Origin of the sequence: Bartonella sp. F02, from assembly GCF_026929975.1 — a bacterium.
Taxonomy (GTDB): domain Bacteria; phylum Pseudomonadota; class Alphaproteobacteria; order Rhizobiales; family Rhizobiaceae; genus Bartonella.
This window is the reverse complement of sequence record NZ_JANHOK010000005.1, coordinates 57,672-142,913: the sequence shown is the minus strand read 5'-3', so window position 1 is coordinate 142,913 and position 85,242 is coordinate 57,672. Positions and strand designations below refer to the sequence as shown.

General features: G+C 39.1%; 80 protein-coding genes, 2 tRNA genes and 1 other RNA gene (1 of these 83 cut by a window edge). 36 read left to right on the top strand and 47 right to left on the bottom strand.

Going from position 1 to position 85,242, the window contains the following annotated elements:
• Positions 1–253 precede the first annotated feature (253 nt).
• A complete protein-coding gene (locus tag NPY00_RS05490) occupies positions 254–2,257 on the top strand; it encodes a M23 family metallopeptidase (RefSeq protein ID WP_269021069.1) in 2,004 nt (667 codons plus the stop codon).
• A gap of 173 nt (positions 2,258–2,430) precedes the next feature.
• Here NPY00_RS05490 and NPY00_RS05485 read toward each other — a convergent pair whose 3' ends face one another.
• The 3 genes from NPY00_RS05485 to NPY00_RS05475 all read right to left on the bottom strand — a co-directional run bounded on the left by NPY00_RS05485 (position 2,431) and on the right by NPY00_RS05475 (position 4,876).
• Entirely contained in the window at positions 2,431–3,876 is a 1,446-nt protein-coding gene (locus tag NPY00_RS05485) for a sensor histidine kinase (protein ID WP_269021068.1), read from the bottom strand.
• Between the two features lie 235 nt (positions 3,877–4,111).
• Entirely contained in the window at positions 4,112–4,666 is a 555-nt protein-coding gene (locus NPY00_RS05480; RefSeq protein WP_269021067.1) for an RNA polymerase sigma factor, read from the bottom strand.
• 6 nt (positions 4,667–4,672) lie between these two features.
• Positions 4,673–4,876, bottom strand: coding sequence for a NepR family anti-sigma factor (locus tag NPY00_RS05475; RefSeq protein ID WP_269021066.1), 204 nt, complete (start codon positions 4,874–4,876; stop codon positions 4,673–4,675).
• Positions 4,877–5,035: 159 nt separating this feature from the next.
• Between NPY00_RS05475 and NPY00_RS05470 the strand changes: the two genes are divergently transcribed.
• From NPY00_RS05470 to NPY00_RS05455, 4 genes are all read left to right on the top strand, one after another.
• The gene (locus NPY00_RS05470; RefSeq protein ID WP_269021065.1) at positions 5,036–5,830 is read left to right on the top strand and encodes a response regulator; all 795 of its coding nucleotides are present in this window, start codon (positions 5,036–5,038) and stop codon (positions 5,828–5,830) included.
• Positions 5,831–5,850: 20 nt separating this feature from the next.
• Positions 5,851–6,864: a PAS domain-containing sensor histidine kinase gene (locus NPY00_RS05465; protein ID WP_269021064.1), complete on the top strand. Its 1,014-nt coding sequence runs from the start codon at positions 5,851–5,853 to the stop codon at positions 6,862–6,864.
• A gap of 239 nt (positions 6,865–7,103) precedes the next feature.
• Entirely contained in the window at positions 7,104–7,376 is a 273-nt protein-coding gene (locus tag NPY00_RS05460; protein WP_269021063.1) for a hypothetical protein, read from the top strand.
• A 124-nt stretch (positions 7,377–7,500) separates the two neighbouring features.
• Positions 7,501–7,968: a hypothetical protein gene (locus tag NPY00_RS05455; protein WP_269021062.1), complete on the top strand. Its 468-nt coding sequence runs from the start codon at positions 7,501–7,503 to the stop codon at positions 7,966–7,968.
• Positions 7,969–7,983: 15 nt separating this feature from the next.
• On the opposite strand, the gene NPY00_RS05450 is transcribed toward NPY00_RS05455, so the two are convergent.
• The 20 genes from NPY00_RS05450 to infA all read right to left on the bottom strand — a co-directional run bounded on the left by NPY00_RS05450 (position 7,984) and on the right by infA (position 30,296).
• Positions 7,984–8,757 (bottom strand): DUF4167 domain-containing protein, encoded by a 774-nt coding sequence (locus tag NPY00_RS05450; protein WP_269021061.1) that lies wholly within the window; start codon positions 8,755–8,757, stop codon positions 7,984–7,986.
• 1,834 nt (positions 8,758–10,591) lie between these two features.
• Positions 10,592–11,080 (bottom strand): hypothetical protein, encoded by a 489-nt coding sequence (locus NPY00_RS05445; protein WP_269021060.1) that lies wholly within the window; start codon positions 11,078–11,080, stop codon positions 10,592–10,594.
• A 338-nt stretch (positions 11,081–11,418) separates the two neighbouring features.
• Positions 11,419–11,793 carry a hypothetical protein gene (locus NPY00_RS05440; RefSeq protein WP_269021059.1) on the bottom strand — a complete coding sequence of 125 codons (375 nt, stop codon included), beginning with the start codon at positions 11,791–11,793 and terminating at the stop codon, positions 11,419–11,421.
• Between the two features lie 542 nt (positions 11,794–12,335).
• Positions 12,336–12,560: a hypothetical protein gene (locus NPY00_RS05435; protein WP_269021057.1), complete on the bottom strand. Its 225-nt coding sequence runs from the start codon at positions 12,558–12,560 to the stop codon at positions 12,336–12,338.
• A 23-nt stretch (positions 12,561–12,583) separates the two neighbouring features.
• Complete coding sequence (locus NPY00_RS05430) at positions 12,584–13,246, bottom strand: lysozyme (protein WP_269021056.1); 663 nt, start codon at positions 13,244–13,246, stop codon at positions 12,584–12,586.
• A gap of 135 nt (positions 13,247–13,381) precedes the next feature.
• Positions 13,382–13,645: a hypothetical protein gene (locus tag NPY00_RS05425; RefSeq protein WP_269021055.1), complete on the bottom strand. Its 264-nt coding sequence runs from the start codon at positions 13,643–13,645 to the stop codon at positions 13,382–13,384.
• A gap of 136 nt (positions 13,646–13,781) precedes the next feature.
• Complete coding sequence (locus NPY00_RS05420) at positions 13,782–14,759, bottom strand: phage tail protein (protein ID WP_269021054.1); 978 nt, start codon at positions 14,757–14,759, stop codon at positions 13,782–13,784.
• Positions 14,756–15,904, bottom strand: a complete 1,149-nt coding sequence (locus NPY00_RS05415) for a tail fiber domain-containing protein (protein WP_269021053.1) — start codon at positions 15,902–15,904, stop codon at positions 14,756–14,758. The genes NPY00_RS05420 and NPY00_RS05415 overlap by 4 nt, the downstream gene beginning before the upstream one ends.
• On the bottom strand, positions 15,901–16,359 hold the full coding sequence (locus NPY00_RS05410) for a hypothetical protein (protein WP_269021052.1): 459 nt from the start codon (positions 16,357–16,359) through the stop codon (positions 15,901–15,903). Before NPY00_RS05410 ends, NPY00_RS05415 begins: the two co-directional genes overlap by 4 nt.
• Positions 16,360–16,486: 127 nt before the next feature.
• Positions 16,487–17,950 (bottom strand): hypothetical protein, encoded by a 1,464-nt coding sequence (locus NPY00_RS05405; RefSeq protein WP_269021051.1) that lies wholly within the window; start codon positions 17,948–17,950, stop codon positions 16,487–16,489.
• Positions 17,951–18,646, bottom strand: coding sequence for a phage adaptor protein (locus NPY00_RS05400; protein WP_269021050.1), 696 nt, complete (start codon positions 18,644–18,646; stop codon positions 17,951–17,953). It abuts the gene before it with no gap.
• A gap of 89 nt (positions 18,647–18,735) precedes the next feature.
• Positions 18,736–19,857, bottom strand: a complete 1,122-nt coding sequence (locus NPY00_RS05395; RefSeq protein ID WP_269021049.1) for a N4-gp56 family major capsid protein — start codon at positions 19,855–19,857, stop codon at positions 18,736–18,738.
• Between the two features lie 143 nt (positions 19,858–20,000).
• Positions 20,001–20,744 (bottom strand): hypothetical protein, encoded by a 744-nt coding sequence (locus NPY00_RS05390; protein ID WP_269021048.1) that lies wholly within the window; start codon positions 20,742–20,744, stop codon positions 20,001–20,003.
• 48 nt (positions 20,745–20,792) lie between these two features.
• Complete coding sequence (locus NPY00_RS05385) at positions 20,793–22,640, bottom strand: portal protein (protein WP_442864034.1); 1,848 nt, start codon at positions 22,638–22,640, stop codon at positions 20,793–20,795.
• Positions 22,640–23,965 (bottom strand): PBSX family phage terminase large subunit, encoded by a 1,326-nt coding sequence (locus NPY00_RS05380; protein WP_269021046.1) that lies wholly within the window; start codon positions 23,963–23,965, stop codon positions 22,640–22,642. Before NPY00_RS05380 ends, NPY00_RS05385 begins: the two co-directional genes overlap by 1 nt.
• Positions 23,966–24,268: 303 nt before the next feature.
• Positions 24,269–24,601, bottom strand: a complete 333-nt coding sequence (locus NPY00_RS05375; protein ID WP_269021045.1) for a hypothetical protein — start codon at positions 24,599–24,601, stop codon at positions 24,269–24,271.
• A 1,166-nt stretch (positions 24,602–25,767) separates the two neighbouring features.
• The gene (clpB, locus tag NPY00_RS05370; RefSeq protein ID WP_269021044.1) at positions 25,768–28,380 is read right to left on the bottom strand and encodes an ATP-dependent chaperone ClpB; all 2,613 of its coding nucleotides are present in this window, start codon (positions 28,378–28,380) and stop codon (positions 25,768–25,770) included.
• A 336-nt stretch (positions 28,381–28,716) separates the two neighbouring features.
• On the bottom strand, positions 28,717–28,893 hold the full coding sequence (gene yacG / locus NPY00_RS05365; RefSeq protein WP_269021077.1) for a DNA gyrase inhibitor YacG: 177 nt from the start codon (positions 28,891–28,893) through the stop codon (positions 28,717–28,719).
• 79 nt (positions 28,894–28,972) lie between these two features.
• Positions 28,973–29,617 carry a Maf family nucleotide pyrophosphatase gene (locus NPY00_RS05360; protein WP_269021043.1) on the bottom strand — a complete coding sequence of 215 codons (645 nt, stop codon included), beginning with the start codon at positions 29,615–29,617 and terminating at the stop codon, positions 28,973–28,975.
• A 460-nt stretch (positions 29,618–30,077) separates the two neighbouring features.
• Complete coding sequence (gene infA / locus NPY00_RS05355) at positions 30,078–30,296, bottom strand: translation initiation factor IF-1 (RefSeq protein ID WP_269021042.1); 219 nt, start codon at positions 30,294–30,296, stop codon at positions 30,078–30,080.
• Positions 30,297–30,831: 535 nt separating this feature from the next.
• Between infA and purE the strand changes: the two genes are divergently transcribed.
• From purE to NPY00_RS05320, 7 genes are all read left to right on the top strand, one after another.
• Positions 30,832–31,329 (top strand): 5-(carboxyamino)imidazole ribonucleotide mutase, encoded by a 498-nt coding sequence (purE, locus tag NPY00_RS05350; RefSeq protein ID WP_269021041.1) that lies wholly within the window; start codon positions 30,832–30,834, stop codon positions 31,327–31,329.
• A gap of 1 nt (position 31,330) precedes the next feature.
• Positions 31,331–32,446: a 5-(carboxyamino)imidazole ribonucleotide synthase gene (locus tag NPY00_RS05345; protein WP_269021040.1), complete on the top strand. Its 1,116-nt coding sequence runs from the start codon at positions 31,331–31,333 to the stop codon at positions 32,444–32,446.
• 717 nt (positions 32,447–33,163) lie between these two features.
• Positions 33,164–33,289 carry a type B 50S ribosomal protein L36 gene (ykgO, locus tag NPY00_RS05340; protein WP_269021039.1) on the top strand — a complete coding sequence of 42 codons (126 nt, stop codon included), beginning with the start codon at positions 33,164–33,166 and terminating at the stop codon, positions 33,287–33,289.
• A gap of 7 nt (positions 33,290–33,296) precedes the next feature.
• Positions 33,297–34,100 carry a tetratricopeptide repeat protein gene (locus NPY00_RS05335; RefSeq protein WP_269021038.1) on the top strand — a complete coding sequence of 268 codons (804 nt, stop codon included), beginning with the start codon at positions 33,297–33,299 and terminating at the stop codon, positions 34,098–34,100.
• Positions 34,101–34,185: 85 nt separating this feature from the next.
• A non-coding RNA gene (gene ssrS / locus NPY00_RS05330) (6S RNA) lies at positions 34,186–34,344 on the top strand.
• 109 nt (positions 34,345–34,453) lie between these two features.
• Positions 34,454–35,062, top strand: coding sequence for a 5-formyltetrahydrofolate cyclo-ligase (locus NPY00_RS05325; RefSeq protein ID WP_269021037.1), 609 nt, complete (start codon positions 34,454–34,456; stop codon positions 35,060–35,062).
• A gap of 18 nt (positions 35,063–35,080) precedes the next feature.
• Positions 35,081–35,902: a TIGR00282 family metallophosphoesterase gene (locus NPY00_RS05320; RefSeq protein ID WP_269021076.1), complete on the top strand. Its 822-nt coding sequence runs from the start codon at positions 35,081–35,083 to the stop codon at positions 35,900–35,902.
• A gap of 96 nt (positions 35,903–35,998) precedes the next feature.
• Here the strand turns inward: NPY00_RS05320 and murA are convergent, their stop codons facing one another.
• Entirely contained in the window at positions 35,999–37,294 is a 1,296-nt protein-coding gene (gene murA, locus NPY00_RS05315; protein ID WP_269021035.1) for a UDP-N-acetylglucosamine 1-carboxyvinyltransferase, read from the bottom strand.
• Positions 37,295–37,459: 165 nt separating this feature from the next.
• Positions 37,460–37,606: a hypothetical protein gene (locus tag NPY00_RS05310; RefSeq protein ID WP_269021034.1), complete on the bottom strand. Its 147-nt coding sequence runs from the start codon at positions 37,604–37,606 to the stop codon at positions 37,460–37,462.
• Between the two features lie 173 nt (positions 37,607–37,779).
• On the opposite strand from NPY00_RS05310, the gene NPY00_RS05305 reads away from it, so the two are divergent.
• A tRNA-Thr gene (locus tag NPY00_RS05305) sits at positions 37,780–37,854 on the top strand.
• A 50-nt stretch (positions 37,855–37,904) separates the two neighbouring features.
• Here the strand turns inward: NPY00_RS05305 and NPY00_RS05300 are convergent.
• The 3 genes from NPY00_RS05300 to NPY00_RS05290 form a co-directional block, all read right to left on the bottom strand.
• Positions 37,905–38,726: a lambda exonuclease family protein gene (locus NPY00_RS05300; protein WP_269021033.1), complete on the bottom strand. Its 822-nt coding sequence runs from the start codon at positions 38,724–38,726 to the stop codon at positions 37,905–37,907.
• A 353-nt stretch (positions 38,727–39,079) separates the two neighbouring features.
• Positions 39,080–39,469, bottom strand: coding sequence for a hypothetical protein (locus NPY00_RS05295; protein WP_269021032.1), 390 nt, complete (start codon positions 39,467–39,469; stop codon positions 39,080–39,082).
• A gap of 317 nt (positions 39,470–39,786) precedes the next feature.
• Positions 39,787–40,104, bottom strand: coding sequence for an XRE family transcriptional regulator (locus NPY00_RS05290; protein WP_269021031.1), 318 nt, complete (start codon positions 40,102–40,104; stop codon positions 39,787–39,789).
• A gap of 471 nt (positions 40,105–40,575) precedes the next feature.
• Here NPY00_RS05290 and NPY00_RS05285 point away from each other — a divergent pair, with 471 nt between their 5' ends.
• The 4 genes from NPY00_RS05285 to NPY00_RS05270 all read left to right on the top strand — a co-directional run bounded on the left by NPY00_RS05285 (position 40,576) and on the right by NPY00_RS05270 (position 46,355).
• The gene (locus NPY00_RS05285; RefSeq protein WP_269021030.1) at positions 40,576–41,964 is read left to right on the top strand and encodes a YdaU family protein; all 1,389 of its coding nucleotides are present in this window, start codon (positions 40,576–40,578) and stop codon (positions 41,962–41,964) included.
• A 10-nt stretch (positions 41,965–41,974) separates the two neighbouring features.
• Positions 41,975–43,897 carry a toprim domain-containing protein gene (locus NPY00_RS05280; protein ID WP_269021029.1) on the top strand — a complete coding sequence of 641 codons (1,923 nt, stop codon included), beginning with the start codon at positions 41,975–41,977 and terminating at the stop codon, positions 43,895–43,897.
• A gap of 270 nt (positions 43,898–44,167) precedes the next feature.
• A complete protein-coding gene (locus NPY00_RS05275) occupies positions 44,168–44,776 on the top strand; it encodes a hypothetical protein (protein WP_442864033.1) in 609 nt (202 codons plus the stop codon).
• A gap of 1,231 nt (positions 44,777–46,007) precedes the next feature.
• Positions 46,008–46,355: a hypothetical protein gene (locus NPY00_RS05270; protein WP_269021028.1), complete on the top strand. Its 348-nt coding sequence runs from the start codon at positions 46,008–46,010 to the stop codon at positions 46,353–46,355.
• Between the two features lie 272 nt (positions 46,356–46,627).
• Here NPY00_RS05270 and NPY00_RS05265 read toward each other — a convergent pair whose 3' ends face one another.
• Positions 46,628–47,833, bottom strand: a complete 1,206-nt coding sequence (locus NPY00_RS05265) for a multidrug effflux MFS transporter (protein WP_269021027.1) — start codon at positions 47,831–47,833, stop codon at positions 46,628–46,630.
• Positions 47,834–48,638: 805 nt separating this feature from the next.
• Positions 48,639–48,723: transfer RNA gene (locus NPY00_RS05260), tRNA-Leu, on the bottom strand.
• 184 nt (positions 48,724–48,907) lie between these two features.
• Here NPY00_RS05260 and NPY00_RS05255 point away from each other — a divergent pair.
• The 4 genes from NPY00_RS05255 to NPY00_RS05240 all read left to right on the top strand — a co-directional run bounded on the left by NPY00_RS05255 (position 48,908) and on the right by NPY00_RS05240 (position 52,262).
• Complete coding sequence (locus tag NPY00_RS05255) at positions 48,908–49,516, top strand: YqaA family protein (protein WP_269021026.1); 609 nt, start codon at positions 48,908–48,910, stop codon at positions 49,514–49,516.
• 15 nt (positions 49,517–49,531) lie between these two features.
• Positions 49,532–50,116: a disulfide bond formation protein B gene (locus NPY00_RS05250; RefSeq protein WP_269021025.1), complete on the top strand. Its 585-nt coding sequence runs from the start codon at positions 49,532–49,534 to the stop codon at positions 50,114–50,116.
• Positions 50,117–50,387: 271 nt separating this feature from the next.
• Positions 50,388–50,915: a type II toxin-antitoxin system PemK/MazF family toxin gene (locus NPY00_RS05245; protein WP_269021074.1), complete on the top strand. Its 528-nt coding sequence runs from the start codon at positions 50,388–50,390 to the stop codon at positions 50,913–50,915.
• Positions 50,916–51,455: 540 nt separating this feature from the next.
• On the top strand, positions 51,456–52,262 hold the full coding sequence (locus tag NPY00_RS05240) for a VIT1/CCC1 transporter family protein (protein ID WP_269021024.1): 807 nt from the start codon (positions 51,456–51,458) through the stop codon (positions 52,260–52,262).
• Positions 52,263–52,291: 29 nt separating this feature from the next.
• Here the strand turns inward: NPY00_RS05240 and NPY00_RS05235 are convergent, their stop codons facing one another.
• A complete protein-coding gene (locus NPY00_RS05235) occupies positions 52,292–52,537 on the bottom strand; it encodes a hypothetical protein (protein ID WP_269021023.1) in 246 nt (81 codons plus the stop codon).
• A 336-nt stretch (positions 52,538–52,873) separates the two neighbouring features.
• Between NPY00_RS05235 and dut the strand changes: the two genes are divergently transcribed.
• Complete coding sequence (dut, locus tag NPY00_RS05230) at positions 52,874–53,425, top strand: dUTP diphosphatase (RefSeq protein WP_269021022.1); 552 nt, start codon at positions 52,874–52,876, stop codon at positions 53,423–53,425.
• 41 nt (positions 53,426–53,466) lie between these two features.
• Here the strand turns inward: dut and NPY00_RS05225 are convergent, their stop codons facing one another.
• On the bottom strand, positions 53,467–54,090 hold the full coding sequence (locus tag NPY00_RS05225) for a biopolymer transporter ExbD (RefSeq protein ID WP_269021021.1): 624 nt from the start codon (positions 54,088–54,090) through the stop codon (positions 53,467–53,469).
• Positions 54,090–54,929 carry a MotA/TolQ/ExbB proton channel family protein gene (locus NPY00_RS05220; protein WP_269021073.1) on the bottom strand — a complete coding sequence of 280 codons (840 nt, stop codon included), beginning with the start codon at positions 54,927–54,929 and terminating at the stop codon, positions 54,090–54,092. Before NPY00_RS05220 ends, NPY00_RS05225 begins: the two co-directional genes overlap by 1 nt.
• Before the next feature lie 479 nt (positions 54,930–55,408).
• Between NPY00_RS05220 and NPY00_RS05215 the strand changes: the two genes are divergently transcribed.
• Entirely contained in the window at positions 55,409–55,735 is a 327-nt protein-coding gene (locus NPY00_RS05215; protein WP_269021020.1) for a DUF883 family protein, read from the top strand.
• Positions 55,736–55,855: 120 nt separating this feature from the next.
• Positions 55,856–56,176: a hypothetical protein gene (locus tag NPY00_RS05210; RefSeq protein ID WP_329957999.1), complete on the top strand. Its 321-nt coding sequence runs from the start codon at positions 55,856–55,858 to the stop codon at positions 56,174–56,176.
• Between the two features lie 132 nt (positions 56,177–56,308).
• On the opposite strand, the gene glmM is transcribed toward NPY00_RS05210, so the two are convergent.
• From glmM to NPY00_RS05185, 5 genes are all read right to left on the bottom strand, one after another.
• Positions 56,309–57,658: a phosphoglucosamine mutase gene (glmM, locus tag NPY00_RS05205; RefSeq protein WP_269021018.1), complete on the bottom strand. Its 1,350-nt coding sequence runs from the start codon at positions 57,656–57,658 to the stop codon at positions 56,309–56,311.
• Positions 57,659–58,198: 540 nt separating this feature from the next.
• Positions 58,199–60,241: an ATP-dependent zinc metalloprotease FtsH gene (ftsH, locus tag NPY00_RS05200; protein WP_269021017.1), complete on the bottom strand. Its 2,043-nt coding sequence runs from the start codon at positions 60,239–60,241 to the stop codon at positions 58,199–58,201.
• 150 nt (positions 60,242–60,391) lie between these two features.
• Complete coding sequence (tilS, locus tag NPY00_RS05195; protein ID WP_269021016.1) at positions 60,392–61,801, bottom strand: tRNA lysidine(34) synthetase TilS; 1,410 nt, start codon at positions 61,799–61,801, stop codon at positions 60,392–60,394.
• Between the two features lie 401 nt (positions 61,802–62,202).
• A complete protein-coding gene (pal, locus tag NPY00_RS05190) occupies positions 62,203–62,727 on the bottom strand; it encodes a peptidoglycan-associated lipoprotein Pal (RefSeq protein ID WP_269021015.1) in 525 nt (174 codons plus the stop codon).
• Between the two features lie 214 nt (positions 62,728–62,941).
• Positions 62,942–63,625, bottom strand: coding sequence for a DUF1013 domain-containing protein (locus tag NPY00_RS05185; RefSeq protein ID WP_269021014.1), 684 nt, complete (start codon positions 63,623–63,625; stop codon positions 62,942–62,944).
• Between the two features lie 389 nt (positions 63,626–64,014).
• Here NPY00_RS05185 and NPY00_RS05180 point away from each other — a divergent pair, with 389 nt between their 5' ends.
• On the top strand, positions 64,015–64,761 hold the full coding sequence (locus tag NPY00_RS05180; protein WP_269021013.1) for a YebC/PmpR family DNA-binding transcriptional regulator: 747 nt from the start codon (positions 64,015–64,017) through the stop codon (positions 64,759–64,761).
• A gap of 323 nt (positions 64,762–65,084) precedes the next feature.
• On the opposite strand, the gene rpmE is transcribed toward NPY00_RS05180, so the two are convergent.
• On the bottom strand, positions 65,085–65,306 hold the full coding sequence (rpmE, locus tag NPY00_RS05175; RefSeq protein WP_269021012.1) for a 50S ribosomal protein L31: 222 nt from the start codon (positions 65,304–65,306) through the stop codon (positions 65,085–65,087).
• Positions 65,307–65,550: 244 nt separating this feature from the next.
• On the opposite strand from rpmE, the gene NPY00_RS05170 reads away from it, so the two are divergent.
• Positions 65,551–67,329: an ABC transporter transmembrane domain-containing protein gene (locus tag NPY00_RS05170; protein WP_269021072.1), complete on the top strand. Its 1,779-nt coding sequence runs from the start codon at positions 65,551–65,553 to the stop codon at positions 67,327–67,329.
• A 486-nt stretch (positions 67,330–67,815) separates the two neighbouring features.
• On the opposite strand, the gene NPY00_RS05165 is transcribed toward NPY00_RS05170, so the two are convergent.
• The 4 genes from NPY00_RS05165 to NPY00_RS05150 form a co-directional block, all read right to left on the bottom strand.
• Positions 67,816–68,607: an inositol monophosphatase family protein gene (locus tag NPY00_RS05165; protein ID WP_269021011.1), complete on the bottom strand. Its 792-nt coding sequence runs from the start codon at positions 68,605–68,607 to the stop codon at positions 67,816–67,818.
• 13 nt (positions 68,608–68,620) lie between these two features.
• Positions 68,621–69,184 (bottom strand): elongation factor P, encoded by a 564-nt coding sequence (gene efp, locus NPY00_RS05160; protein WP_269021010.1) that lies wholly within the window; start codon positions 69,182–69,184, stop codon positions 68,621–68,623.
• Positions 69,185–69,339: 155 nt separating this feature from the next.
• Positions 69,340–70,389: a tetratricopeptide repeat protein gene (locus tag NPY00_RS05155; RefSeq protein WP_269021009.1), complete on the bottom strand. Its 1,050-nt coding sequence runs from the start codon at positions 70,387–70,389 to the stop codon at positions 69,340–69,342.
• On the bottom strand, positions 70,389–71,069 hold the full coding sequence (locus NPY00_RS05150) for a thiamine phosphate synthase (RefSeq protein ID WP_269021008.1): 681 nt from the start codon (positions 71,067–71,069) through the stop codon (positions 70,389–70,391). The genes NPY00_RS05155 and NPY00_RS05150 overlap by 1 nt, the downstream gene beginning before the upstream one ends.
• A 91-nt stretch (positions 71,070–71,160) precedes the next feature.
• Here NPY00_RS05150 and NPY00_RS05145 point away from each other — a divergent pair, with 91 nt between their 5' ends.
• The 10 genes from NPY00_RS05145 (at position 71,161) to tolB (ending at position 80,123) form a co-directional block, all read left to right on the top strand.
• On the top strand, positions 71,161–72,276 hold the full coding sequence (locus tag NPY00_RS05145; RefSeq protein WP_269021007.1) for an OpgC family protein: 1,116 nt from the start codon (positions 71,161–71,163) through the stop codon (positions 72,274–72,276).
• Between the two features lie 200 nt (positions 72,277–72,476).
• Entirely contained in the window at positions 72,477–72,995 is a 519-nt protein-coding gene (locus NPY00_RS05140; RefSeq protein ID WP_269021006.1) for a DUF1465 family protein, read from the top strand.
• Between the two features lie 203 nt (positions 72,996–73,198).
• Positions 73,199–73,708, top strand: coding sequence for a crossover junction endodeoxyribonuclease RuvC (gene ruvC, locus NPY00_RS05135; protein WP_269021005.1), 510 nt, complete (start codon positions 73,199–73,201; stop codon positions 73,706–73,708).
• Positions 73,705–74,331 carry a Holliday junction branch migration protein RuvA gene (ruvA, locus tag NPY00_RS05130; protein WP_269021004.1) on the top strand — a complete coding sequence of 209 codons (627 nt, stop codon included), beginning with the start codon at positions 73,705–73,707 and terminating at the stop codon, positions 74,329–74,331. Before ruvC ends, ruvA begins: the two co-directional genes overlap by 4 nt.
• Before the next feature lie 2 nt (positions 74,332–74,333).
• Positions 74,334–75,446 (top strand): Holliday junction branch migration DNA helicase RuvB, encoded by a 1,113-nt coding sequence (ruvB, locus tag NPY00_RS05125; RefSeq protein ID WP_269021003.1) that lies wholly within the window; start codon positions 74,334–74,336, stop codon positions 75,444–75,446.
• Positions 75,439–75,879: a tol-pal system-associated acyl-CoA thioesterase gene (gene ybgC / locus NPY00_RS05120; protein ID WP_269021071.1), complete on the top strand. Its 441-nt coding sequence runs from the start codon at positions 75,439–75,441 to the stop codon at positions 75,877–75,879. The genes ruvB and ybgC overlap by 8 nt, the downstream gene beginning before the upstream one ends.
• Before the next feature lie 162 nt (positions 75,880–76,041).
• Positions 76,042–76,755 (top strand): protein TolQ, encoded by a 714-nt coding sequence (gene tolQ / locus NPY00_RS05115; protein ID WP_269021002.1) that lies wholly within the window; start codon positions 76,042–76,044, stop codon positions 76,753–76,755.
• A gap of 13 nt (positions 76,756–76,768) precedes the next feature.
• A complete protein-coding gene (gene tolR / locus NPY00_RS05110; protein WP_269021001.1) occupies positions 76,769–77,218 on the top strand; it encodes a protein TolR in 450 nt (149 codons plus the stop codon).
• Positions 77,219–77,311: 93 nt separating this feature from the next.
• Positions 77,312–78,742 carry a hypothetical protein gene (locus NPY00_RS05105; RefSeq protein ID WP_269021000.1) on the top strand — a complete coding sequence of 477 codons (1,431 nt, stop codon included), beginning with the start codon at positions 77,312–77,314 and terminating at the stop codon, positions 78,740–78,742.
• A 55-nt stretch (positions 78,743–78,797) separates the two neighbouring features.
• On the top strand, positions 78,798–80,123 hold the full coding sequence (gene tolB, locus NPY00_RS05100; protein WP_269020999.1) for a Tol-Pal system beta propeller repeat protein TolB: 1,326 nt from the start codon (positions 78,798–78,800) through the stop codon (positions 80,121–80,123).
• Between the two features lie 857 nt (positions 80,124–80,980).
• Here the strand turns inward: tolB and NPY00_RS05095 are convergent.
• The 4 genes from NPY00_RS05095 to tkt all read right to left on the bottom strand — a co-directional run.
• The gene (locus NPY00_RS05095) at positions 80,981–82,006 is read right to left on the bottom strand and encodes a class I fructose-bisphosphate aldolase (protein ID WP_269020998.1); all 1,026 of its coding nucleotides are present in this window, start codon (positions 82,004–82,006) and stop codon (positions 80,981–80,983) included.
• Between the two features lie 78 nt (positions 82,007–82,084).
• Positions 82,085–83,293 (bottom strand): phosphoglycerate kinase, encoded by a 1,209-nt coding sequence (locus NPY00_RS05090; protein ID WP_269020997.1) that lies wholly within the window; start codon positions 83,291–83,293, stop codon positions 82,085–82,087.
• Positions 83,294–83,506: 213 nt separating this feature from the next.
• Complete coding sequence (gene gap, locus NPY00_RS05085; protein ID WP_269020996.1) at positions 83,507–84,514, bottom strand: type I glyceraldehyde-3-phosphate dehydrogenase; 1,008 nt, start codon at positions 84,512–84,514, stop codon at positions 83,507–83,509.
• Positions 84,511–85,242 carry the end of a transketolase gene (gene tkt, locus NPY00_RS05080; RefSeq protein WP_269020995.1) on the bottom strand. Its footprint extends 1,275 nt past the window's final position, so the window shows 732 of its 2,007 coding nt (coding positions 1,276–2,007); the start codon falls outside the window, past its right edge; the stop codon is at positions 84,511–84,513. Before tkt ends, gap begins: the two co-directional genes overlap by 4 nt.

The window sequence follows — 85,242 nt, the reverse complement described above, 5'->3', positions numbered from 1 at the left end:
CAAAACTAGCAAAAAAATTACAAACACAAAGCATTGACTCTGTCTTTGTGAAAGTTTGTAATAACTTTTTATCAAATTATGCTGTCTCTGTTTAATTTATTCTTGAGAATAATAGGCTTTACTTTAATATAATTGCTCCATGTTCGATAAAACAATCAAACTCTTGTATAAACAGTCCAAGCCGTGTTAGCTTTTTAACTTCTGTTCATCCTGTAATAACCACTATTTAAAGATGAAAGCATAATGAAGATCCATGTGGGATAATCAACATCAAAAAAACGACCCAGGACAAGATCCCGCTCTCCTAGTCACGCGGTCTCTTCCGGACCGCCGGCAAGTTTCTATTCGTTGGCTTGCTGGAACGATTCTCACGGGAGTAACTTCCTGTATTTTAATGGGAATTGCACTTTTTACAGCTTTAGATGAACAGAAATTATTAGGCAAAACACCTCAATGGTTCACTTGGTCACACTGGTCAAGAAAACAAGATTCTAATACCAATGGTTATAAAGGGGATCGTATTGCTCCAACGCACGCCCGACAAAGTTTTGATAGTAAGCGCCAATTCGAATTATCGGTTCTTCAACAAAAAGGTGATGCAAAAATTGTTCAAACTCAAAAATTTCAATGGATCAGGATGGCATTAGCCGAAGAACGCCCAGGGCAATATACTTATCCTAAATTTGATGCATTAAGTATTTTTGCAGACAACGCACAAAATCAAATGACTCAGCAAAAAGATACTGAGCATATCTCTGGGCATATCTATAGTGCGAAAGTGCAAACAACAATAATCTTACGCAACCGTGATTTTATTGTACAGCAAATAAACTTTGATGGTTCAGATAGACTCACAGAAGATGACGTGCAAAAAGAATTACAAAGCGCAGGATTTAATTTAGAAAAAATAAATGATCCTCTTTCAATTCTTACACTTATCGACCCTTTACAACTTGAAAGCTTATCGTCGACATCAAAATTGACCGATGCCCCTGAAGTACGCATTATTCAAGAAAATGTTACAGTTTCACCACAAAATCATCGAATCGATCTCTCAAAAAATTATGCTGAAGACATTATCCCCATTCAAAAAGAACAACGAATATGGGATGCTCTGAAAAAACTCAATTATACAAAAGAACAAATGGAACAAATCGACGCGGCTTTAACGGCAGCCAATGATTCTGAACTTTTAGCAAAGGGAAGTCTTTTACGCATTGGTGTGATTACTCAACAGGGAGAAGAAGATCACCTTGTCCGCGTGAGCATTTATCAAGGAATGCGGCATATTCTCACTATTGCTCTAAATGATGAGAATGAATTTGTTGAAAGCACAGAACCAGAAATGTCCTATGCGCTTAAAGCGGCACTTCAAAATGGCATTCCACATTCTTATATCAGTGCAGCAAAATTGCCAACAGTCTACGATGCTATTTATCATGCTGTTCTCAGTCATCACATGCCACAATCCATCTCTCTGAGTCTCATTCGTTTGCTGGCAACCAATATTGATATGAAAAGCCGCATAACGCCAACCGATCAGCTCGAAATATTTTATGCCATTCCAGAACAAAAAAACACTGAAAAAAATAATAAAAACAAAAACACCAAAGCACGCAAACAAATAGCTTATGCAAAACCTGAAATTCGTTATGTTAGTGCAACCTTTGGCAAAGTAACATACAAATATTATCTTTATCAATCAAATGACGGCAGTATCGATTATTATGATTCAGAAGGGAAAAGCTCAAAACCATTTTTACTCAGAAAACCTATTCCGAATGGTGTTTTAGGTTCACCCTTTGGAGCGCGCAAACATCCTATTTTAGGGTATGTTCGCATGCATACAGGTGTTGATTGGGTTGCTCCAAAAGGATCTCCCATCATTGCTGTTGGAGATGGAGTTGTGACAAGAGTAGGCGTTGCAGGAGGCTATGGAAACCATACAGAAATTCGACATGCCAACGGCTATGTCAGTAGTTATTCGCATCAAAGCCGCTATGCTCCAGGCATAAAACCGGGAGTCTATGTTCGACAAGGACAAGTCATTGGATATGTAGGAGCAACAGGAATGGCAACGGGACCTCACTGTCATTTTGAAATCATTGTCAATGGGACAAAAGTGGATCCCATGCGGATCCGTTTCCCTGATAGCAAAGCTTTAACGAACCAAGATCTTCAAGCATTTTTGCGAGAAAAACACAATATTGATGCTTTAATCAACAGTCCCGTAACACAACTAGAAAATGATGCTTAAAGGATCTTTCCTCCCTTTCAAAACGTGCATTCTTCTCCATGGAGTTTCCCATCATCAATGATACAGAGAAGCTGAAACTTCTCTTTCCCATGAAAAATAGTGTCTTTCTTTTTACAAAAAAGAAGAACAACTAAAGTATAATAAAAATAAAGTAGAAACACTTTTTTAAATGATTAAAAAACAAAAGGTAAATCATCTGACGATGAGTCTTTTGAATCACTCGTTGCAAGTTTTGGTAACGGAATTGTGACCTTTGTTCCCCCCAGATGAGATGTTTCAAAAAGAGATTTTTCCCCAAACTGCATACAAAGCTGTTCTACAACTAAGCGACCAAGGCCGGTTTTTTGTTCTGAATCTTGGTGACTCATGCCCACACCATCATCTTCAACAATAAGAACCATCTGACCATTGGCTTGGGGACCAAAAGAAATATAAATATGCCCCGCGCGATGATTCGGAAAAGCATGTTTTAAAGAATTTGTTAGGAGTTCACCTAAAATAATTCCAAGCGTTGTGGCATCTCTAGAAGATAAACGACAATCTTTGAAAGACGTGTGAATCGTTATATTTTCGCGTAATTCAAAAGGAACCGCTAATTCAACATCATGAACAACAGAACTAAGGAACTCTGCCAATAAAGTTGTTTCCATATCATCACTCAAGCGCAACCGACGATGAGCCGTTGAGATTGTTTGAATACGATCACGTGCTGCACCAAGAACAGATCTTACTTCTTCATTCTTGCTCCGATTTAACTGCAATCCTAGCAGAGAGGATACCGTACCAAGAGAATTTCCAATGCGATGGCTTGCATCCTGCAATAAAATCTCAACACGTTGGCGTTCTTTTTCTGCATGATTACGTGCTTTTTCCAATTCACGTGTTCGCTCTTTCACACGTGCCTCAAGAGCTGTATTTTCACTATAAAGCAATGATTGATATATCTTCAAATAGCGGACATCACGACGAAAACGATTAATGACAAAAAAGGCTGAAATAAAAGTACTCACAACAGAAATGATCGCTGCTAACGTTAAAGCAGCACGCATAACAGCAATTCCCTCACGCTGTTTTTGTCGTTCAATATCATCTCCATTGATGAAATTTGTCATCAATTGTGCTAAATGAGCAATGGGCATCTTTGCGATTTCAGAGGAAGTGGGAAGATTTTGCGTCTCTTCGATCAAATCATCAAGAGTCATCATATGCGTGCTCATAATAGCTTTGCGCGTTTCAACTTCCTTTTTAAACGCATTAAACCATTCATACCATTGTGGATGCGAATAAACAATCAGCGCCGTATAATCAAGAATATCATTGAGATTGCGTACCGCACTTTCAAAGCGTGCTTTATCTTCCATTTTGTGACTACTGGCATAACTTCTGTCAGCTGCTGCCATATCAATTAAACTAATCAGAACCAAATCTGCTTGTTCACGCAACTCCGAACTAATGTTCAATCGAGAAATCTCGCGATCAACAGCATTTGATAAAAGGACAATAAAAGTTGATGCTAAAAATGCCATCAAAAGAGAAACAATCATTGCCGTCCAACGCCAATGGGATGTTGCTGAAGTAGAAGCTATTTTTTTAGGAAGCAAGTTTGTTTTTGTTGTCATATAATTTCCATTGGCGAACCTGACAATCGTCATTCTTCAGCACAGAGGGGAATTTGCCTGATCAATTAGAACATCAAGAAAAAGCCCTCTTGGCACCTGCATATAAGTTTCTCTTTATTCTCCCCAAGGGTGCATATGCCATACATTTTAAATTTTCTTAAAATGAGGACTTTTATTTAATAGCTATGACGAGAATAAAAAAAACAAGGTTCTCAATCATAATTATTACGCTTTTTTAGCCATTAAATGAGCACAATGTGCATCCAGCAGAATAAGAATCCGGTCCATAATCGGATTCACCATTGACTTGAAGAAGCTCCTGTAAACGATGACGCGCTCTGCTCACGCGGCTTTTAATTGTTCCAACGGCGCAACCACAAATAGCCGCAGCATCCTCATAAGAAAAACCAGAGGCTCCAATTAAAATAATGGCTTCTTTTTGATCAGAAGAAAGCATATCTAAGGCCTTTTTAAAATCCTGTAAATCCATAGATCCATATTGAGTGGGATGAACGGCCATACTTTGAGTAAAAATTCCTTCACTGTCTTGAACTTCTCTTCCTCCTTTACGGATTTGAGTATAAAATTCATTCCGTAAAATGGTAAAAAGCCAAGCTTTTATATTGGTTCCCATTTCAAAGCTTTCTTGCTTTGCCCACGCTTTCATGATGGTATCTTGAACCAAATCTTCTGCTTTATCGCGTTTGTTACACAAAGAAATAGCAAAAGCGCGCAAAGCTGGCAAAGATAAGAGCAATTCTTGTTTAAAGTTTTTCGTGCTTGTTGTCATGGCAGATTAAGCCTTTTCTGCACGATTCAAACTCATTTGCTCAGCTTTATCGAGCTTTTCTAAAAGCTCCAGCAAATGCACAGGAATAGTTTCTTCTTGAATGTTCATATAAAATTGACGCAGCTTCAGCGCTATTTCACTATTTGTGCCAAGAATATCATCTTCAAGCGCGAAATAATTGGTGAGATTTTTTTCACCACAATTGTTCATTTTTTATCCCCCTAACCCATATAGTGTAAAAAGAAGGTTATCCCTTAATGGTTGTAAATATAATTTCATCTAAAAAGTTCCATACGGGGGAAGGAACTTTTTTGTGTATTGGGAATTTTGAGTAATAAAGCGCCTACAAAAGACAAAGGAGTCATACATATGTCACTATCAACGCGCATCGCATCACATCTTCCCTATCTTAGACGTTTTGCTCGATCTGTAACTGGCAGCCAATCTTCTGGAGATGCTTATGTCGCTGCGATGTTAGAAGCTCTTATTGTTGATCTCTCTATTTTTCCAAAAGCATCTAGCGATCGTATTGGAGTTTACCAACTTTTTTGCCACCTTTTTGACCAAACTACGCCCAATATCGCCATTCCTTTATCCCAATTTGATCTTGAGAAAAAAGCGCATGAAAAACTATCCTATCTGACACCACGAGCACGCCAAGCTTTTCTTTTAGTTGCTGTAGAAGGATTTAATGAGCGTGAGGCAGGTGAAATTATGAATCTTGATGCTCAAGAATTTCGTCATTTTCTGAATCAAGCCTCTCTGGATATTTCTCAGCAAATTGCCACGCAGGTTATGATTATTGAAGACGAACCTCTCATTGCTATGGATATTGAGCAAATGGTTGAAAATCTTGGCCACAAAGTTGTCGGCATTGCCCGCACGCGTGATGAAGCTGTCGTCATGTATCATCAGAAAAAACCACGTCTTATTTTAGCGGATATTCAATTAGCGGATAACAGTTCTGGGATTGATGCCGTTAATGATATTTTGAAAAAGGAGCAGATTCCTGTTATTTTCATCACAGCTTTTCCTGAAAGATTACTAACAGGAGAACGTCCTGAACCTACTTTTCTCGTTACAAAACCGTTTAATCCTGATATGGTAAAAGCACTCATTTCACAAGCATTATTTTTCCAAGAAAATGCTTCCAAAGCTGCCTAAAACGCAGCAAAATTTTGATCATGATGATGACTCCTGTTTCTACCCCACACATAGACAGATCGCGTCTGAGCGCTTTAATGCAAGCCATCAATGGCGCTGATATTTGTGTTTTATATCAAACACCTAATTTAGTTTATGTGTGGTCTGAAAATCTACCACAACATTTGCGTAATAAATGGCGCATAGGATGCCGCGATAGTGATTTTTTTTCGCGTGATCTTGCAGATAATATGGAAACAATCAAGCTACAGGTTTTAGCAACTGGCATAATGCAAACCATCGAAGCGCGCTTTGAGAATGTTTCCAAGCAAGATATTTGGTATAAATTTTCTATTGATTGTCATCGCAATGACAATGGAGAAATTATCGGAATTATCACCACAGGTGTTGATATTTCAGGATTACGCCGCCGTGAGCAAGTCTTAAAAATATTGCTCAGAGAAGTCAGTCATCGCTCTAAAAATCTTTTGGCTATCATTCAAAGTATAGCAAGCCAAACCGCCCGATATACTGAATCGCTTCAAGTTTTTTTACGAAAATTTCAAGGACGAATCCATTCTCTTTCCCACTCTCAAGATCTTGTTACTGATTCTGACTGGCGAGGTGCTCAATTTCGGGATCTCGTACAATCTCAAATTTTTGGTTATTTAGTCAAAGAAATGGAAAGATTCTCAATTACAGGAGTCGATCCCTATCTCTTTCCAAATGCCGCGTTACATATCGGTTTGGCTTTTCATGAACTCATTATCAATTCACTTTCTTTTGGTGCTTTATCACAAGAAGGCGGAAATGTTTCTGTGTGTTGCGAAATTCAAAAAAATACCAATAAAAATACGCATCTCTTAATCACCTGGAGCGAAAATTTTGCACCACAAACCATTCTTTCTAAGCAAAAGCAAACCTGTTTTGGAAGTGCCGTTTTGGAAAAAATCGTCCCTATTTCTGTTAATGGCTCAGCTTCTTTAACGCTAACAGAAAAAGGTGTTATGTATTGTCTCTCTGTTCCTGATACTCATTTTGATGTATTTTTATAGAACAAGAACGAAGTATACCCTTCTATACAGCTTGGTTTATTTCTAGATAAAGAAAAATATATCTTTACTCCTTTTTGAAATGCGCTGTGCATTTAAATATTTTTTGCTCAAATAACGCTTTTCCACATCCTCTTCATGGGAACAAAAAACATTTGAGATCGTTTAATCTCGAGAACGTCTTCTCTTTTTTGCTGGCAAATATCTCAATGTTTTGCCAATTTTTCAAGATCGATATTTTTATGGCTCCTCTTGTTTCAATTCTTTTATTAGTTGCTTGTACAGATGATCTTAAAAGCTGTTACTCTAATAATACAATGGTCAAGATTTATGAAACCGTACAAGCTTGTGAACAGCAAATGATCCCTTTGGTCAAAAAATTTTCTCCTCATGGAGAACAGATTTTTGCTCAATGTACAAACATACACACCAATTTACAGTTGGAAAAAATAGATCTTATTTGGTCTGTAACAAACCATGGCCATTTTCTTTTACGCAGCCAAAATAAACCATGAACAAACCCGCCAACAGATAGTTTTGTGTCATTTGACTCTTTTTTGCTCAGCAAACCATTGCATAAACAGCATTAAACGCATAAATTCGCCCGATATTTTAAAAAAAATAAAAAGGGATAGGTCCATGGCGGATAACAAACACGTTCACTCTCTACAAAGTTCACTAGAAGAAAACAGTTTGTTGTCCTCAAACGACCCATTAGATCCTGCAGTGGAACGAATTAGAAAAAAGCTTATGCGTTTAATGCTTATTTCCATTTCAATTACAATTGCTCTCATTCTTGCTGTGCTTGGGGGGGTTATCTATAAAATTATAGCCCATGAACCTGCTACAAAAGACACAAAGCTCTTTTCAGCACCAAATACTGGTTCAGAAATCACCTCGCACACTTTGCGTTTACCAGAAAAAACACAAATTCTTTCACACAGTCTTTCAGAAAAGAATATCATGTTACACGTGTTAACACCCAATGGTCAAACACAGTTCATGATTTATAATTATTATACAGGTGAACTTATCTCAACTCTTTCTGTTGAAATAACCGATTCCACACCCTCACCATCTTCTCTACTACAAACAGAAACGCCATAATAAACGTTTAAACGTTTAAACGCTTTCTTCTGCTGAAGCAGCAACAACCCGACGTCGACGTGGTTTTTTCTGTACTTCTTCTGTCATCAAAGGAAGTTCAACAACTTTTTCTGCGACAGCCACTTCTTCTTCAATCATTTTTGATGCCATCTGTGGCAGTTCAGACGATGATATTTCTTTTTCCTGCTCTTTTGCTTGGGCAGTCCGTCGACGCGGAGTACGACGTGGTTTTTTAACAGTTTTAGCATTTTTATCGCTAACCGCTTCAGAATCATTTTCAGCAGCATATTGCTTCTGATTATCAACTTCTTCTGATAAAGCATTGGTCGTTAACGCATCATCCGCACGCCCGTTTTTTTCTCTTCTTCTTTGTTCATCATTCTTTTTTTCTAGCTGCATTTGCTGAAGTAGCAGCTCATCTTTGCCATCATTATTTTTAATTTCATCATTTTTAGCATTTGCAGCATTTGCAGCATTGACTTCTTCACATTCCTGCTCATTGCTTTCACTCCGTTGAACTTGGTGAGACATTTGTCCAACAGCTGCCAGAATGATCCGTAAATAATGTTCAGCATGTTGCAGATAATTCTCAGACATAACACGGTCCCCAGCTCCTTGAGCATCACGCGCTAAACTTATGTATTTATCAGCAATTTGCTGGGCATTTCCACGAATTTTAACATCCGGACCATTACTTTCATAATTCCGAGACAACGGATTAGGACCGCGACGATTGTTGTTATTGTTATTATTGCGACCGCGCACCCGTCTATTTTGTTGTGGCCTCATATTTATCCCTTTTGGAGTCTGTCTGTCTTAGTTAATTTTATTCTTCATTCTATTTTTGAAATATTTGCTATATCAAAACACGGTTATTGAATGTTTCCCGTCTTACGTTTTTCAAATAACCTTGGCTGATATTTGAAAAAGCATATTTTTTTTGAAAACAATAAACAACAGATAGGAAATACTTAAGCCTAAAATTTCCTTTTTTTCTGCTAACATGCAGGACCCTAGTGATTTTCACACAAAACTCCAAGTGTTTTTTCTTAAATATGCTATATTTTGTTCAAAAAATAATCTTGTGGAAAAAAGAAAAAACGAAAATATGCACATTACACGCAGGCATATAAACAGAAAATTTTCTTTATGCTTTTAGACTTTCCATCCCTGAAAAAATGCTGATATCCCCTTATTCGCGCATTTTTCACACAAGTATCGCATTTAGCATAACCTCTCCTGCCCATGAAAGCAACCCTACCATTGAGAGTTTTGCATAAAACCACCTTGCAAAAGACATTTCACTTTCATCAATATATCAATTTGCACATCACGCGAAGCATTCTAAAAACAATCAATCACTCGTTCTTACACTTTTCAAATCTCTCTTTGTTCAATCTTTTTTTACGAAAAACCTTCCCTTGTGTTGTTCATGTTTATACCATCCTTCTTTGATTTTTATTAACGGAAAACCTTTATAATCATTACAAAATCAATAATTACTTTGTTTTTTCAATGCTTATTTTATTTCATATCTCCACAAACATCTATGCTTTATGAAGAAAACAGCGCATGAACACCTCTTTCACAGGAAAAACTTTTAAAGTACAAAATAACCTTAGAAATGCAAAACATCATATTTCAATCATCAAAAATGTGAACACTGAAAAAATAACTAAAGAAACATTCCCCACAAATTGCATCTCAAACGTCTCAAAACTGGCAACGCCGGCACATTACAAGACTCCATTTACGATCAAAAAAACCTAAACTTAAGGTAAAAACACCCACCCTGCATTGCAAGTTCCATAAAAAGCTGAAAAACACCAAGAAATTACAACCCTCACCGCAACCAATCTTTATACTTGACAGGTACTCTCTCTATATAGCAAACTTCAAGAAGCAGAATTCCCGACAGCTGCATTTGCAACTGCCGGAAAGCTATGGAGCGGTGACCCTAGATTTATTTGCTGCAGGGGGGACGCAGCAAATATAGCAGTTTCCTTTATCACCTAACTTCAGCTTGAATGCTGAAGCTTTCGTCAGCATCCAACAACAATGCGGCAAATTTATGATAAATATTCAATCAATTTGAGATCAAAGCCATTAAAATTTATTTTTATTGCAAAATTAATAAAACTTGATGAATCTTTTCATATTTTTATCGTGTGTGTCTTTCAATAACACTTCCATGTTCCATATCATTTTATAAAAATCAATGCGAACAATGATAGCTTTAAGAAAAATTTAATCAACGATTGCATACACTAAGTACAATGATACGCACATGAATATGAATATTCTTATCATGTTCTGAATACGACGAATCTGCGTGAATGCTCAGCTCATGTCGAAAGAATGACATCCTTTCGCCAGTGTTTTCCAATAATCTTTTTTGTTTGCCAACACTCTCAGCTTTTCAAACCACCTTAAGAAGCTGGAATAATCTCGAACAGCCTTCTTAGTAAATAATCTTAAATAATCTCTCTCAATGAATAATAAAAACTCTGCGAAAGATAGGATCAGACCTTTGAAAGGACACACTATCATTCAAGGATTATCAATCAACACTTCTTATAATTTTTCAACGAAATTGATCGATCTTGAACGTTTATTCCAGATTTTAAAAATGATAACGGACTTTACGTTTATCCCTCACGATTTCATTCATCAGGCAATCTCGTAAAAGAAAATAATTTCCATCTCCTGGTCGAATGAGAGCCACACATTTGTTTTTGACCTCATCAGAAATTTCTTCCCAGATTTCTCGAACTGTAAAATAAGCCTCTTTTTCGAGATTCAAACAGCGTGGATAAACTTCTCTTCTCATATCAGGAACAGCAGACGCAGCAATTTCTCTACAATAAACACGCGCATCAAAGATCGGAATATTGGGTGATGTTAAAGTCTGTTGTATAGTTTCTTCTTTAAAAAAGAAATGCTCAACAACTTTTTTAACTGAAAAAAACAAAAGCACTATGCAAAAAAGAACTGTACTAACAAAAGCGACTGTACGGTATAACTTTCTACGATAAACTTTTTTCCTCGCACGGATTTTTTTTTCCCTTAAGACAGTATCTCTTAACGCACCATGGACTCTTTTTTCGACCAATATAATAACCCTCTAACGCGTTAAGATAAGCTTTTTATTACGGAACAATGCAACATACTTTCAAGATGCATAATAAAACATCTCTTATCAAGTCTTTTACATAAAAATTAAGTATTTATTCTATAATAATAGCCATGTGTGACACTTGCTGGTCAACATATTTTAATGAAAAAGACTATAATCATGACAACAATAGTTATTAATACAGCTGTCAATCCCCCGTGAATCACCATTCAACCATTGATGCCGCATAACTCTTCTGCTCAAAAGAACAGGCTTCAAAAAAAATCGAGCCTATTCTCTCTTTTTTTATCCCCCCCAATGCACCAGAGCCACTTTTAAATTCGTCTAAAACTATTGGGCAGATTCGTGAACACGATTCCTGTTGCTTGATTAACAGTAGTACCATTTTGTCTCAATACAGGATTTTTAAACCACAGCTTGATCTTTTTTTTCGAACTAACGGCAGTTGTAGCCACTTCAAGCATATTTTTCCCACCGGGTGTAGAACAATCCCATACTCCAGACACTGTATCCGATTCAGCATTCGGCCCCACTTGTACTGCAATAAAACATGTTCCTGATATATAGGCTGTAACAGCGCTTGCATCACCTATTAAAAATTCTTCTTTTGCAGTATCGTTCGTATAAGACATCTCTGTTGTGACAATAAGCGCTATCAAAGCTAAAAACATTTTTTTAAAAAAAATCATTATCCTTCATCTCTTCAAAATAGATTAAAATAAATATCACCTCATGCGTATAAATCCTTAGATTTCTGCTCTCAAATTCACATAACTCACTTCCTACCGCTTTGTTTAAAAACGAAAAGATTTGCTCATATCAGTTTTTTATCAAACAAATTTCTTTCGGGATTTTTTGAGCACTTCCCCAATGATATGATCGGTATCATAGGCTCTATGAAAACAATCCATCTTGAAAACAGCGCCCCGCAACGGCTCTCCTAACACAATAAATGCTCTTTTGCAAAAAGAGACAAACCGATAGGGCCTCAAAAGGCTATCTTTATCAAAATACTTCATGAAAAACACAAGCCGCATGCACAAGATCTATAAAAGAAGAAACTCTCAAGACAATACCACCGCGTTAAGATGTACTTCATTATTGTTCATTCTTATGATTTATTATTGTTCATTCTTATGATTTCCAACAATGTTGTTTTTGACCAAAGTGATCTGTTGCAACAATCCAACGAGATAAAGCGGGTTCTGTTTTGACTAAAGAGGCGGGTTTATTAATGACTGGCGGTCTCGTCCACCCCATGCAAGACGGTGGAGCATTCGTCATGCACCCCACCAAGAGCCAAACAAAGCTGAAAAGGAGTAAGGGTAGAAATCTTATCATCAATTTTTTCACGATTTTTAATAGCAGAAATGGCTTGCGTCAGCGTTTTTGTTCGTTCAAAAGAGCGGCCATAAAAAAAACCGCTGAATGCGGCAACTATGATCAAGCTCGTCACCACGCTCCAACGTGATATGAGGTTCATAAAAGATCATCTTTCATCCGATAGATATACACTATAATAACAATGATGGCCGCCATAGTGATAATGGCAGCTAAAGCCCATTGCACAGGACCATGTCCTGTCAAGATTCCTGTTAGCCCTGAAAAAGCAGTAATGATTGGCACTCCAACTTCAACATTCCGAAAAAGAGAGTCCTTTGGCTTTTCCACTGTTTGATAATTAGACGAAATATATGCCCTCTTTGCCCACAAACCGGCTTCCGCAGCTCGCCGATGAACAAGACCTTGCAAACGTTTTCCTCCTGCTCTCGTCCATTTCTGCAACTCCGCTGGAACGGCTTCATAATCTCCTTTATTCAGTTTTTTTAAGAGCGTCGAATTGCAAAAAGCTTCTATTCCCACATTATAGCAAAAAGAGACAAGAGCTGCGAATTGCTCATCCGTTAAAGAATAGAAGACTTCTCTTTCGACAGTGTGCTCAAATTGTGCCAAATCTCGTCGCAGAATACCATCGGCTTGACTTGCTGTAATTTTCATTCCCTCTTTGACAACGGGATTTCCGGCTTTGGTTGTATGACCATAGCCAATTGTCCATACCCCGACAGCATCTTGATATGCTCTTAAACGTAAACCCTCCCACTGTTTAATCAACGCAAGCCCTTCTTTTGATATTCTCCGCATCAGTCTTTACCCCATAAAAAAAAGCCCCCTAGGGCTCCGTGTTGATCATCCTTTCATGTTTGTAGAAAATGAAATTACTCTATCTATAAGTTCTTTTTCCTTAATCTCTAGATAGGCTTATACCTGTTATTTTTTCTACTTTTTTTCATAATCATTCTTATTTTCCTTGAGAACAGCATTCAATTTTTTTTCTAAAAGATTGACACGCTGCAACAACAAACCATAATTTTTGTTTTGGTTTCTTTTATTACGCTCTATGTCTTGATACACATGTTTCAACAATGCCGTTAAAGGCGCATGAATTGTTCTCTCTCCATTTGCATATAAAAGCACACGAATATAGCCAGGATCCTCAATTTCATTGATAGGAAAGAGCGTCATTCCATTTCTCAATTCCATAATTTTCCTCTCATATTTTATTCCCTAGAATAATGATCACGATAAATTTCAGTGCATTTTTTCGCATGATTTTTTCATGTCAGCATGCTCCGAAAATTGGATCCATCACAAACAGGATTAATCATGCGTTGAGTGCTCAGGTTTTAATGGCATACACAACAGCAACATTGACAGGGCGTGTTTCCTCTCCTCCTGTTTCATCCAATGTTATTGTATGGTTATGCCGACCCGCTTCCTCTGTGGTATCATCAACGGAAGGGCTAGAAAATCGCGGTCTTGTCCCCGCTTGATTTGAATCTCCTGGTCTTATTTTAGTTAACTTAGTATATTCGTGTCTATGTTCTCCCGCTTCATCGGTTTTCCCTGTATGCGTATGCGCTTTAAAACACTCTTCTTGTTTACTTCCTAAAACGCGATTTTTATCAATCCCTCTTTCATTATCCAATCCTCGTAAAAACATTCCTCTCAAATCCGGCACATTAAATGTTGTTGTGCCATTTCCTTTTCCCCATGTTTCACCAATGGCAGCAAAGAGATTGCTATATTCTGTACGAGAATGTTCTTTACCATCACATAAAATCCATCCTTCAGGCAGATTTTGCATAGCGAAAGTAGCAATAAAACCGGGTGGACATCCTCCAAAGAATGAAGTGCTCGAACTCGTTAAATACCATCCTCCTAAATTTTTTCCGGCGATATCACAATGATAGATAAGTTCATAAATCCCTCCTTTTTTAAACTCTCCACCGGTTAAAAGTTCTATCCCCTTTTGCGTCAATTTATAAACGGACTGTGCCGCTAAGTTGTTTAATGTAACGCTTGTCGTTCCGACATTTTCATTTTGTGCTCTGAAACGAATGACAATATCATTGGTATATTTTGCAATAGGCGATTTTGTTGTTAAAGCAATTGATGTTTTATTTTCATCACTATTCACAATGAATTTTGTTTCAATCGCTCCACCACGATCAGATATATATTCTCTTAAGCGTTGCATCATGGCACGCGCACTATCATTAACCGAGCTTGGAGGTTGTCCTTCAGCCCAATTTATAATGTCATCAGAACGCGCATTTTCTGGTGCAGTCAACGACCAATCATAAATAGAACTCATGAAACATGTCCTTTTTGCAGGAAGCCGAAACGAGAAAAGCAACAAGACAAGAGAGTCACTATTTTTTTAAAGAATGTAGACATTTTATTTTTTGAGGGTTTAACCTTTTCGAGTCCAAAGCCAATTTGGCTATAATCTACGTAAAATAAATCTGTTTTGGTATCGACATAAACGGCATCAGGGTTCAAACGCACCACATCTTGAGCCATGACTCCTCGATAGCGTTGAGGATTGTTGTGATAATTAAACTCATAAAGAGGATATCCATTTTTTTCTCCCGCACGCACAATATTTTCTTTGACCCTGATATCAGAAAGCCCAATAATTCCCTGAACTAATCCCAGCAATCGCTTTGCATCAAGAAGCGGGTTTTGTGCCACAGAAGGAATTGTTACAGACTTATCGGTTTGTGTTCCATAATTTCCTGCGGCTGCTTTTCCTGCATTGAGCAACCTTTCCAGCTGATTCCAAGCTTGATTGTCTTGTTCCATCCACTTTTCACGATCCGCATTCAGAGCATTTTGTTGATTCACATCTTGAACCATTCCCCCTTTCAAAGCGTTATTTTGAGCATTACTCTGTCCTTGATAATAGGTATTTGCTGCATTAATCTGATCGCGAATTGAATGATCAATCATCTGATTGGCATTCATCATATTGTTGACATCTTGATTATATTGTTGTGCTGTTGCTTTTGTTGCCAACGCCCCTAATTCATCGGCGAGAACACCGGTATGGGCTCCCGATCCATAGCGCCCTGCACCTGCCATAGACTGATTAATAGCATCGGATGTTTTACTCAGGGCATTATTTAACGCTTCATTAAATTTATTATTCTTTCCAATCCACTCTCCTTTTGCCATATTTGAGAGATTATTATAGCTTTGCGTTGGCGTCTTTAACCACTGATTGAGTGTTGGATTGTTGTACTGCTCTGCAGCTTGTGCCAAACCTTTAATGGCATTGTTTGTTATATCGCTTAAACCTGCATGACGCTCTCCCTGATAAACATTTCCACCGATCGCGTTTTTATTATAGAGATCGAGAGCATCTTCAGCCGCTTGTGTAAAAATATTTTGTGCCCATACAGGGGGAGCATTTGTCTGTGTTGTGGTTTTAATTTGCGGCGTTTTTTTTCTTCTCATGGTTTTAAAACCTTTCTATAATGAATAAGATTTGTAGCGTATCCGTGTTGAGCGAGTTTTTTTGCCCACCCCACTCTTCCAAGGGCAAGCACTTCATCGGCGTTTATTTTTCGAGCCCATTCTTCGATCGTTTCAATTAATTTCACCAATTTCAGTCCTCCTTTTCCAGCTAAATCCAAAAGAACGACACGTTTTTTTCCATTGTGCGTCATTTCAATTTTAGTGATAACGAAAGCACGAAATTGCGTTTGATTTTTTAAGATCAGCCACAATTGCGTTTGACCATTGAGGATTTCTTTCGCCATCATTTCTAAACAAACATCCTCTGGAAATCGCTCAGCATATTTTTTCATGGCCTCATTGATCTCCTCTTGATAGAGCAAGATTTTGTCCCATGACCATTGATCTGTCAGATGAATGGAATAAGAATTGTTTGTGTTTTGCTGTTGTATCATGATTTTGGCTTTTTCAGCTTTTTGACGCTGAGCCGATATTTTTTGAAGATGAAACTTTAATTGCGTTTTTTGTCTAGAATTATTGTCGCATTTTTTTCAACCACGGTCTCATTTTTCAATCAAAGTTTCAGCGCATTCCGGCAGGTTTCAGTTCCACATCAAACCCTGTCACACGAGACCATTGGTTTCCTTCAGGAATTTCCAGTTTAAAGCGATAAAATCGTGCTCGAGCACGGCAATGGATTTGCCCTGTATTTCGGGATGGTTGTTTTGCAGGAAGCCAAACCGTTTTCTCACTGAGAGATTGACGCAAACGGATCCCCACAGAGACGTAAAACTCTGCGCTATTCACCTGTGGCATGATATTTTTCACACGGGTTACGATGCCATTTGTCTGTCCCATTTCCTGAGAGACCACCACACAAGACATGGGACTTCCAGAAAACGCCCCAAGCCTTCCTTCATGATCGAAAGCCCCAAGAATAGGCGATTCATTTTTCCACACTTTGCTGTCGAGAGAAAACGGTAAATCATCAAGGTTTTCGCACACCTGGTCAAGGCTATCTAAGTTGTATCCTGCAAGGAAAATTGGCAAGATCATCTTTACATTGATGGTCGCTCTTGTCCATTTTTGCAATCCCCAATCATAAATGAGTAAAGTCCGTTCTTTGATTGTGTCATCCGCATCAAACATCCAATAAACGCGATTATAAATACCATCGATAGCCGCCCACAGAGTCGATGCATTATTATGGCTCATTTTTTCTGTGACTGTTCGATCAATTTTCTCAAATCCGATAGGTATAATGCGTCCATCACTGGTAATTTGATAAAATCCCCCCTCATCAGCAAAAAAAGCCATATCGCCACGGCACACGATTGATTCTGGATTTTTAGCCCCCCGTTTATCGTGAATTTTTTGAAAACTGAAAATAATTTTAGACCCAGGAATAAAGGAACCAGCATAAATTGCAGAACGCATAAAAATGATAGGGTTTGTTGTTTCTGTTGCTCCTTGTACATATCCACCATCGGGAAAATCTTGATAATCGCAACTTTTTTTTCCAACAGTCCACCATTCTGCATCATTCAAGCCCGACCAATGCACACGCCTTGGATATTCTGTTAATTTCATTAAACAGACGAAATCTCCCCAAACACGAACGATCCCCGCTTGTGGAGGATTTCCTCCTAAATTTCTAAATGTTTCTTCATGACTTAAATCAATGACTTGTGGCTTATCATTGGCATTGACAGCAATAATATAATCGCCAAACAAAGCAAAGGACCACGGAGCATCAACATTTGCCAGATAGGAGTTTTCTTTTCGACTCACGTCTTTCCATATTTGTGTTGTGTTATCGAGGAGATATATTTTTTTCGGCGTTCCCACAATAACGGCCACTCCATTTTTTGTTTTGACAGCGATTGCGCCTAAAATAGGATCCGGGCAAGGATCTGACGTTGGTATAAAATTGGGCATAGGCAGGTAAGATCCATCTGCTGGCAAAACATTAATTAACTCATCGGTAAAGATGCTATTAATATCTGCCACATCGGGTCGATAATCAGCGATTGGAAAAAAAGCCATTTAAAACCCCGTTGCCAGAATGTTGGATTGGCCATTTCGGCGTGATGTTTCACAACGTAAGAGTTGGAGCTGTTCTTGAAAATCATTGTAAGACACAAGAGCGGCTTCAGGATCTTTAAGGATATTTTTATAAAGCTCGTATTTTGCCCGCGCTTTAATCAAATCAAAAGCATGAACACACCAAAAATCACCTTCCTGCATGTTTTTTCCATCAACAAAGCGAGGTGTCTTATAAAAGATCTGAACCGTGTTCACTTCTTGAGGTGTTGGAAAGAGCCCTATTTTTTGCTCAAACACTGTGTAGCAAACGGGAGTTCCTTGCGATAGGTGATCTCCCTCTTCGTTTTGCACATTTTCAACGGATTTATAAAAAAGATGCGTATATGTTGTCGCCTTTGTTTTTAAAAGCATGGTCTCAATATCCATACCTCCTGCAATCAAAGGGTTATCTTTTTCTCCATACCATGTTTGTCCTCTTTGTGTTTTAAAGGTTGTTTTTTTCTTTTCATTAAAGAAAAAAGGTTCCCGCTCACACAATCGAATAGCTGCCAAAATTGAATCTTGAATTTGAATACAATATTCATTCGTTGTGTCATCAATTTCATCTTGAATCAGTGTCAGCATATGATCAAAATTTTTCGGCTGCTCTAGCATTTTGAAGTCGAAATCCTGAGCGTTGAGAGATAAAACAGTCATCGATATCCACAATCCTTTTTTCTATTTCTCTCCCAACATCACAGTGCGTTGGGAGAGAGTGAGAGATCAAAAATTTTTTGCAGTAAATTTTAACTCATGCGTGCATAAGTTGAGATCACAATTGAGCCAAAATCTTGAGCTCCTTGTGAAGAGCTTGGGATTTCGAACCGTGTTTTTTTCATTCCGATAATGGTTTTTGCGGCCACACCGAACTCACGCTCATAATCGAAGAGTTCTTCAACCAATTGATAACGTGTTGCTGCACGACCTTTACCAAAAGCGATCACAGCACTTTGTGCACCAAGCAAAACAGCTCGCCGTATATTTGAAAGACGTCCTTCTGTTTCTGTTGTTGTGCTTACACCTTCCGTCACATGTTCAGACTCGCGTAAAATAACCCCGTTATACATGCCCAAAGAGCCATTATAGATTGGGTTTTTCATACGGCTTCCACTGTAGATCGCTTTGGTAATATCAAGCCACTGGCCTTCAGCTGTATTGGTTCGCAACTGTCGCACTTGTGTTGGATGAAGATAGAGAACATAAACATTTTCTCCATCAATCCGCACGGGTCTAATTTTTGGATTTGCTAGCTTAGCGCGTTCCACTGCTTGATCAATCAATTCAAGAGTAAAGATATCGTCTGATCTCAGGATTTCATCCTTGTCTTTCCCTTTAGGACGAATAATGCGTTTATCACTTGGTGATTTTGGTGCATTAAAACCATAATGGACAGGTTTAAGAGAGATGACTTCTCCTTCAAATTTCATAGTTTTTTCAGTATATCCGCACACTTGAATAAAAAACATCATACTCAATCGATCTGCATACCAATCCACTAATCCATTTTTAGCTTCTGTTCGTAAATTATATAAAAGCCGTTGTTGATCAATTGTGCCTTCATTTTTAACACGAGCCGCGTGAGCGAGTTCATTAATGACCAATCGATCATTAGAAAATTGTAATTCTTCTTCCTTTCCTTCAAGCCTTTCTCCTTCGCTCACACCATCTCCCCGTAATTGCACACGCAAACTAAAGGTAATGGCATCACCACTGGCTTTATTTGTTTCCTCTTTCAATTGAATAATACTATTTGAATCTCTCCCAATCAGGGGAGCAATAGAAATTGCCTTTGACACTTCTTGGTTGAGCAGTTTTGACCATGTACGGACTGCTAATGCATCATTAATATCGACATGAGTTACAGCCATTCTTTCCTCTTTTCAAAATGATTGATATAAAAAAACCGGCACAAGGCCGGTTATTGAGTTGCCACTTTTTTTCTTTTCACAAGCGTGGATATTTTCAGTGTTTCGTATAGATTGTTTTTGTTTACAGTTTTTCCCCCTTCTTTTTATAGATCCTCTCCCCCCATTAAACGATTAAAAGTCGCTTTATTTTTAGGATCATTGATCCAATGACTAAATTCTGCTTCGGACATTTTATCGATCATGGCCAAAGAAATGGGGCCATTGGTTGATAAACCATTATAGGCGGAAAGTGTGCGTGCAGAATTTTTTCTCTCTTGTATATTGTCAACAAGACTGTTTTGTTGATTTTTATAGCCAATTTTTTGCGCCATAGCGTAGATGACTTCAGCAGGGTTTTGATTTTTTCGTGCACAATCATGAACGATTTGCTTGAGTTCTTCTCCAATCATTTCATCAATGATTTTTGGATCAGCCATCTCGGGATAAATTGAAGAGAAAGCAGACAATTGCGTTGCCCGCATATCATAAACAAAATTTGCGGCTTGATCAAAATCATGATATTTTTGTTTCACCTGAGCTGTAGAATTTTGAAAAAAAGAGCGCAACTGTTCTGGTTCGGGTGGCGTTTGTATTTGTTGTTTTTTCTCTTGTTCGGCTTCTTGTCGTTGCACGGCTTTTCCTAGCCATTGCATATAGCCCATAAAATCTTTTTGTGGATCTGGCGGCGTTTCCCCATTTTGCAAAGACTGATTATCTGTGACATTTTTTTCAGGTTCATTGTTGATATTTTCTGTAGCAGTTTCTCTTGCTTCACCCTCTTCACCTTCTTGCAGAGCTCCTGCCATGAATTGATTTTGTTCTTCCGCTGTTATGTTTTCTGTATCCATTGTCTTGGCCTTCTCCTTTTTTGATTGATAAAATATGATTGTGAACAATCAAGAAGTTTGCTGAGCGGCTTGAAGCATCTGCAAGATTTCTTGCGTTATTTTATCGGTTTCATTTTCACCACTGTGATGAAGCGTTGTTTGAGGATTATTGTTTTCTTGATTATGCTTTTGCACTTTTGTCTCAATTTTATGAATAAGAGACGCCGGCAACGGAGAATAATGCAATAAATCGAGCATGATTTCTGGTGTTGCGAAATTTTGCATCAAAGGGAGTAACTGCGTAATAATCGAGAATGTACGTTCTTTTTCATTTGGACTTGTTGGCGCATCATCAACAACGATATCATATTCCAAACTTGTCATCATTTCGCGTGTGAGCGGCACATATTTTGCGTTTTCTTCTCCTGCGATACGTACCAATCGTCCATCTGAGAGATAGTTTTGAATGAGATAGAGAATAATTTTTCCTTGTCGTTGCCGATATCTGCGCAAACCATCAAAGAATGATGCCAAAATATTGAGAGAGGATTGCCGTCTTTGCTCTTCCAAAACGCCTGGTTGATTAATGGCACGAATACCGACAAACTCAGGCGACAATCCTGTTACTTGGAAAATAGCCCCTTTCGCTTCATTAAAGAGCTGAAAAAAGCCATTGGGAAATTGTGCCACAGGTTTTGGTTGAATTCTTCCCGAAGCCACAGCACCATTTTTAAGCCATGTAATACTATCCGCTCTCGCCCAACTTTCTACGGCTTGTCGATCATCATCAAAAGCGTCTCGTTCGGCCATGATTCCGCCTTTTGATTGACTATTGAGCAGATACATGACTTGGCTAAAATACTTATTGGCCCAACGTTGCGGATCTTTTGTTGCTTGCACAATTCCATAGAATTGCCGACTGAGTTTATCAAAATAGCCAGTAATACACTCCCACCCCAATTGATGAGAAGGCACCAATGGTTGATCGGGAACTTCGAGTAATTTTTTTCCCAAGAAAGCGCGTTTAACGACTTTTCGGGTAAGTTTTGTGGCTTGAACTTCTGGATATTGTTTTCTGAGATTTTGTAATTGATTTTCAGAATAATCAACAACTTGTCCTGTCTGTGGCTCGAAAACTTTATAATACACTTCGCGTTCAAACCAGCGACATTCGGCCAACGTCACCATTTTCGGTTCCTGAAAGTTCATCTCATCATATGCCGCGCTCTCTTCTCCTGCTTGCGTTGCATAAGAGGGTGTATAGTGTTGAGCCCAATCTGCATGAAGATCACTCCAATGAACATGAGGAAACATTTCCTTAGCCATTTCTAGCGGTTTTTCATCAATATACCACATATGCTGTGCATCGATGAGATTGGGTTTTGAAGCGCTTGCATCCCACACCATTTTCATGGGATCTAACCTCGAAATGACAGGTTTTCCTTTTGGATCTTCTTCATAATCCAGACGCGTATCCGTCCATCCCATGCCACAAATAACAGCATCTTGGAAAGCATCGGAATCTTCGTATTCCCCTCCTGCTTCATCGCGAAACCATTCAGCAGCTCCTGTTAAGATTTGGTTTGCCAGAGCTGCTCCTTCTTGTCTTGGAATGAATTGCACTTGTCGTTTATTGTTTCGCTCTGCACCAATGACAGCATTGACCAAAGGAGCAACACGATTAAAGGTCATGACGGGTCTATTTTGTTCTCGTAAGACAGCGAGATCTTGCTCATTCCACTGCCGCCCATTGTAAAAATTGTAGTCTTCTTGCGCATTTTTTCGCCACTGTTCAACATGAGCCATATCATCATGATACCACTGCACGAGTTTTTTAAAGAGCGCCTGATGTTCGATTGTTTCCCCTGCATTTGCAGAAGCTTCCGGCGAATTCAAAGGAGATGTATAGATATTCATTAAAAAGCCATCCATGATGTTTGAGAATGATGGGAAGATTGATAAGCATTTTTTTGTGGTTTAATGTTTGGTTGTTCATAGGCAATACACAAGAGACCGAAACTATCGGCCCCATGACTTGCCCAATCATGTTCGGCTCCCAAGCCGATATTGCGCTGTTCGTCTCGTTTTTCGTGATACCATGCGAGTGCTTTTCGCCCTGCTTTTGTCGTTTCCCGATTAAACCACATCGCTGGGAAGAGACGCCTCACCGCTTCAATTCTCATTTTAACGGCTCCTGCTCCCTGATTAGGAACAACAGTGGTTCGAAATCCAGCTTCTTGCAGAGCACTTTCAAAACTCACATTATAAACACGATCTTTTGTCGCACCGTCATGGGGTAAAACCATCAGCGCATTTTCATATCCTTTTTGGCCCACCCACCCGATATGCTCTGAGAGAGGTTGTCCTTGCGCTTCATAATAATCGAGCACGCGGATTTCACGACCCACAAATTGCGCCACCCACAAAGCCGTTGCATCGGCTTTTGCGCCGGTTCCTCCGATATCCCAAAAAATTTTGATCTGCATCAAAGGATCCCTTGGCACGTAGGTAATGCGTCCTTCCTGTTCAGCTTGCAGGAGTAATTTTTGGTAATAAGCTCCTTGCACAGCTTGGAGATAATCCCCTTCCCAAATATGTTGGTACTGCTCTGATCTGTGTTCTAAATCTGCTAGACGATCTCGGTTCAGTTTATCTGGGAATTGAGGATTATCTCGCCAATTAATCTCAGCGCCTTTAATATTAGGATCTTTTACGTTTCGAAAACGTTTTTCCACAGGCGCATTTTCCCGTAAAGGATTCCATGTCACCCATAATTCAGAATTCCAATCTTTTCCTTCTTCTCGCAGCGTTGGAATGAGGGTTTGCCAAGCCGTTTCGGTTACGGGTTCAGCTTCATCAACCCAACACAACAAAATACGCCCCATTGATTTAATGCTTGCAATATTGCGATCCAATCCTGCAAAAGCATAAACAATACGCCCATCTTTTGACTTGATATATTTATCCCCGATTTCATAATAGTCTCTCAAAAAACGATAGGATTCAATGGCGCGTTTAATTTCTTCCAATGAGCTTTCACTGAGTGAATTTTGAAATTGTCTTGCACATAAAATAACCCCTCGTTCTCCTGCTTTTCCATGTTGATATCCAACCACCGCAGACATCAAAGCAAAGGATCTTGTTTTTCCCGATCCCCGTCCTCCCCAAGCAGCACGAATATCTGCTTTTCCAGAAAAAACAGGAATGAGTTTTGGAATAAGAGCAACTTTAGCAATCGTCATAATAAGATAAGATCATTCATCAGATTATTTTAAATTTATCGCACGCTATATCATCAGCACTTTTGTCGATCATCTCGACACATCATTTGGATCAACGCCTCTGACGTGGTGTTTGCTTATACGATTTTTGACCTTGTCACTTTTCTGCAAACATTTTTGGCATCACTCTGCCCATAGAAAAAGCAACAGTTTATCCAATTTTATCTGTTCAATTTAATTTTGTTTACTCACTTCAAGGTCAATGTTTGATCATTGACTGTACAAACAGCATCAATGAATTTTTAAACAAATGCCCACATGCGTTTATGAACACTCACTGTCCGATCCATTCTGAGCAGTTGACATTGTTTCATTTGGAATGACAGGCACAATCTCAACACGCGAAACCGTTTTAACATCGTGTCCTCCTTCTCCTGTTACCTGCATAGGTAAAACTTTTGCTAAGAGCGAGAAAAAAGGTCCAGGATTATTCACCGCATGATATTGCAGATAAGAGACCAAGCCCTCTTCACCATAATGATATCCTGCTTTTTCAGCAGCTTTTAAAATAGCATCTTTGAGCAATTTTGTTGTTTTATTCAATGCACCTTTAGGGCGTCCTCTTCCTCGTGAGGGAAGCGTATTTTTATCTGTCATCCTCGTTTTCTTTCAATTGAATTCATTTATTTATATACAAGCATTATCCATGCAATGCCTATCATCACCAACGATACGCAAACCCAATTATACGTAGACATCGTTGAACCAAGGTCTCGATCCCAGCAAACCACTCGCGCATACTGTTCACAACGACACAAACATCCTCAATGACAATCATGTCTCCACAAGAAACTTTTTAATTTCTTATTGTGTTTTCAATCTTTTATTGTGTTTATTGTTGGCTCATCTTCTTTTGAAGAATTTTTATCCTCATAGAGTGCATGATTGCTGTGCTGTCCCTCATTTTCCTATGCAAGATTTTCTATCCTCAACACATAAGAAAATCCTCCTCTTCCATGAACATCATGGTAAGACAGACGATACATTTTTCAATTTTTTTACTCTTTAAGAGAGAGTGCCTCCACATTTCACACATGCACTGCACTTTTCATCATGAGATCTGCTTTTTATAGAGAGCTTTCTCTTTTTTAGTTTTCTATTTTTATTGATCTTTGCTCATTGATTTCTCTAAGAATGAAGGAATTTGAGCTTTTTTCCTATTTTTTTACATTCTTTTTCAATCTCAAATCATTTGAGGATTTTCTTCCCATGCAATGATCTTATTGCATACAACCGCCCAATAACCATTTTATTATGAAATGAAAAGGATAAGCGCGCACATACTCTCTTCATTGAGCTACTAGGCTCTTCATTCAGCTCTCATGCTGGTTTATTCAGCACATACGATCTTTTTTCGAGAACAATAATACTATCACTTAAAAAAAAACCCTGATACACGATCAGGGCGAGATATGACAAAAGACATATACAACCTAGCAAATATATAATACAGCAAAACCTACCGAAAGTTCATTACAGATACAACAACGGTAGTGTCATCCTCCACGAAATAATCCCCCCGTGAAATTCCACTTTAAACACTCGCTGTTTATAAATTCTTTCTTCAAGAAAAACCAACTTCCTCATACAACTGAGAACATCTTCTATTTTTCTTTTTACTTTCTTGAATTCCCTCTCTACTTCAAAGAAGCTTTATCAAGACAGAACTTTAATTATGCTTTTATACTATCTATTTAGGTTTACCTTGTCAACTTTTATTTTCTTTTTCTCTCTTATTGATTTCTTTTCTCTCTTTTACTTGTTTATTCTTGTTTAAGGTTTTCTTGTTCATTTTTTTGTTTTACCGGATAGAAAGCCAATTGATCTCCTTCTTTTACAATTTTGACGGTTGTTTCCTCTTGGATATTTCCAAGCAAAATACTTTCAGCGAGAGGATCTTGAATTTCTTTTTGAATAATCCGTTTTAAAGGTCTTGCTCCATAGAGCGGATCATATCCTTTATGAGCGATGAATTCTCTGGCATTTGGTTCGATTTTCAATGTTATTTTTCGTTCATTGAGCAAATTTTGCAAATGATGCATCTGGATATCGACGATTGCTTCCATATCTTTTCGTTGCAGTCTTTGGAAAAGAATAATTTCATCAATACGGTTGAGGAATTCGGGCCGGAATGCGGCTTTTACAGCTTGCATAACGTTGTCTCTGACTTTATCGATTCCTTGCCCTTCTGGAAGAGCTGTTAAAAACTCAGCGCCCAAATTTGATGTCATAATGAGTAAAGTATTGCGAAAATCGACGGTGCGCCCTTGTCCATCGGTTAATCTCCCTTCATCGAGCACTTGCAATAAGAGATTAAAAATATCAGGATGCGCTTTTTCGATTTCATCGAATAAGATGACTTGATAAGGTCTGCGCCTGACAGCTTCAGTCAGCACGCCTCCTTCTTCATATCCGACATATCCTGGCGGCGCCCCAATCAATCGAGCACCGGCATGTTTTTCCATATATTCAGACATATCAATGCGCAGCATTGCATTTGAGTCTTGGAAAAGAAAAGCGGCGAGAGCTTTTGTGAGCTCTGTTTTTCCAACCCCTGTTGGCCCTAAGAACATGAAAGATCCAATGGGTCGATTGGGATCTTGTAGACCTGCCCGTGCACGCCTTACCGCTCGAGCAACCGCTTGAACGGCTTCTTCTTGTCCAATGACACGTTTTCCGATTTCATCTTCCATCCGCAAGAGCTTATCACGCTCTGCTTCCAACATACGATCGACTGGGATTCCGGTCCACCTTGATACAATCTGAGCGATATGTTCTGCGGTTACGATTTCTTCAACGAGATTATTTTTCGAATCATCACTTTCAGCGGCACTGAGTTGTTTTTCGAGTTCTGGAATGACACTATAGGCTAATTCTCCTGCGCGTTGAAATTGTCCGCTTCGCTGAGCAATCGCCAAAGCATTTCGTGCTTCTTCGAGTTGTTTTTTCAAATCAGCGGCATGTCCTAATTTTTGTTTTTCTGCCTGCCAAGCATTTGTCATTTCAACGGATTGTTTTTCTAAGATATCGAGTTCGTTTTGCACGGCTTGCAAGCGTTCTTTTTCAGAAGGATCGACTTCTGCTTTCAAAGCTTCTCGTTCAATTTTCAATTGCAAGATTCTCCGATCGATTGCATCCAGTTCTTCTGGTTTAGAATCCACTTGCATTCTTAATCGCGCTGCGGCTTCATCGATAAGATCGATGGCTTTATCGGGGAGGAAGCGATCGGTGATATAGCGGTTTGACAAACGTGCTGCTGCAATCAAAGCATTATCTGCCAAGCGCACTTTGTGATGTTGTTCGTATTTTTCTTTGATTCCTCGCAAAATAGAGACGGTATCATCGACTGTTGGCTCAGACACAAAGACGGGTTGGAAGCGTCTGGCTAAAGCGGCATCTTTTTCGACATATTTTCGATATTCTTCGAGTGTTGTTGCCCCCACACAATGGAGTTCTCCGCGTGCAAGAGCGGGTTTAAGTAAATTGGATGCATCCATTGGTCCATCGGATTTTCCAGCCCCCACAAGATTATGCAACTCATCAATGAACAAAATAATCTGTCCGTTTTCGGCCTGCACCTCTGCTAGCACGGCTTTTAAACGTTCTTCGAATTCTCCTCGATATTTTGCTCCGGCGATTAATGCTCCCATATCGAGCGCGTAGAGTTGCTTATCACGGAGCGTTTCAGGCACATCTCCATTGACGATCCGCAACACCAATCCTTCCACAATTGCGGTTTTTCCCACCCCGGGTTCTCCAATCAACACGGGATTATTTTTCGTGCGGCGTGACAGTACTTGAATGGTTCTGCGAATTTCTTCTTCTCGTCCAATCACAGGGTCGAGTTTTCCTTCACGGGCATCTTTTGTCAAATTGCGTGCATATTTTTCCAAAGCATCATATTGGCTTTCCGCATGGGGACTTGTTGCCGTTTTTCCTTTTCGCATTGCCTCGATTGCTTGATTAAGCGCTTGTTGCGTTAAGCCTCCACTTTTTAAAATTTCTGCTGTTTTTGCGGTTTCTTCCATCAGAAGAGCCTGCAAAACACGCTCAACAGTGACAAACTGATCTCCTGCTTTCTGCGCGATATTTTCTGCCATTGCGAAAACTTTTGCGAGCGGCTGCGACATATAAAGCTGGGCATTCCCTCCTTGCACTTTAGGCAAAGCATTTAATGCTTCTGTCAGTTTTTTTTGAATAACGGCCCAATCACCTCCAGCTCTTTGAATTAAAGAAGCTGCCAGTCCTTGATCATCGTCTAAAAGAACCTTTAAGAAATGCTCTGGCATAAATTGCTGATTGTCAGAAGAAAGCGCATAATTTTGAGCGACTTGTAAAAATCCTTGAATTCTCTCGCTATATTTTTCTAAGTTCATTTTTTCCCTTTCCTTGCCTGCCGTCGCATTTTTTCTTTTCAGAGTTTTTAAAAAAACTCCTCAACGCTTATAAAGTTTCTTTCAACAGCTTGTTGTTTATATTGACTTGAAGAATACCCCCTTATTGTATGAATATGGGTTTTTTCAGCGCTCAGAGCAAGAGGTCTAAAAAAAGAAGAACTGTCTCTTAGAAGAGAACACTACTGCCTAGCATTCTTCTTCTTTTCACCCCCCAACAGACTTTTCCCCTACAAAGGAAATGACTGTTGAGAGGTTTATTTTTTGACTCTTTTTAAGCTTATTTTCTCTATGGCCTTTTGTTTTTTATGGCCTTTGTTATTCTTCTTCATCCGTTGTCTGTGGCGGCGGCGGTAAGATATAAGCCCCTGAAAGCCAACGGTTCAAATCAACGGCTCGACATCGTGACGAACAGAAGGGATAAGCCTTATCCTGTGACATTTTCCCGCACTCTGGACAAGGACGCGGGAGGCGTTTTTTCTTTTGCGGGATCATTGATTGACTGCATTCTTTTATTTTTTCGTGTTGTTTTTTGGTTTTTTCTGATGGCTCGAATGGTTTCATCATTTTTTGCCTATTTATCTCTTTCTTCTGTCCAATTGGGGAGCACGGCATACCCATAAGCGACCAAAAGATCCATTGTTTCAGCCAAGGGTAAGCCGACAACATTGGAATAGGAACCGGAAAGGTTGACAACGAATGCTCCTGCTTTTCCTTGAATAGCGTATCCGCCTGCTTTTCCTTGCCATTCACCAGAATCCAAATAAGCTTTGATCATTTCGGTTGTTAAATATTTAAAACGGATACGACTTTCGACTAATTTTACTGTTTTTTTTCCTCGTTCATTGAGTACACATACAGCTCCATAAACCTTGTGTTCTCTTCCTGAGAGAAATTGCAAACATTCTTGCGCCTCTTCTTCTCCTTCAGGTTTTGGCACGATGACTTTCCCCACAGCAACGACTGTATCGGCTGCTAAAATCAGTTTTTTTTCGGCAACAGCATTTTGGGGATTATTCTGCACACGCCATAAAAGACTTTCTTGTGCTTTGAGAGCTTTTTCTTTTGCTAAGCGCTTTGCTAAATTTGCGGGATGCTCTTTTAACTTTGGCGTTTCATCAATATTCGCCGCATAAACCTGATCTGGATCAACACCGATTTGCGCCAAAAGCGCTAGACGACGCGGCGAAGCAGAAGCAAGCATCAAATCGACTTTCATGACACATCCCTTTTGTTCATCTCTTCAAGACTCTTGCACACCGAACAAACTTAACACATTTTCAGAATATCTTGATACTCATGGCCTATATCATGGCCTATATCTTGATATTCATGGCCTATATCTTGCGATCCTCATGGTCTGTCTTTTTTCCTTAACATTCCATTTTTCTGCATCACGTGATAGTTTGAGCAATATTTTTAAAGGTCTTCTTATTGCGCCCGACATCTTTTATTTTTCCTCAAAAACTATCCTGAAATTCTTTTGTTTTACGCAATTGATGCCAGCTTTTTTGTTTTATGTAAGCTTATTTTTTATCTCAGCAAGAGAAAAAACATTGCCTCTTAGTCATAAGAGTCACTTATTTTTTTCATAAGAGGAAGAGAGACTTTTTCAGGAGCAGAGAAGCGTTTTCAGGATCAACGCCCCTTTAACACACTCGCTTTATCGCTGTTATGATTTATTTATAGCGGTAGGTAATGCGCCCTTTTGTCAAATCATAAGGTGTCATTTCGACCATAATTCTATCACCAGCCAATACACGAATACGATTTTTGCGCATTCTTCCAGCTGTATGAGCAATAATTTCATGATCATTTTCCAATTTCACGCGAAACATCGCATTTGGTAACAGTTCAGTAACAACACCGGAAAATTCCAAAACTTCTTCTTTCGACATAGAGCAATGATTTCCTTTACGGTTTACACATTTTTAAATTATGGTTTATACATTAATTATAGTTTAAATGATAGTTTATGCATTCATTGTTTAGTTATTTTCATAATCTATTCATTCATTTTTAATCTATTCATTCATTTTATTGTCTATTGATTGACTTTATAGAGAGTTAACGCTTTATTTTTTTTGCGTTACCATGAAATTTATTGTGCAGCGTTCATATCTTATTTTCTTAAGTTTGTGAACAAAAATTCAACATACATTACGTATATTTTCTTTTTATCATACATTTTTAAACGATTTCACCCCTTATTTGTTCATTTTTATTTTTAAAAATCACCTTTTGAAACATTCGATCCTTTTTAAAAATGTGCTCTCTTATTCAAGAGAATCGATATCTTTTCTCATCTTGGAAGGAATTTTCTTTTTATGACATTGAATAAAAAGTATTTTTCTTCTCGATTGACTTTGTAAAAAAAGTGTAAAACTTTTAAATAAAAACTGAATCGCATTTTGACAAGAAAAAGGACGTATAATGCTTCAACACTCATGTGACGTGGCGATTTTGATGGGAAGCCAATCGGATTGGCAAACAATGCGCCACAGCGCAGATATTTTAACCTGCCTTGGTATTTCTCATGTTTCTCGTATTATCTCGGCTCACCGAACGCCTGATCGCCTTTATAGTTTTGCAAAATCTGCAAAAGATGCAGGTTTTAAAATTTTGATTGCCGGCGCTGGCGGAGCCGCTCACCTTCCGGGCATGTTGGCTGCGATAACCTCCTTGCCTGTTTTTGGCGTTCCTGTCCAATCTCAGGCTTTATCGGGTCAAGATTCTTTGCTATCGATTGTGCAAATGCCTGCTGGTGTCCCGGTTGGCACTTTAGCCATTGGTAAAGCTGGCGCTATTAATGCAGCGCTTTTAGCAGCGGCGGTTATGGCTGTTTATGATCCTAATCTTGCTCAGCGTTTAGAAGATTGGCGCCACCAACAAACAGCCAATGTTGCTGACTATCCCACGACTGAGGTTTGAGATGATCTATCGATCTGAGGGTTTATCACCGGGAAGTACGATTGGTTTAATTGGTGGTGGTCAATTAGCTCGAATGCTCTCCATTGCAGCTGCCGAACTTGGTTTTAAAACTGTTATTCTTTGTCCTGATTCGGATTGTCCTGCTGCTCAAACGGCTAACAAGCATATTATTGCTTCTTATGACAATTTTTCAGCCTTAAATCGCCTGATAGAGATGTGCGATGTTATCACCTATGAATTTGAAAACATTCCTCTCCAAACGGTTCAATATATCGAAAACGAAGCTCTTCTCTTTCCTTCATCCCACGCTTTAGAAATTGCACAAGATCGGTTATTTGAAAAACAATTTCTCAATGAACACGGTATCCGGACAGCCTCATGGCATGCTGTGAATGATCGTTCGTCTCTCATTGCTGGGCTTTCAGCCTTAGGCGGCCGTGGTCTTTTAAAAACGCGCCGTTTTGGTTATGATGGTAAAAATCAGATTGCTCTTCATAATCCGAGTGAAGAAATTATTGACAAAGCTTTAATTGCTCTTCAACATCAACCCTCTATTTTGGAAGAGATTGTTCCTTTTTCATTAGAGATTTCTGTTATTTCCTCTTCCAATCTCCAAAAAGAGAAAGCCGTCTATGACTGCTGTGAGAATAAGCATAAAAACGGCATTCTTCACAAAACATTTCTGCCATCACATGCTCCCTATGCTGTCCAAAAGGCTGCCCAAGAGATCAGTTTTGTGGTGATGGATGCTTTGCACTATATTGGTGTTCTTTGTATTGAATTTTTTGTTTTAGCTGATGGGCGTCTTTTGGTGAATGAATTAGCGCCTCGTGTGCATAATTCTGGTCATTGGACACAAAAAGCGTGTATGACCTCGCAATTTGAGCAGCATATCCGTGCTATTTGTGGGTTACCTTTAGGCAGCACACAGCGTCATAGCGATTGCGAAATGACCAATCTTCTTGGCAATAATCTGAATGATTTCTGGGATTTTTTAAAGAAGGAATCGGCATCGGTGCATTTATACGGTAAAAATTCCGTCCGCCCTGCGCGAAAAATGGGGCACGTCATCCAATTAACGGGTCCTGCCACAATGATTCAAGAGAGAACGAAATAGCTTTTCTTTACGTGTACGATATTCAGAGAGATAGGCTTCTTTATTGATTTTTTACTCAGAGGAAAGAAACCTTTCCTCTTGAGTTTTTTTCAAGCTTTTTTTCACCATTTTTCTCTTTCATCATTCTGTTCTTTTCCCATTTTTCTCTTTCACGATCCTGCACGGACATTTTTTTCACCATCCTTTTTTATCGATAGACAAGTGGATCGATAGACAAGCGGAACGCACATCACTCAAACAACGCACATCACTCAAACAAAGCCTCTTACACCGTTCATTTTTTTGTCTTTTTCGCGCCAACAGAGTCCACTTTTCTTTTTGTTTTCAAATTGTATCAATTCTTCTCTTTTCTTCTTTATTTTTGGCTTTAAGATTCTTTGTTTTCAGCTTATTTTTGTCGATTTAATCCTTGCATTTATCGAGTATTGAACTCAAAGGAGTTCGCTTGACAGAGATGAGACTTCCTGTTAGAAGAGCTTCACATTTTTTTTGTAATTTTTGCTTATTCTGTGCAACTTGCAGTGATGTGCGCTTTGCATTTTTTTGTTGTACTGTTGCTTGTTGAATACTTTTTTTTAAAGAAAAGTCTTTTTTTGTAACCAGAATAAGAAATAACAATAATAAAGTGTGTGATATTGCATTGTATTTGCGTGTAATTTTGTATTTTATTTTTGTAAGATTACACTCAATTTTTTGTGTTTATAGATGGTGAATAGAATGAAAATTAAAAATTCGCTCAAAGCTCTTAAGGAACGTCACCGCAATAACCGTATGGTTCGTCGCAAAGGTCGTATTTATATCCTTAACAAAACCAATCCGCGTTTTAGAGCGCGCCAAGGCTAACCTTTTTATGCCTGTTTCTGTTTTACAGGCATGGTGCCTTTTACTGCTTTTATCGTTTTTTTTCTGTATTTTACGAGCATCAGGGCGTAATTTTTTTATTTTTTTTCTTAGTTTTTTTTGTTTTTTTTCTCCGAGTTATGGAGAAAGCTATGAAGATAATTTCCCTTCTCTTCCGTTTGAAGATTCTCTTCCTCAATCTCTTTTGTCTCCGGATGACCTTATCCCCACCCCCTTACCGTCTTCTTCTCCTGAAACGGGTTCCACATCACTTGCAATTGAAGAGTCAGACACGGCTATTTTTTCTGATCCTCGTTCATTTGCACAGCGTAAAGAAGCAGAAATCAATCGTTTACTCATAGACTTGAAACATTGTGCTAACGCACATCATGCTAAAATGATTAGTCAGCAAATTCAGCGTTTATGGTTACAATCAGGCAGTGAAACGATTGATCTTTTAATGGAATGGGTCAGTGATAGCATCAATGCTGGGAATTATGGTCTTACTCTTGATTATCTTGACACCATCATTGCTCTTTCTCCCACTTACGCAGAAGCTTGGGTGAGGCGTGCTTGGGTTCATATTCAATTGAGCGATTTCAAACTTGCAATGTTTGATTTATCTCAAGCTCTTCAACTTGAACCTCGAAATTACATAGCCTATTTTGAGCTTGGCATTATCATGGAATCCACCCAACGCTTTTCCTTAGCCATCAAAGCTTATGAAACGGCTCTTCATTATTATCCGCAAATGCGCTCTCTTCAAAAACGGATTGGTTTTCTTTTAGATCAATATTTGGATCAAGAAGTTTAAGTTTTCTTTCCTTTATGTTTAAAGTCTCTCTTCTTTCATCATTTTTTGTCTAGGCGAACATAGAAAACTGTTTTATACTGAAAGAGGTGTACTGCGCTTCTCGACAGGAAATAACGTATTCCTGAGACCTTATTGATTTCAAAGGGAGCTGTCCCTGAAAAAGCTCGTGGGCTTTTTCATATGGCGCCCACCTACAGAGTAGGTTCTCGGAATCAATCTTTCCATCGGTTGTTGTGGTTCACCACTTTGTTTTATGGATAAAGCACAATTTATAGATACAACGAATTTCTTTATCGAACCAAAACACTATTAAAGAATTTTTTGGTTTGATTTGTGAAATATTTGGTTCAGCGATGTCAAAAACTACCAAGAATTCACACTGCACTTCATCGATCCGCTCACATTTGCGTCAGGTTGGTTTATCGCAACGCAATCGCCTCTCGCCTTCTGAGCGTCATGTTTTTTCACAGCGCGCCTGTACTCACGCGACCGATTATTTCACACAACAGATCGCAGATTTTTCTCAAATTATTCTTGCGGCTTATTGGCCCATTCGCTCAGAAATTGACCCGCGTCCCCTTTTCCATTTTGTCTCATCGCAGGGTGGTTTTTTGGCATTACCGGCTATTCTTGACCGCACAACGATGGTTTTTCGTACATTTTCCGAAGAGGCATCTTTAGAATCCATGCAGTTTGGCACATTTGGTCCCGACGCGTCTCACGCGGTTGTTGCCCCAACGATTATTATTGTTCCTCTTTCTGCATTTGACGCCCAATGTCATCGCCTTGGCTATGGTGGTGGCTATTATGACCGTGCCATTGCACAACTTAAGCAAAACGGACATTCTGTGCAATTATTTGGTCTTGGTTTTTCCTGTCAGGAAGTTGAATCCATTCCTGCAGCCGAGCATGATCTTGTTTTACAAGGCATTTTCACAGAAAAGGGTTTTCTCCAATGTTAAAGTGTGATTAAAACGCTTATGCGATTCTTATTTTTAGGTGACATTGTTGGTGCTACGGGCTGTTCAGCAGTTTTTGATCATCTTCCGATTTTAAGGGAAAAATGGCGACTTGATTTTATTGTCGTTAATGGTGAAAATGCCTCGAATGGTTTTGGCATAAAGGAAGAAACGTATCAAGATCTTTTAGCATCTGGTGTTGATGTTGTCACCACAGGCAATCATGCCTTTCAATGTGAAGAGACACTGAAATACGCTTCCTATAGTGATCGTTTTTTACGTCCTGCAAATTTTATTCCTGGCACTCCTGGAAAGGGCTCTGATTTATTTACGGCAAAAAATGGCGCACGTATTCTTGTTGCCAATGTTCTTGGCAATATTTTTATGCCCTGCGATGCTGATGATGCATTTGAAACTGCAGAAAAAATTGTCTCAGCCTGTATTTTGAATGAACAGGCTGATGCCATTATTTTTGATTTTCATGCAGAAGCCACCAGCGAGAAGCAATGTTTTGGCCATTTTCTTGATGGTCGTGTGAGTGTTATTGTTGGCACTCATACCCATATTCCTACGGCTGATGCACAAATATTAGAAGGCGGTAGTGCCTATATGTCAGATGCTGGCATGTGTGGTGATTATAATTCCTCTCTTGGCATGGATAAAGAAGAGCCCTTATATCGTTTTCTTTATAAAAAAAAGCAGGATCATTTTGAACCTGCGCGAGGTCCAGCCACTCTTTGTGGTTTAGCGGTAGAACTTTCAGATCGTACAGGTTTAGCAGAAAAGGTATCTGCTGTGCGTATTGGCCCTCATTTAAAGCCCGAAGTCCCAGATTTTTGGTAGATTTTTTGTGCTTTTTTTCACACTTTTGTTCATGAAACAAATGATCTTATTCTCTTTCAAGAGTTTTGTTTTTTGATCTTCTTCGTATTCTTATTTTTAAACAGAGATGCGTTGAATTTTTGCGCCACACTGTGCCAATTTTTCTTCCAATCGTTCGAAACCACGATCGAGATGATAAACACGATTGACCATTGTTTTTCCTTGCGCTGCGAGAGCTGCAATGACAAGAGACACCGAAGCTCTCAGATCTGTTGCCATCACTTCTGCACCCTGTAATTGATCGGTTCCATGAACGGTTGCCGTTTGTCCATTCAGGGTAATGGATGCGCCCAATCGTACTAATTCTTGGACATGCATGAATCGATTTTCAAAAATTGTTTCTGTAATATAAGCCTCTCCTTGAGCACATATCATCAATGCCATAAATTGCGCTTGGAGATCGGTTGGGAATTCAGGATAAGGTCCTGTTCTGATATTCACAGGGCTTATTTTTGTTTGCGTTTTGTCTCGTTGCACTTGAATGCCGTCATTTTTTTCTTGAATTGTGAGTCCTGTATTTTCCAGCACCTGTAGAACTTTTTTGAGATGATGAGGGTTTGCATTTTTGAGCAACACATCTCCCCCTGTCATTGCCACCGCCATTGCATATGTTCCCGCTTCGATACGATCAGCAATAACGCGTACTCTTGCTCCGTTAAGTTTTTCGACCCCTTCAATAATCAGCGTTGATGTTTCTTCTCCGGTGATTTTTGCTCCCATTGCTTTGAGAGCTTGGATCAGGTTTGTAACTTCTGGTTCACAGGCTGCATTTTCAAGAATTGTTTTTCCGTCTGCCAAAACCGCTGCCATCAGCATGACATGCGTCCCCCCGACAGTTACTTTAGGGAAACGATAGGTTCCCCCTTTGAGTCCTTTTGGTGCTTTTGCATGCACATATCCTTTTTCGATTTCGACATGCGCTCCTAGACTTTTTAATCCTTCTAGGATGAAATTCACGGGTCGTGTTCCAATAGCACAGCCTCCGGGGAGAGACACATAAGCTTCACCACAGCGCGCCAACAGGGGTCCAAGCACCCAAAAACTTGCGCGCATTTTTGAAACGAGTTCATAAGGAGCAAAGACTGTTGCGATTTTTTGTGCTGTAAAATGAATTGTTCTTGCATCCGCGAATTGTTTATTTTCCCTTCGCCCCTCGACAGCATAATCGACCCCATGATTATTGAGAATTCGAATAAGGAGCTCAACATCGGCAAGATGGGGTACATTTTCTAAAGTCAGCGTTTCTTCAGTCAACAAAGCAGCAATCATAAGAGGCAATGCGGCATTTTTTGCTCCTGAAATTGGAATAACGCCATGCAAAGATTGTCCGCCGATAATTTGAATAGAATCCATAATATTTTCACTTATCTCTCTTTCCCCACCCCTTGAATTTTTTGTTCAAGATAAAAAAGGCTCTAGTCCCGTGGGAAATTTATTTTTAAACCATTTTTTTGAAACGAATCATCGAGAAGTTTAGTTGCAAAAATATTGCGAAAAGATTGATGCTCACAAGGTCTCTTATATTTCGTGTTGTGCTCTTTGACGACTTTGTTCTTTGCGCCGTTTAAGATTTTCGCGCAATTGCTTGGCCAATCTGTCTTGGCGCTGTCTCATTTTTTCATCTTTATGATTAATGATTTCTTTTTGTTCATCCATTTGTGTCATGGCACAACCTTTTGAGCATTTTTGTGCTCTTTAAACAAACGCATAATATTTTTCAAGAGGAATTCCACAAAAAGCACTTTTTCTTTAATCAAATAGCATTTTCTCACACAGAGAAACAAATGCTCTCTTGCCTATTTTAGCACAATATGGCACAAGGCGCCCAGAAGGACAGTGCTGCGGTAGCTCAGTGGTAGAGCACTCCCTTGGTAAGGGAGAGGTCGAGAGTTCAATCCTCTCTCGCAGCACCATTAAAGAATCATTTTTTTGGCCATTTTTCTTTTTTCTCTTAAAAATCTTTTCACGACCACTCTCTAAGATTTTTCATCCACATTCCATAATTTTTTATTTTTCTCCTCTTCGGGCTTACCGTTAATCTTTGTACTCCTGCGCGACCTTTTCTATAGGTTTGCCGTTTTGGACTCCTCTGCCTCTCTTCCAAGCTTTTCTCTTCTGTACAAACGTCTCTTTCGCCTTGCCTTTTTCTGCTCTCCTGTTTGATGATTTTTGTATCGGCATTTTTAATTTTATGCACCATCCTGTCCAAAGCCTCATTAAACCGGCTTATTTCATTTTCAAGTTTACGAATATAAGCTTCATCGCGATAAGCTCGCTTAATCAAAAGCGGCATATCTGGCCAATAGATCATCAAATCGATCCATTCGCGTTGTGCAATCCATAATCCTCCCTGACACTGTGCTTTATGTTCCGCCGGAAAAGTATTTTGATCAAAATAAGGGATTAACAGTTCAGGTTTTTTTGTTTTAATTTCCAAGATCCCGTCTGTTCCAATAAAAGCATCTGGAGAAAAACCTTTTTTTCGATCATCGGATAAAACAAATCCAATTGTTTGGGGCTCTGTCTGGGTAAGTGATCCATAAAGTTGGCGTGCTTTTGGTTCTAATTCTGTTCCCCGTCGCATGGGAATGGTTGTTCCTTCATCCACATACGTCCCAGTGATTTTTTCTCCAGCCAGTTTCATCATGACGGCATGATATTTTTGTGTTTTCTGACCATTTTTCTTTTGAGCCATGATCATTTCAAACAAAGATGCTGTTATTAAACCATTGCGCGCTTGTCGCCATTCATGTGTTCCTTGAATACAATCCATAATCACAGGCATGGTCTGTTATTTCCCCCTTTTTTTGACCAGTTTTTCTTTTGGAAAAGCATTTTTTTCTACAAGTCTTGCGATTCATGTTTTTTACACACAAAACCTGCTCTCTTGATTGAAGAAGAGATATTTTTTATTTTTGAGGATAAAACTCATCCTGAATCATTTTTTCTTCAACGAGAAAAAACGCATCTTTTTGATAAAAATGAACCAAATTTTTCACGAATCATTTTTCTTTTTCCCTTTAAAAGGGGGAGGTATGCATTCGATTTTGCGATTCAAGTTTAATTGTGTTATGCTTATTTTGTCATACTATAATGAGATTTTATAAGACACCATTTGAGATACGTTAGCCTTTGATTTCACCCCCAATAATCTGCCAAAACATCCCATGAGCGCAAACGATGTTGCTGTTCATAAGAACCGTATCGCCTATCTTCATAGTCCCGTGCATTTTTTTTATCGAGATAAATATGATACGCATCACTCTCGAGAATGAACGGTTGAAATTCATTATTATATGCGTGAATTTCATGATTTTGCATATACACATCGGCCAACTGTTCACTCACATCATCGGCGTGAAGTGTTTTCAAATCGAGTCTTAAAAGTCTTTGCACAGTGTCATGCTCTTCCACAATTTCCAGCACCTCTTCTGCTTGTTCGATTGGGCCATTATAAGCCCCACTTTCCTCTTGTTCACAAATGATGACCAACACTTCATCCTCTTTAACGAATGCAATCTTGTTCATGATTTTTTTCCCTTTGAATCGTTGATAACACAGATCTTGATCTTGACAGGATCAAATATAAGATTAGTCTTATATCCTCTATTGAGGAGATGTCAATTATTTTTATCTTTAATAAAAGATAAATTTTTACTTTTTATGACATTCAAACAGCAGCAATGAGCAAAAGAGTCTTGGGTATTTTATTCGCTTATTGTTTCGTATTGCTCTCTATATGTTCTTATACTCCAAGCAACCGCAAGTAGACGGGAGGACTAAAATGAATGATTTTAAATTAATACACTATTGGAGCAATCTTGATGTGCAAACACAAAAAGAAATTATTCTTTTCCTTCGGCATGTGATCGACGCAAAAGAGTCAAAATTGCCTGCCGTTCCTCAGGAGAAAGATTTGAAATTAGAGCAATAAACTCTTTATCTTCAGAACTTGCATCATATCCATAAAGAATATAACTCATATTAATATCAATGACATGACAGACATCCGAAAGCGACTCAATTGTTGGATCTTTTCCTTCACTGAGAATGGAATGAAGATATCCCGCTCCTTTACCAGCAGCAAGAGAAATGGATCGTTTTGACCGTCCACTTTTTTCGACTGCTTTGTTTAATCTTTGACGCCAACCATCAATCTTCATAGTCTCACCATATAACTTGTCTTTTTAAAAATACATCTTCTTTTATAAAATTGACTTGAAAATATCCTTTAAAGAGGATATACACTCAATACAATAAAACTTAATTTTTAAGGGGAGATACAGCCTCATTTTTAGGTTACAAAACACTTCACCAATTCCAAAGATGCAGAAAGGTGCTCATAATCTTACGCATCTCCCACATTGTATTATTTACTCTTTTTTATAGATGCAACCTAAAATTGCAATCGACAGATATTAGAGTATTTATAAAGAACGAGCAAATTTGATAAAAACGCGCAAACAGAAAACGTATCGAACACAATAACAAAGAAAAAAACGAAACAAATCTGAAATACTTTACACTTTATCCAACGATCAATTGCGGTCTCATGCTTCAAAACGCACGACGCTAGTGTTTCAGATTCTTTTTTAAACAAAAATCGATCAAAACACAAGAAAGCTGATTGTCTCATGAAACACGATCATACATCAGAAACTCCTTCTTATGAAGCATCAACACTTCCTTATGTTTGTTGGTACCAAAATGATTTTCTTGGGGGTGTCCGCGGCATGCGTGCACATGAAATTGGTATTTACACGATTTTACTCAATGAAATTTATGCCCGTGGCCGTCCTCTTGACTTATCAGAAGAGCGTTTAGCGCGTCTTTGCGGTTGTGACAAGCGGACTTTTGTGACCGTTTTAGAAATGCTCATTTCAGAAGGAAAGATTTTGAATTTAGCGAATGGACTTTGGAATGAACGCTGTGGCCATGTGTTTGAAGAGCGTGCACAATTGCTTAAGAAAAAATCCTATGCGGGGCACGCCTCTGCCAAAAAACGTAAGAAAATCAATACGACTTTTGAACAGCTCTCTAACAATTACCCAAGAGATGAGACACATAACTCAGAAGCTCAAAAGGGAGGAGAAAAAGAAACACCTTACGGTGTTTCCAAAAAACGATCTTTTTTTTCGTTGTCTCAAGAGAGATCTGAACTGCTTTCTTCTCCCTTGACGCCCACAAACGACACCTCCCAAGGCTCGTCTCTGGGCTCGTCTCAAGACCCTTCTCAAGGCTTGTCTCAAGATTCGTCTCAAAACTCCTCTCAAGCCCTCTCTCAAGGCTCGTCTCTGGGCTCGTCTCTGGGCTCTTCTCAAGCCCTCTCTCAAGGCTCGCCTCAAGATTCGTCTCAAAACTCGTCTCAAGCCCCCTCTCAAGCCCTCTCTCAAGGTCTCTCCCAAGGCTCGTCTCTGGGCTCGTCTCAAGGTCTCTCCCAAGGCTCTTCTCAAAACCCCTCTCAAGGATTGTCTCAAGGTATCTCCCAAGGCCCTGATCTCTGCTCTGCGTCTCTTTTGGCACCATCGAGAGATTGCAACTCCGAGCCAATTTCCTCTTGCGCCACTCTTTCCTCTTCAGCGCAAGCAACGCCTCAAGCTCTTGTTGTTCAAGATCACACGGGCGTTTCTGCGGAATTTTCTTCCATATCTTCCTCCTCAACAGTGGATCTTTCTTCTCCAACAGCGATGGGTTCACCAAAACGCCCACGCTCAGAAAAATCGCCGAAAGGGCAAAGACTGCCTCTTGATTGGCGTGCGGATATTGGTGCAGCAATTTCAGAAGGTTTGAGTGAAGAGCAAGCGCGTTGGCAAGAAAAGAAATTTCGTGACTATTGGCATGCGAAAAGTGGCAAAGATGCTTTGAAAGTTGACTGGCAAGCCACATGGCGCAACTGGTTCCGGCGTGAAATTGAGCGTTTACAAGACAATCGTGAAAAATTGTCTGTTCTTTCTTCTTCTGCCCAAAACCGGTCCCGCAACACAAATGAAGACATGCTTTACCAAAGTCTGATCAATTATTGAGTGCATCAAGATGAGTACAATTTTTGAGATCAAAGAAAAGCTTTCATCCCAAGCGGGCTCGATTGCAGCCATGCTTCTTCCTCAAGGACGCAAACGCGGCAATGATTGGATTGTCGGCAGCACACGCGGTGAGGCTGGTCAAAGTTTATCGGTCTGCTTAAGTGGGCAGAAATCCGGTTTTTGGTATGATTTTGCAGAAGGGAGCGGTGGGGATCTTTTAGATCTTTGGTGTGCGGTGAAAGGGATTAGTCTTCCTCAAGCTTTAGAAGAAGCACGTGCATACCTTAATCTTTCTCGCCCTAAGCCCTTTATGGCGCCACGTCATCTTTATCGCCCTGCTCCTCTTCCCACGGGGGGAGAACCGAAACATTGGGTTAAAACCTATTTAGAGAAAGAGCGTCAGATTCCCTTAGACATTATCAAGCGTTACCGAATTCAAGAAAATGGCAAGAAGATTGTTTTTCCGTTTTATAAACCGGATGGCACACTTGCTCTGGTCAAAGAGCGCTTAGCGGAATCTGGTGCGAAAGCAAAACCCACAGCTTCTCAGTGTGAACCCATTTTATTTGGCTGGCAGGCTTTATGTGCCAAGAGTCGTGAAATTGTGATTACAGAGGGCGAAATTGATGCTCTTTCGTTAGCGGCCTATGGCTACCCAGCTGTTTCATTACCGTTTGGCGGGGGAAAAGGAGGCAAACACAATTGGATTGAAAATGAATTTGACCATTTAGAGTCTTTTGAGAAAATTTTTTTAGCCACAGATATGGACAAACCAGGAGAAGAAGCGGCTCTTGAGATTGCTCATCGTCTTGGGCGCCACCGTTGTTATCGTGTCCACCTTCCTCATAAAGATGCCAATGATTGTCTGCGTGCTGGTCTTGATGCAAAAACACTCGCAACAGCCTTTTCCCAAGCGCAAAATTTTACGCCAGAAGGGTTACACCGTGCCTCAGATTATAAAGACAAAATCATCCATCTCTTCTGGCCTACAGCTGAAGAGCATCAAGGATATACGGTTCCTTACCCGAAATTGAATGGCAAACTTTATTTTCGTCCATCGGAATTAACCCTGTGGAGTGGCGCCAGTGGAGCGGGCAAAAGCCAGCTTTTATCCGACTGTATTCCGCATTGGATTGCGCAAAAGAGCCGTCTTTGTTTAGCCTCCTTAGAAATGAAGGGAGAACAATCTTTGCGCCGTTTAACGAAACAAACGGGAGGCTTAGAACAGCCAACTCCCGAGATGATTGAGCGTATTTTACATTTTTTGGACAAGGGTCTTATTCTTTATGAACATGTCGGGAAATCAAATGTTGATGCCTTACTTGATGTTTTTGATTATTGCCGTGCAAAATATGGCTGCGATCAATTTATCATTGACAGTTTAATGCGTTTAGGGATCGCCTCAGACGATTATACAGGGCAAGAACAAGCGGTTTATAAATTAGTTGATTGGGCCATTTTAAATGCTGTTCATATTCACCTTGTCGCGCATGCCCGCAAAGGCGGTTTAGAGAAAGATATTCCTGGCACAGAAGACATTAAAGGAGCCTCAGAAATTGGCGCCAATGCCTTTAACATTATTACAATTTGGCGCAATCGTTCTTTAGAGGACAAGATTTTTGCCGCCCATCACCCAGAAGAAAAAGCACAATTATCAACACGCCCTGGTGTTATTATCAATATCGCCAAACAGCGTTCTGGCGATTTTGAAGGGAAAGTTGGTCTTTGGTTTGACTCCAAGACTTATCGCTATCGTTGTTCTTCTGACAATACGCCATGGCCACGCCGCTATATTGAGCGAGAACAAAAATATGCCACCTCTCCCAAGCCCATTCAACCTCACCCCTTGGCAACCAACACCATGCCAACCTCAACACCCCCTACCTCGGCTCTCTGTCAAGAATCTTCACTTCCTTCACAAGCCGTTCCATAAAAGCTTTTTTTTGATTCTTCAAAATGCTTTTTGATTCCAAAGAGACCTTCTGGTGAAGCCCATAAACGTATCTTTTTTAATTCAAAAACAAAATCTCCCTTAGGAGACCAGTTCTTCTCACAGAAAGTTTCAGATCTTAAAAACCTTTTACACATTCAATTCTTATTAAAAATGCATGCTTTTTGCTCTCAACAGCGCATTTTTACAATTCAAACAATGTTCATTTTTTGAAAAATAACAACACAAGCAATCCATTGGAGGGTATACATCATGTCACACCACGAGAAAATACTGACTTCTCATCACACCAAAACCCCGACACACTCTCTGTGTTCTTGCTCTTTGATTCAAAAGAAGAATTGTATCAATTCTGAAAAAAATCATTTTTCAACTAACTCAAAAAAGCAAGAGATCTGCATTGAGACCAGCAATCCCTATTTCCAAGCAACCGCACAAGAAAGTTCCAGTAATCCACGCACGATCTTTGCCACAATCAATGCACGCAACCATCCTATTGCTCTTTTATATGCGAAAGGCCATATCAGCAAAGCCCAATACAAAGCCTCAGAACGTTTTTATTTTTACTGGTCTCAAAGTCGTGGGGAAACATCCATGAGCCTTGACTACAGCCGACAAAAAGTCGACGGTGGTCATTGTTATACGAATAATATTGAACGCCAAATAGACGCTTCCAATCACTTAAAAGAAATAAAAACGCAGCTTGGGGTTTTAGGTTATTCCCTTGTTGAGCGCGTTATAGGATATGGTCAAGCGGTTAAAAATTTAAGCGCCTCCAAACGCAAACAGAATTCTCTTGCTGATCATTTACGAGATTGTCTTGATCTCATGGCCACCCATTGGGGATATTCCAATCATTAATCTCCTTCTGTGAGACTTTCCCTCTCCTCTTTCGTCTTTTTTGCCATTGTTATTTTTTCTATGGCATCAATTTCTCTTTCTCAACTCGAACTCTTCTCTCCCATGAGGCGATACTTATTTTTCGCCTCTTTCATTTTTTTGCATCCTATTCCCCCGTACTATGCTGTCACTGATATTCTTGTTTTTTCTGCTCTCAAGCATTCTCATGTCCTTGATCGCTTTTTTTTCACAACATTGATCGCATGAAAATCTGTTCAACAATCCTATGAATCATAAAAAACTTTCTCCCAACATAAGAACATACGAATCAATCGCAGGCATAAAATGCATAAACAAGTGCAGGCATAATCAAATGCAGGCATAAACAAGTGGTTTTCACTCAAATTTTTCGTGTACATTTTTCGTGTCAAGAATCAGACACTCTGCAATCTCAAGAAGGCCTCTTTCAATATCGTGTTATCAAAGAATCGAATCATAAACGATAATTCGTCTCTCTGACCTCACCAGCGCCAAGATCATCTCTGCTTATTGATGACCTCTGTTCAAAAATCCTTTTCTTCTTTTGCGAAGAACTTTTCAAAAGATTTGAGAATGGCTCCAAGATTTCACACATGCCCTCTTGCTTTACACACTTTCTTTCGCTCATTCTCAAGAATGAAACCAATGATATTATTATGTTTCAAGAAATCTTAAACAGTCATTATTTTTAGCAAAGAGACATAATTTTTAGCAAAGAGACATAAAAACACTCATATTAAAATACAAACTGATTAAAATACAAACTGACGGATGATAAAAAATCATATCATTCATTTTATAATTCACAATGAAATAAAAAATGACTTTCAATAAACCATCAATCCATAGTACTATAGCATAGTATTACAGTATAATATGATAGTTTTTACTGATTATTTTTGTTCATTTTATTTTTATTCTTACAAAGTTATTTTATAAAATACGTTCATTAAAATAAAAATATGTATTTCAAATCCTACATTAAATATAATTAATATTTCTCCATAGTATTGATACTATAAATACTGAGATTCAAAGTTTTTCTATTGAAAATTATGAATAGTTTTTCTTTCTTATAAGTGATTATTGAAAATAATTTGCAAGTAATACATTATTTTTATTATTTTTACTTATAGACATTTTAATTAAAATATAGTAAAAGCCATTTTGGATATTTATTGTGAAATAATAATAATAATATGGGAGTATCGCTATGAATATCAAACATTTTGTATTTTTACTTGCGATAACTTATAATTTACCTACGATAGGGCATGCTTATAGCCAAACGACAGAGATAAATGAAAGACCTATTGTTGCGACTGTTCACGGAGTCGGTCCGTACTGTAATGAAAAATTTCATGGTCTTTTACAGCCAATAAGTTTGTTTATCTCTCCACAAAAAGTTGGAAATATATGGGAAAAAGTGAAAAATGTTTATCTCCAAGGGGAAATTATACTCTCTGGGTTCTCTAAAATGGCGCATACTGTCATTGATTATATCGACGCTAGATTACAAACAAATAAAACAAATAAAACAAATGATACAAATGAAACATAAGATCTTTTAAATTCACAGATCGATTGCGTGAAGGCTCTATATCAATAGAGCCTTCATTTTTTAGACGCCTGCATTGGGTTATTTTCACCTTTATCGCGTTATACTTGAAGACAGTTTTAAAACTATTGGAGGTTTTTTCCGGCCATAGTTTTTATAATCTCCATTTCTTTAAAAGAAATATTATTCTGTTGAGACATCTCTCTTTTTTAAAGTCCAATCGTTTTCTTTCTAACTTTTGATTAGAAATGATGTCTTTCGTTATTTAGTTGGCATTATTTGATTGGCTCATTTTCTGTCAGTATAAAAGAATGTGCTTTCCACTTGTAGAAGATAAACCCCACAAGACAGCACACCGCCAATAAAAGACCAACAGTCCATGGATCATGTCCAGAGAGTTTTCCGATCACCGCTGCACTCAAGGCTGCACTTCCTAATTGTAAAGCGCCCATAACACCAGATGCTGCACCCGCTGCATGGGAATGGGATGCAATGGCCAACGCTGTTCCCAGCGGTAATAAAAACCCATTTCCAAAGGTGAGCACAGAAATCGCGATAACAGTTGTCACAGCCGGCCACGGGCTGACATACATTTGCAAAGCAAACAAGACGCCTCCCAGCATGAAAATCACATATCCATATTGTATGGTCTTTTCCATAGACTTTTGTTTGAGAAACCACCGCGCTGTTAAATTTCCCAAGACATAAGTTAAAGAAACTCCAATATAACTATATCCAATAAAGTGAACTGGCCACCCCAGAATTTTTAATAAAAAAGGAGATTCCACAATGTAAGCAAAATAAGTTGCATAAGCAAAACAGGGAATAAGTGCATAAAAGACAAACTGTTTATTATTCAGCACCTCTAGGCTGTTTTTCACAATCCCCATCAAAGAAAAAGGGTGTCGTTTGTGCCCAGGTAGAGTTTCAGTCAAAACAAAAGAACTCAACACAATGGTCCACAGGATAAAGAAACTTAAAAAGATAAAAGTCGCTTGCCAAGGAAAAGCGTTTAATAAAAGCCCTCCAATAAAGGGAGCAAGCGCTGGCGATGTCCCAACAAAGGGAAAAATCACTAAATAAAGCCTTGCGGCTGCTTTTTTATCAAGAGAATCATTAATCATAGCGCGACTTATCACGATCCCAGCACACGCTCCAAGACCTTGCAAAAAGCGTAAAAGAAGGAAAGAGTGACTATCGACTGTATAGAGGATACTGCAAGTCGCAAAGAGCCATATAAATAAACCCAAGAGCAGCGTTTTTTTTCGCCCAAAATTATCGCTCAAGGGTCCGTAAATCAGCTGTCCCAAAGCCATAGCGAATAAAAAAATTGCGATAGCATTTTGAATTTGCGATTCTGTGACATGATAATGCTGACGCATAGGATCCAGCGCTGGCAAAAAAATATCGGTAGAAATCAATCCCCCTATCGATAAACATATCATGGAGACGATAAAGAATAATGTTGGTTTATAAGACATGATGAAACAAATTTACTGCTGATTTAAAAGATTTATATTTGTTTTATAAGCAATGAGACTCGTCTTATTTTTAATAATCTTATTTATTCTATCTTTATACTTATTTATTCTATTTTTATACTTATCTTTAAACAGCTCAATGATTTTTTATGAGAGTTTTTCTTCATTTCATCTTTGTCCACTGTTTTTCTTCTTCATCTTTTTACATGTCACTTTCAACATTTCAGCCATTTCACACATCAAGAAAAACACAACACACTCAGCTCTCTCCCGCAACATTCTGCAAGGCATCTTTTCTGACTCTCGATGAAATTGCATTTTTTGATAGCGTGCCCACAACAATAAGAATAATTTTATATAAAAAGGATTATTATTTTCTCTTCCTTCTTTTGAAGAAAATGGGCTTGCATAGCAAACGATCAACGGGGTTTATCTCACTTTGAGTGATGCTTATTCAGAGTTTTTCAATTCATTGCTTTGTTTATTTTGTCCATGACTCAAAGTTTATTCTGTCAATGACTCCAAAATCCGATAAGGCCGACCAGCATGGTTCTTACCCCGATCATTAAACGGTTCTTACCCCGATCATTAATAAGACCATTTGCGCATTGTTAACTTTAACAAAACCAGAGCCTACAAAACCAATAAAGACATGGCTCTCCCTCTGTCTAGAACTTTTTTATGATGACAAGAATCACAAGAGTGCACTCATTCAATCTATCTAGAGCAAACTTATTGAGTCTCTCTGAGTCACTTCATTGATGATATTCACAATGGGCGATAATATTCACGATGGAAAATAAAGTGGTGCGGGTGGTCGGACTCGAACCGACACTCCTCTCGGAACCAGATTTTGAGTCTGGCGCGTCTACCAGTTCCACCACACCCGCACATACTCTCTAAAACACAGATGGAGCCTTTTTGAATTTTTATTTTTCTCTGCAGTATATGAAGAAGAATAAATCGTCAACCGTGTACTTTTGTTTTTTAAAAAATTCGCATTATTTTTACTCTTTTCCATTTAGCTAGTAAATCTTTACACTCTTGCTCTCTCTACTCTATGGAATCATAGTCATGACATGGAATACATTAAAGCTTTGGGTTGCTTCTGTAGCACACCGGCAAAATGCGCCTCGCTGGCTTGGATTTATTGCTTTTATTGAAAGCTCTTTTTTTCCAATTCCCGTTGATCTTATATATATTCCAATGACTCTCCTTCGACCTCAGAAAGCGTATCATTATGCTTTTATTGCGACCCTATTCTCGGTTCTAGGAGGAATTTTTGGGTGGTTTATTGGTCACTTTGCTTATGATGCTCTTGCCAAACCAATTTTAGAGTTTTATGATAAATATGAGAGTTTTCAAGCGCTTAAAAACAACTCCACATTGGAACTTCTCATCATTTTATTGCTGATTTCAGGTTTCTCACACATTCCGCCCATTAAAATTGTGACAATTCTATCAGGCGTTATGGGTGTTAATCTTGGCATTTTTGTAATACTGTGCGCTGTTTCAAGAGGAGCACGTTTTTATCTTCTTGCTTGGCTTATTCGACGCTTTGGTCATCAAACGATAGATTTTCTTTCTCGTCATCTCAAATGGGTAATTCTCATTGGATGTGTTGTTTTGTTATTGATTTATGGACTATACATTATTCTTTTGCAAAGAAGTTTTTTTCTTTAAGGAATACGACATATCATGACTGGCTTTTTACCTTTTCATCATTGGCTGCGTAAACACTTATTCGAAGAACAAAACAACAAAGAACAAAGCCTATGGGCTTTTTTCTTAGCTTTTTTTCTCTCGATCACCATAGGTTTAGCACTTGGTTTGGAATATATTGGTGGTTATCTTCCTTGTCATTTATGTTTAATTGAACGTTTTCCTTATTATAGCGCTATCCCTCTCTTAATTTTAGCAGGCTTTTTGTCATGGGTTTCTAAGGTATCTTCTTGGACACGCTTTTTATTTTTGTGTGTTTTTCTCCTCATGATCAGCAGTCTTATCTTAGCGATCTATCATACAGGTGTTGAATCTCACCTTTGGTCTGCTCCTTCCAGCTGTGAAATCAGTTCAAGCAGGCTCATCACAAAGAGCACTCAGCTTCTAGATCAGCTCAACCAAACTTTTCGTCCTTCGTGTTCTGAAGCCCCAACCCGCTTTCTTTTCCTTTCATTAGCAAACTGGAATATGATTGCGAGCTTTTTTTTCACACTGATCAGTCTGTATATGGTTTCAAAAGGATTTTTTGCACATCGGAACACAACACAAACAGGACAATGAAAAAACTCTTCCGTTTACTTTTTTTCATTTTCTTTAAATTTTTTTATTAACACTCCTCCTTCACCCCATCATCGTCTCTCCATGATGATCCCTTTGCCCCTTCAATCTAAAATGAACGGGCTTATTGTTTCTTTTCAGCAAAGTTTTTGCTAAAAAAATAACTCCTTTATTGCTTTAACCCTCTGTACTTATTGAAAATATTTTGATAAAACTTTTTTTCGAAGTAACCATGGAAATCAATGAGGGGCTTGATATAGATGAGAGATCTGCTATGCCCGATGATAAAAATAAAGTACCTCCACTTTCAACGCCAACTTCTTTCGATATAACACATCTCGAAGAACCGCAGCACCCTATGGAACATGATCATGCAGCTTGGCGTGAGCATCATAAATATGTGGGAGATCTTAACGACCCTTACGTTAAACCGCCTCGGATAAAGCCACGCATTCGGTCAGCGCCACGTATTAGGCAAGTTTTTTGGTGTGATTTTCCTCATGATGCAATATTACCTGAATTTTGGAAAAAACGTCCTGTTTTAATTCTTTCTAAATGTGCAAGGTTGCATGGCAATGTGACTGTTTTACCCTTTACAACAAAGTCACAACCCAGTAATCCAGCGGCTTACCCACTGCAATCTCCTATTGAAAATAAAAAATCGTGGATTATCTGCAATTATGTCACAACAGTTTCAGTGAGCCGTTTAAGTGCCTCGCATTATGTTCCACGATTGCCCAAAGAAGATTTTGATAAAGTCGTGGCGATTATGCATAAATATTTACCCCGTTTGCATCACTGACTAAAAAAACCTGACTAAAAAACCCATTGACTTTTAAAAAAAATGAGACTATATAGAAGGTATCTACGGCATTAGAAATAATGGCCGCTTCCCCGAAAGGGGAGATAGGAACGGAGGAGTAGGTAACTACTCCTTTCGTCGTTTTTGTGTAAAGAAACTCTTCCTTTTATTTTCCCACAGTGTTTTTATTTTCTCAGAATGAAGTTTCTCTCGATGCTTCTTTTTTCTTTTTAATCAAAGATAAATAACCTCCCACTTTTAGGAAAGCACAATCAAAGGATTATTTTTCCTTTTTCAGAATTTTTTTCTCTCTTTTCAGATCAATGATCTTTCCCCTTTTTCGATCCATTTTCACGCTTGATGAGGAACCTTTCTGAGAGAACACTGTTTCTTGCTCAGAACATGTATTTTGAGACTGTTCTTTTTTTGTGTATCAAACTTTTAATAAATTGTGAATTGACTTTCATGTTTTTCATTTTATATTTTAGAATTATTCTAAATTATTCCTTAGAATTATTCTAAGTTATAAGGAACCGACTCATGTTAACCTCCTTCTTTTCATTCATACAGCGCAAAAATTTTTCTTCTTGCTCAGCGCAAGAAATCATCACTCGCGCTCTTAAATCGAAAGAAGCGCGTGCAGCATTTTATTTAAAAACAGCTAAGGCTTTACAGCCTCATTGTCCTAATCAAGCCGCAGTTTTTACAGCCATGAGCAGCCAAGAGCTTGAGAATTATCAACAACTTCTTAATTTCTCTTGCGAAGGATGTGTAAAGCATGGGCCTTCACTTGAAGATCCATTTCCTTTTTTAGATGACACATCCGCCATTCAAAATACTCATCATACAGAGAATGTGAATGAAACCACACAAGAGCAAAAACAAAAGCAAACACTTTTAACATGGATTCAACCGGGTCTTGCGGGGTTAATGGATGGCTCTGTCTCTACTCTTGCTCCCATTTTTGCGGCAGCTTTTGCAACGGGAGACACACATCAAACCTTTATGATTGGTTTGTCTGCTTCAATTGGAGCGGGTCTTTCAATGGGGTTCACAGAAGCCGCCCATGACGATGGCGTTTTATCAGGGCGTGGCTCTCCCATTAAAAGAGGCATTGCCAGCGGTATCATGACAACGCTGGGGGGGATGGGGCATACACTCCCTTATTTAATCAATTCTTTTTCCTTGGCCACACTCATTGCATTTCTTATTGTATTTTTTGAGCTTGGCGCCATTGTTTGGATTCAGAATAAATTCATGTCTACCCCTTTTTGGCGTGCTTCTCTCCAGGTCCTTATTGGCGGAGCTTTGGTTTTTGCTACGGGTGTTTTGATAGGCAACATATAAAGCAACAAGAGAGTTTTTACATCAAGAAGCTATAATCCCAACAAGCTGTCATCCAAGCTGTCATCCAAGCTGTCATCCTTGTATTCTGTAGAAATAAGGCTCATTCCTTTGTTTTGTGCACCAGCCTTTTGAAGGTTCAGAGAGATCAAACAGGATGATAAAAGCTTATCAGAAACACCGCTCTCCAATAAAGAAGGATAGCCAGTGGTACAACAACCAAAGAGAGACAAGAACAAAACTGAGGGAAATAAAGGAGACATTCCTCTCTTTTTCATCAATTTTCTTTAAGACAAAGAACTTTTTATTGCATTTTTTATGGTGTTTTTTAAACATAAAACCGTGTGTGGATTCAGAATAAATTCATATCCACACCTTTTTGGCGTGCTTTTCTTCAAGGGTTTATGGGTGACAATTTAATTGTGCCGCAAGCATTTGCGTTTCAAAATAATAAAAAAAATTCTTCCATCAATACACCTTAATCATTGTGTTGTGTAAACATAAGACATGAATGAGTCTTGTCTGAACAAAGAACCTTATTTGAATGAGTCTTGTCTTGCCCCAAAGCCTTTGTTAAAAGCATCTATCAATTTTATTTCTGAAAGCGCCGTATTATGTCCTATACTCAACAGAATTCTCCTCTGGATCACCCGCAGAGCACGCTCTCAAAGAGCGTCACTTTACCCATAGAACGTCTTGAACATGGACAAGGTTTAGACCTTCCCCACTATGCCACAGAAGGATCTTCTGGTCTTGATATACGCGCAGCGCTCAATGAAGGGGAATCGCTTGTTCTTGCACCTGGGCAACGCGCGCTTATTCCCACAGGTTTAATTTTTCACCTTTCACGCGGCTACGAAGCACAAATACGCCCCCGTTCTGGCTTAGCTCTTAAACATGGCATTACCTGCCTCAACACACCAGGAACCATTGACAGTGACTACCGTGGTGAAGTGAAAGTTCTTCTCATCAATTTAGGACAAGAAGATTTCACGATTGAGCGTGGCATGCGCATTGCCCAAGTTGTTATTGCACCTGTTGTTCGCGTTGCTCTTTGCGAAAAGGGATCAGACCAAGAAAAGACCTCCTCCCCAGAGACCTCTTCCATGCCGCATAATACCAAGGATCGCGGTGATGGGGGTTTTGGTTCAACAGGAAACTATTAACGTCCGATAGAATTAGCGCTTTTCCATAATATTTTTAAAAATTATGGGAAAGAGAACGGAATATCGACAGAAAAAGGTGCCACAGGTGTGGGGGGATGCGTTGTTGTGTTTGTGGCACCATCAGTTCCCCGATGGAAGGTACTTCCTTCAGAATGATCTCCCCTCTCTACAGAGCCATTCTTTCCATTGTCATTGCCTCTATTTTCAGTTTTATCATGTGTATTTCTGTCTGTCGTTTTATGAGGTGCCTTTTGCAACCCAACAAAACCAACTTTTGTATATCCAGCGGTTTGTAGTTTATTGAGCACATTAACAATGGAGCCATAATTGACATCTGTATCTGCTTGAATCAAAATTTTTGTTTCTAAATTGTGTTTTGTTTCCTGTACCAAAATCTCAATAAAATTGGTTTCATTGACAAAATGATCTCCAATATAAAGAGTGTCATCTTTCTGCACAGTAATAAAGAGAGGTTGATCCACTTGAGGAGTTGGTGCTTGCGTTATTGACGGTAATTGTACAGGAATACTGGATGTCGCTAAAGGCGCAGCAACCATAAAGACAATCAATAAAACCAAAACAACATCGATAAAAGGGGTTACATTGATATCATGCTGTAACCCAAAATCCTCTGTATTCCACTCATCATTAAAATTTGTTTTCATTATTTTCGGCTTTTTTGCTGTCTTTGCCTATCTAATTCACGACTTAAAAGTCTTTCAATTGCAGCAGCAATATCTCCCAAATCCTTCCGATAACTATTGAGGGCGCGAGATAAACCATTATACATAATCACAGCGGGAATAGCGACAAAAAGTCCTACAGCCGTAGCCAGTAAGGCCTCAGCAATCCCTGGAGCCACAACATCCAACCGTGTTGTTTGTGATTGAGCAATGCCAATAAAAGCATTCATAATTCCCCACACTGTTGCAAAAAGCCCGACAAAAGGGGCAATAGACCCAACAGTCGCAAGAATGGCACTGCCACACGAGATACGTTGCATCACAGACAGCAAACAGCGTGACAAAATCGAATGCACCCGTTGTTTTACGCCTTCATTGATTGTTCGTAAAAAATCATCCTGTTGAATAAAATCCTCACCGTACGCAACGTTATGATCAGAGCTTTTTTCTTCATTTGTCTTGTCACTGGGCTCCTCGGTTTCAATGAGACTCATCCGCTGTGTCGACAAGTAAACTTCTTTCAGTGTTTCTTTCAAAAAGAGCATGCCTACCCCTTTTTGATCTTTCAAACTTGCCGCCAAACGAGAGAGCGTTTGAGCATTCAAAGCTACATGCAATTCATAACGTGCTTTTCGTTTGGCCAATACAATTTCAATAATTTTAACAAAAGAAATTGTCCAAGACAGAATAGAAGTGAGCAATAAAGTAATGATTACACATTTAACAACCCAATCAGCATCCATAAACATCGAAAAAGGGGAAAGATTATGGGTCAGAAACGGAGAAGAATTTGTTTCTAAAGATGCTGTTTCAGTTTCCATATTCATCTTATATTTATACCCCTTTCCTTCACACAATTCTGCTGATCATTTTTTATCATTTTCTTAAGGTGATGTTTCATAACGGTATTGTGTGTCAAATTTAAGGAATACCTTATGGCAACAAAAGGCACGTAAAAAGAGAAAAACATTTGAGCAATCTTCTCACAGACACACTCTCTGAATTGATCATAAAACAGTGTTTTTATTTTCGTTTATTGTTTTCTTTTCTTTCTCTTTTTCAAAGATATTTTATCCATCTTTCTTTTTTTCATAAAACATCTTTTCTTGTCTCTGGAATAAAAATTTCTTTCCCTTTATCCGCAGAAAACGGATCGAACCGATTTTTTTTGCAAAAAAATAAAAAGATGGAACCAAGAAGCTTATGCAACGTTATCCGCACTATAAATATTCAAAAATTTTTACTCTAAAGCAAATGCGTCCATAAAATACAACACTCAAAAAAAGAGAGAATAATCATCATGGCAAACAATAAAATGGCAGGAAATAAAGAAATGGGAAAAGAAAAAGAGCTCCAAACACAATTGAAACAATTGCGCGGTGAAATTGCAGACATTACTTCAAGCTTGAGTGACCTTGGTGCAAATAAATTAAACGACACAAAACACAAAGCTGAAAAACTTTATCATTCCGCAAAAGACAATGGTGAAGAAATCATCTCTCAAGCAAAAGACAAGATCAATGATTTTGAACACTATATGAACCACTGCATCCATAAGAATCCAGGGAAAAGCGTTCTATTTGCAGCGGGTGTTGGTTTTATTCTTGCTCAATTGTTGCGTCGTTAATTCATGTATAACTTCGTTGCACCTCTCATGAGCTATTTTGTTGGCGGTGGGATCAAAAACACCGTCAAAAAAATTCAAACTCAAATGATTTTTTGCATCATGATTGGGATTTCATTGTTTATGGCTCTGATATTTTTAAACATTATAGGTTTTATTGCTCTTTGTTTTGTGATGTCTCCTCTTGCTGCAGCCGGAACTCTTTTTGTCATTTGGCTTTTTATTGCAGGATTCAGCATTTTTTTGGGACGTCTTTTTAAAACCTACCAACAATACAAACACAAAAAGCAGTTAAAAGAACGCAATCATGAATTGATAGCCGCATCAACCGTATCCGGTCTTGCACTTTTAAGTCAATATCTGCCTCTTGCTAAACTAGGTGTACCAGCCCTTGGGCTTGCGGCTTATCTTTTATGGCAAAAAGACAAAAAAGGCTCTTCTTAAAAGGCATGCTTTAAACACAAATTTGAGCTCCCCCCCAAGGTGCTTCTCTCTGAGAGAGAAGCACTTTTCTCTTCATGAAAGAGAGAGACAGGATCCCTTGAAAATCTGTATTTTTTTTAATCGATATTTTGCTTAAAGATTATTATTGCGTGCAATAACATCCACCATATCGGTAACAATCGCTTCAATTACTCTTTCATCATCCCCTTCTGCCATAACACGGATTAGCGGTTCCGTTCCAGAAGGACGAATAACCAATCGAGCATTTTGTCCCAAGCGTTGTGTTGCTTTATCGATTGCTGTTTTTATTTCAGATTTCTGTAAAACATTTTTATCTTTAATTTTTATATTTTTTGAAACCTGCGGTACAAACTCAAAACGCTGACACAACTCGCTCATAGACTGTTGACTTTCCTGCATACAAGCCAAGATCTGTAATGCAGCCACAAGACCATCCCCTGTTGTGCAAAAATCACTCAAAACAATGTGTCCCGAAGCTTCCCCGCCAACATTGTAGCCTTTTTTACGCATTGTATCAACGACATAGCGATCTCCAACCTTGGTTCGAATGAGATCCAAGCCTTTACTCATTAAAAAACGCTCAAGCCCCAAGTTCGACATGATTGTCGCAACAACACCGTTTTGTTGTAACCGTTCATTTTTGTGCCAATGCTCAGCAATAACTGCAATCAACTGATCTCCATCAATTGTTTGCGCTTTTTCATCCACCATTAAAACGCGGTCTCCATCGCCATCAAGAGCAATTCCCACATCAGCCCGCACTTCATGCACTTTCTTTTTTAAAGAATCGAGATCGGTTGACCCACATTTTTGATTAATATTAAAACCATTTGGTTCATCATTGATCGCAAAAACCTCTGCTCCCAGTTCCCATAAAGCGCGAGGCGCGGCTTTATAAGCAGCGCCATTGGCACAATCAACCACAATCCGTAAATCATCCAACCTTACATCCCGCGGTAAAGTTCGTTTTGCATATTCAATATAACGGTAGATATCGCCTTCAACCCGTTTTGCACATCCAATTTCTCTAGAACCCGCTAAAGATTTCGATAAATCCGTGTCAATTAACTGTTCAATTTTTTGTTCTATTTCATCAGATAATTTAAATCCATCGGCTCCAAAAAGCTTAATCCCATTATCATAAAAAGGATTATGCGAAGCAGAAATCATCACTCCAATATCCGCACGTAATGAACGACATAACATCGCCACTGCAGGTGTAGGGACAGGCCCCAATAAAAAAGCATCCATTCCGGCAGCAGTAAATCCTGCAACCAAAGCATTTTCTAACATATATCCAGACAAACGTGTGTCTTTTCCGATAACAACACGATGCGATTGATGGTGTGATCGAAATAAAATTCCAACCGCCATTCCAACTTTCATGGCAAAATCTGGCGTCATGGGAAAAAAATTAGCTTTCCCTCGAATTCCATCTGTCCCGAAATATTTTCGCGCCATCTTTTTTCCTTTGTCCACGCACTTTTTTCTTCACAGTCTCTTCAGACTAGAATTCGATTCTATTTTTCTTTTGAAATCATCAAATTAAACAATAAAAACGCTCACTTAAAAATCCACGTTTCCACCTCAGAAAATTTTTCAATTTTATTGATGCAAAACCTGTTGCTTACTCTCTTTTTGGTAGGACAACACACTATTTTGATCACTATGGGGAACATTATTCACTCGAATAGCATCAAATATATCTCTAAAAAAAATCTTAACAGAATTTTTGAGTTTTCTCTTTTCAATTTTTTTACAGATTTCTTCAGATCTTCTTTTTCATTTTATAGAGACTTAAACGAATTGCCACACACTCACTTTATCTTCTTGTTTGATCCTTTTGCAGCATCACAAGACAATAGTTTTGTCTTCTTTTGGAGTTTTTTCTTCTTTTGGTTGAGACGCACTTTTTGCGTCTCAACGTCTTTACTTTGTCTAGAGTTTATTTCCTCTTAAAAACATCCATTTATTGATCTTCATTTTTATTTTTGATGTCTTTTAAGTATCCTTAGTCTTCGCAGCTTTGGATTTGGTTTTTTTCGCTTTAACCGCATCGCTTTTGGCTTCTCCAGAGTTTTTCCCCGTCGACGGATCTTCTTTAAGCTGAGTTTCCTCAAGCTCAGTACTTTCAGACTTTGTCTTACTCGATTTTTCTGTCTCTTTCCCCGTTTTTGCTGTTATTTTAGGGACAGCAGATGTCCGTGGAGGTTCATTAACATTCCCTTGTGTTCGTGAAGGCGATTTTCCAGCAATCACCTCGTTAATTTCTGCACCAGTTAATGTTTCATATTCCAACAAACCTTGAGCCAAAGCGAACCATTGCTTTTCTTTTGTTTTCAAAATTTTTGTTGCACTTTTATAGGCATCATCAATCAGCTTCCGTACTTCAGAATCAATCATCCGTGCTGTTTCTTCAGAAACATTTTGCGTTCTGGCAACGGTATGTCCTAAAAAAACTTCATCCTGATTATCTCCATAAGCAACATTTCCTAGCAGATCAGAAAACCCCCATCGTGTAATCATAGCCCGTGCTAATTTTGTTGCTTGTTCAATATCGGACGCCGCACCCGACGTAATATTTTCCTTTCCAAATTTCAATTCTTCCGCCACTCTTCCTCCCATCATAATGGCCAGACGTGAAATCATCCACCGATAACTCATGGAATAGCGGTCTCCCTCAGGCAATTGCATCACCATCCCTAAAGCTCTTCCTCTTGGAACAATGGTTGCCTTATGAACAGGATCGGCCACAGGAACATTGAGAGCAACAATAGCATGCCCTGCTTCGTGATAGGCTGTCAGCTCTTTTTCTTCTTGCGTCATAGCCGTTGATCGCCGTTCAGCTCCCATCATCACTTTATCTTTTGCATCTTCGAACTCTTGCATTGTCACCACTCTTTTATTGCGGCTTGCAGCCATTAAAGCGGCTTCATTCACAAGGTTCATCAGATCTGCACCAGAGAATCCTGGAGTTCCTCTAGCCAAAACTTTCAAATCCACATTTGGTGCTAAAGGCACATTCCGCACATGAACTTTTAAAATTTGTTCCCGTCCAGAAACATCAGGATTTGGCACAACAACTTGTCGGTCAAATCGCCCTGGTCTTAATAAAGCAGGATCAAGCACATCGGGACGGTTTGTTGCAGCAATCAGAATGATGCTTTCATTGGGTTCAAAACCATCCATTTCAACCAGCAACTGATTTAATGTCTGTTCTCGTTCATCATTTCCACCGCCCAAACCGGCTCCACGATGACGTCCCACTGCATCAATTTCATCAATAAAGATGATACAAGGTGCATTTTTTTTAGCCTGATCAAACATATCCCGAACACGGCTTGCCCCTACACCCACAAACATTTCCACAAAGTCTGATCCTGAAATTGTGAAGAATGGGACATTGGCTTCTCCTGCTACAGAGCGTGCAAGCAAGGTTTTCCCAGTTCCAGGAGGACCAACGAGTAAAACACCGCGTGGAATACGTCCTCCTAAACGCTGAAATTTTTGCGGATCGCGTAAAAATTCGACAATTTCTTGGAGATCTTGTTTCGCTTCTTCAACACCTGCGACATCTTGAAACGTGACACGCCCCTGCGCTTCATTCAGTAATTTTGCTTTTGATTTACCAAACCCCATGGCCCCACGGGATCCATTTTGCATTTGCCGCATAAAGAAGATCCAGGCACCCACAATAATAATCACAGGAAGTAACGAAAACAATAGATTGAGAAAGATGTTATTTCCAGAACTTTCAGGAACAGCCTTCACATTAACCTTTTTATTTTCTAGCTTTTGCACCAAACTCGGATCTCTTGGTGCATAAGTTGAAACAACTTTACGATCTGTGGTCTGTCCTGTTAACCGTTGCCCCTGAATAGTGACAGAATAAAGTTCATTATTTTCAACTTTCTGTAAAAATTCAGAATAAGAAAGCTCACCCGTTCCCGCACGCTGGTTCCCTCCATTAAAGAGAGAAAATGAAACAATGAGAATTAAAGCGATAATCCCCCAAATAAAAAGGGAGCGATAATTGGAATTCATATTAGGTCCACTTAAATCAGATATAATTTCTTAAAGAGTTATTCTTTAACATATAACCTTGTCTCCGCCTTGCCAAGATATGACAAGATGTTTATCACCTTTTAGAACGATTTTCTTCATCTTTTCTCCTTGATATTAAAATATTCTCTTTTAAATTCTAAAAAAAGGCCAAATAACATGAACAATTGCAGCATCTTCTTGCGATAATAACCAATTAAAGGGTGCCATGATGCGCGTGATAGCGATTTCATGGTGCGCAGAGGATAGATCTGTAAGCTCTGGAATAATGATCTTTGTTTCCTTTGAAATCATCAGAAGAGTTTGCAAAGAAGGAAAGTGAGGACGCTCTAAACTCACTATGCCATTATCAAGAAAATATTTCAAGTGCTCAAGATCTGCTGCCCCGACCTTGATTGCTTGTTTTTCATGATTGGTCACTTGATAGCGCCCATCCCATACAAGTGTCTCACCTGGTGCAATTGTCTCTTCTTTCAGATTTCGAAATTCACGCCAAAAAGAAATGCCCTTTTGACTATATTCAATGACAGATCCTCCCAGAGTCAACCGTTGTTTTTCTGGATATTGCAAACATAATTTTTGACCGAGATTCATTAATTTTTGATAAGAAAGCAAATAAGAGCGTCCTCCCATCAAGACGGCAAATAATCCCACAACAAAGGAGAAATATGGATGTTTGTATAAGCAGGGAGCAGGATTTTTTATAAAACAACGCCCATATTTAACAGAAATATCTAATGCTAAAATTAAATCCGCAATCTTTTGTGCTTGCTGGCGCCGTTTAAGCGTCGCTTCATTGATCTTTCCAGCAATGGTCATCAACTGCTCAGAAGGAATAGAATGCCGCACACGCACCCGTTCAAAATTCATATCTTCATTTGTTGGATCCTCAATCCACGTTTTTCCTTTTAATGATAAATAAGAACGCAATGTTGCGCGTCTGACACCAAGTAATGGACGGATCAAACGCACCTTTTGGCATAGTAATGACTCCCGTGGCATACAAGACAATCCTCGTCTCCACTCTAATTGATCGTTTTCCACACCCGTATCTGGTTGAAGAGTCAATTTTTCTTCTACTTTTTCTGTACTTTTTTTGTGCTTAATTTTTTGTTTTTTTTGAACCCGTTGACTGCGCATTTGATAAGTTTCAACCTGATCATTCAGTGTATGGCCTGTCATAATCAGCGTTGCGCCCTGTTTTTGAGCTTCTTTAAACAAAAGATCATAGCGGGCAATGCGGGCCTTTTCAGAAATATTTGTTTTCGGTTTTTCACCTTCCCACCGCACAATAATATGTTTCATCTGATAAGCATGGCAGATTTCTGCAACGTATTCTGCTTCACGCGCTGATTCTTGACGCAATTGATGATCCACTGTCACCACAATGACCTCAGGAGGAGCCGACAGCGTTTTCAAATGATCCCGAACCAGAAATAATAAAGCAAGCGAATCACCGCCCCCAGAAACAGCAAGAAGCAGCTTCTGACATTCAGAAAAATCGGACTTTTTAAAAAGATTCTCTGCTAATTGAATAGGCACTGAGAAAGTTTCTGCTCCTCATTTAAATCGTTTATCAAAAACATCTTCCCTTGAAAAAGGAAAAAACTGGGATATTCACTTTTCTGTAACGTGCTGACCTGTGTCTGTAAATAATTTTTAAATCATAGTTTTTAAATCACTTAGGTCTCATTCATAAGAACAGATTTAAATTCTTCATTTGAGAAAGGCAATTTTAATTTTCTGAAATTTTTGTTTCATTTCAGTGATCTGTGCCAATTTCCAACCGATTCCCTATCCCAAGCGGGTAGGGAAAGCAAACACATGCTGTAAGGATAAGCACTCAAGAAACAATGCTCCACTTCTATTTCTTGAGTACATACATGCGCTGCCCCCCGCCCCCTCAATCAATAGTCTTCAAGAGACCATTGAAATAAGTTTTTTTAATTTCTTCTCATGGAGCTCACAGTTGTGACTGCCCGTCGATTTTGATTCCAACAGGAAATATTATCACAAACAGCGACAGGTCTCTCTTTTCCGTATGAAATTGTTTGCATCCGTTGTGAAGAAACTCCTAAAGAGATTAAATAATCACGAACCGCAACAGCACGCCGTTGCCCAAGCGCCAAATTATATTCCCGTGTTCCACGTTCATCAGCATGTCCTTCAATAAGGATAAAATAGTGAGGATGGCGTAACAACCATTCTGCTTGACGTGCAAGAATTTCTTTTGCATCCGATTCAACCGCTGAAGAATCCAAACTAAAGAAAACGCGATCTCCAACATTCACCATAAACTCTTGAACAGACCCCGGAGGCGCACTGTGGCCTTTTGCGCCATTCATATAACCATGACTCATATTTTTGGTCGTGTCGAAATTTTTTGTGGCACAACCCGCAATCGTTAAAAGCAAAACAAAAAGCCCTGCAAATGGGTATTGACGGATAATCTTGTTGACACAATCCATGAATGACTTCTCCTTACAGAAAGAATAAAAATTGAAAGAACTAGATTATTCTAAACAATTTTTTAAAATTAATATCGACTATGTAGAACTCTATAAAATTGATTTATGTCTTTTTCACTTTTTCTTTGAACTTTCTGTAAAGTTTCTGACTTCATGCTGTTTTCGGTTTATTTTCTTAACACAAGCTAACAATTCTTCAATGATTAAGTTCATTTTACCCATCATTTTGTTGATTTCTTTGAAGAGCGTTCAATTTAGCAAAGACTTTATCAACATCCAAATTTTTGTCCATATTTTGCTCTTCTTCATTGAACAGAGCATTTTCTGTAATCGATGCAGGAAGCAAAGTTTTATCTTCTTCTGCAGAAACAAGACGATTTTTTTCTGCTTTCTGAAGTTCAATATTCAAATCAATTTGTGAACACAAGCCAAGCCCAACAGGGTCTAAAGGAGTGAGATTAGCACTATTCCAATGCGTTCTGTGACGAATCTGCTCAATCGTTGATTTTGTTGTTCCAATCAAGCGTGCAATTTGTGCATCTTTTAATTCAGGATGATTAAGCACAAGCCATAAAATTCCATTTGGACGATCCTGACGTCGAGAAAGAGGAATATAACGTGCACCTTTGCGTTTTTTTTCAGTGATACGCACTCTCGATTCAGAAATTTTTAACCGTGCTGTTTGATCGGCTTCCACCCGTGCGATTTCACTACGTGTCAACTGCCCAGAACTAATGGGATCAAGCCCTCTAATCCCATGAGCGGCTTCTCCATCCGCAATGGCCTTAACTTCTAACACATGCAATTTACAAAATTCTGCAATTTGCTCAAATGAAAGAGCTGTATTATCAACTAGCCAAACTGCTGTAGCTTTAGGCATCAAAAGTTGTGTTGCCATCTTTCTAACATCCTTTTATTTGCCTCTTTTTCAAGGCAGGTTATTGCTCTCCATGGAGCGACACAATATAAACTTTCTCTTGATCTCTTGTATGATGCTCATCATCCTATATAAAGAGACATGAGACCTTCCCTTTGGTCTTCTTCAATAAAGCAGACCACACAATAAACCCCTTGCTCTATGAAATCACTTTCTTTTATAGCGTGCTTTTTAATCTACGACAAGATAGTCATCAGAGAGTCATCTTTAATTTAAGAAGATCTTTACCTTTGATGTGATTTTTTTTATAAAAGCTTTATTCAAGCTTTCACTCTATACGTGTGGCACATTTGTCCGTTCATTTGTTCTACGATAGTGAGTCTTCTCATCTTCAACCGAAAGGTAAGCCCATGGCAGGCCATTCACAATTTAAAAATATTATGCATCGTAAAGGGCGCCAAGATGCAATGCGCTCGAAAATATTTTCCAAACTTGCGCGCGAAATTACCGTTGCAGCAAAACTCGGCAGTCCTGATCCTACTATGAATCCACGTTTAAGGCTTGCTGTCCAGAATGCTAAATCACAATCAATGCCCAAAGACAACATTGAACGCGCCATTAAGAAAGCTTCAGGCAACGATGGGGAAAACTACGATGAAGTACGCTATGAGGGATATGGTCCTGGGGGCGTTGCTGTCATTGTGGAAGCTCTAACGGATAATCGCAATCGAACAGCGTCCAACGTGCGAGCAGCTTTCACAAAATCAGGCGGTGCACTCGGAGAAACAGGATCCGTTAGCTTTATGTTTAATCGCATTGGTGAAATTATTTATAAAGCTGAAGCAGGCACTGCTGATCATATTATGAATGCGGCCATTGAAGCTGGTGCAGAAGATGTCCAATTTGAAGAAGACAGTCATCATATTATCTGTGCCTTTGAAGATATCGGTGACGTTTCAAAAATGCTTGAAACAACACTTGGTGAAGCAGAATCCATTAAAACCATATGGAAAGCCACAACTCTCACACCCGTTGATGAAGAAAAAGCAATCTCCGTTTTACGCCTCATTACAACATTAGAAGACGATGATGATGTGCAAAATGTTTATACAAATTTTGATGTAAGCGATGAGATTTTAGCAAAACTATCTGCGTAACTATCTTTGACTTTTATTTATCTTGCATAGACGAAAAACTCCGTTTTAACACGGAGTTTTTAATTTTCACGTCGCTTTAAATCATTTCTTTGATTGATTTTCCTAAGCTCAAGCTCCGCAAAAGCTCAAGCTCCGCAAACCGTTTCTTCAAACAAACCGTTTTTTCAAAAAATATTCATAAACCCTTTAACAGAGCCTAAAAATAAAACTCTGAAAAGCACCCCCCCCAAAGTGCATTTTTTTAAAATAAAAAACACACACTCTGACGAAGACCTTTTCTTTTATCTAGAATTTCTTTCGATCAAACTCTGAAAGATTTTAAATTATACGCCAAGATTACCAAAGCGATTTTTGAACTTAGAAACACGTCCACCACGATCGACCAAAGTTTGAGATCCTCCTGTCCAAGCTGGATGGGTCTTTGGATCAATGTCCAAATTCAAGGTATCTCCTTCTTTCCCCCATGTCGAACGCGTTGTATATTGTGTTCCATCAGTCATAACAACATGGATCGGATGGTAATTGGGATGAATATTCGCTTTCATATGGCAAACTCTCTGTTTTTACACAACGAAGTGCACTTGATATACTTTTTTCGTGCACTCTTTTTGTCTTTTTGGTACATTGTATGAATTTAAATTTATATTAACCGAGCACGTATTAAAAAACAAGTGTCCAAACACTATCAATGATCGTAATAAATCAATAAAGTGGACACACTATACATCAACTTGAATGAGCGACCCCGTGAATAAACAACATGATTACACAGAATCTTCACACGATTCTATAAATTCTACAAAAAAAATCAAGACAACGAAATCTTTCCTTCTCCTCAAAAGTTTTAGTCCTTACATCATCCGTTATCGCTGGCTCATCATTTTTGCCTTAATTTCTTTGTTTGTTGCAGCCTTAGTCACATTGGCTTTACCGATTGCCGTTCGTCAAATGCTGGATCATGGGTTCACAGCCTCAAATCGTGGCCATATCAATTTTTATTTTGGTGTTTTATTTGTATTAGCTTTCCTTCTGGCTCTTGCCTCAAGCTGTCGCTATTATTGCGTCACGACATTAGGAGAACATATTGTTGCCGATTTACGCCGCGATGTTTTTAAGCACATCACCTATCTTTCTCCGGCTTTTTTTGATCGCTCTCATTCTGGTGAACTTGTTTCGCGACTTTTAACCGATACCACTCAAATCAAATTAGCCCTTGGCTCAACAACTTCTGTTGCTCTACGCCATCTGATTGTCGTCATCGGCGCCATTATCATGATGATCATCACAAACGCGAAGTTATCTTTACTTGTCCTTTGCGCAATCCCTTGTGTTGCTATTCCTCTCATTATTTTTGGGCGTAAAGTGCGCACCCGCACCCGTACTGCACAAGATCGTCTTGCCGATGCCAATGCATTAGCTGCAGAACAAATAAGTGCCATTCGTACAGTTCAAGCTTTCACGGCTGAAACGCTCATTTCTAACCGTTTTTCTACCTTAATCAATCGCGCATTTCAAACAGCACGCTCTTCTGTTAAATTGCGTTCTTGGTTTACCGGTTTTGCTATCTCTCTTGTTTTTAGCAGTGTTGTTGTCGTTTTATGGATTGGATCTCATGACGTTCTCAATGGTACTATGTCTGGTGGAACATTAGGCCAATTTTTTCTTTACGCTGTTTTTGGAGCTGGAACTTTTGCACAACTTTCAGAAGTGGGAGCAGAATTAGTCCAAGCAGCCGGTGCGGCTGAACGTCTTGCAGAATTATTACAAGAGCAGCCTTCTGTGATAGAACCTAAAAAACCTGTCCCTCTTGCACAACCGGTTCAAGGTGCTCTTGTTTTTAACCAAGTTGATTTCAGTTATCCTTCCAGAGCTCAAGACAACATTTTACATCATCTTTCGTTTTCGATAAAAGCTGGCGAAACTGTTGCTTTTGTTGGTGCTTCAGGTGCTGGGAAAAGTACGATTTTTTCTCTTATTTTGCGCTTTTATGACCCCACAAGCGGGCATATACGATTTGATAACATCGATATGAGTTGTCTTTCTCTCCATGATTTACGTTCTTCCATTGCTTATGTTCCGCAAGATGTCGATATTTTTGATGGAACACTCCGTGAAAATATCGCTTTTGGTACTGAAAATATCAATGAAGACCAAATCATTGCAGCCGCCAAAACAGCCAATGCTTTTGAATTTATTCAAACCTTACCCGATGGCTTTGACACACGTGTTGGGGAACGCGGTATACTGCTCTCTGGTGGGCAAAAACAACGCATTGGGATTGCACGAGCTGTTTTAAGAAATGCGCCTTTATTACTTCTGGATGAAGCAACATCTGCTTTAGATGCAAGCAGCGAAAAACTCGTACAAGAAGCCTTAGACAAATTAATGGAAAGCCGTACCACATTGGTGATTGCGCACCGTCTAGCAACGGTTTTAAAAGCCGATCGTATTCTTGTGATTGATAAAGGCACACTCATTGAAGAAGGAACACATGCAGAGTTAGTGGCTCAAAATGGAGTATACGCTCGTTTAGCAAAACTTCAATTTTCACCAGATAAAACAGCGTGATTTTGCGAAAAGTCATGCTACCAAAATAGTTTTTAAAACGCGTGTCATCATGGAATCCATCTCTTGATAACACGCGTTCAATAAGGACAAAATAACCCTTCCAAACAATCTGAATAAAAAATCACTGATGCGCACTCAATCACGCACTCAGGAGACATTAATCATGCACCAAGTAGAAAATGAAAACCTTGTGAACAAATGTTCATTTTCTTCACACCATTCTTTATAAGAACCTCAAAAACATCAATGTTGGCTTCTCAGAAAATAGTGTATGCATTATAACAAAAACAACGACATTTGTTGTACAAGTGCCAATAAAAGAACTTTTTCTCTCGTCTATAGAACAAATGCTTCCAGCAAGCATCTTTTTTTACTTCTCTTTTGAAGAGATGTAGACAACTATCACTGTTGTCTTCATTTTTTCGATAATAAAACTTTCTACTGTTGCATTTTTATGCCGATTTCCAAGAGAGAAATTGACAGATTTTAAATTCCTTTTTGAATTGTTTTTCTTAATTCAACATGAATCCATTCATTGCCAGCAATGATATTTTTTTTACGAAAAATATCGTTTCCTCCCTCTTTATCCGTCGCAAAACCACCAGATTCACGAATCATTAAAAGACCAGCGGCCATATCCCAAATCTGAAGATTATCTTCCCAAAAGCCATCCACTCTTCCAGCGGCAACATAAGCTAAATCGAGAGCAGCAGCCCCGAACCGTCGAATACCAGCAACTTCAGTCATAACGTTGCGCAATTCAACCAAATAATGTCCATGATGAGAACGCCCCAAATGAGGGATTCCCGTTGCAATCACGCAGTCTTCTAATTTACGCCGTGCCGCAACCCGACAACGCCGATCATTCAAAAAGGCACCCCGCCCTCGTTCAGCTGTAAAGAGTTCATCCATCACAGGATTATAAATCACACCTGCTACAACCTGACCTTGACTTTCCAAAGCGATAGAAACAGCAAAAAAAGGGATTCCATGCAAAAAATTTGTCGTCCCATCTAAAGGATCAATGATAAAACGATGCTGCGCATCTTCCCCTATGATTTCCTCAGATTCTTCTGTGATAATACTATATTTTGGCCGTGCTTTTTTCAATTCTGTCAGAATAATTTTCTCGGATTTACGATCCGCTTGACTGACATAATCTGCTGGTCCTTTCAAAGAGACTTGTAAATTTTGAACTTCGCCATAGTCGCGCGCTAAAGCGCGACCAGCTTTAATTGCGGCTTGCACCATGATATTCATGACTGCAGAATGAGCCATCTTTTATCCTTTCTTAACTTGCGCGACGCACATAAATTAATTCATTGGTATCGACAATAATCCGTTCCCCAGAATTAATGAATGGTGGCACAAGAATACGAATCCCATTTTCAAGAATAGCTGGCTTATAAGACGACGTCACTGTCTGTCCTTTAATGGCGGGATCCGCTTCAGCGATTGTCACTGTTACTTGATCGGGAAGAGAAATACCAATTGGTTTTTCTTGATAAAGCTCAACTGTCACCGTCATTCCATCTTGTAAGAAAGCAGCACGATCTCCAACAAAATCTTTTTGTAATTCGAGTTGCTCATAGGTTTGAGTATCCATAAAAACCAGAACATCACCCTGTTGATAAAGAAATGTAAAATCCTTTTGTTCGAGTCGAACTCTTTCGACGGTTTCAGCTGCACGAAATCTTTCATTAAGCTTTGTTCCATCGAGGACATTTTTCATTTCGACTTGATTAAATGCACCGCCTTTTCCTGGCTTTACAGCGTTACATTTAACAGCCACCCATAGGCTTCCTTGATGCTCGATGACGTTTCCGGGTCGAATTTCATTACCATTAATTTTCATTATTCACATCCAATGTTATTTTCTCCAAGCAAATGTCCCACCCCTTTTTAATTTTTTGCTGAATCACAGAAATACATTAGACGCAAACTTTTATAAAGTATTCTAAAAAGATTTTCTTCCAAGGAAAAAACACATTTTCTTTATTGATCAATTTTTTAAAAAGAAGAGAAAAGTTGCATAGCTTGTTGCTGAGCTTCCTTTAACTGATCATGGCTCATATTGTGTAACATGTTTTCCAGATCCAACACTTGTTCATTGTTCTGTTTTGCTACCAAATACCACGCAGCCGCCATGATAGGGTTGCTTGTTGTCCCAATTCCATCACGATAAAATCGTGCCAATTCAATCTGCGCTGGTATGATCATTTTGAAGGCATTATCAAAAAATAAATCAAAAGCTCGTTGGACATCAATTTCTCCTCCACGTCCTTGAACAAGCCATTGCGCCAAAATCATTTGAGCCATCCTGTGATGACTAGACGCAGCGACTTCAAGCAATTTGCGCGCATTATCATCATCTTTTGGTCTTGTTAATGTTCCTGAAGCAAGAATTTGTGCTGCTGCAAAAGCAGCCTCAGGTTCACCAAGTGCCGCACCTTTTAAAAATAACATTAAAGCCTGCTCTACCATTGTATTATCAGGACTTTGTGAAGAAACACCCGCAAGAACCTGATCGTGAGGCAATGCTTTTTCGAGCAACAATTGCCCATAATAGAAATAAGCTTCTTTGACACCCGCCTGCACTGCTTTTTGGATAAATTCCTCGGCTTTCTGTTGATTTTTTTTAATAAAAGTTCCTTCAAGCAACATTAAACCATAGCGCAATTGTGCTTGTGGGTCTCCTTGTTTAGCGGCGCGTCCAAACCACAAAGCAGCCCTCGCCCCATCGATGGGAACAGCATATCCTTCCAAATACATTTTTCCTATCAAAGTCTGTGCAAAAGGATCATTGTTTTCAGCACGTCTGAGTGCTGCACGAAAAGCTTTTAAATAATATCCTTGGACATAATAATCATAAGCTTCATCATATTGTCCTGGTTTGAGGATTTTGATTGGTTTTTTCTTTTTTAGATCACTAGAATCTTGAATGGTATTGAAATCTCTACTCAATAACTCTAATGAATCATCCTTTCCCAAAGCACTAGCACCAGCTAGTCCAAGCCATGCTATTCCTAAGCTCAGCATTTTTGCCGTTTTTTTTATCATTAATATGACTTCTCTGAAGATACAGGAAAATTTTTACATTTTTCTTTCACTCTATCAAGAACATTTAAAGGATGATCATGAGAAAAAATCATTTCTTCAATCGCAATAAATTCGCACGCCGTTTCTAAAGTTTCATCAAAAAATTCAGGATCTGCACCGGCTTGAATAATTGCAGGAATTTCCATCATTTCCGTCCACCATTGTGCCAATTGGATATTGCGGCCATGCGCCTGCGGTTTTTTATCCGCACCCAATTTTCCAAACATCAGATAATCGACTCCTGTTTCAGCGACATTCATTGCAGCATGACGACTCTTCAAATTCCCACAACCAATTATTTTCTGCTCTTTTTTATGATTTTGAAGACTTTTGAGAAGATTAGAATCCTCTTCCACATGCAAGCCATCGGCTTTGACACGACCAACAACACGACTTTCATCAGCGATAAGAAAGGCTGCACCACTTTGTTGAACGTCATCAATATATAATTGAGCGCCTTTTTGCAAAAAAGATTCATCTCCTTGAGAAATTTGAGAATCATAGAGAATAAGGCAAGCAAAAGACTTTGTTTGTATAATTTGACGAAAGAGCAGAGGGTTTAAATCGCGTCGAACATCCAGTGTCAAAACCAACTGAGGCACCAGACAAGGCTCAACGGGTTTATTCTTTCGTTTTGTCATCCTGCATCCTTGAATATTAAAAGAGATCGTTTTATGATTGCGCGGGGTTATAAGCAAATCACCTTATTTATATCATAATAAAGGTTCACCTATGGCATACTACGGTGATTTCAATTACAATCAACATCTTTCAAGCCGTGATACACGCATTGATGTTTTTCGTTCTTTAGCGCTATTGACAATTTTCATCAACCATATTCCTGGCACAGTGTATGAACATTTCACACATAAGCACTTTGGTTTTTCAGATTCGGCAGAAATATTTGTTTTGCTTTCAGGTGTTTCTCTTGGATTAAGCTTTAACGCTCAACTATCCAAAAAGCGCTTTACTTTTATTCTCCAAAAACTCTGGCGAAGAGCTTTTCAACTTTATAAAGCGTATCTCTTCACGACTTTTGTGACTTTAACTCTTTTTTTAGGGGCTTCTTTCCTCTGGCATTCAGAAAAACTATCAAGCATGAACAATGTGGAGCTTTTTCTCACGCAGCCTTTTATCGCCTTCCTCAGCACTCTCAGTTTTGGACATCAATTAGGCTATAATAATATTCTGCCTCTTTATATTGTTCTGATGATTTTTGCTCCTTTTGCGCTTTATTGGAGTCATAAACATAAGGGACTTCTTCTTTTAGCATCGTTTATGATTTATCTTATCTGTGGTTTTTATAAAATTGCTCCCCCTTCTTATCCTTTAAACGGAAAATGGTTTTTAAATCCTTTATCATGGCAATTTCTTTTTGTTTTGGGACTCACAGGCACTTTATTTCTGAAACAAGGAAAACAACTTCCTTTCCGTCCTTTTTTACTGGTTTTATCTGCGAGTTACGTTTTGCTTGCATTGTTATGGGTTCGCTTAAATTGGTGGGGTCTTATTGGATGGTTTCACTGGACTTCACCCTTATTAAATTTTAACAAAACTTTTTTAAGTCTGCCCCGTCTCTTACACATTATGTCTTTATCTTTCTTGATCCTTTCTCTTCCCTGGCTCAATCAACGCTTTCAAGTTTCCACAAAACATCCTTTAGCCATTTTGGGTAGACATGGTTTACCCGTTTTTGTGACCGGAACCATTTTTGCAATGTTTGGACAGGTTTTTAAAACATTAGTTACAAGCACATTTTTTTCTGATACCCTTTTGATTGTCAGTGGTATTGCTCTTCAGTTTTGGATTGCCTATTTTTATGAAAAACGAAAATCTTATCATTCATAATCTTTAAAATATTGCATCAAGTCATCTTATTGTCATAACACTATGGACACATTAACCCTAGCACAAGAAGCAGATTGCAGAGCTCTTTCAAAAAAGATATTGAGTTCCCAAATAAAGTTACAGAACAGCAATGAAAAGACTTTTGATCCCGCTCTTTATTGAGAGTTATAATTTCTGCTTCAAAACTGGAGTATAAAAGCGTGAGTGCACATGAACATCCATACGATAAACCAATTATCATGATTGAGCATGATGCTTTTGAAAGTGTTTTTAATCGTCTTTATGAAGAAACAATGGCTCTTATAGAAGAAACAGCCACCTATATTGACACAGAAGGGAAATTAGCGGCTCGTTCTCTTCCTGTGGAAATTTCTGCACTTTTTGCGAAAGAAACTGTGTATTTAAGCACCCGACTTATGCAAATTGCTTCTCGTCTTTTGCTTTTTCGTGCAGAACGCGAAGGAGAAATGTCACCGGAACAAATAAAACGCGAAGCGGCGAAAGTTTCTCTTCATACACCTTCTCTTCAACAAAAAACAGAGCATTGGAAAGAATTGCCATCCGCTTTTCGTCATTTTGTTACACAGTCTCTTCGTTTAGAAGAGCGCGTACGATATATGAATTACAATAAACAAGGAATTTCTACCCACGCTGTTGAAGATGAAAACCCTGTCAACCAGCAAATCCAATTGCTTAAAACGGCCTTTAAACGTCCTTAAAAATTTTTCTTTTTTCTTTTTTGATCTTCCGACTTTTTTTTGCTCTATTTTATTGCTTTCCTTTGCTTATTCTTTTGAAAAAAATTAATCTCTATTCATTTAACTTCTTTCATTCTCTCAAACTTTTTCAATGTCTCATACTCTTCTTCTCTATTTTCCTGTCGTGCCTATTCAAACATCAAGAAATAACATAAACTCCTTTTATGGCAGAAACGATTCGTATTATAGGCATTGATCCTGGCTTACGACGGACGGGGTGGGGAGTGATTGATTTACTCGGCAATCGTCTGCAATTTGTCGCGGCTGGGACTCTTCATTCTAATGCCAAAAATGACCTTCCTTCGCGACTTTGCGAATTGCATAAAGGGCTTTCAAACATTGTGCATCAATTTTTACCTCATGAAGCCGCTATTGAACATGTTTTTGTCAACAAAGATGCTGCCGCTACCTTAAAATTGAGCCAAGCGCGTGCTATTGCACTTCTGGTTCCCGCACAAGCAGGTCTTCCTGTTTCTGAATATGCTCCCAACAAAGTTAAAAAATCAGTTATTGGAGTTGGTCATGGAGAAAAGAAACAAATTCATATGATGGTCAAAGTTCTTCTTCCTCGTGCAGAATTTGACAGCGATGATGCCGCTGATGCTCTTGCTCTTGCTCTCTGTCATAGTACCCACCGCACCAGCCTCTCCTCTCGCATAAAGGTTCCTGCATGATTGGAAAGTTGAAAGGCATCCTTGAAGAAGTTTGTGATGATCACATTATTGTTGATATCCATGGTGTGGGGTATGTTGTTTTTATCCCCAACCGGCTTCGTTTTTCCTTACCAGAGATTGGAGAAAAAATAAGTTTATTTATTGAAACGCATGTTCGTGAAGATGCGATCCGTCTTTTTGGTTTTTCGACACAATCGGAACAAAATTATTTTTGTCTTCTACAAAATGTTCCAGGTGTGGGCGCAAAAGTTGCTTTAGCCGTTTTAGGAACTTTATCGATCGATGAGCTCACACAAGCCATTACACTGGGTGACATTGCCATGATTAGCCGTACACCAGGTGTTGGAAAAAAAGTAAGCCAAAGAATTGTCAGTGAACTCAAAAGTAAAGTGCTTCCTTTCAATGAAAGCAACACAAGCCAACGCTCTTCGGCTTTCACCTCAGAAGCGACCAGTCAACTTGTCAATGATGCTCTCTTGGCCTTAATGAATCTTGGTTTTGAGCGTGATCAAGCAGCCAATGCGATTGCTGTTGCAAAGAATGAACTTGGAGAAGAAACCATATCTTCAGCACTTCTCATTCGTCATAGTCTTAAATTGCTTTCTTCACAGAATACAAGGTAACAATGCAAAAAGATGAAGACAAACGGCTTCTTAGTGCCACTCCCCTTCCCAATGATCCTGATCGTTCTTTAAGGCCACAAACGCTTGACGACTTTATTGGTCAAAAAGCAGAGCGTGCCAATTTAAAAATATTTATTGAAGCTGCCAAAACACGTAAACAAGCCCTTGACCATGTTTTATTTGTTGGCCCTCCGGGTTTGGGGAAAACAACACTTTCTCAAATTATGGCTAAAGAATTAGGCGTTAATTTTCGTTCTACTTCAGGACCGGTCATTGCGAAAGCGGGAGACTTAGCTGCTCTTTTAACCAATTTAGAAGAACGCGATGTTCTTTTTATCGATGAAATTCATCGTTTAAACCCTGCGGTTGAAGAAATTCTTTATCCTGCCATGGAAGATTATCAACTTGATTTAATTATTGGGGAAGGTCCAGCGGCGCGTTCGGTCAAAATTGACTTAGCAAAATTCACTTTAGTGGCAGCGACAACGCGTTTAGGATTATTGACAACCCCTTTACGAGATCGCTTTGGTATTCCCATCCGATTAAATTTTTATACCGTAGAAGAACTAGAATTGATCGTTAAACGGAATGCGCGTCTTTTTTCGGTTCAAATCAGCGATGATGGTGCGCATGAGATTGCCTGCCGTGCTCGTGGAACCCCTCGAATTGCCGGACGCCTTTTACGGCGCGTCTGTGATTTTGCACTGGTCAAACAGGCAGAAAAAATTGACCGTATTCTTGCTGATGAAGCTCTTTCCTGTCTTGAAGTAGACTCTCTTGGTCTTGATCCTCTCGATCGCCGTTATCTTCTTTTGATAGCACAAAAATTTTTAGGCGGTCCAGTCGGGATCGAAACAATTGCCGCTGCTCTTTCAGAGCCACGTGATGCCATTGAAGATATTATTGAACCTTATCTTCTCCAACTTGGTTTTATTCAACGTACCCCCCGAGGACGGGTTCTCGCAGAAAAAGCTTGGTCTCATTTAGGACTTTGTGCACCCAACGTCACGATTTCAACACAAAAACATACTCAACTCATAACTTCACACGAAAAAAACAGCCCACAAACCCCTTCACCCCTCCAAAAAACTTTATGGGAAAGAGATGATGACTGAAATATCCCATGTCACTAATGATAAAACAAACCCTTTTCATATTCTTCAAGCACGTGTTTATGTTGCTGATACAGATTTCTCTGGTGTGGTTTACCATGCGCGTTATTTGGAATTTTTTGAACGCGGCCGATCAGAATTTTTGCGCAATACGGGATTTAATAATGTCGACTTAGCCTCAGGCGTACAAGGCGAAAAATTGTTTTTTGTTGTTCGTCGCATAGAAATTAATTTTTCCAAGCCCGCACAAATTGATAATCTGTTAACAATCAAAACACAGATCAATCGTGTTCAAGGCGCACGTTTTTTCATGGATCAGTCTATTGAGCGTGATGAAACATTATTGGCCGAAGCCACAGTTGAAATTGCCATTATCAACGAAGAAGGCAAACCACGACGTCTCCCTAAAGACATTTTTTCGACCTTTCATCCATAAGATGACGATCAGGAAGTTTCGTATTTTGCATTTCTTTTGTCGATTTTTGTTGTAAACTTAGTTTTGTTGATCAAAATTTAGAAACTATAAAACAATCTGTGGCACGCTCTGTTTTATGTAGAGCCTTTGTCGATGGATCTTTCATTTAAAGGGATAGAAATTATGCCACATGTGGAATTTACAAAGCCAGAGATGATTGGACTGTTTAGTTTATTTATGCAAGCCAATTGGGTTGTTAAAGCTGTTATGATTGGCTTATTGCTCGCTTCTATATGGAGTTGGGCGATCATTCTCGATAAAATATTCACTTATCGAAAAATTCGGCGCGAAATCAAACGCTTTGAACGTCTTTTTTGGTCAGGACAACCTTTAGAAGACCTGTATGTCTCTTGTAAACACTACCATCCCAATAGTATGTCTGTCGTTTTTATAGCGGCAATGACAGAATGGAAAAAATCTCTTACAAAGGGCATTCACACCTCTCTTAGCTTACAAATGAGAATTGATAAAGCGATGAATGTTGCTTTAGGACGTGAAAGTGCAAAAATAGAATCGAAATTAGGTTTTTTAGCAACTCTTGGGTCGGCTGGTCCTTTTATTGGATTATTTGGAACAGTTGTTGGCATTATGAATTCATTTCTTTCGATTTCCGCTTCTCAAAATACATCACTAGCGATTGTAGCGCCAGGCATTGCAGAAGCACTTTTAGCCACAGCGATTGGTTTGTTAGCCGCGATCCCAGCGGTTATTGCTTACAACAAATTGACACATGAGAGTGCTAAAATCATTGCACAAATAGAAGATTTTGCTGATGAATTTTCAACCATTGTATCCCGGAGAATTGATGAAACAACAACATCCAATTCTTCCCAATAAAAGAGATTAAGTCATGGGATTTTCTGTCGTTTCTTCTTCCAAAAACACAAGACGCCGCCGCCGCTCAAACACACCTCTTATGAGCGAAATTAATATAACACCCTTTGTTGATGTCATGTTGGTTTTGCTTATTATTTTTATGGTCTCTGCTCCTCTTTTGGTCAACGGTGTTCCTCTTGATCTCCCCCAGAGCAAAGCAGGCCCTGTGCGAGCAGACAGCCCTCCTCTCACAGTTTCACTTGATGCACAAGGGCGTTTAGCGATCAACCAAGACTACTACGAAACTCCTGAAGCTTTAATTACAAAACTCAAAGCACAGCTGATCGCTCACCCTGAACACAAAAACCAGCGCATTTTCGTCCGCGCAGCAAAAACAGTTGAATACCAAAAAGTATTACAACTCCTTGCCGATATTCAAAAAGCAGGTTTTTCAAATGTTGCTTTAGCCAGTTTAGCGCAATAAAAACCCTCATCAGCTCTTGCACAATGCATAAAAAAAATGATGAAAGATGACAAAAGTACAATATAATGGACGGATATGAATTCTCATCATAGCATGAAACGAGCCTTAGTTTTATCTTTGACAGTGCATCTCATTCTTCTCATTTTGATGGGAATGCATCTCACCAATCCTATTCCCTTTTCACCACAACCACTCGACACCATTCCCATCACCTTAGCCCCTCTTAATGAAGAAGTTGCCTTACAACAAGGTTTGCTCCAGGCTCCTTTCAAGGAACATCCTGCCCCCAAACCAACCACAAAACCACAAGAAAAAGAAAATGCACAGCATGTTGGTGATGGAACAGTAGATACTCTTTCCCCTTTCAAACCTAAAGAAAAACCGCGTCAGGTTGATACACCACCGGCTCCATCGCAGGAAAAGGTTGTACCTGAAACACTAGAGTCATCTCACACAACAAAAGACATACAAGAAACGAAAACAGATGTTTCTTCCAAGGTTACTCACAATGACATAATGACCCCACCAGAACCTTCAAAAGAACCTCAAACGCCAAAAGAAAAACCACACCAAATTGATACACCCCCTGCTCCATCAGAGGAAAAGGCTGCACCTGAAACATCAGAGTCATCTCACTCTACAAAAGACTTACAAGAAACGAAAACAGATGTTTCTTCCAAGGTTGCTCACAATGATATAATCACCCCTCCAGAACCTTCAAAAGAACCTCAAACGCCAAAAGAAAAACCACACCAAATTGATACACCCCCTGCTCCATCAGAGGAAAATGAAACCACCTCTCAGGAAGAACCTTTCACCCCTATCGAAACCTCACCAGAGAAATTAACACCCTCACAAACACAACCAAAATCGCTAGAAACATCTCCAAAGCGACCAGATCCTATCAAACCACAACCTCAAAAAGCAGAATCCATCACGCCAAAAGTGCCTTCTAAAAAACCATCGACACATAAACCAGCTCCAAAAATTGAGCATCCAGAAAATCCTCCTCTTCCACAAAGTAAACAAAAATTTGTGAAACACTCTTCTCCTTCACCTCAAAAACGCAATGAAAAGACAATTGACGATATTCTAGCACTTGAAGAAAAAAATTTTCTCAATCGGATGCGCACCCAAGGAGGAGGAGCAAAACGCTCCACCAATCCAGAGGCATCCGGCGCACGCAAAAATATTGGTGACACCACAAAAATGGCGCAAACATTAGTGAGCCTTGCTGGTTCCTGTATTCAAAAAAAGCTGAAACTTGTTGCTATCGGTGGGAATTTAAATAACCGTCCCATTGTTCGTTTGCAGTTTTACTTAAACCGCAAAGGAATGATTATAGGCGAACCTCTTATTGAACCTTTGAGTGGAGAAGAAAGCTTGCAAGCGATCATGAAACGACAAGTCTATGCAGCTGTCTTTGCGTGCCAACCTTACGCAGACCTTCCACGGAACCAATATGACTTGTGGGGAAAAGGTTTTGATTTTAATATTGATCCTCTTCAAGAAACCACTCCATAATATAAAGAATGGGATCACGAAAGACATAATTTGTTTAAATGAAAGGATACACTTCATGAGGGCTATAACAAGACCTGCAATTTTTTCTTGGTTTATTGTCACCGTGAGTTTGTGGCTTTCGGGTTTTTCATTGGCTCACGCACAATTAAAAGGCACCATTACCGGTGCGGACTTTAACCCTATTCCCATTGCAATCACAGACTTTATTTCTAACGATTCAATAGGGCAAAAAATTTCTGCTGTTGTCACAGCCGACCTTGAACGTTCTGGACTTTTTTTACCTTTAGACAAAACACTCTTTCTTGAGCAAATTACTAATTCCAACATTCAACCACGTTTTCTCGATTGGCAGCAAATAAACGCCCAAGGATTAGTTACAGGTCAAGTGGTAAGAGAAACCGATGGTCGCTTAAGAGTTGATTTTCGTTTATGGGATGTTTTTGGCCATAAACAACTTAAAGGTCAGCGCTTTTATACCGCAACAGAACGTTGGCGTCGTGTTGCCCATATGATTGCCGATGAAATTTATAGTCAAATGACCGGTGAGAGTGGTTATTTTGATACACGGATTGTTTTTATCGATGAAACAGGACCACGCAATGCACGTGTAAAACGCTTAGCAATTATGGATCAAGATGGAGCCAATTTAATTTATCTTTCCGATGGCAGTGAATTATTACTCACACCACGCTTTTCACCAAAACGGCAGGAAATTACATATATGGCTTATGGCCATAATCATATCCCTCATGTTTATCTCCAACAAATTGAAATGGGACAAAGAGAATTAATCGGTGCTTTTGACAATATGACCATTGCCCCACGTTTTTCTCCCGATGGGCAAAAAGTCATCATGAGTTTATTGCAACATGATGGTAGCTCAAATCTCTACACCATGGATTTACGAACACGCACCATGACACGCTTAACCACAACCAAAGCCATAGATACATCAGCTTCCTACTCACCCGATGGGAAGAAGATCGTCTTTTCTTCTGACAGAAACGGAAAACCACAAATTTATATCATGAATGCAGATGGCAGTAACCTTCAGCGAATTTCTTCTAATGATGGCAGTTATTCCACGCCGATTTGGTCACCTCGTGGCGATTACATTGCATTCACAAGACAATCTCAAGGTCAATTTTCTATTGGTGTGATGCATCCTGATGGACAGGGAGAACGCATCTTAACCACAGGGTTTCATAATGAAGGTCCGACCTGGGCGCCCAATGGCCGTGTCCTTATGTTTTTTCGTCAAAACCCAGGGATGGGTCCAAAAATTTACACGATTGATATTACAGGACGCAATGAACGCCAACTTCCCACTCCCAATGATGCTTCTGATCCAGCGTGGTCACCTTTATTAAGTACTCAATAAACAGCTGACACTATAACAATCTCTTTGGATACAACATTGTATCCTTGGGAAACCTTCAAGAATGAACATAAAAGACATTAATGCTCATTCTTGTTGAATATTGCACAAAAGAAAAAAGCACGTTTCCTGCTCAAAATGTTTGTGTCAATTTTCTTAATCAAAAAGTTATCTTCTAAAATTCATATGTACACACAAAAAATACCTTCATTTCGGTTATCGAAATGAAGGTATCTAAAGCATTCTGTATTGATTATAAACAAACCAGGCTTTTTTATTTATTGTAGATCCCCCTTATAAAGCCGCAAAATATCTCATTCACTCATCATGATAGAAATTATTTTATCCTACAGCAGTCTTTTCCTCCCACACTTAAGCTTCTATTCGTATGGTTTTTCTCTGAAAATAAACATTCAAAGAAATCCCATTCCTTTCTATCATCATCGATCATAGAAAGATTTGTCTCTTCATTTCACATTACTCACGAAAGAAAAACGCTTCTAAGAAAGGTAATATACGAAAAGGTAGATAATTGCCTCTTCTCTTTTTTCAAGAGACTTCTTGCTCATATTTTTATTTTTTACGTTTTTTTGATTTTTAAAATCATCTCGTTCACAATGATTTGAAGCATAAATCATTTTCTCTGTGCAAAAATTAGTCTTCTCACGCTTGAAAAAGATTATTTTCTGTCTTTCAAATGACTATCCAATTATCCGATAGAGACATTTCAAGATAATTCTTCAACGTCAAACAGATCTTTAACAGTATAATTTTTACATCCCATATTTCCAGTTCTCAACAATACACCTCTACCACAAGAACATGATAGAGGTGCTGGAGCATGTCAAATTGGAATTAAATTAAATTTTCTCTTGTTCCTGCGTCCATTGACCTAACGCTGCAAGATGATTCATTCGCGCACGATGACCAAAAGCCTTTTGTGCTGCCGTAATATTTTCGTGTTTTCCACCCCACATTTTCAATGCCGCTGCCTGTAATGCACGTCCATAAGAAAAAGTCAGCACCCAAGGGAATGAGCCCATAGCATTCATTGCAGATAAATGCGCTGTTGCTTCTTCATCAGACTGTCCTCCTGAAAGAAAAGCAATTCCAGGGACAGCAGCAGGAACAGTTTGTTTAAGGACATAAATAGTCTTCTCTGCTACTTCTTCAAGAGATGCCTTCCGAATATCTTTGCCATCAATCACCATATTGGGTTTCAAGATCATTCCTTCTAAAACGACCCGTGCTTCAAATAACGCCTCAAACACAGTTTTTAAAACTGTCTTTGTCACATCATAGCAACGTCCAATTGAATGCTGACGCGATTGCCCATCCATCAGAACTTCTGGCTCAACAATGGGGACAATACCAACTTCCTGACATAAAGCAGCATAACGTGCTAATGCTTGAGCATTTTGAGAAATAGCCCCTTTTGTAGGTAAAGAATGCTCATCAATGGCAATCACTGCACGCCATTTAGCAAAACGTGCCCCTAAGGCATAATATTCTTTGAGACGCTCCCGCAGACCATCTAATCCTTCTGTGATCGTTTCATTCTCAAAACCAGCCAAAGGCTTTGCACCTGTATCCACTTTAATGCCCGGTAAAGCTCCAGCCTCACGAATAATGTCCGTGAGCATTTGCCCCGTTGATGCTTTTTGACGAATGGTTTCATCATATAAAATAACACCAGAAATAGCGCTTTCCATTGCTTCTTTTGCAGTGAAAAGTATTTCACGATAAGCACGACGATTGTCTTGTGTTGATTCTATGCCAATGCTTTCAAAACGCTTTCCGATTGTAGCGGTACTTTCATCGGCTGCTAAAATACCTTTACCCGCTTTAACCAAAGAAAGCGCTATATCTTCAAGACGCTCATTCATAAAAAATCCTCTTCTTTCTTTTTCATTGTTCAAGACATGATAGATACAATTTTATGATTTCTTTTGATTGTATCTCTATTATATCATTTTCTTTTCAATCTGCATTAATGCAAAAATACCTGGAAGAATTTTTCCTTCCATCCATTCCAAAAACGCGCCTCCTGCTGTTGAAAGATATGTAAAATCATTAGCAACACCCGCATGGTTCAAAGCAAAAACTGTGTCTCCTCCTCCTGCGATTGATACCAACTGACCTTGTTGTGTTCGTTGAGCAGCATGACGTGCAACCGCCATTGTTCCTAAATCAAAAGGAGGCATCTCAAAAACACCAAGCGGTCCATTCCACACAAGCGTTTTTGCCTCATCAATCACTTTATTGATGCACGCAATAGAACGCTCTCCAATATCTAAAATCATCCCATCTTCAGGAATAGTTGTAATATCATAGAGATGGCTTGGTGTATTTTTCTCAAAACGAAACCCGACCACTGCATCTAAAGGAAGCAACAGCGCACATTGATTATCCCGTGCTTTTTCAATGATTTCTCTGATCGTTTCTGCCAATGAATGTTCACATAATGATTGACCGACAGCAATACCTTGTGCTGCTAAAAAACTATTAGCCATCCCTCCCCCAATAACCAAATGATCAACCTTTTCAATCAAATGATTGAGGACAAACAACTTGCTTGAAACCTTTGCTCCCCCAACAATAGCCATAACAGGATGAGCAGGAGACTCCAGTCCTTTTTCCAAAGCTTGCAATTCACGCTGTAATGCACGCCCTGCATAAGAAGGTAAAAAACTTGTTATCTTTTCCGTCGATGCATGCGCACGATGAGACACTGAAAAAGCGTCATTCACATAAAGATCACCATTGCGTGCTAAAGCTTCAGCAAAAGAGTGATTATTTTCTTCTTCTTCAGGATGAAAGCGTAGATTTTCAAGTAAAAGGATTTCTCCTTTTTGTAGGGCATCAACTGCATCGTGAGCTTTCATCCCAATGCAATCTTCAGCAAAAAAAACATGTTGATTCATTATTTTTTTGAGAACATCAACAACAGGACGCAATGAAAATTCTGGAACCACCTGTCCCTTAGGACGAGCACAATGCGACAGCAAAATAAGCTTAGCTCCTCGTTTTTGAAGCTCTAGAAGTGTGTCTTTATGCCGTTCAATACGGGTTTCATCACACACTTTTCCTTCTGACATAGGCACATTAAAATCAACCCGCACAAGAACACGTTTTCCTGACACATCAACGTCATCAAGCGTACGAAATTTCATGATAGTTCTCTTTTCATTTCTTTTTTATTTATGCCGTTCTTCTTGTTGAGTTTTTCTGAGATTTCAAAAAAATACTGACAGATTTTTTTGATTTTTTCTCTTCCACTCCAGTGCTGTTTTTTGAGGATGCAAAATGCTTTTTGTTTACTGAACGAACTTATTTTTCTCGTCTATCAAAAAGAGGACCGTTTGGCCCTCTTTATTCATTTCTTTCTATATTGTCTGAGCAAAAGCAACCGCCGTATCACTCATACGGTTTGAAAATCCCCACTCATTGTCATACCAAGCAAGGACCCGACACAACCGCCCTTTAACAACTTTCGTTTGATCATTTTGGAAAATTGCTGAATGTGGATTATGATTAAAATCAATACTCACCAATTTTTCCTCAGTATAATCTAGAACACCTTTCAGCATTCCTTGAGCTGCAGCGCGTATGGCTTCATTAATTTCTTCAATTGTTGTATCACGCTTGGCTGTAAATGTAAGATCAATCACAGAAACATTCGGTGTTGGAACACGAAGCGCCACACCATCTAACAATCCTTTTAATTCAGGCAAAACCAATCCCACTGCCTTTGCTGCTCCTGTTGATGTCGGGATCATAGAAAGAGCAGCGGCGCGTGCTCGGTAAAGATCGCGATGTTTCTTATCTAAAACAGGTTGATCTCCCGTATAGGAATGGATTGTTGTCATAAAACCTTTTTCAATACCAATCGTTTGATGCAGTACCTGAGCAACAGGAGCCAAACAGTTTGTTGTACATGAAGCATTAGAAACAACGCGATGTTCTTTGTTCAGCGCATGGTGATTAACGCCATAAACCACGGTGAGATCAGCTCCTTCTGAAGGAGCAGAAACAAGAACACGCTTTGCTCCTGCATCCAAATGAGCGCTTGCTTTATCACGTGCCGTTAACGACCCAGTACATTCCAGCACGACATCAATATCTAACGCTTTCCAAGATAGTTTTGTAGGATCGCGCTCTGCCGTCATTTTAATCAATCCATATCCAACATCAATGGCATCTCCCTGCACACTCACGGGAACGGGGAACCGTCCATGCACGGAATCATAGCGCAGCAAATGAGCATTTGTTTCGACGGCTCCACAATCATTAATAGCCACAACTTGAATATCTTGGCGACCACTTTCTACAATAGAACGCAAAACACTGCGTCCAATACGACCAAACCCATTAATTGCAACGCGAACAGTCATTTCGTCCCTTTCTCATTGATTTTTTCAAGCTTTTCTTCAACTGTAGCCACAACACTTTCACACGTAATCCCAAAATGCGTATAGAGTTGTTCCATCGGTCCACTGGCACCAAATCCGCTCATTCCAATAAAGACTCCATCACTTCCGATAAACCGATCCCATCCTTGCCGGATTGCCGCTTCAATTGCAATTTTAATAGGAGCCTCCCCAATGAGAGCACATTGATACGCAACCGATTGTTGAGCAAATAATTCAAAACAAGGAACAGAAACAACACGCGTTGGGATACCACTTGCTTCCAAAGCATTCCGCGCCTTCACAGCAATTTGTACTTCAGACCCTGAAGCAAATAAAGTAACCTTGGCCTCATCACTGGCTGTTAATAACTCATAAGCGCCAAGCATACAGAGATTGTCTTCTTGATACTCCCGACGCACAAGTGGTAAATTTTGTCGGCTCAATGCTAAGGTAGAAGGTGTTGTTCGTGCCTTTAAAGCCAATTGCCAACATTCCACTGTTTCCACAGCATCAGCAGGCCGGAAAACAAAATGATTGGGAATAGCGCGCAATGCGGCCAAATGTTCTACAGGTTGATGGGTTGGCCCATCTTCACCAAGACCAATTGAATCATGGGTCATGACATAAATAACCCGCACACCCATCAATGAAGAAAGACGCATAGCAGGGCGCATATAATCAGAAAAGCATAAAAAAGTTCCGCCATAAGG

Bases quoted from the DNA above. Each gene is read 5' to 3' on its own strand.
- NPY00_RS05270 (WP_269021028.1), top strand. From the start codon at position 46,008: ATGAATATCAAACATTTTGTATTTTTACTTGCGATAACTTATAATTTA.
- tolB (WP_269020999.1), top strand. From the start codon at position 78,798: ATGAGGGCTATAACAAGACCTGCAATTTTTTCTTGGTTTATTGTCACC.
- NPY00_RS05320 (WP_269021076.1), top strand. From the start codon at position 35,081: ATGCGATTCTTATTTTTAGGTGACATTGTTGGTGCTACGGGCTGTTCA.
- NPY00_RS05360 (WP_269021043.1), bottom strand. From the start codon at position 29,617: ATGAAAGTCGATTTGATGCTTGCTTCTGCTTCGCCGCGTCGTCTAGCG.
- NPY00_RS05235 (WP_269021023.1), bottom strand. From the start codon at position 52,537: ATGAAAAAGAGAGGAATGTCTCCTTTATTTCCCTCAGTTTTGTTCTTG.
- NPY00_RS05380 (WP_269021046.1), bottom strand. From the start codon at position 23,965: ATGACGATTGCTAAAGTTGCTCTTATTCCAAAACTCATTCCTGTTTTT.
- ftsH (WP_269021017.1), bottom strand. From the start codon at position 60,241: ATGAATTCCAATTATCGCTCCCTTTTTATTTGGGGGATTATCGCTTTA.
- rpmE (WP_269021012.1), bottom strand. From the start codon at position 65,306: ATGAAAGCGAATATTCATCCCAATTACCATCCGATCCATGTTGTTATG.
- NPY00_RS05290 (WP_269021031.1), bottom strand. From the start codon at position 40,104: ATGAAGATTGATGGTTGGCGTCAAAGATTAAACAAAGCAGTCGAAAAA.
- NPY00_RS05275 (WP_442864033.1), top strand. From the start codon at position 44,168: ATGTCACACCACGAGAAAATACTGACTTCTCATCACACCAAAACCCCG.
- NPY00_RS05430 (WP_269021056.1), bottom strand. From the start codon at position 13,246: ATGCGGAGAATATCAAAAGAAGGGCTTGCGTTGATTAAACAGTGGGAG.
- NPY00_RS05145 (WP_269021007.1), top strand. From the start codon at position 71,161: ATGGCATACTACGGTGATTTCAATTACAATCAACATCTTTCAAGCCGT.
- murA (WP_269021035.1), bottom strand. From the start codon at position 37,294: ATGGATTCTATTCAAATTATCGGCGGACAATCTTTGCATGGCGTTATT.
- yacG (WP_269021077.1), bottom strand. From the start codon at position 28,893: ATGATCCCGCAAAAGAAAAAACGCCTCCCGCGTCCTTGTCCAGAGTGC.
- NPY00_RS05470 (WP_269021065.1), top strand. From the start codon at position 5,036: ATGTCACTATCAACGCGCATCGCATCACATCTTCCCTATCTTAGACGT.
- NPY00_RS05245 (WP_269021074.1), top strand. From the start codon at position 50,388: ATGCCCGATGATAAAAATAAAGTACCTCCACTTTCAACGCCAACTTCT.
- NPY00_RS05255 (WP_269021026.1), top strand. From the start codon at position 48,908: ATGACATGGAATACATTAAAGCTTTGGGTTGCTTCTGTAGCACACCGG.
- NPY00_RS05450 (WP_269021061.1), bottom strand. From the start codon at position 8,757: ATGAGGCCACAACAAAATAGACGGGTGCGCGGTCGCAATAATAACAAT.
- NPY00_RS05465 (WP_269021064.1), top strand. From the start codon at position 5,851: ATGATGATGACTCCTGTTTCTACCCCACACATAGACAGATCGCGTCTG.
- ykgO (WP_269021039.1), top strand. From the start codon at position 33,164: ATGAAAATTAAAAATTCGCTCAAAGCTCTTAAGGAACGTCACCGCAAT.
- NPY00_RS05425 (WP_269021055.1), bottom strand. From the start codon at position 13,645: ATGGAATTGAGAAATGGAATGACGCTCTTTCCTATCAATGAAATTGAG.
- NPY00_RS05180 (WP_269021013.1), top strand. From the start codon at position 64,015: ATGGCAGGCCATTCACAATTTAAAAATATTATGCATCGTAAAGGGCGC.
- NPY00_RS05335 (WP_269021038.1), top strand. From the start codon at position 33,297: ATGCCTGTTTCTGTTTTACAGGCATGGTGCCTTTTACTGCTTTTATCG.
- NPY00_RS05460 (WP_269021063.1), top strand. From the start codon at position 7,104: ATGGCTCCTCTTGTTTCAATTCTTTTATTAGTTGCTTGTACAGATGAT.
- ruvB (WP_269021003.1), top strand. From the start codon at position 74,334: ATGCAAAAAGATGAAGACAAACGGCTTCTTAGTGCCACTCCCCTTCCC.
- NPY00_RS05325 (WP_269021037.1), top strand. From the start codon at position 34,454: ATGTCAAAAACTACCAAGAATTCACACTGCACTTCATCGATCCGCTCA.
- NPY00_RS05215 (WP_269021020.1), top strand. From the start codon at position 55,409: ATGGCAAACAATAAAATGGCAGGAAATAAAGAAATGGGAAAAGAAAAA.
- NPY00_RS05165 (WP_269021011.1), bottom strand. From the start codon at position 68,607: ATGGCTCATTCTGCAGTCATGAATATCATGGTGCAAGCCGCAATTAAA.
- NPY00_RS05150 (WP_269021008.1), bottom strand. From the start codon at position 71,069: ATGACAAAACGAAAGAATAAACCCGTTGAGCCTTGTCTGGTGCCTCAG.
- tolR (WP_269021001.1), top strand. From the start codon at position 76,769: ATGGGATTTTCTGTCGTTTCTTCTTCCAAAAACACAAGACGCCGCCGC.
- ybgC (WP_269021071.1), top strand. From the start codon at position 75,439: ATGACTGAAATATCCCATGTCACTAATGATAAAACAAACCCTTTTCAT.
- NPY00_RS05390 (WP_269021048.1), bottom strand. From the start codon at position 20,744: ATGGATACAGAAAACATAACAGCGGAAGAACAAAATCAATTCATGGCA.
- pal (WP_269021015.1), bottom strand. From the start codon at position 62,727: ATGGATTGTGTCAACAAGATTATCCGTCAATACCCATTTGCAGGGCTT.
- glmM (WP_269021018.1), bottom strand. From the start codon at position 57,658: ATGGCGCGAAAATATTTCGGGACAGATGGAATTCGAGGGAAAGCTAAT.
- NPY00_RS05280 (WP_269021029.1), top strand. From the start codon at position 41,975: ATGAGTACAATTTTTGAGATCAAAGAAAAGCTTTCATCCCAAGCGGGC.
- NPY00_RS05345 (WP_269021040.1), top strand. From the start codon at position 31,331: ATGATCTATCGATCTGAGGGTTTATCACCGGGAAGTACGATTGGTTTA.
- NPY00_RS05480 (WP_269021067.1), bottom strand. From the start codon at position 4,666: ATGACAACAAGCACGAAAAACTTTAAACAAGAATTGCTCTTATCTTTG.
- NPY00_RS05220 (WP_269021073.1), bottom strand. From the start codon at position 54,929: ATGGAAACTGAAACAGCATCTTTAGAAACAAATTCTTCTCCGTTTCTG.
- NPY00_RS05095 (WP_269020998.1), bottom strand. From the start codon at position 82,006: ATGAATGAGCGTCTTGAAGATATAGCGCTTTCTTTGGTTAAAGCGGGT.
- NPY00_RS05155 (WP_269021009.1), bottom strand. From the start codon at position 70,389: ATGATAAAAAAAACGGCAAAAATGCTGAGCTTAGGAATAGCATGGCTT.
- dut (WP_269021022.1), top strand. From the start codon at position 52,874: ATGTCCTATACTCAACAGAATTCTCCTCTGGATCACCCGCAGAGCACG.
- NPY00_RS05225 (WP_269021021.1), bottom strand. From the start codon at position 54,090: ATGAAAACAAATTTTAATGATGAGTGGAATACAGAGGATTTTGGGTTA.
- NPY00_RS05375 (WP_269021045.1), bottom strand. From the start codon at position 24,601: ATGACAGATAAAAATACGCTTCCCTCACGAGGAAGAGGACGCCCTAAA.
- NPY00_RS05265 (WP_269021027.1), bottom strand. From the start codon at position 47,833: ATGTCTTATAAACCAACATTATTCTTTATCGTCTCCATGATATGTTTA.
- NPY00_RS05310 (WP_269021034.1), bottom strand. From the start codon at position 37,606: ATGACACAAATGGATGAACAAAAAGAAATCATTAATCATAAAGATGAA.
- NPY00_RS05475 (WP_269021066.1), bottom strand. From the start codon at position 4,876: ATGAACAATTGTGGTGAAAAAAATCTCACCAATTATTTCGCGCTTGAA.
- efp (WP_269021010.1), bottom strand. From the start codon at position 69,184: ATGAAAATTAATGGTAATGAAATTCGACCCGGAAACGTCATCGAGCAT.
- purE (WP_269021041.1), top strand. From the start codon at position 30,832: ATGCTTCAACACTCATGTGACGTGGCGATTTTGATGGGAAGCCAATCG.
- NPY00_RS05395 (WP_269021049.1), bottom strand. From the start codon at position 19,857: ATGGCTGTAACTCATGTCGATATTAATGATGCATTAGCAGTCCGTACA.
- gap (WP_269020996.1), bottom strand. From the start codon at position 84,514: ATGACTGTTCGCGTTGCAATTAATGGGTTTGGTCGTATTGGACGCAGT.
- NPY00_RS05420 (WP_269021054.1), bottom strand. From the start codon at position 14,759: ATGAGTTCTATTTATGATTGGTCGTTGACTGCACCAGAAAATGCGCGT.
- NPY00_RS05400 (WP_269021050.1), bottom strand. From the start codon at position 18,646: ATGACTGTTTTATCTCTCAACGCTCAGGATTTCGACTTCAAAATGCTA.
- tolQ (WP_269021002.1), top strand. From the start codon at position 76,042: ATGCCACATGTGGAATTTACAAAGCCAGAGATGATTGGACTGTTTAGT.
- NPY00_RS05410 (WP_269021052.1), bottom strand. From the start codon at position 16,359: ATGATACAACAGCAAAACACAAACAATTCTTATTCCATTCATCTGACA.
- NPY00_RS05455 (WP_269021062.1), top strand. From the start codon at position 7,501: ATGGCGGATAACAAACACGTTCACTCTCTACAAAGTTCACTAGAAGAA.
- NPY00_RS05295 (WP_269021032.1), bottom strand. From the start codon at position 39,469: ATGAACAAGATTGCATTCGTTAAAGAGGATGAAGTGTTGGTCATCATT.
- NPY00_RS05490 (WP_269021069.1), top strand. From the start codon at position 254: ATGTGGGATAATCAACATCAAAAAAACGACCCAGGACAAGATCCCGCT.
- ruvC (WP_269021005.1), top strand. From the start codon at position 73,199: ATGGCAGAAACGATTCGTATTATAGGCATTGATCCTGGCTTACGACGG.
- NPY00_RS05105 (WP_269021000.1), top strand. From the start codon at position 77,312: ATGAAACGAGCCTTAGTTTTATCTTTGACAGTGCATCTCATTCTTCTC.
- NPY00_RS05440 (WP_269021059.1), bottom strand. From the start codon at position 11,793: ATGATTTTTTTTAAAAAAATGTTTTTAGCTTTGATAGCGCTTATTGTC.
- NPY00_RS05485 (WP_269021068.1), bottom strand. From the start codon at position 3,876: ATGACAACAAAAACAAACTTGCTTCCTAAAAAAATAGCTTCTACTTCA.
- NPY00_RS05300 (WP_269021033.1), bottom strand. From the start codon at position 38,726: ATGCCTGTGATTATGGATTGTATTCAAGGAACACATGAATGGCGACAA.
- infA (WP_269021042.1), bottom strand. From the start codon at position 30,296: ATGTCGAAAGAAGAAGTTTTGGAATTTTCCGGTGTTGTTACTGAACTG.
- NPY00_RS05240 (WP_269021024.1), top strand. From the start codon at position 51,456: ATGTTAACCTCCTTCTTTTCATTCATACAGCGCAAAAATTTTTCTTCT.
- NPY00_RS05405 (WP_269021051.1), bottom strand. From the start codon at position 17,950: ATGGCTTTTTTTCCAATCGCTGATTATCGACCCGATGTGGCAGATATT.
- NPY00_RS05090 (WP_269020997.1), bottom strand. From the start codon at position 83,293: ATGAAATTTCGTACGCTTGATGACGTTGATGTGTCAGGAAAACGTGTT.
- NPY00_RS05285 (WP_269021030.1), top strand. From the start codon at position 40,576: ATGAAACACGATCATACATCAGAAACTCCTTCTTATGAAGCATCAACA.
- NPY00_RS05210 (WP_329957999.1), top strand. From the start codon at position 55,856: ATGGCTCTGATATTTTTAAACATTATAGGTTTTATTGCTCTTTGTTTT.
- NPY00_RS05250 (WP_269021025.1), top strand. From the start codon at position 49,532: ATGACTGGCTTTTTACCTTTTCATCATTGGCTGCGTAAACACTTATTC.
- clpB (WP_269021044.1), bottom strand. From the start codon at position 28,380: ATGAACTTAGAAAAATATAGCGAGAGAATTCAAGGATTTTTACAAGTC.
- NPY00_RS05385 (WP_442864034.1), bottom strand. From the start codon at position 22,640: ATGAATATCTATACATCTCCTTTGAATTCGCCGGAAGCTTCTGCAAAT.
- ruvA (WP_269021004.1), top strand. From the start codon at position 73,705: ATGATTGGAAAGTTGAAAGGCATCCTTGAAGAAGTTTGTGATGATCAC.
- NPY00_RS05185 (WP_269021014.1), bottom strand. From the start codon at position 63,625: ATGGCAACACAACTTTTGATGCCTAAAGCTACAGCAGTTTGGCTAGTT.
- NPY00_RS05415 (WP_269021053.1), bottom strand. From the start codon at position 15,904: ATGAGAAGAAAAAAAACGCCGCAAATTAAAACCACAACACAGACAAAT.